We start from the raw sequence: 115,343 nt of genomic DNA, 5'->3' as shown, positions 1-115,343 counted from the left end.
ACAATATTGATACACTTAAAAATAGGAAAATCATTCTCATATGGTTACGAACAACGGTACGGACTGGCGATATGGCGGAATTCCGTAATTTGTTGGCCCGTAACCGATGCTAAACTTATAAATAAAAGTTGATTGTTTATTCTATTGTGTGGCTTTATTCGTCGATCTGGTGCTGTTAGCAGATGTTTCGATTTTTATAAATGAAAGCTCTTCTAGAGAATGTGACACAGCAAATAAAGCATATCCATTATCTTTTAATGTCTTTAATAGTTTGGCTGTTTTAGCTTTGCCATCAACAAAAAACCGCTCATGTCGTTCTAGCAATATCTGATTGATTTGTACCGGGGAAGTAAGAATGCTTTCAATTATCTCATATTCAGAGCCTTCAATGTCCATCTTTAATAAATCTATATAATTATGACCAAGTTCATTTGTAACGTCTGTTAAACATTTCATTGGTGCGAGGATAAAGTCGCTTTCATTCACATTCTGATGATTTATAACGCTACCTGACACATAATTTTTATTTTTCGGTAAGTTGAAATTTACAAAGCCGCTTTTAGAATCAATGCCGTATTCAAAAAATCTGAATTTTGAAGGTAATTGTTGTTTTTTAATCCAGTTAATAGATTTTGGAGTGGGATCAAAGGCAAACAAATGACAGTCATGTTTTTCTATAATCGCTTTATCGAAAGATATATCTTTCCCTATCCCAAATGAATATACAATTGAATCTTTGCTTAAAATGTCTGGATGAACATAAAAACCACCATATGTATTTCCATACCATTCATGCTTACATTCAACTTCTATTTTTACAGGACTTTTACGTCCAGTCAAAATATTTACTTTTTGCTTCAACCTTCTCAAGAGTTGTTTAGTCATAATTCGTAGGCTTAAAATGTTTGTTAATGGACAGGGCTTGCTGCTATGCTGGTGTTCTGTATTCCGTAACTAATGCTAAATTTATAAATAAAAGCTGATTGTTTATTCTATTGCCTGGGGGTATTCGTTGGCCGGGACTGAAGCCGATTAGCGAGTTGTTGAAGTTATGTACAAAAGCTGATAGTTATTCGTCGAGCTCGAACCGAAGCCGGGATTTGCAATTAGCTGATGGTACAACGTCCAGCCCAACTTGCATAAAACCCGCTGTTGGGCGAAGTTATTTTTACTATTCCATCAAGGATTTCTTATACAACTTGCGTACACTTGAAATGTCATTTGAACTATATTGTCTAAGGCAATATTCAAAAATATCAAATTCTAAAGACGGAAGATTTTGGTCTAAATATTTTTTATGTTTATTGTAAGCCGTCCTTGTTAAGAAATATCCATCTAAAAGACGTGGGTCTTTTTTTATGTCAATTTTGAAGATTTCAATAAATTTTTGGATTGGAATATGTGATACGTTTTCAAAAGCATAGATATATTTATACTTAGGATTTCGCAACGCAATTTCAAGGTAAAAGAAATAATACTTGGATGCCATTCTTTAAACGTCTGAAGTTAACTATATATTAAGATCCCTTTTATGTCCACAGGCAGCACAAAAGGAAGCTTTTGCTGTACGATATGGTTTGCCACAATTTTCACACGGCGGTCCGTAAAGTGCAATTCTGTGATGAATAATCGAATTTGGATTGGTGTCCATTTCGCCTGTTAAATTAAAATAATAATCTACTATGTCTTTGTTTCTTTCTTCCCTTGAGCTTGCAGACGTATTTCTAATCATTTTGCCGTATAAATCATACGCAATTGCATATTCATCTTCGTCGAGCATTGTTACTTCCATCTTACATCTCCAACACCAAAGCTTTTGCATTGAGAAATATTAATTATAAAATTTAGAGTGTGCCTACACAATTTCGCCCAACGTCCACAGCTTTGCGTTCGGCAGCGCATTTGAAAAACGTCCAGCCCGGAACTGCTGCCGATGTAAGATACAAAAGTTGAAAATATGTTTTATTGCTCATTAGCGTTCGGTCAGCCGGATATGAAGCTGATAGTAGTACTAAGATGAGGTTTTATTCGTCGCCCCTTGCTGACGCAAAACTTCATGTTGGTGGCTGGCGTTTTTCAGTCGAACCATTCTTTTCCATTTTCTAATCGCTCCAAAAAGTCTGTGAAAGAAGTTCCTATTTCAATATGAGCTTCTTTCTCAATAATAAAGGGCGATAGTACAATTCTCAATTCACCTTCATTTGGCTGTTCAATTGCAATATATTCTCCGCCGCCGTTTCCACCAATTCCTAATGTCTCTGGTAAATATTTGAAAATTTGATAGCCAGTATTTATCTCTATTATTTCGTCAAAGTTCCAAAGTCTTACATTTTCTTCACCAATTAAACCCTCAAACTCTAAATAATTTGAAGCAAATGTTTTGTAATCGTCTGGAAGTTTGAAGTTTATAATTTTTTCAACTTCCTCAAACGTTACCCTTAATTTGTTAACTCGTCTGGCAATTTCATATTTTGATAATATTTCTTCAAATTGCTCCATGCTATTCAAACTGTTCTTCCACGTTCGCTAAAATTTCGCAGTCGCAATAACCTCCGTGGTCTGCCAACCATTCCAAAACTTCGTCCACTTTTTCAATGTTGGATTGCAGTAAAAATGTTTTGGTCAAACTATTTGTGTCGTCGCAACCTTTGTCATTAAGTTGTGTGTCCAAATGGTCAAATAATTTTTTGAAGTTGTCTCTACTCATTGGAAGACTGCCTTCAAATTCTTGGTCAGCCTTATTTTTAAGGTCGTCTATTATTTGCTTTCGCCTTTCTTTTTCGTTCTTGTCTGGCATTTTGAAAATTTGTAGGGTGTCGCTTTACGCTTGCCACCAACACGTAGATTTATGTTATAATACGCTATTCAGTAAAAAAATCAGTGCTGAAAATCAATTATTTAACGTTATACATTCTGTATTGTTATTAGTACAATACACTTTTAATATTTCACCACTCAATATCCTCATTTTTCCATAAATCATCAAACGGACTGCTGATATTTACCAATTTATTTTTGCTTACGTATAAATACCTTTTGGTAGTTTTTATATTAAAATGTCCCAGAAGGTCTTTTATATACCTGATGTCTGTTCCTTTATCCAGCAGGTGGGTGGCAAAACTATGGCGGAGGCTATGCACACCTATTTCTTTTCTAATTCCGGCTTTGTGTTTGGCATTATTGAAAATTTGCTGCACGGTGCGTGTGGGGTAACTGGTACCAGTTTGCTCCGATTCGAAAAGGTAAACTTTTGGCTTCGGTATATATGTTTTTACATAATTTCTTAGGATGTCAAGTAAAACAGGGCTAAGATTTACATAGCGGTCTTTCTTGCCTTTTGCTTTCTCAATAAATAGCTGCATACGTTTACTGTCAATGTCCCTGATCTTTAATGCTACAATTTCGCTCACTCTTAATCCTGCACTATATGCCGTAAACAGCATTGCCTTATGTTTTTTATTAGGCAGGGAATTAAACAGTTTAACTAACTCTGCTTCATTCAATAGCCTGGGCAATTGTATGCCTCTTTTTGGTCTCGGTATTTCCCAAAAAAATTTCTTCTTTTTTCAATACCTGTTCATAATAAAATTTCAGGGCATTTATCCGGATGTGCAAAGTGTTTTCACTCAGCTTCAGCATTTCAAAACAATATTGCAGGTAACTTTTGATGCGGTTAATGGGAAATTCATCTGCACTGGTTGCTTTTATAGCCTGTAAAAAAACGCTCATCTCATTCAGGTATGTTCTGATAGTGGAAGGGCTGTATGCTTTTAATACTAAAGTTTGATGCATTGCCGGTAAAACATGCCGGTTAACGGGATTAATATCTGCCGCGGGTTTTATGTTATTGCTGCGCATAGTTTGATATAAAGCCTGTACATTAATTGCCGGCTTAGCAGGCACATGGACAGGGGCTTTTTTATATTGCTTTAAAGCGCTGTTGTCAATAGCTGCAAACGGTTCAATATTTTTCAGCAATTCATCATAACAGGCTCTTGTAAAAGGCAGGTACCAGCATTTATTGGATTCGCTCCATTTTATTTGCCTGGTTTTTCTAACTGCCTTTTGTAAATCCGGCAAATGTGGAAAATGTATGCCAATCCATGTGCTTCCCTTATGTATTAAGGGTGTTAATCTGATTTTTTGTTTGGTGTTTTGCATAGTTTCGCCCGCTCAGTTACATGAGTGTTTTATGGTTAAACGTGGAGGAGAGATGTGAAAAGAAAAACATTAAACGAAGAAGCGGGAAACGTGAAAACCCGCGTTTCATCGCTCACTTCTCACGAACTGCTCTTTACTTTTTACAAAAGGTTAATCAACGATATTGTAATGCTGTAAAGGGTCGTTTACCTGCTGAGTAGTATTACCGAACGTACAAGTGTGCGACGCAATAATAGCCTGATAGCAGCACCAATGCTTGTTCCATATTTTCTTCTTTATTGACTACCCTGTAGGTGCATGTAAAAGTTAGCCATAAGCTTTGGAATGCGGAAATAAAAGCAGCACCATTTTTTTATAAATATTATGGCAGCGCGAAAGTCACATAACTATCCCCGCCCGGTTTGCCGAGCTTGCCGCCTCCGCAGGCTATTACCACGTATTGTTTGCCGTTTATGGAATAGGTTGCCGGTGTGGCAAAGCCGGGCGCCGGTAAGTTTGTTTCGAATAATAAAGCGCCGGTTGCTTTGTTGAATACCCTGAATTTACTGTCGCTGGTGGCGGCGATAAATAATACACCGCCTGCTGTAATAACGGGCCCACCATAGTTTTCTGTGCCGGTATGATATCCTTTTTCTTTCAGTTCAGGATAATCACCCAATACCTGTTTCCAAACCAGCTCACCTGTATTAAGGTTGATGGCATTTAATGTGCCCCAAGGTGGGGCAACCGCAGGATACCCTTCCTGGGTAAGGAACTTGTGATACCCTGTGGAGTTGTAAGGCAGGTGATAATATTCATCTTCGGGTTTGGGTGGCTGCACAAATGCTTTTTGCTGGTTTTGTTTTTCATCCAGAATAAAAGATGCAAGCGCCTGTTTCTCTGCTTCGCTGAGTTGTGCAAAAGCAGGCATCATTCTTCTGCCTGATGTGAGCAGCGAGAAAAACTGCTGTGGCGTATATTTTTCCTTTGCGTTTTTAATAGCAGGAAAATTTCCGGCGCCCTGCCTGTCTGCTCCATGGCAGTTCATGCACAACGCAGTATATAGTCGCCTGGCTGCCTGCTGGTTGGTTTCGGTGCCTCTTGCCTTCTGCTTTACGTCTACCATTGTAAGTATCCATGGCATTTCGCTGGCATTTACATATAGTATCCCCGTTGCAGGGTCAAAGCCGGATCCACCCCATTCCGCGCCGCCATCAAAGCCGGGAAAGATAACCGTTCCTTCTTTGGTTGGGGCATTGAACATATTGCCGGTTTTATAAGATGCAAGTCTTTTTTTAATATCCTGGTAAGATGAATCGGCAACCAGTGTATTCAGATCGTTTTCCGTTAACACCTGCCGCACAAAAGGTTTGGGCACGGTGGGTACCGGCTGAGTAGGGGAGAGCTTTTCTCCGGTCAGGGATGTTTCTGTTGGCACAGGTACTTCTTCTACCGGGTAAACAGGTTTGCCTGTTGCCCTGTCTAACACAAATACATAACCGCTTTTGGTAACCTGCGCCACTGCCTCAATTTTTTCCCCTTCTTTTGTAAGCGTTACAGGAATGGGAGCTGTGGGCAGGTCCCTGTCCCATACATCGTGATGCACGGTTTGAAAATGCCAGATGCGTTTGCCTGTGCCGGCATCAAGCGCCAGCACGCAATTAGCGTACAGGTTATTGCCTGTCCTTTTACCGCCGTAAAAATCAAAAGAGGCGGAGCCTGTGGGAGAAAACAATATGCCTTTTTCTTCGTCAAGACTGAAGCCGGCCCACGCGTTGGCGCCGCCGATATGTTTGTAAGCAAGTGTATCGTCCCAGGTTTCAAAGCCAGGTTCGCCGGGCTGTGGTATGGTATGAAAAATCCAGCGGAGCTTACCGGTGTGTACGTCATAGGCGCGTATATGTCCGGGGGCAGCTATAGGACCTTCTTCCACTCTTGTGCCTACAATGATCATGTCTTTATAGATCATGCCGGGTGTTGTGGAAATAACATATAGGTTTTCCGCACCTTCGCGCAGGTCATTATGTAAATCAATTTTACCATTAGTGCCAAAGCCTGTTATTGGCTTTCCTGTATTGGCATTGATGCAATAAAGTTTTGAGTTGGCACTGAAAAACAGCCTTGGTTGGCTGGTATCGTTTTTATAATAGCTTGTGCCACGGTATACATTAAACGAAAATTTGCCATTGCGGTTTTCACCTGCAGAATCAGCAACAGGATCGTATGTCCAAATGGGGTTACCGGTAGCAGCATGAAGAGCAATAAGCTTCAGCCGCGGAGATATTATATACATGGTAGTATCAATGATCAGCGGGTTTACCTGCATCTGGGTCATATTATCTCCATCGCCTGTGCTGAACTGCCATGCAACTTTAAGCCGGGAGGTATTGGCGGTATCGATTTGTGCAAGAGAGGAGTAATGGTTGTTTGCTTTATTACCACCATAAGCCGTCCAGCCGGTGTTGGCTGCGGTTGATTTTTTATCATTACAGGATATAATAAAGAGGATAGATGCAAGCAGGAAGTATATACTATTTTTTGTCATCGTTAGAGTTGTTTACCTCACCTTCTTATCCCTCTCTGCGCAACGGAGGGAGACGGTGCTACAGAAAAAGTACAAACTATATTGCTACCACATCAGCTAGAACCTCAACCTCATTCTCTCTCTCCATGTAATGGCGGGGAGCGGCGCTGCAGCATAAATCCAGGCTATATCACTACCACATCATCTGCAAAATATATCCAAACAAGACGTTTATCCGTTTTCACATTTCTGGTCTTTCTATCTTCGGGTTGCCGCTCTTACCATTTTTAAAACTGCCGGGAATTTAGTCACCCCTCTCCACTCCGTGGAGAGGGGCCGGGGGTGAGGGAATTAGAATTTATTCTTCCACATCATGCTCTCCACGGGTTTATCCGGCTGCCCGCTGTATTTGGCGCTTTTTTTCTGGTTGTATTTTTCTTCAATTTCTCCTTCCACCGGGAAATAGATCAGTTGCCCTACAGGCATGCCTTTATATATACGCACCGGTTGTTTTACGGATATCTCCAGCGTCCAGTTGCCACAAAAACCTACATCACCCTTTCCTGCTGTAGCGTGAATATCTATGCCCAGCCTTCCCGTGGAGGATTTTCCCTCAAGAAAAGGCACATGCGCATGCGTTTCTGTGTACTCAAGCGTTACGCCCAGGTAAAACACATGGGGGTATAATACAAAGCCCTCATCAGGAATTTCAAAATGCTCTATTTCATTATGTTTTTTGGCATCAAGAATATGATCGCGGTAAGTGGCCAGCCATTTGCCGAGATGCACATCGTAAGAGTTGCTGCCAAGGCATTCGCGGCGGTAAGGTGATAATACAATTGTTTTCTTTTCAATTTCTTCGAGTATACGCTTGTCGGATAAGATCATTCCGGTAGAATTATATAGTTATTTTGTATGAAATTATTTTAAGCTGTTATTTAAACATTAATGAGTTGAGATTAGGTAAGGATACAGCAATTTGCTGGTTTTATGATCATTAATGATAATAAGGCTGCTGCTTACTACATCTTAACTTCTTAATGTATTGTCAATCAAAAATAATTGTTTGACAATTTGCTTACAGCAGGCGAATTTCGCATTTCGTTTTGGGTAATGCCTTTATTTTATCAACATAATATTAACGAGTACACCCGGCTGGCGGTTTGGCATATTACCGAGCCGGAAAGCTACTTTATTGCACAGGTGCCTTTGCAGCGGGATATCACTCATCCGCATAAGCGGCTACAGCACCTGGCAGGCAGGTATATTCTGCGGCTGCTGTTCCCTGAATTTCCTTTTGACCTTATACGAATAGCCAGTACTAAGAAACCCTATCTGCCAGACGATGCTTTTCATTTTTCCATATCACATTGCGGTGATTACGCCGCAGCGATTGTCAGCACTCACCAGCGGGTAGGCATTGATATAGAAATACCAACCCCTAAAGTGGCGCGTGTTCGCCATAAGTTTTTGCATGCGGTAGAATGGGAAGCGGTTGAACGAAGCAGCGCCTGTATTGAACATGACGCCGATGCGGATATGATAAGAAAGCTCACGCTTTTATGGAGCGCGAAGGAAGCGGTTTTTAAATGGTATGGCAATGGTGAAGTGGATTTCAGCGAGCATATACGTTTGAAAACAGAGGGTTTGAAAGCATCAGGCGACGGAATCATTCAGGCATCTTTTTTAAAAGAAGCGCCGGCACATTTCACGCTGCCATTTCATTTATTTGAGCAGCTTTGCATGGTATGGGTTGTTACATGAAATAAATTTTTTATGGTATTAGTATTCAGAACGCAAATACCTGGCAGGTAAAATTATATTGATATCACCATGCATAAATCCTTACAGGTAACCGGGTTGGCACCTCTTTTGTCTGGCTACACCAAAGGCGGAATTGAAAAAACGAGTAGTGCATTTTTTTCAAAAGACAAAAAGCAGCGTTTCTTTTTGAAGCAGGTGATATGTAATCCACCGGCAGCGGAGACAAAAAAAATTAAGGCTGTTTTTTTTATACGCAGCCTGTGCTTAATTCAATATTTGTATTGATAAAAACACTGCTGTCCGGTTAAAAATATTATGAAATAGCTCAATCCCTTTACTATAGCAGGTTCTCTCTCCGCGGGGAGCCCCGATAGCTATCGGGAGGGGTGAGGCGATTAACTGAATTTAAAATGCTTATTACAATTTGCCGGACAATAATGTTATAAAACATTTAACCAAAACCTGTGATGTGCGCTATAGTGTAATTGATAAAATTTATCTTGCTTTACAGCAGATTAAACGCCTTTCTATATGATGAATGCTTTTACCCGTTCCTTTATTAAAATGCCTGTTTTTTTTCTCGCTTTCTGTACCATGCTCCTTACGGTAGCCTGTAACAAAAAAGAAAAGATCAAAGCGGTAAACCCTGAATTCAGCAAATATATTGATGGATATACTTCCGGCGTAATTTCAAAAGCCGCTGCTATACGGGTACGCCTAACCGAAGAAACGCCTTCTACGCACACTGTTAATGAACCACTGAAAGAAGCGCTGTTCAGCTTTTCACCTTCGGTAAAAGGTAAAGCCTATTGGGTTGATGCAAGAACAATTGAGTTTAAACCTGATGAAAACCTGAAGCCGGATCAGCTGTATACCGTAAACTTTAAGTTGGGCAATACCACCACTGTGCCGGATGATTTTAAAACCTTCAGCTTTAATGTGCAGGCTATTAAGCCGGCATTTACCGTTACTGAAAACGGGTTGAAGGTTACAGGCAATTCAAAAGATATGATGCAGCTTACCGGCCTTGTTGAAACTGCGGATATAGAAACGGCTGCAGCTGTAGAAAAAATACTGGTTGTTATATATGCCGGAAAATCAACAGCCATCAAATGGGAGCATAATGAGCAGGCACGTACCCATAAGTTTATTGTTGAAAATATTAAACGCAGCAATGCAGCTGCTAACCTGCAATTGCAATGGGATGGCGCCGCGCTTGATATAAAAGATAAAGGAGAAAAAATTATTGAAGTTCCTGCGGCGGGTGATTTTAAGGTGCTGGCCGTTCGCGCTGTGCAGAACGCGGAGAATTATGTGCTGGTACAGTTTTCTGACGCTATTGCCACCAGCCAGCAACTGAATGGACTGATCACCATCAGTAATAAAGTTGACTTAAGTTATAGCATTGATGGCAGCGAGGTGAAATTATATGTAGCTGATGATTTTGATGGAAATTATTCCGTGAGTGTTAACGAAGGCATTGAGAATATATGGAACAAAAAATTACAAAAAACTTTCAGTGCTAACCTGTTTTTCGAAAACAGGTTGCCGGCTGTAACGATACGCGGCCGTGGTGTGATATTACCCAATACAGGTAAGCTGGTGTTGCCCTTTGAAAGCGTAAACCTGGGCGCGGTAGATGTAAGTATTATAAAGATTTATGAAAATAATATTCCGCAGTTTCTGCAGGTGAATAATATTGACGGAGAATCTGATCTTCGCCGTGTAGCCACTCCTGTGGTGCAGCAAACCATCCGCCTGGATAATGATAAAACACTTGACCTTCACAAAAAACAAAAATTCTCCCTTGATATAGATAAATACCTTAAAACAGAGCCTGGTGCTATATATCATGTAACCATTGGTTTCCGTCCTGAATATTCATTGTACAATTGCTCAGAGGATAATAAGAAAGCCGGAGATGATGAAGACGAAGACTATGGATATAACTGGTATGATGAAGAAAGTGAAACAACCGGTCCTGATAGCGATGACGGTTTCTGGAAAGTATATAATGCATATTATCCTTACGGTTATAACTGGCGTAAAAGAGATGATCCATGCAGCCCTTCCTATTATAACCGGGAAAGATGGGCAAGCCGTAATGTGCTGGCATCTAACATCGGCCTTACCGCAAAACGCGGAACAGATAACAGTATGAAAATTATTGTTACGGATATACTCACCGCGCAGCCAATGGCTGATGTTGATCTTGAGCTGCTTGATTACCAGCAGCAGGTATTGTTTAAAACAAAGAGTGATAAAGAAGGTTTTGCTTCATTCGACCTGAAAAAGAAACCTTACCTGCTGGTTGCTAAAAGAGCTAACGAGAAGGGATACCTGAAGCTGGATGATGGCAATTCTTTAATGCTGAGCCGTTTTGATGTGGCGGGAGAAGAAGTGAAGAACGGGCTCAAAGGATTTATTTTTGGTGAGAGAGGCGTATGGCGCCCGGGCGATACTATGTATATCAATTTTGTAGTAGAAGATAAGGGCAATAAGTTGCCTGAAGATCACCCGGTAGAGTTTAATTTGATAAATCCGCAGGGGCAGTTGTATAAAAAGATGATCACCACAAAAGGGGAGCATGGTTTTTACCTGTTTACGGTTGCAACAGATGCGGCTTCACCAACAGGTAACTGGCTGGCAAAAGTCAAAGCGGGCGGAGCTGTATTTGAAAAGCGACTTAAGGTGGAAACGGTAATGCCTAACCGCTTAAAAATCGATCTTGATTTTGGTAAAGATGTAGTATTGGGCAAAAACGCGGCTACCAGCGGCACCCTTAATTCAAAATGGTTATTTGGCGCGCCTGCAAAAAATCTTAAAGCCAATATACAGGCTTCTCTGTATGCAAGAGGAACAAGCTTTAAGCAATATCCTCAATACCATTTTGATGATCCCACTACATCTTATAAAACAGAAACTAAAACAATATTTGACGGAACACTGAATGCAGAAGGTACTGCGCCGGTGAATGCGAATTTTGAAGTAGGCAAAAACGCGCCGGGTATGCTGAGTGCCAGTATGCTGGTAAAAGTATTTGAACCGAGTGGCGCTTTCAGCGTAGATAATATGGTATTGCCCTATAGTCCTTTTAAAAGTTATGTTGGTATCAACATGCCGGAAGGGCCAAAGCCCTGGAAATTTTTGTTGACGGATAAAACCTATGAGCTCCCTGTAGTTAATGTAAATGCAGAAGGCAAACCACTCACCGGTACACAAACCGTAAAAGTGGAAATATACCGTGTAAGCTGGCGCTGGTGGTGGGATAATACAGGAGACGGATTGAGCAATTTTACACAGGATACCTATAATAAATTATTGAAAAAGGACACACTTCGTTTAACCAATGGTATTGGTAAATGGAGCTTTAGTGCGCCGGGGGGCGAGTGGGGAAGGTACCTGGTACTGGTGCGGGATATGCAGAGTGGGCATACTACCGGGCAGGTTGTATATTTTGATGATCCGTGGTGGCAAAGCAGGAGCAATGCTGACGATCCTTCTGCGGCAGCAATGTTATCTTTTACCACAGATAAACAAAAATATAATGTAGGGGAAGATGTAACATTAAATATACCAAGCAGTAAAGGTGGCAGGGCATTGATCAGTATTGAATCAGGAAGCCGGGTTATAAAAACAGACTGGATTGAGACACAACAGGGACAAACTATCTATAAGTTCAGGGCAGAGCCCGGCATGGCGCCGAATGTATATGCTAACGTTAGCCTTCTGCAACCACATGCACAAACTGTAAATGATTTGCCTATACGCATGTATGGTGTAATGCCTGTTTTAATTGAAGATAAGAATACTGTTCTAAAGCCGGTGATTAATATGCCGGATGCGTTGCGCCCTGAGCAAAATTCTTCCATAACTGTTTCTGAAACATCGGACAAGCCAATGGCATATTGTATTGCCATTGTTGATGAAGGCCTGCTGGACCTTACAAGGTTTAAAACACCTGACCCGCATGCCGCGTTTTATGCAAGAGAAGCATTGGGCGTTAAGAGCTGGGATCTGTTTGATAATGTAATAGGCGCATGGGGTGGGGGACTGGAACGCATTCTTACCATTGGGGGTGATGAAGCGGCAGGCGGAGGCGCTAAAGAAAAAAGAGCGAACCGGTTTAAGCCTGTAGTGAAATATATGGGGCCATTCTACCTTGGTAAAGGTGAAAAGAAAACACATACATTCCGGTTGCCACAGTATATAGGTTCTGTTCGGGCAATGGTAGTAGCTGCTGCTGATGGCGCTTATGGTTTTGCAGACAAAACGGTAACGGTTAAAAAGCCGCTGATGATCTTAGGGACCATGCCGCGTGTATTAGGACCATCCGAAACGATCAAGCTACCTGTTACTGTTTTCGCGATGGAAAATAATATTAAGCATGTTACGGTTAACCTGGCAGCCAACGCGTTTCTGCAACCGGTTGGCAGTGCATCACAGCAGGTGTCTTTTACAACGCCGGGAGAGCAGATGGTATACTTTGATGTGAAGGTGAAAGAGCATACTGGTATTGGTAAAGTAAAAATTACAGCTTCAGGAGGTAATGAAAAATCAGACTTTGATGTTGAGCTTGATGTGCGCAACCCCAGCCCTGTTGTAACCAATGTGCTTACCGCAACAATAGCTGCAGGTAGCCGCTGGAATGAAACGGTTGTTCCCATAGGTATACCTGCCAACACTAAGGCTACGCTTGAAATATCAGGCATACCGCCTATTAATCTTGAAAAGCGTTTGGATTATCTCATACAATACCCCTATGGTTGTATTGAGCAAACAACATCAGCGGTATTTCCACAATTGGTATTGAACCAGCTTACAGATTTAAGTGACCGGAAAAAAGCGGATATAGAAAAGAATGTGCGCAGGGGTATTGAACGCTATAAAGAATTTCAACGCCCTGATGGCGGGTTTAGTTATTGGCCGGGATTAATGGAAAGCGATGAGTGGGGCACCAATTATGCAGGTCACTTCCTGTTGAAAGCGCAGGAGAGAGGCTATATTGTTCCGGTAGAAATGCTGCAGCAGTGGACTACTTACCAGCGTGGCAAGGCAAATGCATGGGCGCCATCTACCACTAATTTTTATGGTGGTGATTTAACGCAGGCATACAGGTTATACCTGCTGGCACTGGCAAAGTCTCCTGAAATAGGCGCGATGAACAGGCTGAAAGAATTTAAATATTTATCTCCGGAAGCAAAATGGCGGCTGGCTGCTGCATATCAACTGGCTGGTCAGCAAAAAACGGCTGCTAATCTTATTGCAGGGTTACCAACAACATTCGAGCAACGTAAATCGCCGGGCTATACTTATGGTTCAAGCCTGCGCGACCAGGCTATGGTATTGGAAACGCTTACGCTGATGGGTAAACGAAGTGAAGCCGAAGCTGTGCTGAATGATATTTCTGCAAACCTTGCTTCTGAAAGCTGGTACAGCACACAAACAACAGCTTATAGCCTGATTGCTATTGCGGCATACTGCGGCGCTAACCCAAGCGGTGAAAAAATAATTGCAACGGTAACGGCAAATGGTAAGAATGTTGACATCAGCAGCAGATCATATATTGCTCAAACAGCGGTGAATGCTGCCGATGCAAATAAAAATGTAAGTGTTGTAAACAAAGGCAACAATACTTTATATGTGCGCCTGATTGTGCAGGGGCAGCCATTAACAGGCGAAGGTATACCTGTGAAGAATAACCAGGATATACTTTCCCTGGCGGTAAGCTATTTAACGCTTGATGGAAAACCGATCGGTAGTATTGATCAGTTGCAACAGGGAACGGATTTTGTAGCAAAGGTTAGCATAAGAAACCCGGGTATTCGTGGGCGTTATGATAATATGACTTTATCGCAGATATTCCCCGGAGGTTGGGAAATACTGAATACACGTATGCTGGATAATGAAGGAAGTTTCAAATCTTCCCCGTTCACGTACCAGGATGTGAGAGACGACCGGGTATATACGCATTTCAATATCCGCGAAGGAGAAACGCTTACGTATTATGTAATGTTGAATGCTGCTTACCTAGGAAGATATTTTCTGCCGGGTACCTATTGCGAAGCAATGTATGATAATACCATAAGCGCTGGAGTACAGGGTAAGTGGGTAGAGGTGGTGAGGTAGTTAATTTGAGAATGTGAAAATGTGGGAATGTGGAAGAATGGGAAGTTTAAAATTTAAAAGTGTGACAAATACAATGACACTTAGTCGTTATATTATATTGATGATGTGGTAGAATTTTACATTTGGCTTTATTCTACAGTACCGTCTCCCTTCTTCGCAAAGGAAAGGGAAAAGGTGCTTGCCTGCCGGCAGACAGAGGATAAGCTTGAGTATTGGTAAATATTATAACATGAACGTTGAAAAGCGAGGGCTGTGGATTGGCCGGGAGTGGTTTCGTCGCATTACCCATCTTAAAAGAAGAACAAAAATTCTTTTGGGTATTGTATTAGTGTTGTTTGTATGCTTTTGGTTTTGTCTTCAGCAGCCATTATTTCATTCGCCCACAAGTTATGTAATTGAAGATAATAAGGGCGAACTGCTTGGCGCTACCATAGCAACAGACGGGCAGTGGCGCTTCCCTTTTAATGATTCAGTGCCGGAAAAGTTTAAGGAATGTATTATTACGTTTGAGGATAAACGTTTTTATTATCATCCGGGTGTGGATGTATTGGCGATGGCAAGAGCAATGAGGCAAAATTTCAATTCATCCAAAACAGTGAGCGGCGGCAGTACGCTTACGATGCAGGTAATAAGATTATCGCGCAATAAGAACCGTAACATCATTCAGAAGTTAATTGAAAGTATACAGGCTGTGAGGCTTGAAGTAGCCTGCTCCAAAAGCGAAATACTGGCTTTATATGCATCCAATGCGCCATTCGGCACTAATATAGTGGGGCTTGATGCGGCTGCATGGCGTTATTACGGAAGGTCTGCAGATAAATTAAGCTGGGGAGAAATGGCAGCCCTGGCTGTGTTGCCTAATGCGCCAGCATTGGTATATCCCGGCAAAAATAAAACGGCGCTATTGCGTAAGCGAAACGCCCTGTTAGATAAACTGCTGGCTCAGCAAAAAATAGATGCTGCTACACATGAGTTGGCCATGCTTGAACCTTTGCCTGATGAGCCGAAGTCATTACCACAGTTAGCACCTCATTTGCTACAGCGGTTTAAGCAGGAGAATAAAAAAGGAAATGCAACACTTATTCAAACGACCATTAATGGTAATATGCAAAACAATGTTGCAAGAATTGTAGATCAGTATCAGCATATTTATAAAGGCAATGGTATTAAGAATGCCTGCGCCCTTGTGCTGGATGTTGAAAGCGGAAATACTTTAGCCTATGTCGGTAATGTATATCACCCGGAAAATGCAGACCTGCAAAGTCATGTGGATGTGATACGTGCGCCAAGGAGCCCGGGCAGTGCGTTGAAACCTTTGCTATACGCCTGTATGCTGAATGATGGATTATTATTACCGCAAACACTGATTCCGGATATTCCTACACAGATAGGAGGGTATACACCACAAAATTTTGACAGGGAGTATGATGGCGCTGTACCTGCATCGCAGGCATTGTCGCGCTCATTAAATGTGCCCGCAGTGCGTATGCTGCGTGACTATAAGTATCCGCGTTTTTATGATGTGTTGAAGAAGGTTGGTATAACAACACTGAACCGGCCGGCAGATAATTATGGATTATCATTAATACTGGGAGGCTGTGAAGTTACATCATGGGAGCTTGCGGGCGTATACGCGGGTATGGCAAGAGCATTGAACCATGCGAAAAAAAATAAAGGAAAAATATCGGCTGCTGATTTTCACAGTCCGGTATATATAAAAAAGGGAGAGCAACCGGGTAATTCATCTAAGGCACAGATAAATTATCTCGACCCTGTTTCAATATGGTATATGTTTCAGGCAATGGAAGAAGTGATGCGGCCGGGTGAAGAAGGTTTATGGAAACAATTCAGCTCTTCGCAGCGCATAGCATGGAAAACCGGTACCAGCTTTGGTTTTCGTGATGCATGGGCTGTTGGCGTAACGCCACGTTTTGTAATTGCTGTGTGGGTGGGCAATACCAATGGTGAAGGCAGACCAGGATTGATTGGTGTGCAAACAGCGGCTCCCATCATGTTTGATATATTGAGGACCCTGCCTGCATCTCCGTGGTTTGCTGAACCTGGGGAATATATAAAAACTGTGGTATGCAGGCAAACAGGTTTCAGAGCGAATATGGATTGCACAGATACCGATACATTAAACGCTCCTGCAGCGGGAGTGAATGCTCCGCTTTGTCCTTATCACAGTATCATCCATCTTGATCAGACCTCACAATACCGGGTAACCGAAGATTGTGTTTCACCTTCTGCAATGATTCATAAAAGCTGGTTTATGTTACCGCCGGTAATGGAATGGTATTATAAACGCAGGCATCTTGATTACAAACCTGTGCCTGCTTTTAAAAGTGGTTGTGATGTGGTGGCGGGTCATAAACCGATGGAGTTAATATATCCTGAACCTAATGCGAAAATTTATGTTCCAACGGAGATCAGCGGTGACAAAGGGAAAACTATTTTTACCGCGGCGCATCAAAAAGCAGAGGGCAAAATTTTCTGGCATCTGGATAATGATTATATAGGAACCACTACACATTTTCATCAGATGGCATTAAGCCCGGCGGCAGGCAAACATACTATTACATTGGTAGATGAAAGCGGGGAACGGCTGACCAGCGTTTTTGAAATATTGGAAAAAGATGATAAATAAATCAGATTGAAACCATTAAGAAATTAAGGACGATTATGGTGTTCCTTAATTTTCTTAATGCCTAAATGGTTTATTAATGGCTTTGTGAACGATTGAAATAGCATAAATTCCCTTATTTTTGCCCAGCTTTTTTAACAGCAATAATTAATACATCATGTCGGTTTTAGTAAATAAGAACTCCAGGATAATAGTTCAGGGCTTTACAGGAACAGAAGGAACTTTTCATGCTACCCAAATGATTGAATACGGAACCAATGTTGTTGGTGGTGTAACACCAGGCAAAGGCGGTCAGAAACATCTTGACCTTCCGGTATTTAATACGGTAGCTGATGCTGTTAAAACAACCGGCGCTGATGTATCTATTATTTTTGTACCGCCTGCATTTGCCGCTGATGCCATTATGGAAGCTGCTGAAGCGGGTATTGGATTGATCATATGTATTACAGAAGGCATTCCGGTGCAGGATATGGTTAAAGCAAAGCTTTACCTGGCAGGTACTAAGTCTCGTCTTATTGGGCCTAACTGCCCTGGTGTGATTACTGCGGATGAATGTAAAGTAGGTATTATGCCGGGCTTTATATTTAAAAAAGGTAAAATAGGTATTGTTTCAAAGTCCGGTACCCTTACCTACGAAGCTGCAGACCAGGTTGCTAAAGCTGGTCTTGGTATTTCTACCGCGATAGGTATTGGTGGTGACCCGATTATCGGAACGCCTACCAAGGATGCTGTTGAATTATTTATGAATGATGATGAAACAGATGGTATTGTAATGATTGGTGAAATTGGTGGTGGTATGGAAGCTGAAGCTGCACGCTGGATCAAAGAAAACGGAACCAAGCCTGTGGTAGGGTTCATTGCTGGTCAAACCGCGCCTGCGGGCCGCAGAATGGGGCATGCCGGCGCTATTGTTGGCGGCGCTGATGATACTGCTGCTGCCAAAATGAAAATAATGCGTGAGTGCGGTATTACAGTAGTTGACAGTCCTGCCGATATTGGTAAAACAATGGCTGAAGTAATTGCAAAAAACACGCTGAAGAAACCGGCTAAAGTATAGCTTAGCTCAGGTACTTTAATACACTTTTTTTATATCCTCTTTTTTCCGGAGCCTGCCAGATAAAGTAATGCCAGTTGTGGTTGCCTTCAATGAGTACAGGCCCATCATTGGTAATGGCTACATCCCACCCAATCGACCTGTTTTCAGAAACACGCATAGCGGCTTTTGTAACCAGTGCTTTACATTCCTCCCAGTATGGCAATTGAAAGCCTATAAGTTCTACGCCTGTTACAGGATGTTTATACACGTCTGGTTTAGTAGTATCAACATAAATACCGGGGCCGGCAATGCGCCCGGTTGCAAGATCAATATGTGCGGCTATATTACCGGTTGATAAGTTATCTGTTTGGGAATTTACCGTAATTCTTAACCTGGCAGCGAGGATAATAATTTCGTTATTGTAAAATTGAGTAACAATCCGAACGGTATTGAGTCCTGATGGTGATAATAATTTTAATTGATCATGCTGCATAACATATTCTTCGGCGAGCGTATATTTTTTTTCCTCCATTCTTTTTACGAGCTCCGGTTTTGTTACATTCAGTGTATCAAATATTTCTACCTGCCTGCCTGCCTGCCCGTTTGCGTTTTTCAATACAATTTTTCCTGCATGATTATTTAAAAGAATTGATGCCAGTTGATCATCTGTTTGCAGCATTTCTTTAGTAGCCCATTTTCTACCGGATACATCGCTGAATTTTTTTAGAAATTCAATTTTGTTGGAAAGAACCCGCCGATATTTTTTGGGGTTCATCTTCAACTGAAATTCATATTGGGATCCTGCGCCCATATACTCCGAGCGTTGATCTTTATTAAGATTAAAGAACTTGAAGTCAAAATAATCTATAAAAGCAATATTATAACGGATTGAGCTGTACAGCATGTCTGATAATAGCATTATATAGCCCATATTGCTGCTTTTTTTTGCATGACGTAGCAACTTCATTAAATAGCCGGGAGAAGTATACAGAATATAATAGAAAATGTAGATTATGCGGTTCAATACACTGATATGTTAAGGGTTGTAACTATGGAGTGTATATTACGGTATAATGTATAAAATATTGTGGTATATCTTTCTAAAAGAGGAAAGTAGTGCTTTTTGTTAAAATTTCAATCGGGATCATGTCGTTAATTTTAAAATAGCAAAATTGAAGTCATAAAAATGCAATTTTTTTATTTAGATAACCCGGGTGTATTTCCCTGGATTTTTCCCTCTGCCTCCAATGCTCTTATTGCTTTAACATCCTTCAAAAATTCTGATGCAAATATAAAATCATTTAATTTTTGACTTTTACTGTAGATGATTTCTTTATTACTTCCTTCCCACTCTTTTATACCCTGGTACATATAAATAATATGATCACCTATTTCCATTACGCTGTTCATATCATGCGTATTAATTACGGTAGTCATATTAAATTCCTTGGTTACTTCATAGATTAGTTTATCAATTACCAACGAGGTTTGCGGATCAAGACCTGAATTGGGCTCATCACAAAAAAGATATTTGGGATTCAAAACAATGGCACGGGCAATACCTACACGTTTTTTCATACCGCCGCTTATTTCTGCAGGAAACTTTTTATTGGCATCTTTTAAATTCACCCTTTCCAGCACTTCATTCACCTTTTTTTGTTTTTCGCTGTGCGATAGCCTGGTAAACATATCCAAAGGAAACATCACATTTTGTTCAACCGTTTGGCTATCAAACAAGGCAGAACCCTGGAACAGCATACCAATTTGCTGTCGCAGTTCCTTTCGCTGGTCGTCTTCCATGGAGGTGAAGTTTTGACCATTATATAGTATTTCACCACCATCCGGTTCAAATAAGCCCACCAGGCATTTTATAAAAACCGTTTTGCCACTTCCGCTGGCGCCAATAATAAGATTTGCTTTACCGGCTTCCATTACAGCGCTTACATCATCAATTACCACCTTTTCTCCAAATTGTTTATGCAGGTTTCTTATCTCAATCATATTGATATTAATTTTATAAAAGCAGTGCAGCCAGTATATAATCAGCAAATAAAATCATAATGCAACTGGTAACCACCGCAGTAGTGCTTGCTTTTCCTATTTCAAGAGCACCGCCTTGTACAAAATATCCAAAATAAGCAGGAATGCTTGAAATGATGAAGGCGAATGTATATGCTTTGGCTAAAGCGAATGTTACATTGAATGGTTGAAAACCGCTGAGCAGGCCTTCTTCAAATTCTTCCGGAGAAAGAATGCCGGATAAAATGCCGGCCATACGGCCGCCCCAGATGCCCAGTACGCCTGCAATAATCACCAATATGGGGATCATTAAAAATGAGGCGAGTATTTTAGGCATGATGAGATAGGCTTTGGTATTGATGCCCATAATTTCAAGCGCATCTATTTGTTCACTTACCCTCATATTGCCTAGTTCGCTGGCAATTTTGCTACCCACAACACCGGCCAAAACAATACAAGTGATGGTAGGTGCGAACTCAAGTATTACCGTATCTCTTACAATTTGTGCGATAGTAGATTTTGGAATAAGATTACTGACCAACTGGTAGGCTGTTTGAAGGGTAGATACCGCACCTATAAATAACGCAACAACCACAACAATGCCTAAGGAACCTATACCTATATCCGAACATTGTTTCATCAATTCCTTCCAGTACATTCTCCAGTTTTCGGGCTTGGTAAACATGCCTTTTATCATAAGCAGGTACCTTCCGAAATGGTTAAAAACCGTCATGTGTGTATATTATTATTCAAACAAAAATACCTGAAAATGGTAAATCATCCTTTTTTTAAGTGATTAACAACAAGTTCGCGCAGGTGAATGCGCAGAATTTCAGCCATGCCCTTACTTTCTAAAAATCTCTTGTTGCCAAAATATGCGGCGAGTTCCCGGGCTAACTGTTCTACTTTTTCCCGCGGCGCTAGTTCATCTTTATCTACAGAGGCTTTTAAATCGCCTAACCGGTGCCGCTGCGCTTTTATCCGTTTAAACATCTGTGCTCTCTCTTCCTGCTGGTACTGGTCAATTACTTCAAGGTTAAGATGTTGTTGTACCAGCTCTACAAAAACCTTGTTTTCTTTAAAAAATTGTGGCAGATAAAAGTTTTTTCTCCCTTCATAAGATTGCTGATCAAAGTCTATTGCACGAATATTAAATTGTATATCATCAAAATCAGGGGTAATATCAAAAACAAAATTATAGCTGCGCATATCGCCCAACAACCTGGCAAAACATCTTTCATTAAACTTTACAAACTCTTTGGCAATGCGTTTGGGATTATATCCCGGGCGGTTCATAAAATCCTTTGCAAATATATCTCCGGGCACGCCTGCAATATGTTCTTCAATTAAAGTATTATCGTCAACAAGATAATTGATAGAATAAGGAGATAAGAGATGCTCCAGCTCAAGCCCTAAAATGCGGGATGCATCAGCGATTTTAATATACAGGTAGCTGTATACGTCATTGTAATTATTCACCACTTTAACCCTGAATGGCTGAGAATTTCCAAATACACAAAAGTCAATTCGCTCTACATGTAAATGTTCCTCTGCCTGGTTTGCACCTGCTGCTTTTAAAAGTGAGTAAACACGGATTAATGCCTGGTGAATTTCTTTTGTAATAGTAGGGTTATAAATCACGGTTTCCCAAAGCGTATCATTTCCTTTACTGTCAAGACAGGGAAATGAACCCTGGAAATGCCTTAATGTATCATAAGAAATGGGTAAAGACATTTCCCTGCCATACCGTTTCAGGTATTTTTTAAAAGACTTGCTTACGGCATATACTTTTTTCTTCTTCGATATATGATTGATGTCCTGGTTTGTCATGTTGTTATGAGCTATGAGCTATCGGCTGTCAGCTATCAGCAACGGGCTGCCGGCTGCTGCCTGTTTACTACTTATTCCTTACTCCTTCTACCTTACGCCTTACCACCTACCTTTTCTACACTACTTCATTTATCTTTCTGTGTTTTTCCCACCATTTCTTTTCATTCAGCTTACCTGCATCCTGCTTTGGGCATTTTTGCTGTGCATCTACCACTGCAATAATTACCATATTTACGATTGATCTTACCGTGCTGCCCAACTGAAGTACGTGCACGGGCCTGGCTAAGCCCAGCAATACGGGCCCGATAGTATCAAAGCCTCCCAGCTCCTGCAGCAGGTTGTATGCTATATTTCCAGCGCTTAAATTGGGGAATATAAGCGTGTTCACATCCATGTCAACCAAATCACTGAAAGGGTAATTTTCTTTCAGCAGGTCTTTGTTAAATGCCAGTATGCCCTGCATCTCACCATCAACTATTAAGTCGGGATTTTTTTGTTTTAAAATTTCCCTTGCTTTACGAACGGTGATTGCTTCCGGTGTATTGCTTGTGCCGAAGTTTGAATAGCTGAGCATGGCAACGCGGGGTGTAATGCCGAATGATTTCACTTCTTTTTCAACAAGCAATGTAATATCCGCAAGCTCTTCCGCGGTAGGATTGAAATTTACGGTAGTATCTGCAAGAAACATTGGGCCCTTCTTCGTGTCAATGATATACATACCTGCAATTTTATTCACACCTTTTTCTGTACCCACAATTTCCAGTGCAGGTTTTACGGTTTGCGGGTAATTGCGGGTCAGCCCGCTGATCACCGCGTCTGCGTCGCCGGCGTTTACCATCATGCATGCAAAGCGGATGCGTTCTTTTATTATTTTACTTGCTTCATACCTGTTAACACCCCTTCGCTGTCTTTTCTGGAAATAAAGATCAGCGTAATCATGTCTTGCCTGTTTCCATTCATCGCTTCTCGGGTCAATGATCGGAATGCCTTCCAGGTCTATACCATTATCTTTTGCAATATCCAGTATTCTTTTTGACTCTCCTAACAGTATAGGATAGGCGATGTTTTCATCCAGCACTATTTGCGCGGCTTTTAAAATCTTGGGGTTATCAGCTTCAGCAAATACCACCCTGCGCGGATCTTTTCTTGCTTTATTGCCGATTACCCGGAATAGCTGGTTATCATTTCCCAGCCTGTTATCAAGGTCTATCTTGTATTTCTCCCAGTCTGCTATTGTATGCTTTGCTACGCCACTTTCAATAGCCGCTTTTGCTACTGCCGGCGAAATGGTAGATATTAAACGGGGATCAAGTGGTTTAGGGATAATATAATTGGCCCCAAAAACAATATTATGCTGGTTGTAGGCCAGGTTAACTATATCAGGCACAGGTGTTTTTGCAAGGTTAGCCAATGCTTTTACCGCTGCCATTTTCATGGCTTCATTAATTTGTGTTGCCCTTACATCTAAGGCTCCGCGGAAAATATACGGAAATCCCAATACGTTATTCACCTGGTTGGGGTAATCACTCCGCCCTGTTGCCATAATAATATCTTTACGGCTTGCCGTAGCTTCCTCCCATGTAATTTCAGGATCAGGATTAGCCATGGCAAATACGATAGGTTTTTTTGCCATGGATTTTACCATTGCTGCATTCAGAATATTTCCGGCGCTAAGCCCTATAAATACATCAGCATCTTTTATGGCTTCAGTTATGGTAAGATCCTGCTTGTCTGTAGTTGCAAAACGGTGTTTGGTATTGTCAAGGTCTGTTCTGTTTTTATGTAATACACCTTCTTTATCAAATAAGGTAAAGTTGCTGCTTTTTGCACCCAGCGCTTCATATAATTGTATGCAGGCCATAGCGGCAGCGCCGGCACCGCTCACCACAAAACGAACTTTTTCTATTTTCTTTCCCTGTATTTCAAGCGCGTTAAGCAAAGCTGCAGAACTGATGATAGCTGTGCCGTGCTGATCATCATGCATTACAGGTATCTGCATTTGTTCTTTTAACTTTTGTTCTATATAAAAACATTCAGGCGCTTTTATGTCTTCCAGGTTGATACCGCCGAAGGTTGGTTCCAGTGATTTTACAATCTGAACAAATTTTTCCGGATCTTTTTCGTTGATCTCTATATCAAATACATCAATATCCGCGAAAATTTTAAACAATACGCCTTTTCCTTCCATTACCGGTTTACCTGCTTCCGCACCGATATCTCCCAACCCTAATACTGCAGTACCATTGCTGATAACCGCTACAAGATTTCCTTTGGCCGTATATTTGTACGCATTTTCACTGTTGCGCTGAATTTCTTTACAAGGCTCCGCTACGCCGGGGGAATAAGCAAGTGAAAGGTCCCGCTGCGTTTTTGCGTCTTTTGTTGGGATTACTTCTATTTTTCCCGGTCTTCCGTTTGAATGATAATCTAATGCTTCCTGTTTTCTCAATTCTTTTGACATAAGGGTAAATTACGTTACAAAGTAAGTAAGATATTGCTGCAAAAATAACATTACTATATTTGCGGCGCTTATTTATGCGTGAAGAATGAACAGGCAGATCAAAAAAATATACCGGTATTTCTCACATTTACTTCGTGTAAGGCTCAGCAAAGTGCAGTATATGATGGTGGTTTCGGTTATTGTGGGACTTGTATCAGGATTGGCCGCAGTTTTGCTTAAAACATTGGTGCATTATGTACAACACTGGATTGCGATAATTCCTGTATCCAGGTTTTCGTATTTGTTATTCCCGGCTATCGGGTTAATACTCACTGTTTTTGTAATAAACCATTTTTTGGGCGGTGCTCTTGAAAAGGGAATTCCGATGGTATTAAAAGCAATTGCCAGGAAATCTTCGTTTATACCACTGCGGCATACGTATGCGCATATTATTACAAGTTCCTTAACGGTGGGGATGGGAGGATCAGTTGGGCTGGAAGCTCCGATTGTTGCAACAGGCTCTGCAGTTGGTTCAAATATAGCCCGCTTACATGAGCTGAATTACAGGGAACGAACTTTACTGGTGGCTTGTGGCGCGGCAGCAGGTATTGCGGCTGTATTTAACGCGCCGATTGCAGGAGTGATATTTGCAATTGAAGTGTTGCTTACCGATGCAATAGTGGTGAGCTATTTTATTCCCCTGATTACAGCTACTGTAACCGGCATATTATGCGCAAAGGTTATTTTGAATGAATCAATTCTTTTCAATTTTACGCTTAAGCAGAATTTTAATTATTACAATACGCCATTCTATATTTTATTAGGTGTGCTGGCAGGGTTTGTTTCACTGTATTATGCACGGGTGTATAAGAAAACTGAAGTATATATTCATCACCGTAAGATGAATGCTTATGTAAAAGCGTTTTTCGGGGGATTACTTTTGATGGGTATATATTTTTTATTTCCACCGTTGTTTGGAGAAGGGTACGAGCACGTTAAGGTAATTGCCAATGACAGCATGGACAGCGTAAGCGATAATACAACCATACTTTCCTATTTACAAAAAGAGTGGGGGATTATTTTATTTACCGGTTTAATTGTGCTGATGAAACCGGTTGCAGCCGGCATTACAAACGGTGGAGGTGGTAATGGCGGCAACTTCGCACCTTCTTTGTTTGTAGGTTCATACCTGGGTTTTTTCTTTTCAAAATTATGCAACGCTACCGGTTGGGTAAAATTACCTGAAGGTAACTTTTCACTGGTGGGAATGGCAGGTGTATTAAGTGGCATCATGTACTGCCCGCTTACGGGTATATTTTTAATCGCAGAAATTACCAATGGATATGAGTTGTTTATTCCGCTGATGATCGTTTCATCCATCGCCTTTTTTATTGTGAAGCAGTATGAACGCTATTCAATGGATACGAAACAACTTGCAGAAGAAGGGCAGATATTTACGCACCAGAAGGAAAAAAATATTCTTACCACCATCCGCTTGCAGGATATGTTACAGGATAATTATGACACCATAATGATGGATAAAAAGCTGGGCGACCTGGTTGACCTGGTTAAACGAAGCGAGAAAAATATTTATGCGGTTGTTGATAAGAATGAAAAATTTACCGGTATTATAGAGCTGAATGATGTTAAACAGAAATTGTTTGAGCCGCAGCTTTTTGATGCGATATCCATCAAGCATTTAATGAAGAAGCCACCGGCTGTTTTATATGATGATGAGAATATGCTTTCTGTAATGAATAAATTTGATGTAAGCCATAGCTGGTATCTGCCTGTGCTCACTAAGGAGAAAAATTTTGTCGGCTTTATATCTAAAACAAAGGTGTTTAATAAATACAGGGAAATACTGGCAGAGCAGGGGGATTTGTATTGAGGGGAGAGGGGTAAGTGGTAAATTGGTTATGTTTTAAAACTGGCTGAGGGAAGTTTACATATTCAGTCATTATTGTCCGACAAATTGTAATAAACGTTTGAAATTATGTTAACCAACTCATTCAAGGCCCTCTCACTATAGTAAAAGCATTGAGCGATTTCATTTGTTAGCCCGATAACAGTGATATTCAATATATAAAACCAAAGCTAAAACCTTATTGTCTTAGTAATTATAGTTAAAGATAACTTTACCTTATTATTTTATTAAACTATAAGGCAGAATACAGTTTCTAAAAAGGAAGATTATAATCGGAATAAATAAGATAATAAGGTAGGGAGGCATAATTGGAACTTTGTTATTAAGATAATAGGGTTTTGCCTTTGGGAATACTTCACAAAATTTTATGCATCCTCAAAAAATACTTTTACGATCTGTGATTTTTTTTATCCATTGACGAATAATTAAGCAAGCCGGTTCTGAAGGTGGTTTTATTATGCCTAATATTGAGCCGGCGGACCATACTAATGCAGGAAGATATATTCATTTCAGTAGTTGAGACCCATAAAGGCATATTATACAAGATTGCCAATGCATACTGTAAAAGTATGGAAGACAGGGAGGATCTTATACAGGAAATGATCTTTCAGTTATGGCGCTCATTTGAAAACTATAACGCAGCCTACCAATATTCAACATGGATATACAGGATAGCACTGAATGTAGCCATCTCATTTTACAGGAAAAACAAACAATCGTCTTTTGTTTTGCCATTAGAAGAACACATATTAAATATCCGGGAACCTGAGCCCGGGTTTTATAATAATGACAAGCTAAGGTTGCTTAATACATTTATTGGCGAACTGAAAGATTTGGATAAAGCGCTTATGTTGTTATACCTCGAAGAAAAAAGCTATAAGGAAATAGCAGAAATAATAGGTATTAGTGAAACAAATGTGGGCACAAAAATCGGGCGGATAAAACAATTGCTTAAACAAAAATTTAATGCAAATCATGAGTAACAATATGGAGCATACTGATATTCTGGAATTATGGAAATCCCAGAATGCCAAATTGGATGAAGCGATCAGTATTAATAAAAAACTTTTAAAAGAGAATCTTGCCCATAAAGCAAAGTCAGCGCTTGCAGGGTTAAAAGCTACCCGCCGGGTGGGGATTGTTTTTGGTGTGCTTTGGTGTGCAGCAATAACTTTTATACTCATTGTTTCATGGCAGCATACCAATTGGCTTTTTAAGTCTGCATTTATTATTCATATTGTGGTATCTCTTATTGCAGTAGGCTTATACATTTATCACCTGGTATTACTAAATAATTTTGATAATAGCCAGAGTATAATATGTGCGCAGCGAGAGTTGGTTCAGTTAAAATTTTCCAATCTGAAAACATTAGGCATCCTTTGGCTGCAGTTGCCGGTGTTTAGTATGTGGGTTATGACGGATACATGGATGCACAGCTCGCCTTCAACTTTTTGGTTTATACAGGTGCCGGTAGTGCTTGTTGAGTTTGTTATAGGGGTTTGGTTATATAGAAACCTGAATTATAGAAACCATCAGAAAAAATGGTTCAGATGGTTTGTAAGCAAAGGGGAGTTTGGTAAAATAAATAAGGCGAATAGTTTTTTGCAGGAGATAGAGGAGCTGGATAAGAAATAGACTATAACAACTGCATAAAAGCTATACGCTCTTTTGTTTACTCCTGTTCATCGCTTCCAAATACTTCTCCCTCATCACATCCTGCACCGGCACATTTTTAATCTTACTTTCCAGCCAGGATATAATATCAAGATACATGAACGACCGGCTTTCCAGCGGGTTATCTTTATATTTCTCCAGCTTATCTTTTAATACCACAAACGCGCTTTTTACCTGCTTTTTGTCAAGGTGAAATGATTTTCGTAAAAAACGGAATATCTCTTCTTCCACAATACTCAGGTTTTGCATTTTAGCCATAAAACGGTATACCGATTTAATCAGGTATTCCAGCAGGTCGTAATTGCCGAGTTCGTAATGCGCTATAAGATGCAGTAATCTTGAATAACATTGCAGGTCGGTACGCAGATCAACTTTCCAGTTAATGATGCGGTTAAGATATTCAATAGCTTTTTCATTATCGCCGCTGCCAAAATAAAGGCAGGCTATTTTGTAGTAAAATACCAGTATACGGTGGCGATCCATCTTTAAACGGTATTCCTGTATTTTAGCTTCAATTTCAGGCACAAGGGTTAAGCCTTCTGTAAAGCTGCCTTCCAAAAAATGTTTATTAAGTTTAGCCGTATATAAATAAATGAAGGATTGTACACGGTTATTATCATTGCAATTGGCTTGCTTTGAATGATAGAATTTTTCAAGCTTTTGCAGATCAGCAATAAACCTGTCATAATTCAGCAGCATAAAATGGGCGTTCAGCAGGTTATGCAGCCCTTTTATATATAATTGTGTGTCTACCTTTATCATGATGGGTTCACCCTCAAAAGCATCTACCCATTTTTGACAATACCTGAAATACATCAATAAATCCTGCAGAATAAAGCCATACCAGCAATAGCTTTCATAAAAATAGTGCCGCTCATAAAAACCTTTATACAGCCGGGCATTTTGAGGAAGATTGGTTTCAAAAAAAGCCTTTACCGCCATCCGGTCTTTATCATCCCTGGCGTGCCCCATATTAATATACCAGCTATATAGTTGTAATGAAAGATTGGATAGCTTATTTAGCATAGTAAGCCGGTTATCAGCTTCTTCTACTTCTTTTGCCAATACTTCCGCGCGGTTTTCTATACTGCGCGTTATATAAAGCGCTTCAATTTTCTTTTCAAATATTAATGCCTGCAGCGCATAGGTAAGCTGGTTGTGCTCCCTGGCAAATTCTTTTATTTTTTCTAATGTTTTAAGGCTTTGCAGGTATAGCCCCTTATCATATAAAATACGGGCATGATCCATATATTCATGAAGCTGCAACTGTATGTTGTTTTCGTCCCGCAAAACGCGAAGGCTGGCAAGAATTTGCCGGTACACATGCGATTTGAGGTTTGATAACTGTTGTTTCTTTATATCGGGATTGCGCTTCAGCAATACTTCTTCATCATAATCGTCCAGTTTATCCAGCGCGTCAAACAGCTGGATGGTTTTCATATCCGGAGATGAAGCATTGCGCTGTACAAAAAGCTTAAAATTTCGTTTTTCAGCTTTTTCCAGCGATTTTATCAGTTGAAATAACTCGTCTGTTAAACGTTTGGGCATCGTAATCAAATTTCTGTAAAACCCGCTTCTGTAAAGGGTTTTATTGAAAATTAAGGGTTTTACCCGGCGTAATATAAGGCTTAATTTGGTTTTGAGTAGCCTGAATTACCGGTAAATTCGTAACCTGATTGCAAATATCTGAATAATGAAGCCCATATGAAGTTTTAATTTTCTTCAGTGAGCTTTCTTAATCACATAAAATCCATCTATGTCAAAAGATAAGATTTATATTTTCGATACCACCCTGCGGGACGGTGAACAGGTACCTGGCTGTAAGCTGAATGCAAACGAAAAGATAGACCTGGCGCTGGCTCTTGAAAACCTTGGCGTTGATATTATTGAGGCAGGATTTCCTGTTTCAAGCCCCGGCGATTTTGCATCTGTGGAAAATATTTCAAAGGTTATTAAGAACGCAACCGTTTGCGGATTGACACGTGCTATTAAAAAAGATATTGAAGTAGCTGCGGAGGCATTGAAAAAGGCAAAAAGACCACGTATCCATACCGGTATCGGTGTATCTGATCTCCATATAAAAACAAAATTTAATTCAACAAGAGAAGAGATACTTGCCCGTGCAGTAGAAGCAGTGAAGTTTGCCCGCAATTTTGTGGATGATGTAGAATTTTATGGAGAAGATTCCGGAAGAGCTGATTTAGAATTTTTGGCCCGGGTGGTGGAAGCGGTAATAGCAGCAGGAGCAACAGTAGTTAATATTCCTGATACTACCGGTTATTGCCTTCCGCATCAATATGGTGAAAAGATCGCTTATTTAATAAATAATGTTCCTAATGTAGATAAGGCCATTCTTTCCTGCCATTGTCATAATGACCTGGGATTAGCCACAGCAAATTCTATTGCAGGTGTAATGAGTGGTGCAAGGCAGATTGAGTGTACCATAAATGGTTTGGGCGAAAGAGCAGGTAATACATCGCTTGAAGAAGTGGTGATGATCATCAAACAGCATGATTCATTAGGATTATATACAGATATAAAAGCAGAACAACTGAACCCGATCAGCCGCCTGGTGGCAGATACCATGCGTATGCCGGTTCAACCAAATAAAGCTATTGTCGGCAGCAACGCGTTTGCACATTCGTCCGGTATTCACCAGGATGGATTTTTAAAGAACGCGGAGAATTATGAGATTATTCGTCCTGAAGAAGTGGGTGCCGACAGTTCAAAGATTGTTTTAACAGCAAGAAGCGGGCGTTCCGCGCTTGCTCACCGTTTTCAAAAGCTGGGTTTTGATTTCAATCGTAACGACATTGATGCATTATACCAGGCTTTTTTAAAGGTTGCCGATGTGAAAAAAGAAGTAAGTGATGAAGATTTAAAAGCATTGGCCGCCAATAACCATCCGGAAGTAGCAATTGCATAATAAGCAGATGTTTTCTCATGATGCGTTAAGCACTCTGATTGGCGTGGCGCTCCGGCGTCACGCTTCATTTAAATCGGAGTTTTGATTGTAACCATTAAGGCATTAAGGAACGTTAAGAAGAAGGTACTTCACTAACCTTAGCTTCTTAATGGTTTAAAAACCTGCCTTCTGAATAATGTATGAAAAAGAATATAGCGGTAATTTTTGGAGACGGGATAGGACCCGAAGTAACACAGCAATCTATAAATGTATTGAACGCTGTTGCCAAAAATTTTTCCCATGAGTTTAACTACAGCTATAACCTGATGGGGGCAATCGCTATAGATAAAACAGGAAACCCATTGCCTGATGAAACAATAGAAGCATGTTTAAATAGTGATGCGGTATTGTTTGGTGCCATTGGCGATCCCAAATATGATAACGACCCTGCTGCAACTGTTCGCCCGGAGCAAGGGTTACTGAAACTAAGGCAGCGTTTACAATTATATGCCAATATTAGGCCGGTAGCTACTTATGCTTCATTGCAGCATCTTTCACCACTCAAAGCAAAAAACAGCGAGGGAACTGATTTTGTAATTTATCGTGAGCTGACAGGAGGTATTTATTTTGGTAAAAAGGAATTAAGTGCTGATAAAACACAGGCGATTGATGAATGTGTATATACCGAGCAGGAAATAGAACGTGTGGCGCATCTTGCTTTTCAACATGCAGCCAGGCGCAGAAAAAAATTAACGCTGGTAGATAAAGCCAACGTATTGGAAACGTCAAGGCTGTGGAGAAAAGTAGTGCAGGAACTGGCGCAGCAATATCACGATGTAACGGTGGATTATATGTTTGTAGATAATGCCGCGATGCAGATCATTATGAACCCGAAACAATTTGACGTAATACTTACAGAGAATATGTTTGGTGATATTATAAGTGATGAAGCAAGTGTGATAGCAGGTTCTCTCGGTTTACTACCTTCTGCATCTGTAGGAAACAGTGCGGCCTTGTTCGAGCCTATCCACGGTTCTTACCCGCAGGCAGCAGGAAAGGATATCGCAAATCCGCTGGGTTCAATCTTGTCCGCGGCAATGATGCTTGACTATTTTAAATTAAATGCAGAAGCTGACCTGGTAAGAGAAGCAGTTGACTGGACGCTCAAGCACAATTTTGTTACAAAAGACATTGATCCTGTCAATTTTTATCTCACCACTACTATAGGAGAATTGATCGTAGAATACGTTAGCAATAAAGTGCCGGGAGATATTCACCAGTCAAATGTGGAGTTGAGAAAATCGACGATAATCTAATTTCAAATTTGAGATTTCAAATTGAAAATAGTTCTTTGTTTTCTTGCATGTGAAATGTATATTCGCACATAATTACATTTCACTTATGTTGAAGCGCAGCATATTAAATATTGTCAGCAGCAAAGTCCTTGTGGTGGTTGTCATTATTATTCCTGCAATTCAGGGAGGTGTAATTTGTATATAAAATAAATACTTAAAAATATATGAACCCGCCTCCTTAAGAGGCGGGTTTTTTGTTTTACAGCAATAATAATTTCAACATTTTAAATCAAACACAATGGCTTCCTATTACAATGATGCGACGGTAATTTTTTTGAACGGTTCTTTTGTAAAAGCCGCGGATGCAAAAATGGATTTCTATAGCCAGTCATTTCACTATGGCTATTCGGTTTTTGAAGGCATTCGTGCTTATAAAACAGAAAAAGGCGAAACGAAAATATTTAAACCCGTAGAGCATTACGAGCGACTGAAAAATTCTGCACTGGCAATGAACCTGCCGTATACGTGGAATACAGATGAGTTAATTGCTGCTACATACGAAGTGTTGAAACGCAACAATATCCAGGATGCATATATACGCCCTGTGGTTTATGCCCCGGCAAATATGAGTTTTGTGGTGAATACGGAAGCATTTATTGTGATTGAAGCATGGGAAATGGCGCCCTTCCTGGGAGATAAATTGCTGAGAGTAATGACTTCTTCTTTTCAACGGCCTAACCCGAAGGGATTTAAGATAGAAGCAAAAGCTGCCGGGCACTATGTAAATTCCATATTGGCCAGCCAGGAGGCAAAGGCAAAAGGTTTTGACGAAGCGCTCTTAACAGATATGAATGATAATATAGCCGAAGGCCCTGGCGCTAATATGTTTTTTGAAAAAGATGGCAAATTGGTTACGCCGCCTCCGGGAAATATTTTGCCTGGCATCACACGGGCAACTGTTTTTGAAATTTGTAAAAAGCTGGGTATAGCTGTAGAAGAAAGATTGTTTAAAGCAGATGAATTAAAAAATGCTGATGCTGCTTTTTACTGTGGCACAGCTGCTGAAGTAATTGGTTGGGAAAGCCTGGATAATGTGAAGTTTAAAAAATCCTGGAATGAAACCGTGAGTAAAAAGGTGCAGACGGCATATAAAAATTTGATTATCGAAAAAGAACCGGATGCAACAATAAAGCATAGCTCAGGTAAAGAAAAAAGCCTTGCATAACCACATAGAAAAATTTCTAACGAAGAATAATAATATAAAAATGGCAGAATTAAATAAGTTTTCGAAGGTACTGACACAGGATGAAACCCAGCCCGCGGCACAGGCTATGCTATATGGTATCGGTCTGACGGACGATGATATGAAGAAAGCACAGGTAGGTATTGCCAGCATGGGTTATGATGGTAACACCTGCAACATGCACCTGAACGATCTTGCAAAAGTGGTAAAGAAGGGTGTGTGGGATAATGATTTGGTGGGCTTGATTTTTAATACCATTGGCATCAGCGATGGCATTAGTAATGGTACCGATGGTATGCGATACTCGCTGGTAAGCCGCGATTTGATTGCGGATAGTATTGAATCGGTATGCGGTGGCTTTTATTATGACGGGCTGATTACCATACCGGGCTGCGATAAGAATATGCCGGGTTGTATCATGGCAATGGGCCGTTTGAACCGCCCTTCGATAATGGTATATGGTGGTACGATTGCCCCGGGGCATTACATGGGGCAGGAGTTAAATATTATCTCTGCATTTGAGGCCCTGGGACAAAAGATCGCTGGTAAATTAGAGGATGGTGATTTCAAAGAGATTGTAAAACATTCATGTCCTGGTGCGGGCGCCTGCGGTGGTATGTATACTGCTAACACGATGGCCAGTGCTATTGAAGCACTAGGAATGAGCTTGCCCTATTCTTCAAGTAATCCTGCCATCAGTGGTGATAAGAAGAAAGAGTGTCTTGATGCCGGTAAAGCCATAAAGCTTTTACTCGAAAAAGATATTAAGCCCAGAGATATTATGACGAAGAAAGCATTTGAAAATGCTATAACTGTTATCATGATATTGGGTGGAAGTACCAATGCTGTTTTGCACCTTATTGCAATGGCTAAAAGTGTAGGAGTTGAATTAACGCAGGATGACTTCCAGGCAATAAGTGATAAAACACCTGTGTTGGCTGATTTTAAACCAAGCGGTAAATATCTTATGCAGGAGTTGCACTCACACGGAGGCATACCCGCAGTAATGAAATATTTGTTGAATAAAGGTTTGTTACATGGTGATTGCTTAACGGTTACCGGTAAAACATTAGGCGAAAATCTTAAAGATATTACTGAAATAAGTTTTGAAACGCAGGATATTCTTTACCCGCTTGAAAAGCCCCTGAAAGCTACAGGGCACCTTCAGATCCTTTACGGCAATCTTGCAGAAAAAGGAAGTGTCGCAAAAATTTCCGGCAAAGAAGGCGAACGTTTTGAAGGTCCTGCAAGAGTATTTGATGGTGAAAAGAAATTGATTGAAGGTATATCATCAGGTAAAGTAAAGCCAGGCGATGTGGTAGTGATTATTAATGAAGGACCCAAAGGTGCGCCCGGTATGCCTGAAATGCTAAAACCAACGTCTGCTATTATAGGTGCAGGGCTGGGAAAGTCAGTTGCCTTGATTACTGATGGAAGATTCAGTGGGGGAACGCACGGATTTGTGGTAGGGCATATCACGCCTGAATCATACGAAGGCGGATTGATTGGTTTGGTAGAAGATGATGATATCATTGAACTGGATGCCGTTAAAAATACCATCACGCTAAAAGTTTCTGATCAGGTAATTGCTGAAAGAAGAAAACGCTGGACAAAACCAGCGCTGAAAGTGAAAAACGGGGTATTATATAAATATGCAAAATTAGTGAAGGATGCGAGTGAAGGATGTGTAACTGATGAAGATTAAGGTGAATAGTGATGCGGAAGTAAACCTGTAAGGTTTACAGCGCAGAATAACCACCCGACAAACCTTATAGGTTTATCAGACCATTGTTTGTTAACCATGAAAAATAACACCAATGCAACTACTGGTCATACAGAATAAAATCTATGAAATACGTGTGCAGAAAGTGATGCTTGATTTTGATCTGGCAGTATTGTATAATGTAGAGACGAAAGTTTTTAACCAGGCAGTTAAAAGAAATATAGAAAGCTTTCCTGCCGAGTTTATGTTTCAATTAACAAGACCAGAATATAATGCTCTAAGGTCACAAATTGTGACCTTAGACGAACAACGGGCTGATGATCAGGAACTTAAATCATCACAATTTGTGATAATGAAAAAGCCGGGACGCGGTAATTATAGTAAATATCTTCCCTATGCATTTACCGAGCATGGCGTTACTATGTTGGCAAGCGTGTTGAAAAGCCCGGTAGCAAGAAAGATGAATATAGCCATAGTGAAAGCTTTTATTGCCATGCGAAAAATGGCGATGCAATATGTGGAAGTGATAAAAGTAATTGATGATTTAAAGGAACGCATGGATGGGCATGATGCTCAGTTGAACCAGATTTATGATGCTTTGGAAACCATGCTCGACAAAAAAGTAGAAGAAGAAAACATAGAGAAACAATGGAAGGACAGGGAGCGAATAGGATTTAAAAAATAACTATAAATGTGTAATTAAAAATTGAATACCATGAGTAGCGCAACAGAAACAATGAAAACAAAAAAATCAGAGAGTAAAGAAACGACAACGCAATCACAGGTAAGAGTAAAAGCCAATACTTCCATCAGTGGAAGCGTTGCTGTGCTGGAAGCATTGGTCGCGGAAGGGGTCACTGATTTTTTTGGATATCCTGGTGGCGCTATCATGCCTATATATGATGCGCTCTACGATTATAATGATCAGCTCAATCATATCCTCGTACGACATGAACAGGGCGGTATACATGCCGCACAGGGCTATGCACGTACTTCCGGCAAAGTAGGGGTGGTATTTGCCACCAGCGGACCAGGTGCAACAAATCTTGTAACCGGTTTGGCAGACGCGCAGATTGATAGTACCCCTGTCGTATGCATTACCGGACAGGTGTTTGCACATCTGCTGGGTACGGATGCCTTCCAGGAAACTGACGTGATAAACATTACTACACCTGTTACCAAATGGAATTACCAGGTAACAGATGCCAGCGAAATTCCGGCAGCCCTTGCCAAAGCTTTTTATATAGCCAAAACCGGCAGACCCGGCCCGGTATTGATTGATATTACCAAGAATGCGCAGGTTCAGAAATTCGATTACCAGGGATACAAACCCTGTACTCATATCCGCAGCTATCGCCCAAAGCCTATTGTGCGCAAGGAGTATATACAGCAGGCAGCAGCATTAATTAATAAAGCCGAAAAGCCATTTGTGCTTTTGGGGCAGGGAGTTATTTTAGGAAAAGCTGAAAAAGAGTTTAAAGCATTTATTGAAAAAGCAGGATTACCCACAGCAGCAACAGTATTGGGATTAAGTGCTTTGCCAACAGATCATTCCTTAAACGTTGGTATGCTGGGCATGCATGGTAATTATGCTCCGAATGTGCTTACCAATGAATGTGATGTATTGATTGCGGTTGGTATGCGGTTTGATGATCGTGTAACCGGAAGATTAGATAAATATGCGAAGCAGGCAAAAGTGATTCACCTGGATATTGACCCTGCTGAAATAGATAAGAACGTACAAGCAACCGTACCTGTTTGGGGCGATTGTAAGGAAACGCTGCCACTGCTTACGGCATTAATTGAAAAGAAAGAACATAAAGAATGGTTGAATAAATTCAGGACAATGCTGGTGGAAGAAGAAGATGCTGTTATTAAAGATGAGTTGCATCCAACCTGTGAGATAATGACAATGGGAGAGGTGTTGAATGTATTGAACGGATTCACCAACGGAAGTGCTGTTATCGTAACCGATGTGGGTCAGCACCAGATGGTAGCCTGCCGTTATGCAAAGTTCGATAAAACAAGGAGCAATGTAACTTCCGGCGGGTTAGGTACAATGGGCTTTGCGTTGCCCGCGGCTATTGGTGCTAAGTTCGGTGCAAAAGATCGTACAGTAGTAGCTATTATCGGGGATGGCGGTTTCCAGATGACCTTACAGGAATTAGGCACTATTATGCAATTTGATGTTGATGTAAAAATCATCATTCTTAATAACCATTTCCTCGGAATGGTACGCCAGTGGCAACAGTTGTTCCACGATAAAAGGTATTCTTTTGTAAATATTACCAGTCCTGATTTTGTAACAGTAGCCAAAGGTTATGGCATTGCAGGAAAAAGCATTGCAAAACGTGAAGACCTTAAATCTTCTTTACAGGAAATGCTGGAACATAAAGGATCATACCTGCTGGAAATAATGGTAGGTAAAGAAAATAATGTATTCCCGATGGTGCCGCAGGGTTGTGGTGTAGCGGAGATCAGGTTGAAATAAAAAATCCATGACGCAAAAATCAACGATAGAAGAAATAAGGGTTCGTTTTGATAACGATGTAGAAAGGTTTTCTAATCTCGATACAGGGCAGATATCTACCATTGATGCTACCGTTTCGCTGGAACTGATTACTGAAGCGGCAAAGAGAATTGTTCCCGCAGCTGCACAATTATTAGATGTAGGCTGTGGTGCGGGTAACTATACGCTGATGATGCTGAAAAAACTTCCCGGCCTTAATTGCACACTGGTGGATTTAAGCAGGCCAATGCTCGATAAAGCACAGGAAAGAGTTTTACAGCAAACTAATGGCAAAGTAAATATTTTGCAGGGTGATATACGGGAAGCAAAATTACCCGGAAATCATTTCGACATTATACTTGCCGGTGCTGTACTGCATCACCTGCGCGACGATAAAGATTGGGAAGCCACCTTCAGCAAATTATACAGCTTGTTAAAACCAGGAGGTTGTTTAATGATATCCGACCTGGTAATACAGGAAACAGCAGCAATAAGTGAGTATACCTGGGAGCGCTATGGCGATTACCTGGAAGGCGTAAATGGAAAGCATTACCGTGAGAAAGTGATGGAGTATATTGATAAGGAAGATTCACCACGTTCTGTAACTTACCAGATGGAGCTCATGAAAAAAGTTGGATTCCGGGCAACAGAGATATTGCATAAGAATATGTGCTTTGCTGCTTTTGGTGGAATAAAATAAACAATTAAACAAAAAGAAATGAAACAGGAATTTACCATAACAGTATATACTGAAAATCATATCGGGTTGCTGAATCGCATTGCGATCATGTTCTCCCGCAGAAAAATAAATATTGAAAGCCTCAATACTTCTCCTTCTGAGGTTGAAGGTATACACCGCTTTACGATTGTTATTAACGAAGTGGAAGAAGTAGTAAAAAAACTGGTTCGCCAGATAGAAAAGCAGGTAGAGGTGTTGAAAGCATATTATAATAATAATGAGGAGATCGTTTGGCAGGAACTGGCTTTGTATAAAGTGTCTACCGATAAGGTTATTGAAGATGTTAAAGTAGAAAGATTATTACGCCAGTATGGTGCAAGAGCGGTAGTGATCCGTAAGGACTATACCGTATTTGAAACATCAGGGCACAGGGAAGAGATCAATAAACTCACTGAAGTATTAGGGCCTTTGGGATTGATAGAATTTGTAAGAAGCGCGAGAGTGGCTATTATTAATGCCAGCAGCGGCTTCTACGAAAAGCTGAGGGAATTTGAAGAAGAGAAACCCGGAACAGATATAGTAGAAAATGAATTTCTGGATAAGCAGGATGAGGTATTTTCGATGTAGGGGACGGGCAGTTTAACCACATAGGCACAATAGGAGTATAGGGAAGCATAGAATATGATTTCAACTATGTGGTTCTATTTTTCCTCTGTTACTATGTGGTGAAAAAATGTATATAGAGAATCATGACCAAATTATTCGACATCATATACGCAGGCAGAAAAAAGTTCACAGAACTGGTTGACAGCTTATCTGTTGAGCAGTTGAATGAAATTCCGGAAGGGTTTAATAATAATATCGCCTGGAATTTCGGGCATATAGTAGTAAGCCAGCAAATGCTTTGCTATGTACGCCCGGGGTTTACCGCGCATATGGATGATCATCTCATAAAAAAATACCAGAAAGGCACAAAACCGGAAAGTTTTATCCTTCAAAGTGAAATAGCTGTCTTAAAAACATATGCTTTTTCACTGGTAGACCAATTAAAAGAAGACCTGAACAACGATAAGTTTAAAGGATATACTACTTTTGCGACCCAATTTGGTGTTGAGCTTACCAGCATCCGGGATGCAATTCCATATTTTGCTACGCATGATACATTGCATCTGGGTTATGCAATGGCTATAGCAAAACACCTTTCAATAACAAAGCAATTTTCCAATTTTCAACATATCAAATTTTCAAACTAACAACATGGCAAAATTAAATTTCGGCGGCGTTGAGGAAAACGTAGTAACACGTGACGAATTTCCGCTAAGCAAAGCCCAGGAAGTATTAAAAAACGAAACGATTGCAGTAATAGGATACGGTGTTCAGGGTCCTGGCCAGGCGTTGAACCAGAGAGACAACGGTATTAATGTAATTGTTGGCCAGCGTAAAAACTCTAAAACCTGGGATAAGGCTGTGAAAGATGGTTTTGTTCCTGGTGAGACTTTGTTTGAAATTGAAGAGGCCTTAGAGAAAGGCACTATTATCTGCTACCTTTTAAGCGATGCTGCACAAATTGAGTTATGGCCAACTGTTAAAAAGCATCTTACTGCCGGTAAAGCATTGTATTTCTCTCATGGCTTTGGTATAACATTCAACGAGCAAACAGGCATTGTTCCTCCCAAAGATGTGGACGTATTCCTGGTTGCACCAAAAGGATCCGGTACATCATTGCGCCGCATGTTTTTACAGGGGCGCGGTTTAAACAGCAGCTATGCTATTTACCAGGATGCTACCGGTAAAGCAAAAGACAGGGTAATTGCATTAGGTATTGCTGTGGGTAGCGGTTATCTTTTTGAAACCAATTTCAAAAAAGAAGTATACAGCGATTTAACTGGTGAGCGTGGTACTTTGATGGGGGCCATCCAGGGTATTTTTGCTGCACAATACCAGGTATTGCGCGATAAAGGACATTCGCCTTCTGAAGCATTTAATGAAACCGTGGAAGAACTTACACAATCATTAATGCCACTGGTAGCAGAAAATGGTATGGACTGGATGTATGCCAACTGCTCTACAACCGCTCAGCGTGGTGCATTGGATTGGTGGAAAAAGTTCCGTGACGCTACTGCTCCTGTATTCAAAGAATTGTATGAGAGCGTAGCTACCGGTAAAGAATCTCAGCGTTCTATTGACAGCAACAGCAAAACAGATTACCGCGAAAAGCTCGAAGAAGAATTAAAAGAGTTGCGTGAAAGTGAAATGTGGCAGGCTGGTAAAACTGTTAGAAGCCTGAGACCTGAAAATCAGAAATAGGGTGTAGGGTAAATGGTGTGGGGTGTAAGGTGAGTCACCTGGTTAAATGTTGTATATAGTGTTATGGTGAATGGTGAGATATGAAACGTGCAACCTGCGCAGGCAACCCGGAACTTGTAACCTGTAAAGATGAAAGAAGGAAACAAAAACGAAACGATAAAGCAAAGCCTTCCCGCATGGTCGGGGAGGCTTAACTTTCATGATGCGGTTTATCGCCTCAAAAAAATTGTAAACCGTACGCCTTTAATGTACAACCAGAATCTTTCCCGCAGGTATGGTTGTGAAGTTTACCTGAAAAGAGAAGATCTGCAGATTGCCCGTTCCTATAAATTGCGCGGCGCATATAATATGATCTCCAGCCTCAATGCAGATCAGAAAAAACGTGGTGTTGTTTGCGCAAGTGCCGGAAATCATGCGCAGGGCTTTGCATACAGCTGCAAAAAGTTAGGTATTAAAGGTGTCATCTTTATGCCTGTTATCACTCCAAAACAAAAAATTAACCAGACAAAAATGTTTGGTGAAGATTTTATTGAAATAAAATTAGTGGGCGATACTTTTGATGATTGTGCGGCAGCCGCTAAATCGTATACTGTTGAGCATAATATGGTTTTTATTCCTCCTTTTGATGATTATAGTATTATAGAAGGACAGGGGACCGTTGCTGTAGAAATACTGGAAGATGCATCCGATATTGATTATGTTTTTATTCCCGTAGGCGGCGGTGGTTTGTGTGCGGGTATAGGCGCATATTTTAAAACGTTCAGCGCCGATACAAAAATCATAGGTGTTGAGCCGGCAGGAGCTCCTTCAATGAAGGCTGCGCTTGATGCCGGACACCCGGTAATGCTTGCCGAGATTGACCGCTTTGTAGACGGAGCAGCAGTTAAGCGCATCGGTGACCTCACTTACGACATTTGCAGTAAGGTAATAGACGAGATAGTACTTGTTCCCGAAGGGAGAATCTGTACCACTATATTAAGATTGTATAATGAAGATGCGATTGTGGTTGAGCCTGCCGGGGCCTTATCTATAGCCGCGCTGGAGCAGTGTGCAGATGAAATTAAGGGCAAAAAAGTAGTTAGCATAGTAAGCGGCGGCAATAATGATATCGACAGGATGCCCGAAATAAAAGAAAGATCCCTCCAGTTTGAAGGGCTTAAACACTACTTTCTTATCAATTTTGCCCAGCGGCCCGGTGCATTAAAAGAATTTGTAAATAATGTTTTAGGACCTAATGACGATATTACCAGGTTCGAATTCATGCAAAAGACCAATAAAGAAGCAGGCCCTGCGCTTGTAGGAATAGAACTTCAGCACAAAAAAGATTATATTAAGCTTATTGAAAATATGAAACAATACCAGGTGAATTTTTCAGAAATCAATAAAGATGACAGTTTGTTGTCTTACCTGGTATAGAATGATATTCACACTCTCCTTCAATTTTTAAACAAAGTGTATTTTTTTTCTCTTTTTTTAGTATTTTTATCCTCTTGCCTGCCATGTGATTAGAAAAACTTTAGCTTTTTCTAATTTTTTTGATTTTTATTTAAATATTCCTTTTTATGGTTAGTAATGGCTTGTACAAACCTGAGTTTGAGCACGATTCCTGTGGTGTTGGATTTGTTGCAAATATTAAGGGCAATAAATCTCATCAAATCATTTCTGACGCACTGACGATTCTTGAAAATATGGAACATCGCGGTGCTTGTGGTAGTGAAAGCAATACCGGTGACGGCGCAGGTATCATGATACAGGTTCCTCATGAGTTTTTCTTTGCGGAATGTGTTAAGCTGGGTGTGCATTTACCGGCTTTTGGTCGTTATGGTGTCGGTGTGATTTTTTTCCCAAAAGAACTCAGGCTTAGGGAAGAATGCCGTGAAATATTTGCCCGTGCTGCCGAAAAGCTCGGACTGGAAATACTTACTTACCGTAAGGTGCCGGTAAATACTTTTGATATTGGCCCTACCGCCCTTTCTGTAGAGCCGGAAATGGAACAAGTATTTATAGCCTGTCCTGATCATATCGATAATCCTGAAGAATTTGAGCGCAAGCTTTTTGTATTGCGCAATTATGCTACGCATACCATTAACAATACAGTTAAGAAAGACGCGATTGGTTTTTATATCGCTTCGCTGTCATATAAAACCGTATCATATAAAGGCCAGTTAACCAGCCACCAGGTGCGTACCTATTTTACTGATCTTACCAATAAAAGAGTAGTAAGCGCTTTTGGATTGGTGCACTCAAGGTTTGCTACCAATACCTTCCCCTCATGGAAACTGGCACAACCATTCCGCTATATAGCGCACAATGGTGAGATCAATACTTTGCAGGGAAATCTGAACTGGCTTAAAACCAGTGAAAATGGTTTCTCTTCTCCATATTTTACTGATGAAGAAATGGATATGCTGCTGCCTATTGTTACGCCCGGCATGTCTGACTCTGCTTGTTTGGATAATATGGTAGAGTTGCTCACCATGACCGGCAGATCATTGCCACACGTAATGATGATGCTGATACCTGAGGCATGGGATGGCAATGACAAAATGGACCCGGTTAAGAAAGCATTTTATGAATACCATGCGGCAATAATGGAACCCTGGGATGGTCCGGCTTCTATTTCATTTACCGATGGAAAAATAATTGGTGCAACACTTGACAGGAACGGTCTTCGCCCTTCAAGATTTTGTGTAACACATGATGACCGGGTTATCATGGCATCTGAAACAGGCGCGTTGCCGGTTGACCCCCGCATTGTAAAAAGTTACGGAAGGCTTCAGCCCGGTAAAATGTTTGTGGTAGATATGGAGCAGGGAAGGATTATCAGCGATGAAGAACTGAAGAGAGATATCTGCACACAAAAACCTTACAGCGACTGGCTGAATCAATATAAAATACGTTTGGAAGAACTGGCTCCGCCCCGTGTAACCTTTACACACCTTTCAGAAGACTCTGTATTCAAATATCAGAAAGCATTTGGCTATAGCACAGAAGATGTGGAAACCATTATCAGGCCAATGGCAGTAGATGGTAAAGAGCCTGTTGGTTCTATGGGAACAGATGTGCCACTGGCAGTATTGTCTGATCAGCCGCAACACCTGAGCAGTTACTTTAAGCAATTATTCGCGCAGGTAACTAACCCGCCTATTGATCCTATCAGGGAAAGATTGGTAATGAGCCTGGCTTCTTATGTAGGCAATAATGGTAATTTGCTGGAAGAAGATCCAGGGCATTGTCATGCCGTAGCTTTAAAGCAACCCATATTAACCAGCACTGAATTAGAAAAGCTCCGCAGTATAGATACCGGTATTTTCCAGGCAAAAACATTGCAATGTTATTTCAGGTCTGATGGTAAACCAGGTTCATTAAAAGCTGCATTAGATCGTTTGTGCCGTTATGCGGTTGATGCTGTTGAAGATGGCTTTGAAGTGATCATTCTTTCAGACAGGGCTATAGATTCCGATCACGCTGCAATACCTTCTTTACTGGCTGTTGCTGCAGTTCACCACCATCTTATTCGTAAAGGTTTGCGTGGGCAAGTGGGTATAGTGGTTGAAGCAGGCGACGTGTGGGAAGTGCACCATTTTGCATGTTTGATAGGTTTTGGCGCAACAGCCATCAATCCATATCTCGCTTTAGCAACTATACGCACGATGAAGGCTACCGGTAAATGGGATACCGAGCTGGAATGGGAATATATGCGCAAGAATTATGTGAAAGCTGTTTGCGACGGCTTGCTGAAGGTATTCTCTAAAATGGGTATCTCTACTTTACAATCATACCAGGGAGCGCAGATTTTTGAAATATTAGGTTTGAACAGTGATGTGGTAAGCAAATATTTCACCGGTGCGGTAAGCAGGATAGAAGGAATGGGATTAGATGAAATTGCGAAAGAAGCCCTGGCTAAACATACACTGGCATTCAACCGTAAAAATATACCTGTAGATCGTTTATCCGTTGGCGGCATATACCAATGGAAACGTAAAGGAGAGCAGCACCTGTTCAACCCGCAAACCATTCACCTGTTGCAATATGCTACAAAAATGAATGATTACAATACTTTCAAAAAGTATAGTAAAACGGTTAACGACCAGGGAGAAAAAGCCTGTACGCTGCGCAGTTTATTCCGTTTCAAAAAGAATCGCCCTTCTATACCCATTGAAGAGGTAGAACCCGCAGAAAATATATACAAACGTTTTGCAACAGGGGCAATGTCCTTCGGTTCAATTTCATGGGAGGCGCATACTACTTTAGCAATTGCTATGAACCGTCTTGGTGGTAAAAGCAATACCGGCGAAGGTGGTGAAGATGAAAAGCGTTATGAATTATTGCCTAACGGCGATTCAATGCGTTCTGCTATTAAACAGGTAGCTTCTGCAAGATTTGGCGTTACCAGCCAGTATCTTACTGAAGCAGATGAATTGCAGATTAAAATGGCGCAGGGTGCAAAACCCGGAGAAGGTGGTCAGTTGCCTGGTGATAAAGTGGATGACTGGATCGGAAGAGTAAGGCACTCTACACCAGGTGTTGGTTTGATATCTCCTCCACCGCACCACGATATTTATTCTATTGAAGATCTTGCGCAGTTAATATATGATCTTAAAAATGCAAATCGTGCGGCACGTATCAACGTTAAGCTGGTATCAAAAGCAGGCGTAGGTACAATTGCTGCAGGTGTTGCAAAAGCAAAAGCGGATGTAATACTGATCGCAGGCTTTGATGGCGGAACAGGTGCATCTCCTGTAAGCTCTATTAAACATGCCGGGTTGCCCTGGGAACTTGGCCTGGCAGAAAGCCATCAAACACTGGTAAGAAATAAACTCAGGAGCAGGATTGTATTACAGGCTGACGGGCAAATGAAAACAGCCCGTGATATTGCTATCGCTACCTTGCTGGGTGCAGAAGAGTGGGGCGTTGCAACAGCGGCACTGGTGGTTGAAGGCTGTATCATGATGCGTAAATGCCACATGAATACCTGCCCTGTGGGTGTTGCCACACAAGACCCTGAATTGCGTAAAAGATTTACCGGCGATCCTGATCATGTGGTGAACTTCTTCAAATTCATTACGCAGGATCTACGTGAAATTATGGCTGATCTCGGCTTCCGCACCATTAATGAAATGGTTGGACAGGCAGATTGTTTAGAAAGAAGGGACGACATAACACACTGGAAATACAGTAAACTCAATCTCTCACCTGTATTATATAAAGAACCGGCATCAGAGTATACAGGATTATACAACCAGGAAAACCAGGACCACGGGCTGGCAACGGTATTGGATTGGCAGTTCCTTGATAAAGCAAAACCTGCGCTTGACAATAAACAGAGGGTATATGCTGAATTTAAAATAAAGAACACAGACAGAACAGCAGGTACTATTCTTTCAAACGAAATAACCAAACGCTATAAAGCTGCAGGGTTGCCTGAAGATACCATACATTTTAAACTAACAGGTACTGCGGGGCAAAGCTTTGGTGCATTTAATACCAATGGTGTTACACTTGAGCTTGAAGGTGATGCCAACGACTATTTTGGAAAAGGATTGAGTGGTGCAAGGCTGATCATCTATCCTTCAAAAGAAGCAGGATTTGTGCCTGAAGAAAACAGCATTATCGGTAACGTGGCGTTTTATGGTGCTACTTCAGGTGAAGCATTCATCAGGGGTAAAGCAGGTGAACGTTTTTGCGTAAGAAATTCCGGTGCAAAAGCGGTGGTAGAAGGTGTGGGCGACCATGGTTGTGAATATATGACCGGCGGACGCGTGGTTATTCTCGGCGATACCGGAAGGAATTTCGCGGCAGGTATGAGTGGCGGTATAGCTTATGTATACGATGTGAAAGGGCAGTTTCCTGAGAATTGCAATATGGAGATGATTGATCTTGATCCCGTGGTGAATGGAGAGGCGGAAGAATTGCATGATATGATCACCAGGCATTATGCGTATACGGCAAGTTCAGTTGCAAAATTCATATTGGATGATTTTGAAAACCAGTTAAAGAATTTTGTGAAGGTATTTCCGAAAGATTATAAAAAGGCTGTACAAAAAGCAAAACTTGCTGTTGAAGGCAGATAACCAAAACTATTTATTATTAATTCAATTGAGTAAAGAGAATGGGTAAACCAACGGGTTTTATTGAATTTACACGTGAGCTGCCAACAAAGAAACCTGTGGCAGAAAGATTAAAAAACTATAATGAGTTCGTAAATCGTTTCTCTGAAAAAGAATTAACCAACCAGGCATCCCGGTGTATGAATTGCGGCGTTCCTTTTTGCCACAGTAATAATGGATGTCCGTTAGGTAATGTTATTCCTGAATTTAACGATGCGGTTTACCGCAAGAGCTGGAAAGAAGCGTACGATATTTTAACATCTACCAATAATTTTCCTGAGTTTACGGGACGTATTTGCCCGGCGCCCTGTGAGAGCGCCTGTGTGCTGGGTATAAACCAGCCGCCCGTAACTATTGAAGAAATAGAAAAGCATATCATTGAGATTGCTTTTGAAAAAGGATTTGTACAGCCACGCAAGCCAAATTTGCAAACCGGAAAAAAAGTGGCAGTAGTGGGCGCCGGTCCTGCTGGTCTTGCAGCAGCGGCACAGTTAAATTATGCAGGGCATAGCGTAACTGTTTTTGAAAGAGATGATGTTCCCGGCGGTTTGCTGCGTTATGGTATTCCTGATTTTAAGCTGGAAAAATGGGTGATAGACAGGAGGATTGATATTATGCAGCAGGAAGGCATTGAATTTAAATGCAACGCCAATGTTGGGGTGAATGTAAGCATAAACGATCTGCTGCGTGAATACAATGCTATAGTGTTATCAGGTGGTTCTACCAAGCCCCGTGATCTACCGATACCCGGGCGCAATTTAAAAGGTGTGTATTTTGCTATGCAGTTTTTAAAACAGCAAAATAAGCGCAACGCTAAAAAAGATCCGCTTGCTAATCCGAATATTGAAAGCAATATACTTCCGGAGGAAATTCTGGCTACCGGAAAAAATGTGGTGGTGATTGGTGGTGGTGATACCGGCAGCGACTGCGTAGGTACATCCAACAGACACGGCGCCATAACTGTTACACAGTTTGAGCTGATGCCTAAGCCGCCTGGTGCAAGAACGGAATTCATGCCCTGGCCCACATACCCGATGGTGTTGAAAACATCTTCATCTCATGATGAAGGTTGCGAACGTTATTGGGCTATAGCTACCAAAGCGTTTATGGGCGATGATAAAGGCAATCTCAAAGCATTGAAGATTGTTGATCTTGAATGGAAATATTCTGACGACCAGAGGCCTTCGCGTTTTGAAGAAGTGCCTGGCTCAGAAAGAGAGATACCCTGTGAGTTGGCGCTGCTTGCAATGGGCTTTGTGCATCCGCAACATGAAGGCATGCTTAATGAGTTAGATATTGAATATGATGAAAGAGGAAATGTAAAAGCCGCAGAAAGATCCTATCAAACCAATATATCCAAAATATTTACCGCAGGTGATATGCGCCGGGGGCAATCGCTGGTAGTTTGGGCAATCAGTGAAGGCCGGGAATGCGCACGCAAGGTAGATGAGTTTTTGATGGGTAGCTCATTACTGGAGACTAAAGATGCATCACTGGTTTCACTGGCGGTGGATTGAGGTAAGTTTTATAAGATTGTTGAATAAAAATCTAAAGCTGTCGCACAGGCAGCTTTTTTTGTTTGTAATTTTTGGTCTGCATAAATTATATTTATTGCAAAGAAGTGTTTTCATGAAACGCATAAACGTTCGCTTGATTTTTCCTGCTGTCTTACTAATACTTTTCGCAGGAGCATGTAATACAGGAACCGAAAGTGACAGTACAGGCAAAACAAAGAAAATTGATTCTGCCCTGGTAGCAAAAGGAGAAATCTCTTTTGAAAAAAATTGCGCTACCTGTCACGGCTTCAGGCAGGATGGTATAGGTCCGCAACTGGGTGGTATTACAGGGAAAGTATCTGCCAGCTGGCTTCAAACATTTATAAAAGATCCGGCAGGTGTGATTGCTTCCGGTGACAAATACGCTGTACAACTTCATCAGAAATACAAAGCTATGATGCCGCCGTTCATTGCATTAGGTGATGAAGAGATAGATGCTATTATTGCCTTTTTAGATACAAAGCCGGCCGTTGCGGTTTCGGGCAATGCAGATACAGCGGCCATCACTAATCCTTACCCGGATGTAATTCCATCTTCGGAAATAGCAATCACTCTTCATCCTTTTATACAAATACCCGCATCTGCTTCAACTGCGCCATTGGCAAGAATAACCAAGCTTACTTATCAGCCCGGTACCAATGATTTATTTGTTGTAGACCTCCGTGGTAAACTATACAGGATAGTGAAGGATAAACCCGAGGTATATATGGACATGGAGAAGCTTAAACCTCATTTTATATCAAAACCGGGATTGGCATCTGGTTTCGGGAGCTTTGCTTTTCATCCTGAATTTATGCAAAATGGGTTGTTGTATACTACGCACACAGAGGCGCCGGGATCAGGAATTGCTGACTTTAAATACCACGATTCTATAAAAGTTACTTTACAATGGGTATTAACCGAATGGAAAGTAACCGATCCGAAGGCGCTGGTTTTTTCAGGAACAGGCAGGGAAATGTTAAGAGTGAATATGGTGAAGGATATACATGGTGTGCAGGAAATATTATTCAATCCTCTCGCTAAACCGGCAGATAAAGATTATGGAATATTATATATTGGTGTAGGAGATGGCGGAAGTGTTGAGAATGGATTTCCGATGCTGCCGCATAATACCAAAAACATTTGGGGAACGGTAATACGCATTGATCCCCGCGGCAATAACAGCAGGAACAAACAATACGGCATACCCGAAGATAATCCGTTTGTGCAGGCTGCCGACACCGCTTTACTGAAAGAAATATACTGTTATGGCTTCCGTAATCCGCACAGGATCACCTGGACTAAAGATGGAAAAATGCTTGTGTTCAATATTGGGCAACATGATATAGAATCAATATATAGTGTAAAACCGGGGGGGGATTATGGATGGCCATTGCGTGAAGGAGATTTTTCTATTAACCCCTATGGCGATATTAACAAGGTTTATGCATTGCCGCCGGATGATAGCATATACCATATTACGTACCCGGTTGCAGCTTACGATCATGATGAAGGCAAGGCAATATCAGGTGGGTTTGAATACACCGGCTCTATATCATCGTTAAATGGGAAAATAATATTTGGCGATATACCAACCGGCAGAATTTTTTACATTGAGAATAAAGAAATACAAAAGGGTAAACTTGCTCCCATTAAAGCATTGCAAATCATGATAGATGGTGACTCAACTACGTTAGCCAAAGCATGTGGCAACGAAAGGGTAGAAGTAAGATTAGGAGAAGATGCCAAAGGCGTATTATATGTGCTCACCAAGGCGGATGGAAAGATTTATAAATTAACTAATGCTGAGGCCAATGTCAAAAAGAGATAAAAGACTAATTTATTATGCGCTTCTGCTTAAGCATTAGGGATCGTTAATGCATTTGCTAAACGCTGAGTTTTTATTTTATGACATCCGCCGGCAGAAGAGAAGCAGAGGCTTCATCCAGGTAACAAATACAATTGCTGTGCGATTGCAAGATACTTGCAGGATGTATATTGCTTATTTCTCCCGATAAACAGTTTTTTACCGCCGCCGCTTTTCTTTTATCAGGCACAGAGCAAATAATAACCGATGAAAGCATGATCTGTTTTATTGACATGCTGATAGCCTGCTTCGGCACATCATCAATAGTTTTAAACCAGCCTTCATTAAACTGTTGTGCGCGGCATGGTTCATCAAGATTAACAATGATATAGGGGTTAGTTATATCAAAATCTGCAGGAGGATCATTAAAAGCTAAATGCCCGTTTTCGCCAATGCCAACCAGCGCAACGTCTATCGGATGCTTTTGAATGATAGCGTTCAGCTTTTCACATTCAGCCAAAGGGTCTGTTTCGCCATTAATAAGATAGCAGGCTTTAAGCGCAGGCACTTTATTGATGAAACGTTCCTTCAGGTATTTTCTGAAGCTTGCAGGAGATGACTCAGGCAGATCAATATATTCATCTAAGTGAAACATTACAACCTTGCTCCAGTCAATGGCTTTATCGCTAATCAGTTGGTGTAAAGTTTCAAACTGGCTTGCGCCGGTTGCTAAAATAATATTAGCTGTGCCTTTACTTGCTATAGCCGCTTTAATACATTCTGCTGCCTTCCTGCCGGATTTTTGCCCTAATTCCTGTGCATTGCCTGAGATATCAATTTTCATACGTCATTATAATTTCAGAAGTGCTCTTTGCGCTTATATTTTAATAAATATTTTTTTCCTGTAAAGAAAGTATAGCATCAGCCATACCAGTAAAAGCCCGCCCAGTGCCTGTAATGCAGGATGAAATTTTGGATAAACCGGTGCATATAAGCCTGAGAATAACAGGCGTGCGCTTTTTTCAAAGTCTACGAATCTATACAATAAATAAATAGTGAGAGAATTTAGCCCGATCACATAAAAAAAGAAAGCCCACTTTTTAAAATGCCATATATCTATGACCAGGTAAAATACAGTAAAAATCAGGAAGCCCATACCGCCGGTAAGTAATATAAAAGAGCTTGTCCACATTTTTTTGAAGATGGGGAAATGCATATTCCAGATAAAGGCAAGTGCTATACAGGCAACTCCGCTCAGGGCAAGGTTTTTTAATTGCCAGCCGGTTGTTTTTCCGGAGCGTAAAATATCTCCTGCTAAAGTACCGAGCATTGTTAAACACATTGCCGGAAGTTGTGTCAGTAATCCATTCTCATCATATATTTTTTCTAACAGCCGCCCTGGCAAAAAACTACGGTCAAAGCGCCCCACAATATTCCCTTCTTTTGAAAGATCACCACCACCTAAGCCGGGCAGGTAAACTATCGCGTAATAAAATAACAGGATGCCTGCTATCCAGTAGATTCTTTTTAATGCAGATGAAGTATTGATGTATAACAATGTTGCAAAAAAGCCGGCAATGCCTATCCTGCCTAATACACTTGCTACTCTTATATTGTGCGGTTCAAAAAAAGTAATTGGCGTATTCTTATCAACAATACCAAGTAAGATTAAAATGATCATTCTGCGGAATGCTTTTTTCAGTATCACCTGTTTATCTGCGCCTGCGGCAATTGATTTGTAAACAGAAAACGGAATAGTGATGCCCGCAATGAACAGGAACAATGGGAAAATGAAATCGTAAAAGGTAAATCCAAACCATTTGGGATGGGTTAACTGGCTGGCGATCACATCAATCCACTGCCAGCTTGTTTGTCCTTTCAGCGCTTCAATAAATGCGCCGCCACCAGCTATCAATAACATATCAAAGCCTCTTAAGGCGTCAATAGAAACCAAGCGGGTTGAAGGTTCTTTTAAATTGCCTGCTGGATTCATTTTTGTCAGGAAAATAGTATGATTAGTAATAGTTGTTCTCCAAATGAGTATGGATTATGAAATATATACCCGGTTACAGCATCAAATTAACTTATTTCTTCAGTGAAAAGAAATAAAATTACCGTAAACGTTTCCGTAGATATTTACTGTTGTATCTTATAGGCTTATATTTTTGAAACAGGATTTAATACTATATACAAAATCAAACTGCATTATTAGTATGAATAAAAAAGCTGCTGCTGTAACCGTATCATCACTCACCGGCAGGGATACTTCCATTTCGCTGTTTATAATCGGTATGCTGTTTTTTATTTTCGGTTTTGTGAGTTGGGTAAATGCCATTTTGATCCCCTATTTTAAGATAGCCTGTGAGCTCACTAATTTTCAATCTTACCTGGTAGCATTCGCGTTTTATATTTCTTATTTTATTGTTTCCGTGCCCGCGTCTTATCTGCTTAAAGCGGTTGGATTTAAAAAGGGAATAATGTTCGGCTTTTTTACGATGGCCATCGGCGCCTTTATATTTATACCGGCAGCATATGTACGAATGTATGAAGTGTTTTTATTAGGATTATTTTCTCTTGGAACCGGGCTTGCCATATTACAAACCGCTGCCAACCCATTTGTAACCATCCTGGGACCTAAAGAAAGCGCCGCAAGGCGTATAGGCATAATGGGTATATGTAATAAAGGCGCAGGTATATTAGCGCCATTAATATTTGCGGCAATTATATTACGCCCTACAGATACGGAATTATTCAAGAGCCTGCCATTAATGAATGAGATAGAAAAGAACGCGGCGCTTGATGAACTGATCCGCAGGGTGATTTGGCCTTATTTTATTGTAGGCATTGTCTTAACCGGGCTGGGGCTTTTTGTTCGTTATTCTCCTTTGCCTGAAATAAATACAGATGAAGATGATAAAGCGGTACATGGTGAATCAGCCAGGAAAAATATTTTTCAGTTCCCTCACCTGATATTAGGCGCTATAGCCATTTTTCTGCATGTAGGCACACAGGTAATCGCTATTGATACCATTATAAATTATGCAGGCTCTTTTGGCATATCGCTGCTTGAGGCAAAAACATTTCCTTCATATACGCTTGCGGCTACTATTTGTGGTTATTTAACGGGCATAGCCCTTATTCCTAAAATATTAAGCCAGCTAACGGTATTGCGCATATGTGTGATATTAGGTTTATGTTTTTCACTCCTCACTATCTATGCAAAAGGTAGTATACAGGTATTAGGTCACCAGGCTGATGTATCCATTTGGTTTTTGGTTTTATTAGGCTTAGCAAATTCAATGGTGTGGGCAGGAATATGGCCCCTGGCGCTTGATGGATTAGGCCGGTTCACAAAACTTGGTGCTTCTGTAATGATCATGGGACTTTGTGGTAATGCGCTTTTGCCTTTGGTATACGGTTATTTTGCCGATGTGTTTAATCTTCGTTCCGCCTATTGGGTACTCGTCCCATGTTATCTTTATTTAATGTTTTATTCTTTTAGGGGATACCGCTTAAAACGATGGAGTTTGTAATAAAAAACCGGGAAATATTTGGAGCAGACCGATAAAATGTTGCTTAAGTGCTATATAAAATTATAATTTTTTTGAGTGAAGATTTTGTAGTAGGAATTGAAAAATCTGTGTATAAGAAAATGTTTTTCAAAGCGTTAATAATTATGAAAAAATGTTGTTTGGTTATCAATTCAATTTCACAATTCACATATTTTTGCATTAATGACGAGAACAGTTAAACATATCATTGCTGCCATGTTTGTTTTTATAATGGTATCTAAAGGTTTGTTTTCTGTGGTTGCCGCTGTTTACCAGCATAAATGCATAGACGTTATTGCTCAATCTGGCCCCGCTGAATCTGAAAATTCAGAACAAGAGAGTGAGCAGAAATCCGGTGAGAAAGAATTTGTTCCCGAAGAATTTGCCGATATAGCTTTACCTGTAATCATTCCTGTTCCAAGAGTATCTCACGGGCATTATATGTCTGCTGATATTACACATCTTACAGAGCTCGCAGTATTCACACCGCCTCCCGAACAGGCATAATCGAATTTTTACATTTTTCTTTTTTTACCAGACCTCCATGGGCTGGTACCTGTTATCTAATTATCAATAAAAAATTATTTCGATTATGAATACTATCAACATAAAAAAAGCTGTTCTCTTCTGCTCATTTGTTTTGGTTTCTGCTGTTTTGTTTGCACAGGATCTTCCTGATACTAAAATCAAAAAGAATATTGAGCCAATAGATAATCCTTTGCAGCGACTTATGCAACTGGAGCCAAAGAAATATGAATATAATGTGAGCGATTTTAAGCACCTGAAATTGCAAGCGGGTTCTCAATATGGATTTATTGCAGAAGATCTTCAATCTGTATTTCCTGACCTCGTAAAAGAGAAATCAGTAAACTATATGTTTGGTAAAAACGTATACCGTAATTCAACTATTAAAACAATAGATGAAGCGAGCCTGATTCCTGTACTGGTAGCCTCAATTAAGGAGCAACAGGCAGAAATTGAAAAGCTTAAAATGGAAATATTGCAGTTAAAAAAGCAAACTGCTTTGGTTCAATAGGTTTTATGTGTTGTAGAGAGAGGGGCTGTTCCAGGTAATGATGGAGCAGCCTTTTTTTGTAACTGTCCTGAAGGACAGCGCGATTCATCCCCGGATTTTTAGTGTTTTTAATCGTATTGTAGGTATACTTAATAAACCGGCTTCTCTAAAGTATAAACACAGATTTATGCAAAGTCAACCCGGCCGGCTTATTTCACTTGATGTGCTTCGCGGTTTTACCATGGCCGCCATGATAATGGTGAATTATCCCGGCAGCGAGGAGTATGTATACTTTACGCTCCGGCATACCAAATGGAACGGGCTTTCTTTTACGGATAATATAGCTCCTGTCTTTTTATTTGTAATAGGTATGTCTATAACCATTGCCTATACAAAGCGCTTAAGGGAAAAGGCGGACAAGGGTGGTATCTATAAAAAGATTTTTGTGAGGGCACTGAAGATATATGCTGTAGGTATGTTCCTGAACCTGATGCCTGATTTTAATATTGCAGACGCCCGGTGGACAGGTACACTTCATCGTATTGCCTTTGTGTTTTTAATATGCGGGTTTATTTTTATTAATACTACCTGGAAACAACAGGCATGGATAACCGCAATTTTGCTGGTGGGGTATTGGCTGCTGCTTACACAGGTACCAACACCCGGTTATGGAGAAGTAATGCTGGAGCCGGGAAAAAATATCGTAGCCTGGTTTGATTCAAAGTTTTTGCCCGGCAAAATGTGGCAGGGTACCTGGGACCCGGAGAGCATACTCAGTATAATACCATCCTGCGCCAGCACATTAACCGGTATGCTGGCGGGGCATTTGATGATCAGCAGTAAACCCGCGGCGGAAAAAGTAAACTACCTTATGACGGCAGGAGTAATATCATGCATTGCCGGCTTTTTTTGGGGATTAGCTTTTCCGGTAAATGAAAATCTCTGGACAAGCTCTTTTGTGCTGGTTACCTCAGGGTTTGGCGCTTTGCTACTCGGCGCATTGTATTTTTTGATTGATATAAAAGGCAGAACAAAAGGAATTTTATTCGGTTTGGTATTTGGCGCTAATGCTATTGCCGCTTATTTCCTGGCAGACGTTTGGGCGCTTATTTTTTACAGGTTGAAGTTTGGAGGAGCTCCGCTAAATGAAATAGCGGTAAATGGTATGATCAATGCCGGATTTAAACCGGAACTGGCAAGCCTTGTATACGCTTTGGTCTTTGTGGCTTTCAATTTTATACCGGTATATATACTGTACAGGAAGAAGATATTTATTAAAGTGTAAGAGAAGTAACGTGCAATCAATACCGCTTCTTTTAGAAAATGATATTGATTGCACGTTGACTATTTATTATTGAAATGCGGAAATTCTTCTTTATTTTCCATCATTATTTATCCAATAATAAGCTTGCATATGTCTCCTTTTTTAGCAGAACTTATAGGAACAGCTATATTAATTACCCTCGGCGCCGGCGTGGTAGCCAATGTAGTATTATCAAAAACCTATGGCAACAACAGCGGTTTAATTGTAATTGCTTTCGGCTGGGCTATAGGTGTATTCACCGGCGTATATGCATCAGCAGCTGCCAGCGGCGCTCATCTTAACCCAGCAGTAACCATTGGGCTGGCCGTGGAAGGGAGTTTTGACTGGGATAAAGTGCCTTCGTATATTTTAGCGCAGATGATCGGCGCGATGACCGGCGCTTTTGTGGCATGGCTGGCATATAAAAAACATTTTGACGCTACAGAAGACGGCAATGCAAAGCTGGCCGTTTTTTGTACGGCGCCCGCAATACCAAATCCTCTTTACAATGTAATAACCGAAATAGTTGGCACATTCGTTCTTGTGCTTGGTGCATTATTAATGGCAAAGCCGGAAATGAAGCTGGGCGCATTAGATGCATTACCAATTGCCTTACTGGTATTAGGTATAGGAGTAAGTTTAGGCGGACCTACAGGTTACGCTATCAACCCTGCAAGAGACCTGGGCCCGCGTATCATGCATGCCATCTTACCTATAAAAAATAAAAGAGACAGCAACTGGGGATATGCCTGGGTGCCGGTTGTGGGTCCGGTTATAGGCGGTATTTTAGCAGGATTGGTGTTTAAGTTTGTTATAAAATAAATCAGCATACATTTTTGAAAAGGATATTCTCGGGACTCATTATTATTTTGATGTTTGATAATTGTAGTAATGCCCCTCGTATTGAGCATCTTGATGATTGGATGGGAAACTACCAGTATGAAGAAGAACCGGTTAAGGCAAATGCCGGATATTCTATGGTAATGAAATGGCAACTTGCAATTAAAAAAGACAACGATACTTATACCGGTCTTCTGGAAATAAATGGACAGCAAACCCTGATAAAATGGGATGTTGATATTAAAGGTGATTCAACTGAAATTGCAATTATACTCAAAGATTTGATTGAAGGATTTGATGAGGGGATGAAGGAGGGAGATACTTTATTTGTTCTGACAAAACAGGAAAAGGATATTAAAACAATTTGGAAATCAATCCCGCCAGAGCTATCAGACAATTCTGCAGAATGTGAATGTTTTTTTAAAGAATAGCACACGGAATATACGGATGATACTGATCCACACGGGTACATTCCGTGAATATCCGTCATCTCTGTTTTATCCGTGTTCTATTTTTATGCCCTAACCCTTCCTCCTTATCGAACAAATTCTCCCCAAAATCGAAGCAAATCGACCCTTTGCCGAATTAAGTTCAGCAACGGTAAATTGTGCAGCATCTTTGTATTGTTAATAATAACAACGCAATCCGATCCTTTGAAAACAGCGTCCCTTTAGAAAAACCCAACCCTTAGAGAAAGCATCCAGATCCTTTGAAACCCAATCCCTGAAAAACCCAAATCCGATCTTTTGAAAACCAATCTGATCCTGAAAAATCCAAATTCAATCCAGATCCTTAGAAAACAAGTCCAGAAACCTTAAAAAACCGAATCAACCTTAATCTGTGAAACACTAAACCCCCAAGAACCGGAAATCCGTCAGTACCCTTTAGAAAAACCAAAGATTACAGATCATTCGTTAGCCTCTGACAGATTTCAAATTATTGAGCCGTGTTAACCGCACGGCTTTTTGTTATAATAATATCCACATCAGCGCTTTTAATTCTAAAATATTCCCGATTCAAATTGGACAATTATCACCCGAACCTTACCTTTGCCGCACATTTGCCCATATACCTTAAAATATTTTAATATATGCCTAAAAAAGGTAAAATCAAACAGATCATCGGAGCGGTAATAGACGTGCAATTTGACGGAGAGCTGCCCGAAATTTTTAATGCCCTTGAACTGAAGCGTGAATCCGGAGAAAAGCTGGTACTGGAAGTACAGCAGCATCTCGGAGAAGATAGTGTACGTACTATTGCAATGGATGGTACAGACGGCCTGGTTCGCGGAATGGAAGTAACAGATACCGGTAAAGCTATCACTATGCCAATCGGTGAGGATATTAAAGGTCGTTTGTTTAATGTAACCGGCGATGCTATCGACGGTTTGCCGCAGGTTGATAAAACCAATGGTCGCCCGATACATGCAAAACCACCGGCTTTCGAAAACCTGAGCGTGGCTTCTGAAGTCCTTTTCACAGGTATTAAAGTAATTGACCTGATTGAGCCTTATGCAAAAGGTGGTAAGATCGGTTTGTTTGGTGGTGCCGGTGTGGGTAAAACAGTATTGATCCAGGAATTGATCAACAATATCGCGAAAGGTTACGGTGGTTTATCAGTGTTTGCAGGTGTGGGTGAGCGTACCCGCGAAGGAAATGACCTGCTCCGTGAAATGATCGAAGCCGGCATTATGAAATACGGTGATGATTTTAAACATAGCATGGAAGAAGGTGGCTGGGATTTAAGCAAAGTGAATATGAATGAGCTGAAAGATTCAAAAGCAACATTCGTATTCGGGCAGATGAATGAGCCGCCGGGTGCACGTGCACGTGTGGCATTAAGCGGGTTAACCGTTGCGGAATACTATCGCGACGGCGATGGAAAAGGACAGGGACGCGATATCCTCTTTTTCGTAGATAATATCTTCCGTTTTACACAGGCAGGCTCTGAGGTATCAGCGTTGCTGGGTCGTATGCCGTCTGCGGTGGGTTATCAACCTACACTGGCTACAGAAATGGGATTAATGCAGGAAAGGATTACTTCAACAAAGAACGGTTCTATCACCTCCGTACAGGCGGTATATGTACCTGCGGATGACCTTACCGATCCGGCTCCCGCAACAACATTTGCCCACCTTGATGCCACTACGGTATTAAGCCGTAAGATCGCTGACCTTGGTATTTACCCTGCAGTGGATCCTTTGGATTCTACTTCAAGAATCCTTAGTCCGATGGTTGTAGGTGATGCGCATTATAATACTGCCAACAGGGTTAAATTGATTTTACAACGTTATAAGGAATTGCAGGATATCATCGCCATCCTGGGTATGGATGAATTAAGCGAGGAAGATAAAATGACCGTATTCCGTGCACGTAAAGTGCAGCGTTTCCTTTCCCAGCCTTTCCACGTGGCAGAGCAGTTTACAGGTTTAAAAGGTGTGTTTGTAAGTATTGAAGATACTATCCGCGGTTTTAATATGATCATGGATGGTGATGTAGATGATTATCCTGAAGCAGCGTTTAACCTGGTGGGTACTATTGAAGACGCGATTGAAAAAGGTAAAAAATTATTGGCTGCGGCTAAAGGATAATTAATATAAAGCGCAATGGAATTAGAAATATTAACGCCGGAAAAAAAACTGTTCAGCGGCCATGTATACGGGGTTCAGTTACCTGGTATAGAAGGTTCTTTTGAAGTGTTGGATAAGCATGCTCCATTGGTTAGCGCATTGGGTGCGGGAAAAGTAAAAGTGCTGAAAGATAAATCAGGTGCCAATGTAGTATACAATATCAATGGTGGTTTTGCAGAAGTGCTCAACAATAAAGTTGCTGTGCTGGTAGAAGGCGCTACAGAATCATAATTGAAAGTATAAAACAGATATTTAATCCCCGACGCTTAAAGGTTGCCGGGGATTTTTTATTTTATTTTACATGGGTTCCGAATCTTTTAAAGGTTCGGAACCACTGCACAACACAGCCTTTTAACAGGCGGTAGCACCAGATAGCATTGTTCATATATTTCATATCTTTCTACTGCAATTTTTATTCAATACCAACTTTTGCCATGTCGAAATCGCATCATTATAAAATCTTCTTAACATGGACGGGCAACGCCGGGCAGGGCACGAAAACCTACTCCTCTTACAGCAGGAATCACATTATTTCTGCAGATGGTAAAAATGATATAGCCGGTTCATCAGATCCTGCATTCAGAGGTGATAAATCGAGGTATAATCCCGAGGAGTTGCTGGTAGCGTCTTTATCATCCTGCCACATGCTTTGGTTTTTGCATTTATGTACGGAAGCAGGTATTGTTGTAGTTGATTATAAAGATGAAGCAAAAGGAACAATGATAGAAACAGCCGATGGCGGCGGGCATTTTACTGAGGTAGTATTATATCCCGTTGTAACTATTGAAGGAAAAATAGATAAAGAAAAATTGGATGCACTGCAACATGAGGCAAACAAAAAATGTTTTATTGCATCATCCTGCAATTTCCCGGTAAGGCATGAGGCGAAATATATGGGTGAATAGGCAATAATGAATGGGCAATGGTGAACGTGAGACGTGAAACCTGAAACTTGTAACCTGCTGAATGCTGATAGCTGACAACTGATAGCCCACACCCCTACTCCAGCTTCTTCGCTTCTTCCTGGCTGGCATATTCTTCCTGCAAAGCAGGTAATGTTTTTAGCAAAGTGTTTTGTAAAGAAATAACAGATGATGCTGAATACAAACCAATATAATCACCTGAATAAGTATAATCCATCAGCGTAAGCTTTACTACGCCATTAATAGAAAGCTCAATATAATTTCCATAAGATATCAAGCGGAAATGAATGGGTTCCTTTTCTTTAGGAGGTGTAAAAAATCCGGATTGTATATCGGAGAAAATAAAGTTTTGTTTTACGTTCTGAGGATTAAATCCCCAGCTTCTTATCTGCACAAATCCATTCATTACATCAAAGGAAATAAAATAACCATAGCCATCCTTGTCCATTTCGGTTACCAGTCCCAGCTTGCCCATGCCTTCAACAGTGAGTAAGCCTTCCCATATATAATTTTGTGCGGGTTTTTTAAAACAGAATATTTCATACCCGCTGCGCGAACTGCAGATCCATTTATCATCCTGTATTTCAAAAGATGCAGTTGGGTTATTGAATAAAGAAAAAACATCGATAATATTTTTTTGCAGTATTATCTTTACTGCCATCATATCCCACCTGTAATAGCTTTTCAGCAATAGTCTTCCTCTTGCATCTGTATCTAATTGCTTGGGCGGTGGCAAAACACGCAGTGCATCAATTTTGCCTACATAAAAAAAGTTATAAATAAGCAGGTGCTCTCCGTCTTGTTCTATACGTGCAGCATAATTACCCTGTGGTAATATCACGTCAGCATGAAAGGAGTGATACTCACCCAAAAAATCGGGGGCAAACCAATACCGTATTTTTATATCTTCTCTTATTGATCCAAGTATATAGTATTTGCCATTTAATGTAAATACACAGGGACATTCAATGTCATCATATACCAGGGGGCTCATCAATGGTGGTAAAAGCTGTGGTTCGCCATTGGTGATATTAACCAACCCGATACAACCTCTTCTTGATACAGGTCCTTTTATATTCCTTGCTGCTAAAAGCAGGTATGCTTCACCGTTATGCTCAAACCGGAAAGGATCTCTGAAGCTTGCCCAGGTACGCGGGTTGCTTATGGCGGTTTCATAATATATTCCTTTGGGCTCAATCGGGTATCCCTTTCTGCTTGCTTTCTCCCAGCTCATTAAATCATCAGATACTGCTAATCCTATCCTTGAAACCACGCCACGATCCCTGCGTTGCAGTCCTGTATAATACATATAAAACCTGTCGTTAACTTTACTTACGTGCATTGTCCATAGCATATCATCATCCCATTCACCGGGATCTCCCACAAATAATGCATTCTTTACTCTCTTCCACGACAAGCAATCTGCAGACACCGCATGTGCTATATAGTCATGATTAGGTATAATGAGGTGAAATAAATGATATACACCTTCATGAAGAATAATGGTGATGTCGCCAATTTCCCAGTCGCTGAATCCTGATCCTGTATACATATTTTATACTGCCTTGTTGTTGAATAAAGTTACGAAAACACCACTTGTGCGTAATTGTTTAAATTTGCAGTTTGCTTTTTAAAGATTTGTTATGGGTGAATTTTATATTCAGTTGTTCAGTCCGCATGGACTTATCCGGTATCAAAATCCTGAGACAGGCAGGGACAGGGATACGGGAGGGCAGGTGAAATATGTACTGGAACTTTTAGAAAATCTTTCTAAACATCCGCAGGTAAGAAAAGTAGATTTATTTACACGCCGCATAGCTGATAAAAGGGTCTCCTCTTCTTATGATAAAGAAATTGAAATAGTAAATGATAAAGCAAGGATAGTACGGATGAGTTGCGGAGGCAATGCTTATATACAAAAAGAATCTTTGTGGGATCATTTGGATGAGTTTGTTGATAAAACAATACGCTTTATTGAAAAGCAGGATGATTTTCCGGATGTGGTACATGGTCATTATGCTGATGGTAGTTATATAGCAGGGCAGATCAGCCAGGTATTCGGTATTCCGTTTGTTGCTACAGGTCATTCGCTTGGGCGTAATAAAAAAAATATATTGCTGAGCAACGGAATGAGTGAAGAGAAGATAAACGATAAGTTCAATATGCAGCGCCGCATTCAAACTGAAGAAAATACATTAAAAAATGCAGGTGCGGTAATTGTCAGTACAAGTCATGAAATTGAAAATCATTACAGCTTATACGATAATAAAAGCAAGGCGCATTTTGAAGTAATACCTCCGGGAGTAAATACGGATTTGTTTTTTCCATTTTACCGGTATGATCTGCCGGCATATAAAATGTCATTTGAGCAGGAACATGCTGTGTACAGGGTGAATTCAGATATAGAACGTTTTTTGTTTAATCCCGCAAAGCCGTTGATACTATCTATTGGCCGTGCAGACAAGCGCAAGAATTTTGAGAACATTATTCAAAGCTACGGACAGGATAAAGAATTGCAGGCAATGGCAAACCTGGCCATATTTGCAGGAGTACGAAAGGATATTTCGCAAATGCCGGATGATGAGAAAGATATTCTTACCAATCTTTTGCTGCTGCTGGATAAGTTTGACCTGTATGGCAAAATGGCTATTCCCAAAAAGAACGACCCTACACTTGATGTGCCCGAGATATACAGGCTGGCTGCAAGAAGAAAAGGTGTGTTTGTAAATGCCACGCCCGGAGAAAATTTCGGGTTAACCATAGTGGAAGCTGCTGCCTGTGGTTTACCGGTAGTAGCTTCGCCAACAGGCGGGCCTAAAGAAATACTGGAGAAAGGAAATAATGGTATACTTGTAGATGTAGAAGACCCGGCAGCTATTTCCGGGGCTTTAAAAAAGATTGTTTCAGATCAGGCGCTTTGGGAAAAATATTCAGAGAATGGTATAAGTGCGGTTAACCAGCTATATTCATGGGAGGCGCACTGTAACAGGTATATTGAAGTGGTTAAACATTTATTCGAGGTTGATGTAAAAGAAGTAGTGCCAAAACTTCCTTTTGGAAAGAAGCTGGTAAAAGCAAAGCAGTTTATCATTTCCGATCTTGACGGCACATTGGTTGAAGGTAATGAAACAGAAGGCCTGAAAGAATTGAAGCAATGGATAGTTGCGCAGAAAGACGAAGTCGTGTTTGGTATTGCGAGTGGGCGTAACCGTGAGTTAACAGAAGAAGCATTTAAAAAATATGATCTGCCTTATCCGGATATTATAATATGCTCTGCAGGTTCAGAGATTTATTATACTGATAAATTCATTCCTGATCATGGGTGGGAAAGTCATATTGATTTTAAATGGAAGAGAAAGGAATTGCTGGAAGCATTAAAATATTTTCCCGGTATTCAACTGCAGGAAGAAGCAGCGCAGCGGCGATTTAAGCTGAGTTATTATGTATCGTCTTCATTTAACGATGATAATTTAGCTGATCTCTATAAATTTCTTGATGACAAAAAACTAAGGGCAAAAATACTGCTCACGGAAAATAAATTCCTGGACCTGCTTCCGTTCCGTTCAGGAAAAGGAAATGCTATCAGATATCTTAGCTACAAATGGAAAGTGCCGCTGGATCAATTTATTACAGCAGGTAACAGCGGCAATGACAAGGATATGCTTACGGGTAAAATAAAAGGCATTGTTGTGGCTAATTACAGCCCTGAAATGGAAGAGTTGAAAGAAAGTAAATTTATTTATTTTACAAAGCATCGTTTATCAAAAGGTGTTATGGAAGGTATTCATTTTTATAATGCAGCATCGTAAACAGGTGGCGCGGGGAGGGATTTTCTTTTGGAAAAATGTAAGGCAATCTCAATTTCCGGAAGCTGCGGGAGATTGCTTTACCTGCTCCAGGATACCTTCAGCTCAAATCTTTGTGCCGGCGGGTTCGGTTGAAGGCATCGTTATTTCGAGTACCAAACCTGATTCAGGAAAAATATAAAGATGACATTACAATGGCTTGTTGTAAAAACAGCATTATTAAGAGCTATATCATTTAGGAAAGCTATTTCGTTTTAAACACAGGTAGCATTTAGCTACAAACAGGTAACCGCTATGCGGCAGGATGCCGGTTACAGCTTATAAGTTCCCGGCTTACCTGTTGCATTATTCACTGGTTATTTCACAGAGGTACACGAAGGCTACACAAAGAGCCACAAAGAATAATAAATCACTCTGTGTAACTTTGTGTATGCTTTGTGGCGCTTTGTGTAGCAAATCCTGTTTCGCCGATGCGAACACCGGAATTCTTGGCAGGAAATATATCAGGGGTTATTTAAAAATAACTTCGGGCATGCCCAATACGCAGAATGGAACACGGATAAAACGGATATGGCGGATATTTACGGAATGTATCGGTGTTTATCAGTATCATCCGTGTATTCCGTGTGCTATTTTATAAAAAGTATTTGTTGTAATGCTAAATCATTATACACACGGCGGAACGCAGGAAACCTGATTTTCAATTCATCCGTAATGATGTCATTATAAATGAGTAACACTGGGATTGTCGTATCATCACCTTTATGCGAGTGAGATAGCTGCCGGCAGGCAGGTTTACCTTCGGTGAGAAAAGTTCTCTCCCACTGCAAGATGCTTCTAATTCAATCTTTATGACGGCGGGTCTTTATATTTTACTATTATCGTGAATCAAAGTGTATAACTATTCAACCTCTCGCTCTTTGCGATTCCGCCTAAACAAATGGAAATTTAAAATACACCCCATGTTACGCACCAATTATTTTATAATGTTAGATTAGCAGTATGAAATCTTTTTTTATTACAGCAGTGTTTTTTTGTTTTACAGCCGGCTTTGTTAATGCGCAATCTGTAAAAGTATATACTTCAGATACGACCTATCTTTCTTCATTGCATCAGTTGTTTAAAGCACAATGGCCCAATAACAGAACCATCAATATAGTCTTTCATGGGCATAGTGTGCCGGCAGGTTATTTTAAAACGCCGGATATAAAAACATTGGAGGCTTATCCCGAACTGACTTTGCAATATGTTTCTGCGCTTTATCCGAATGCGGTGGTTAATGTCATTAAAACATGCATAGGCGGGGAAAATTCGGTGTCAGGCGCGGCAAGATTCGACTCGACTGTGTTAAATCATCGCCCTGATATACTTTTTATTGATTACGCATTAAATGATCGTGGTATCGGTTTGGAAAAAGCAAAAGAAGCATGGATATCAATGATTGAAAAGGCGTTGGCTGTAAATATTAAAGTTGTATTATGTACGCCAACGCCTGACCAGTCTGAGAATATACTTGATACAACAACCGCATTGTATAAGCATACTCAACAAATTATTCAGCTTGCCAATAAATATAAGATTGGTTTGGTTGACAGCTATAATGCTTTCAGGCAGTTAATAGCAGGCGGCAATGAGCTTAAAAAATATATGTCGCAGGTAAATCATCCCGGGAAAGCAGGACATGAAGTTGTATTGGAAGAAATAGTGAAATTGTTTCCGGGAAGTTTATAGTTTATGATTTATGGTTTGTAGTTATAATAAACTGTTGGTATCCTGCTGCCTGGTTATTGTATCAGCCACAAACTATAAACAGCAAACCTCAAACCGACTACCTTTTCTTTCTCCTGTACTCTTTCTCCAAATCAATAATTTCCACTTTTCTGAATTCAACCGGATGGCTTTCACTTTGCAGTGATATATACCCGGATGATAATAATTGTCCGTCTTTTTTTACTGACGGGTCATAATCTGTCACACTGCCCCCGCCAATCTGGGGCTTTTGATATACGAGTACAGTGTCGCCGTTGGCTATATGTTTAACTACAGAATCTCCCAATACCATCACTTCAGCTCTTACCCATTGATCGCCGCGGAAAGTTTTAGAAGCAGAGTTAACACAATGCTGCGTTACCAGTTTGCCATCCATTTCCACATTAGTGCCGGGCGTACATAAATTACAGGTTGTTCTTTCCCCGGTTGAATCTCCGCCTAATAATTGTACTTCTATTGAAATAGGAAAATCCTGGTTTTTATGCATGGTTTCCGGTGGTTGGCAGTGTATCATAATGCCGCTGTTCCGGTATGCCCAGCCTGGTCCGCCTTTTACCTGGTCGCCAACAAAACGATATTCAACAGCAATAATATAATGCGAATAGGGTGTTTTATAAAAGAGGTGACCAAATTGCTCTTTAAACTCATCGTATTGGTCATAAGAAACTTTTATAACACCATCCTCTACACGAAAAGTATTGCCATAGTTTTCTCCATATGCATGGCCTGTAATTTTGGGCGTCCATCCTGAAAGATCTTTGCCATTGAAAAGTTGCTTCCATTTTTTATGTACCTTTCTTTGGGCATCAGCAGTTACCGTAATCAATATAAAAGCAAAAAGAGCGAAGCCATATTTCATTTATTCTTTTTTAGTGGGGTAAATGTAATGTTTTTCAACAATTGTAATCGTTAATTCAACTTGATTTATCTATGTATAATATGCGTTTGTGCTATGTCATTATTGCAGGGCTGATATATATGAATGCTGCATCAGCTCAATCAGCAGGGGCAGCAGGTAAGGAATGGCATAACTACGGTAATGATGCCGGAGGTAAAAGATTCTCTCCGGTAAAACAAATAAACGATGCCAATGTTAAACAATTAAAACCGGCATGGGTATTCCATACGGGTGAGCTGCAAACTTATGAAGGAACAAAGGTTATAGAAAAAGCAGCGTTTGAAGCAACGCCGCTGATGATAGATGGTACACTTTATTTCAGCACGGCAACGTGCAGGGTATTTGCTATTGATGCCGGCACTGGTAAAGAAAAGTGGATGTACAATCCCGGAGTTAATCTTAAAGCTGATTATTCTGAGATCACGTCTCGTGGCGTATCCGCCTGGACATCTGGTGCAAAAGCAGACAAAAAGGAAACAAGGATTTTTACTGCAACTATTGATGGAAGGCTGATTGCATTGAATGCAGCAAATGGTAAACCCATTTATGCATTTGGCAATGAGGGCACCGTTAATCTTCGCGAAGGTTTTGGCAGTGAATGGAGCGTTACTTCCCCTCCCGCTATAATTGGTAATACCATAGTTGTAGGTTCATCAATGGGCGATAATCAAAAAATAGATTATCCAAAGGGTACTGTAAGGGCATACGACGTTTTAAGTGGCGCATTAAAATGGAGCTGGGATCCTGTGCCGAAAGATAGTACGGATAAGGCCTGGCAAACCTGGAAAAATAATAGCGCAACTATTACGGGTGCAGCTAATGCGTGGTCGGTTATTGCTGCAGATGCGGAACGGGATATGGTTTTTATTCCAACCTCTTCTCCCAGCCCGGATTATTATGGAGGTGAAAGACAAGGACAAAATTTATACGGGAACTCTATTGTTGCACTTAAGGCCTCAACAGGTAAAATGCTGTGGTATTACCAGGTGGTGCATCATGATTTGTGGGATTATGATATTGCCGCGCAACCGGTATTGCTGGATATTGAAAAAGGAAACAAAAAAATTCCCGCGGTTGCTGTAGGCACAAAAATGGGGCATATATTTATCCTTAACCGTGAAACGGGCAAGCCGTTGTTTCCTGTAGAAGAAAGACCTGTGCCTGCATCTGATATTGCCGGTGAAGAAGCATGGAAAACACAACCATTCCCTGTGCTGCCCGTGCCGGTAGGACTGCAACACATAACCGAAGCTGATGCCTGGGGCATTACTCCTGAAGATAAAGCTGAAGCAGCAAAGCGTATAGCACAATACCGCAATGAAGGCAATTTTACTCCGCCAAGTTTCAAAGGCACTATCATAACGCCGGGTAATGTGGGCGGCATTCACTGGGGTGGCATGACCTATGATGAAAAGAACCGGTTGTTGATAACGAATATTAACCGCCTTGCGGCTGTTATCAGGCTGATACCAAGAGAGCAATTGGGGGAGTTGGAGAAAGCAGATTCAACATTGCTGCGAACAGAGACCGGGCGCCAGCGCGGAACGCCATATATAATGAAGCGTACTTATCTCTTTAATGCAACAAATACGGGAATGATCATGCAAACCCGGCCACCCTGGGGAACCATTCTTGCCATTGATTTGCGTACCGGAGAAAAAAAATGGGAAGTGCCGTTGGGTTATATGATGGATCCTTCAAAATATCCGGGCGCAGAAAACTGGGGCTCATTGAATTTTGGTGGCGCTATTACAACAGCGGGCAATCTTACATTTGTTGCTGCAACATTTGATAACCACCTGCGTGCTTTTAACACGCAAACAGGCAGGCTTCTATGGCAGGCTGAACTCCCTGCTTCCGCACAGGCAACGCCTATGACTTATGAATGGAAAGGAAAACAATATATAGTGATTGCCGCAGGCGGGCATGGAAAATTAGGTACGAAACAAGGGGATAGCGTTGTGGCTTTTGCGCTGGAATAGTTTGAGATTTTTACATATTGTAGATTTTGGAAAACAGAGACGATAATTAGGGCTTGCTGTTTAACTCCCGGCATTTATTTTTTTAAGTTTTTACCAGTAACCGGGTCAGCCGCCTCTTTTTGTATGGTTTCGCCGAAGGCGAAATTGAAAAAATGCGAAGCATATTTTTTCAAAAGACAAAAAGCAGCGGCGTTCCGGTTACGCAGCCCGCCGGCTGTGGAGGCAAAAAAGGTTCGTAAAATTTAATTATGGCGAAACAACTGCATGGTTTTTGAAAAATTTGATTCAAAACCCTTGCAGCAATTTAATAACCAAAGCATGAATATACAATGATCTTTATCAGAATATCACCAAAATGGAGTTAAACAGCAAGCCCTAATTATGCATTACAGGGGGTAGATGAATATAAATGGCTTAACGTTCATACTGCAGAGGATGAAAAGGGTTGGTTTCTCAAACAATAGTTATGGTTAAAACTGGAATATGCAATTTTTAAGCGGAGAATCAAGCGTTGTAATTAAAACTGCTACCATATATAAAAGAAATAAGTTAACCAAAGAGAGACGATGAGTATGTATCGCAGAACCCAGCTATCGCACAAAAGGCTATGAGTTGAGACTATGCAGAACCAAAGTCAACAGGTCAGGCTAAGCACAAGGCAATACTACCAACCCTGCGCCAGGGTGTGGATATACCACCCCTATATGTGCACAACATCAACCATCATAAAAGAACATTTTTCAGATATAAATTTAAAATGACTTACGGAATAGAGAAAGCAATATAGCCACCTTTGAAATTGTTTTCCTGCTGGCCATTTACCGCAATCACAACGTACTGCTTATTGTCAACAGCGTAAGTGGAAGGGATCGAACTTGCCATACCGGGCAGTTGGTATTCCCACAATACTTTTCCTGTTTTCTGGTCAAACGCACGGAACATGTTGTCGCCGGTAGCACCTATGAAGATCAATCCTCCTGATGTTGCGATCCCTCCGCCACGGTTGAACATGCCAGAGTTAGCTATACCCATTTTTTTGAATTTCGGGTCCTCGCCAAGCGGCACCTGCCAGTCAATATTGCCCGTATTCAGGTCGATGGCAGTCATTGTTCCGAAAGGAGGCGCGATGGCAGGGTTATTTTCAGGGTCGAGATAAAAACTGTATCCGTTAAAACCATAAGGTTCATTGTTCTGGGGAATGCCTGCTGTTTCAAATGATTGTTGTACCAGCGTATCTTTAACATAGGCGACAATTGATGCGATTTGTTCCTGGGACAGAAATCCGAACGACGGCATGGGCGGAGCGCCTTTCTGCACAATGCCGGCAATCTGCTCATTCTTATATTTTTTTGCACGCCCTGTAAGATCAGGGCCAACACCTGTACCTTTTTTGTCGGCGCCGTGGCAGTTGCTGCAGTAGGTTCTGAACAATATTTCGGGGTTGAGCTGGTTGGCCGCACGGATTTTTTTTAAGTCCGTAAGTTTCAGGATCATCGGTATGTCTGTGGCGTTTACAAATAGCTTATTGGTTTCCGGGTTTACCGATGCGCCACCCCAGTTTGCCCCTCCATGCGCTGTAGGCAGCATAATCAGGCCTTCCATAGATGGCGGCTCATACACACCTGTTTTGTATTTGTTTTTAACGATCTCCTCTTTAATCCATGCAGAAGAATGGCCAAAGAATGCTTCCTGGTAACCCTGGCGCGCAAATGGTGGATTTACGGGAACAGGCTGTGTAGGCCAGGGCTTTTCCCCCGGCATGCTGCTTACTGTATCTACAGGCACTTCATCCACATCAAATAGTGATTCGCCTGTGTCGCGATCAAACATAAACAGGTACCCCATCTTTGTAACGAGCGCAACGGCATCAATGTCCTTTCCGTTGCGTTTTATCGTAACAAGGTTGGGCGGCGAACCATTGTCGCGGTCCCAAAGATCGTGGTGCGTGGTTTGAAAATGCCAGAGGCGTTTCCCTGTTTTTGCATCGAGGGCCAGCAGGCAGTTGGCAAAAAGGTTTTGACCGGGGCGGTCAGCTCCGTAAAAATCAAAAGATGGGGAGGCTGTGGGAACAAATACGATGCCCCGTTCTTTGTCGAGCGCCATGCCACCCCAGCAGTTTGCCCCGCCGTTGCGCTGGCGGGCGTTTTCACCCCAGGTATCAGCGCCGAACTCACCTGGCTTCGGGATAACATGAAAAATCCATTCTAACCTGCCGGTATTGATATTGAAGGCGCGTATATCGCCGGGGGTCGAAGGAAGCTCATCCGGTACTTTGCATCCCACAATAAAGAGGTTGTTATACACTACTCCTGGTGCGTTGCTTGAAACAGGCACACGTGCACGCATGGAATCCGCTACCTCCAGACCCTCATAGAAATCAACCCGGCCATTGCTGCCAAAGTCTTTGATAATATTCCCATCTTCGGCGTTAATGGCATATAGTGTGCCTCCAGAAATAAGGAAGATACGATCGGGCTTACCTGGATGGTAGGTCATTCCCTTTGACCAGTTAGGAATGGCTGATGAATCGGGCGTAAACTCCCACAAACGCTTCCCGGTAACGGCATCCATTGCAACCAGTTTGTTGGAAGGCATCAGACCGATTACACGTTTGTTCATCATCACCGGATTGAAATAAACCCCACCTCCCTCCGTGGTATCTTCAAGTCGCCAGGCTTCTCTAAGTTGTGAAACATTAGTAGTGTTTATATCTGCAAGAGCAGCAAATTTGTTATTAGAAACATCATGACCGAAGGTTGGCCAGGCAGAAGTATCACTTTGTTTGCCGGGTGAGCAGGCGCTGAAGAACGCGAGTAAGAAGTAGCCGGGCAATCGTTTCAGGTGTGGTGTCATTATATGAAGCATTATAAGTTCAGATATTTTAATAAAGGGCCTTTTGTATCAGATAAATTGAGTTGATCTTCAATCCTCCAGGCTTAAATGTAAGCGTGTGAAAGTACAGGGAATATCTCAGACCTTTATGCAGGATATCCCGTAGCTCTCAAAATATCTTTGATTCTTTTACGCCTGAATGAATAGTTTGAAGTTCGGGTTTTATTATACCTGCTAAAGCTGATGGCTCATGTTTTACAATCCACAGCTATATGGTCATAAGATTCGAGATAAACAGGCAAAACTTTACCTAACTTTTTAACAGCAATAGCTAACTGGTTGCGAACGGTCAGCTCAGAAATGTTGAGGATAGCTGCTACTTCCTTATAACGCAAGCCATCTTCTTTAACCAATTGCAAAATCAGCCGGCATTTTGGAGGAAGTTCGTTGAGCGCTTCTCTTATTTTTTTTGTGATATCAGATGAAATGCATATTTCTTCAGGTGTTTTAAAATCAATGGTTGTTTCAAAAGCTATTTCATCAAGATTGATAACAGGATTTTTATACTGCCGCGTAATATACTTGAGGCAAAGATTTTTGGTAACGGTGTACAGGTAAACGCTCAGGTTTTCTATCTCTGCCAGCTTAACCCTCATTTGCCAAACCTTGATAAAAACATCGGAAACAATTTCTTCGGCAGATTCTTTTGATTTAATGAATGTGAATGCAGTGCGGTACAACCGGTTATAAAAAAGATCACATAAATTTCTGTACGCCTTCATATCGTCGTACAATGCAATCTTTTGTTGTAGTTCTGGTATACAAGCAAGCTGATCCAATAGAGGTAGTATATTTAGTTCTCATTGTAAAGTTGACGGTAAAATGGGTTTTAAAAAAACTTTTTTTTCTTTTGGTACAAATACATTCAAACAGGTATCCTTTCTTATTTAGTTCCAAAATATGCATGAAGAGAAATTCTGGTTGTTGTTAAGTGTTAAACTCTCTGGTGAAGCAACACCCGAAGAGCTTGAAGATTTTGATGAAATAATAAAGCATCATCCTGAATTAAGTTGGCAGGCGCAATTGATGCTGCAGATGTGGCGACCTGAGCCTGAAGCTTCTTCAACAGAAGATTTTTTTAACAGGCATTTGCAGCGGTTGAGTAATCAGCCGGATATGCAGATAATTCCACCCCGGGAAGATATACAAAACCCTGAAATACCGGGAGAAGATCATGAAAAGCATAAACCGCTCCGTTGGTTACTATTGTTGTCGGGAGTAGCTGCTATGGTCATCGTTTTTTTCTTTTATTATAATAATCGCTCGCCTGTAAATGCCAATGCAAAGCAACAAGTTGCCAGCAACACTGTAACAACCCGAAAGGGATCAAAATCCAATATACAACTGCCAGACGGCAGTATGGTGTGGTTAAATGCAGACAGCAAGCTTACCTATGACGAAAATTTTGGTGGAAACTTTCGTGAGATTCATCTTGAGGGAGAAGGTTATTTTGAAGTAATGAGAGACGAAAACAGACCTTTTATCATTCATACAAAAACAATAGATATACGTGTACTGGGCACTATATTTAATGTAAAAGCTTATGATGCCGAAGCCAGCACCGAAACGTCTTTAATAAAAGGGTCAGTAGAGGTTACACTCCACAACAGCCCGGAGAAGAAAATAATATTGAAGCCTAACGAAAAACTGCGTGTAAACAACAAAAACTTTGAGTACACTACAAGCGCTGATGCCGAAAAGCTAAAAGCGGCTGAAGATATGAATATTGTTGTTGGCAAAATTCATTATCAGAAAAAAGACAGCATGGCATTGGATGCGTTGTGGATAAGGAATAAACTGGTATTTGATGCAGAGTCATTGGAGGAGGTTATGCGGAAAATAGAACGGTGGTATAATGTAAAGGTGGAGATTGATGTGGATGATAACATGAAGTCTACTCAATACAGCGCCATTTTTGATAATGAAAACCTGTCGCAGGTAATGGAAGCATTAAAGATCACGGGAAGTTTTTCCTATTCGGTAAATAAAGATATCGTAACCATTAAGTAATTATTGGAAACCCGATCTGAATTTTTAAACCTCAAAACTGATTGCATATGCCCCCCAAGTAAAAATTTTAAATAGAAACGGAGAATGCTTGCAACATTCTCCGCAATTTAAGACAAACTGCCCTGCCAGGCGGTTCATCATCATTTAAATCAAAACCAAGGTATGAAAAAAAATGAATGCGGCGCAACATCTGGCCTGCGTCGTTTATTAATCAAAAGTCTGCTTATGACGAAAATGGCGATCTTGCTGATTCTCGCTTTTTCCACTCAAACTTATGCCCACAGTTATGGGCAGGGCATAAGCCTCAAACTTGAAAATGTTAAGCTAAAGAAAGCGTTGCAGTCCATTGAAGAACAAGGTGATTTTCGCTTTGTTTATAAAGACCAGCTTTTAAAACAAGCCAGGTCTGTAAGTATTGATGTAACGAATGCCAGCCTTAATGAAGTAATGGAGAAAATACTACAGAATACGAATCTTACCTACCGCAGGTTAAGCGATCAATTAATTGTGATTGTTGGCGATAAGTTAGGAGAAACCATCCTTGCTCCCAAAGCTGTGCCTGTTTCAGGAAAGGTTATCAACGAAAAGGGAGAACCGCTTCCTGGTGTTAGTGTTTTGGAAAAAGGCACAAACAATGGTACTACTACCAGGGCCGACGGAAGTTTTACTCTGGATGTAAGTAGTGCGAATGCAACCCTTGTATTCAGTTATGTAGGGTTTAAGAAAGTTGAAGTGGCTGCGAACGACGCTAATGGATTATCAAACGTAATATTATTGTCAGACGATAACAGCCTTACCGATATAGTAGTGATAGGTTATGGTACCGCAAAAAAATCAGATTTAACCGGATCTGTAGCGGTGGTAAAAGCAGATAAATTAATGGATATGCCGGTGCCGAATATTACGCAGGCATTGCAGGGTAAAGTTGCCGGTGTTGAAGTGAGCGTAAACAGCAATGCGCCTGGTGCAGGAGCAAAAGTAAGGGTACGCGGTCTGGGTTCTATTAACTCAAGCCTTGACCCTTTATATGTTGTGGATGGTGTTGCCGGCGTTGATGGCAATAGCTTAAATCCGAATGATATTGCTTCCATAGAAGTTTTAAAAGACGCTTCTTCAACGGCCATATATGGTGCAAGAGGTGCAAATGGTGTAATAATGATCACAACCAAGCGCGGAAGAAGTGGCGGAGCAAGAGTTACCTATGATGGTAACGTGAATGTTGCGCAGTTGTACAGGCATATACCTGCACTTAATTCCGAAGAGTTTATAAAGGTATTTAATGAGTCGTTTGCTAATGGTCAGAAGTATGATCCTAATGGCGCAGTATGGGCTCCAACCAAAGCATTAACTCATGCCAATTATCCTTTACTATTCGACAATAACGATAAGCCGCTCTATAACACTAATTGGGAAGCAGAGGTATATAAACCGGCTTTATCGCATAATCACCAGGTAAATGTGCAGGGTGGTAACGATAAAACCTTATATAGTGTTTCTTTAGGTTATCTCAACCAGGATGGTATTATGACTACCTCTAACTTTAACCGGTATTCAGCAAGATTTACATTGGATTCTGACGTAAAAAGCTGGTTAAAAATAGGAGGAAATTTATCTGTAATAAAATCCCTGCAGCGCATGGTTTCTGATGGTAATGGTGGTTTGAATGTACCCCGTATGGTGGCAGAAGCTGTACCTATTATCCCAATAAAATATCCTGACGGCACATGGGCTGGCAATAGTGATATTGCAGGCTTGGAAGGAGGTGCTAATCCTGTGCATATTGCCAATAACAGGTATTCGCTGAATAATACCTTCCAGACTTTAGGTAATACATATATGTTGTTTAAGCTGGCTAAAGGCTTAGAGTTCAAGACTGATTTTGGCTTTAATCTTAATGATTACAAAAGCAATTTCTATTCTGCCGGCGATTTGCATAACCTCTCAAAAGATCAGGGCGGTGTTGCCAACCTGAATACTTATCAGAATGCTTACTGGCAGTCAGAAAATTATCTTACCTACAATACTGAGTTATCAAACGGGCATAAATTAACAGCCTTGTTGGGTGCTTCATGGCAGCAGTATAACCAGGAAAGGGTAAGGGCAGAAACGCAAAATTTTATTGATGATATATTTCAATGGCATTACCTGCAGGCCGGTACTTTAAGAAGCCAGTCTCAATCACAGGATTATAAGTGGGCGATGAACTCATACTTTGCCCGTGTTACTTATAATATTGCCGATAAATATTTGTTTACTGCTACCGGCCGTTATGATGGTTCTTCTAAATTCGGTAAGAATAACAAGTACGCGTTCTTCCCTTCAGTGGGTGCAGCATGGAGAGTATCTGAGGAAAATTTCATGAAGGACAACAGCTCTGCTATCAGCGATCTGAAAATACGTGCAAGCTATGGTGGCTCCGGTAACCAGGAAATTGGTCAGTACCAGTCTATTGCCCAGATATTGCCAAGCAGTGGCGTATTGAATGGTGCAGCAAGTGCAACATTGATTCCCAGTTATCTCGGTAACCCTGATTTAAAATGGGAAGTATCTATGCAGGCTGATGTGGGTATTGAACTGGGATTGTTCAATAATCGTGTTAACTTAACAGCAGATTATTACAACCGTGTAACCAAAGATTTATTATTGCAGGCGCCCATTCCCTGGTCTGCAGGGCTAAACAACAACTTTGTTTACATTAATGTTGGTTCTGTAAGAAATGCCGGTTTTGAGGTAAATCTTAATACGGTAAATGTGCAGTCAAGAAATTTTACATGGTCAACCAATTTCATTTTCTCAACAAACAAAAACAAAATTTTAAAGTTGAAAGATGGAAATGCTGATATATTCCCCGGACCTAACTTTTTGGGACAAACAAATATTCTGCGTGTAGGAGAGTCAATCGGTTCCTTCTGGGGCAGAACCCGCCTGGGAACATATGGCGAACATGAAGCAGATCTTGCTGCCAGCCGCAACCTTAAACCCGGCGACAGAAAGTATTTGTATAATGATGATGGTACAGAAAACTACAGTATTATCGGCCGTGCTTATCCTAAATGGACCGGTACTTTTTCAAGTACCCTGAATTACAAAAACTGGGATTTCTCATTTGATATTCGTTTTGTACAGGGCGTAAATACCGCCGCTACATTTAAACACTCTGCAGAAGACAGGCAAACTATAGCCAACAGCATTAAAACAGTGCTTGATGCATGGACGCCTTCTAACCAGAATACAATGATCTCTGAGGTTAGGAACTACCGTTTTGCGCAGGATTCAAAATTTGATACATGGTGGGTAGAAGATGGGTCTTTCATCAGGGGACAGAATTTTATCCTCGGTTATTCTTTGCCATCTTCAACACTCGACAGAATGAAGATAAGCAAGCTGCGTTTTTATGTGAGTGTGCAAAACCTGTTTATCATTACCAAGTATACAGGGTATGATCCTGAGGTGGATACTTACAACAGTAGCTATGGTGCAAACGGGTCATTCTCCCAAAACCTGGATTTCTTCTCCTATCCTCGTCCGAGAGTATGGAATTTAGGTGCTACACTTAGTTTCTAATGTAAAAAAATGAGAATCATGAAAAAATTAAAATATCATATAACAATATTGGTTGGAGCTGTAGTTGTTCTAACCACTTCGTGTAAAAAGTTTCTGGAAGAAGAACCTACTAACTTCATTACACCTGACTCACAATTGTCTAGTGAAAAAGTAGCCCGCGCATTAACCAATGCGTGCTATCAATATCTCCAGGCATCTATGCTTGGTGGTCAGGCATCTTCTTATGGCGGAAATACCTGGAACCTGATGGAGTTTATGACAGGAAAAGCAGATAGTGATTTAGGACAGACAGGCTATGTAAATTTCCAGAATCTTAGTTATAACGCTACTTCTTTTTATGTAGATACATGGTGGCAGAATCTTTACAAGGGCGTTGGTACGTGTAACCAGGCTATTGAGCAGATTCCTACCATTACAGCTCTTGGCTTAACAGAAGAAGAAAAAACAAATATGCTGGCAGAGGCACACACCATGAGAGCGTTGTTCTACTTCTATCTGGTACGAATGTATGGCGCCGTACCTTCAGTAACAGAAGTACCTAAAACAGTGGGCGGTTTAAATTTATCCCGCACTCCGGCAAAGGAAATTTATGATAATATCATTATCCCGGATCTGTTGCTTGCAGAACAATCAACATTACCATGGCAGGATAATACCGGGCTTATTTCAATGGGCGCAGTGAAATCAATTCTGGCAGATGTATATCTTACTTATGCCGGGGCGGCAATTAATGGCGGCAATCAATATTATGCTGAATCTGCCCAGCGTTCGCTGGCTGTGGTACAAAACGGAGGATACACGCTCTTCCCGGAGTATAGAGATATGAGGTTGCCTGCCAACAAGAATAAAGGAGAATTTATTTTCCAGGTTCAGTATGCGGCGAGTATCCCTTCAAACAATCCGCTTACTCCTTTAAATATTCCTAACTATTCCCGTGTTTCAAAGTATTCTGATGAATACGGTTCAGTAGTACCCACAGATGAGTTTATTGCTTCATTCCCTGCAGGCGATAAGCGTGTAAAGGAACAGCAATACTTTTATTCTACCTATCCTAATGCGAGCACAGGTGTACCTGTAAATTTCGCACATCATTACATTTTCAAATGGTTCGATTCAACTGCTGCGTTAAGCACATTAAGATCCGATCTTAACTATGCATTATATCGCCTGCCCGATGTTATGCTGATGTATGCAGAAGCATCTAACCGTGCAGAAGGAGCACCTAATTCAACTGCTATAGGATATGTAAACCAGATCAGGGATCGTGCTGATCTTGCTCCTATTGGTTCGATGAGCCAGGATGCTTTTGAGAAGGAGGTATGGTCTCAACGTTATTTCGAATTGTGTTATGAAAATAAAATGTGGTTTGATATGTTACGTACACGCAAAGTGAGAAATGATATTACCGGCAACTGGGATGATTTTGTTGGTCACAAAACTGTATTTAACGGCACATTTACTGAAAAGCAATTACTTTTCCCTGTGCCAAAACAGGAGATAGATGTAAATCCTAATCTCCTGCCTAACAACACAGGATTTTAAGTTTGTTTGTTTGGGGCTATAAGATAAGGGCTGCTGTAAAAGGCGGCCCTTTTGTTTTTTGAGAATAATTATTGATTAGCTTAGTATGCTATAATTAATACTATGAGGAAATTTTCTTTTATCATTATTGCGTTTATCGGTTGTGTGCAGCCAATGGCTGCGCAACAATTGCAAAAAGTAATTGCAGATAAATCTACAGCAATATTACCTGCTGTAATAGAATGGCGCAGATACCTGCACCAAAATCCTGAATTATCCAACAGGGAGTTTAAAACGGCTGAATATATTGCGGCTCATCTCAAATCATTAGGACTGGAAGTGCAAACCGGTATTGCAAAAACCGGGGTAGTAGGAATATTGAAAGGAGGTAAGCCCGGGCCTGTAATTGCATTAAGAGCTGATATTGACGCGCTGCCTGTTAAGGAACGTGTGGATATACCTTTTACTTCCAAAGCAGTGGGTGAATACCTGGGTAAAGAAGTTTCGGTTATGCATGCCTGCGGGCACGACACGCATATGGCAATTTTAATGGGCACGGCTTCTGTTTTGAGTGGTATGAAAAAAGATATATCAGGCACCATCAAATTTATTTTTCAACCGGCTGAAGAAGGCCCGCCCGGCGATGAGGAAGGTGGTGCGCCTTTAATGATCAAAGAAGGTGTGATGGAGAACCCAAAAGTTGAAGCGATTTTTGGATTACATATTAATTCGCAAACACCTGTTGGCGTTATTAAATATAAATCAGGCCCGGTGATGGCTGCCAGCGACTGGTTCACTATTAAAGTAAAAGGAAAACAGTCGCATGGTTCGCAGCCATGGGGTGGCATAGACCCTATAGTAGTAGCTACGCAAATTATTAACGGACTGCAAACCATAGTAAGCCGCCAGTCTGAACTTACCAAAGCGCCTGTGGTAATTACCGTTGGCAAAATAAATGCCGGCGTGCGTAGTAATATCATTCCTGAAGAGCTTATTATGGAAGGAACGATAAGAACCCTGGATGAAAAAATGCATCAAGAAGTGCATGAACGTATAAAACATACCGCGGAAAATATTGCTGCGGCAAGTAATGCAACCGTAGAAGTTTCTATAGATAATAAAACATTAGTCACTTATAATAATCCTGAACTGGTGCAAATGATGCTTCCTTCACTTCAAACAGCGGTGGGACATAATAAAGTAATTGAAACGGAGTGGACTACAGGTGCTGAAGATTTTTCTTTTTTTGGAGAGAAAGCCCCTGCATTTTTTTTCTTTCTCGGAGGAATGCCTGCTAACCAGGAACCCTCAAAAGCTGCACCACATCATACACCAGATTTTTTTATTGATGATAGTATGCTTGATGCAGGCGTAAGGGCTTTTTGCAATATTGTATTTGATTATGCAAAACTGAAGCGCAGTAAATAAATAATGGCGGAAAATTAACAGCCTGGTTATTTCACAGAGGTACACGAAGGATACACAATGCGCCACAAAGAATAATAAAATGCTCTGTGTAACTCTGTGTATGCTTTGTGGCTCTTTGTGTAGCAAATCCTGTTCCGCCGCTGCGAACACCGGAATTCCCGGCAGGAAATATATCAGGGGTTATTTAAAAAACTAATTATTGTATAGTTTTGCAATAAATAATATAACGGTGTATATCCTTAGAAAAATCCCGGTACTGTTTTTTCTTGTTTTCTTTGCAAAATCTTCTTTTGCTCAAAGCAATTTTATAAAAAATGAAATTGAACTGGCTTATGGTATAGCAACGGCTCCTGAAATTCCTGATGCAACAGGCAATTTTTTTGATACTGATCATAACCATACACGGGTAGATAATATTTCCGGTATTGGCGGGTTTTCATTGGCATATAACCGGTATATATCAAAACGGTTTTCGCTGGGAGTTACAGGCGTTTATACCAAAGCTACTGTTACTTATCGTGTTCCCTCTGCTAAATTTGATTGGGCAATACTAACAGCACTGGTTAATGCAAAATATAATTATGTTCACGATCCATTATTTCATATGTACTCCGGGTTGTCTGTAGGTTGTTCATTTAATAATATAATCGGTGCTGCAGAAGGGAATAACAAGGCAATTGCTTACCAGGTAAGATTATTAGGCGCACGATTTGGCGCAAAGTTCGGCGCCTTTGCAGAATTGGGCTATGGTTATGAAGGAATACTTAAGGCTGGTGTTTCATTACAGTTTTAAGGAGTTACAAAACCTAAGGATTTAAAAACCGATAGCCCAAAGCTTACCACTCATGCCTACTTCAACTCCTCCATTGTAAATGGCTGTTGTCTTCCACTTAACTTCTTCCTCTCTTTAGCTACTTCGCTTTCTGTAATCACACCTGCGTTATTGCTCCAGTTTTTTCTTACAAAGCTTAATACTTCGGCAATATCCTGGTCAGATATTTCTTTATTACTGATAAGCCCGGGCATTTCACCACTAATTTCAGGTGTTTTGTATATTTTGTTGTTAACTTTTATAGGGCCCGTTAACCCCTGTAATACAATTGAAATGAGTTTTTCCTTATTGCCATTTACCCACTCAGACCGGTTTAATGGTGGCGCAAGAGAAGCAATTCCATTACCATCTTCTCCATGGCAGGTTTTACAAATGGTTTGATAAACATTAACACCTTTCGGAAATTGTTTTTTCAGCAACTCTGTATTTTTCTTTAATTCGTTGTTCTTAATGTATAACAACACTTTTTGTATTTGTTTGTTTATTGTAAGCGAAGTATCAGGAACAACAGTTGAAACCACCTTTTGAAACGCAGCTTCCTTCCCTTTAAGATTACTGATAACAGCATCAGCAACATATATATTGCCTGGATATTTTTTTGCAAGCGCTATAAGTAGTTGTTCGCTATAGGTTGCGTTAAAAGGCTGAATTGCTTTTGCCTGGAAAGCAATATATGGTGCTAATACAGTATCTCCACCGGCAAGAATTTCATTAAAAGCTTTTTCAAAAGCAGCGTGGTTTTTTTTACTGATGACAGATGATACTGCTGTAATAGCCTGGGCAGCTATCTTCCGGTTGCTGCCTGTGAGTAATGCCAGCACTTCTTTATCTGTTAATATACCTAATCCTTCCAGCGTCCATAAAGAGTGAATAGCGGCCAGCTCATTATCTGGTTGTTGTAAATTATTTCTTAACAAATCTGCTATAGTGGTGTCTTTTTTATCAACCAGCATCTGTTGAGCTTTATCCCTGATCCAGCCATTGTGTGTTTTGAACAGGTTTACCAGCTCTGCAGGTTTTTGTGGCATAATTACCGGAACAGGTGTTTTGCCTGCAGCATATATTTTATAAATACGCCCGCAGTTCAATGGTTGGGAGAGCGCTCTTTTTACAATTTCTTTTTTCAGGTAATCCGTGAGGTAGGTTTTATGCTGAATGATACCCCTGTACATATCAACGATATACATAGCGCCATCGGGACTATTGTATAAGCTAACCGGGCGAAAGCGTTCATCAATACTCGCAAGAAATTCTTTTTTCTCATAGGCCTGTTTTCCTGTTACCCTGTAACCACTATCAGTAAGTATATTTCTTTTAATAAGATTGGCTGAAGGTTCAGCCACAAACGCGTTATTATCATACACATCGCTAAATAAGCCGCCACGGTATATAACCGGGCCGCAGGCTGCTGTAAATTCCATAAGCCGCAGGCTGTCGTCTAAAAATTTATCGAGGTATCCCCTGTTTACACCCGTATTTGGCCTGGCAGCATATACCCTGTTGCTCTCAACAATTTTTACATTAAAGCCACTTACATTGCGCTGATTGGTATTATCTGCACCAAGCCCGGGCATAAAATAATCACCCAACAAGTTTTGTGAATTATTATTGTAAAACAACCTGCCGTAATTATCCTGTACAATTCCCCATTGTCCGCGGCGATGTGTTTTTTCAACCAGCCATTGATTGCCCTTTTTGCGGTAGCGTTTATCTGTATCACTACTGTATATCCAGTTATCCAATCCTCTTATCAGGCCATTGGCCTGGTGTTCCACATTACCCCCGGCTGCATAGGTTGAATCAACCAGTATTTTTTTGCCGGGCTTACCATTTTGTATTTCTGCATACCAGAGATTTGGCGGTTCGGCAATGAGAATCCCATTTTCAATTAAGCACATTGCTCTTGGCAACACGAGAGAATCCATAAAAACAGTCCTGGTATCGGCAGTGCCGTTGCCATCCTTATCTTCAAGTATTACAATCTTACCATCAGGTTTGTCTTCTCCTGTTCCTACTGTATCCGGCATATATCCCTGCATTTCTATCACCCACATTCTGCCTTTATCGTCAAATTGTAATACAACCGGAGTGCTTATCATTGGTTCTGCCGCTACAGTTTGTATACTGAACCCTTCTTCAAGTGCCATTGCCTGTATAGATTCTTCAGGAGTAAGTACCGGAGCTTTCTCCATTATTTCTTTACGCCTTTCTTCGCTGATATTTGCGCCCGCCTGGTTTTTGTTTTCACGGTTGCCGCAACTGATCCATAAGCAAGATACTATAGCTGCAATGGCAAGATAAAATACTGGTTTCATTATTATGATGATCCTTTTGTGATAATTTTCTGAAAGGTAATTTGTACGAATATATAAATGAAAAAAATCCGGCAATGTTATCTGCCGGACTTTTTTGTTATTGAAAAGATATTATACTTTATCAGGGACGGTATATTCTTTACGATATGTTCTTGTAAGCATAGCATTCGCTTCTTTATCGTTTACAAATTTTTCGTCGCCGTTCTTTCCGCCGCCAAAGGTAAGGGCGCGGTTAAGCTTGTAAGAAATATTTGCCAGCAAAGGAAGCGCTGAAGAATAAAATCCCTCTTTAATATCGCAATGCAAACCATCACTGTTGCCTGCGCGGATAGCATCTATGAAGTTGGCATAATGCTCACTGCCTCCGGGAGGGGTAAGCGGGTTATCTACATTCTGGCTTGGTCCTGTTTTAGATCCGGCAAATGGTTCTTTTTCTCTTTTACGGAAAGCTTTCCATTTGTCACCATCCAGTTCCAGGTAACCTTCGGTGCCATAAAACATATTTCCTATTCTTATATCCAGGCTTGATTCTCCATTGGAATAGCGTCCCCTGGTTTCAAATTCCAATATTTTTCCATCATCGTATTTGAATACTGAAGTTTGAGTATTAGGCGTTTCCTGTGCGCATTCTTTGGGGTCAATACCAAAAATATTTCCGTTTGAATACACTGATACAGGGTGATCATTTTTATTCAGTCCCCAACGAGCAATATCAAACTGGTGAGGACCCTGGTTGCCGGTATCACCATTGCCTGTATTCCAGAACCAGTGCCAGTTATAATGCACTTTCTTTTCATTATAAGGGAACATAGCCGCGGGGCCAACCCAGCGATCAAAATGCAGGCTTGCTGGAGGTGTGCCATCGGGCGCAATACCAAATGAATCGCGTGGTTTAATACAAAGCCCTCTGGCCATAAATACATCGCCGATACCGCCGTCATGCAGAAACTTCATTGCTTCCATTACGTTGGCTATAGAGCGATTTTGGAAACCTACCTGCACACGCCTGTTGTATTTGCGCGCCGCCTCAATCATTTTTTTGCCTTCCCAATAGTCGTGGGAAGCAGGTTTTTCGCAGTACACGTGCTTGCCTGCCTGGCAGGCCCATATCGTACCAAGCGCATGCCAGTGGTTTGGCATTGCAATAGATACAGCATCAATTTCTTTATCATCAAAAACTTTGCGCATATCCCATTCCGTTACCGGCTTTTCTCCTGTTTTGTCAAAAACAGTTTTAGCTCTCGATTCAAACCATTGCTCATCAGCATCGCAAAGCGTTTTTAATTTTACATTCCTGCTTGTTTTTAAAGCGCACCATTTATCAATATGCGTTTGCCCCTGGCCATGAATACCTAATACAGCAAGTGTAACACGTTCATTAGCGCCCATGATATTGCCGTAAGATTTAGCGCTGAAGCCCAGTCCGCCAATAGCAATACCGGCGCCGGCCAGTGTGGTTTTCTTTATAAAGTCTCTCCGTGAATTGTTTTGATCTTCCATATGTTAATGTATGTTTTTTGTGTGCAAAAAAATCGTTATTAATATATATGGTTTATAGTTTGTGGTTTGTTGTTTATGGTTTTCAAACTACAAACAACAAACTAAATATCCGAAATCATCTTATTAAACACTTCTAACTGCTCTTTCATAGCGGCTACCCTGTCTGTGGGTTCGGTTCTGGCTTCCAGTAAAATCCAGCCTTTATAATTAATGTCTTTAAATAAATTCATCAGTTGCTGGTAAGGGTAATTGCCTACATTCAACTCACGAACATGCACCGTATCTCCAAACCATTTTTTTACGGAATCGAAATTCGCTTCCAGCCCCGGCGCCAGCAGATCTTCATCATTACAGTTCCAGCAAATTTTTACATTCGGCTCGGTTACCTGGTCAAATATAGCTTTCATATTTGGTAATTCCTGTGTATGCCTGCCATGCACTTCAACTCTAACCAGTTGCCCGAGGTTCCGGGCAAATTTTCCTACTTCATTAAAGGAAGCCGCTATCTGGGCGATCGTTTTTTCCCTGGGCACAGCATCCGGCAGGTCGTTTGGTTTTATTTTAATGCCTGTAGCACCAATATCTTTGCAAAGCTGAATATATGTTTTGGTGTCTTCAATATTTTTCTTCAGTATAGCCGTGTCAGGACTATGATATTCGAAATTAGAACCATAACCCAGGCAGGTAACTTTGCTGTCTGCAAACCGCTTCTTCACTTCTTCTCTTTCTTTCTTCGATAAATTACTTTCTACTTTATGTGCATGTTGCGTGCGCAGCTCAACTGCAAGCAATCCTGTTTTTTCGCAATTGGCTATAAGCGTTGGTAAATCCCAGTCTTTGCCCCATTGGTAGGTTACCAAACCAAGGCGCATACCTGCAGGCGCTGCTGAATAGCTGCTTAATATTCCTGATGTTGATATGCCTATTCCGGCTAAAGTGAGCTGTTGTAAAAAATTACGACGGGATAATTGATTCATATGGCTGGTTCTTGTGAATTGTGTGAATAGTGAATAGTCAATGGTGAATATTTAAAGAAATAGCATTACAGCAATAGCTTATACGGCTAAAGTTAATGATATCTATGAGAAGGAAGGCATCTTATTATACTTTTTCTGCTGATAAAATTTCTCTTTTTCCCGGTGGCCCGGGCAGTTTTTTTACTGCAAATCCAGCTGAGATCATTGCCCTCCTCACATCCCCCTTGCTGCAATAGGTAAGCAATCTGCCCTGCGGTGACATGTATATAAATATTTTCCGGAATATTTCTTCTGTCCATAATTCAGGTTGGGCTGCCGGTGCAAAGGGGTCAAAATATACCAGGTGAAACCTTGTTGCAGATTGAAATTGCTGTAAGGGCTGTTTTATTTTAAGTAAGGTAAACAGGGGAGAAACAGCAACCGGCTGCTCCCAGGTGCAGGAATGCATTTGCATAAAATATTTTTCTAACCCGGGTTTGCCTGATTGTTTGCAATAGTTTAATGCGGCTGCTTCTTCAACAGATAATGGATATGGTTCTATGGCAGTATAGTATATGTTTTTTTCTCCGGCTTCCGCAAATGTAAGTATCGCGTTTAACCCGCTCCCAAAACCTATTTCGAGGATATTAATGGTTGATTGATGCGTAGCAAGAAGCCCTGCCTGAATAAATATATGTTTTGATTCCTGTATGGCGCCATGTACAGAATGATAAGTAACATCCATCTCCGGAATGGCAATGGTATGTGAGCCATCTTTGGTAATAATGATTTTCCGCTTCATCAAAATCAATACCTATTTTAGCGATTACTAAGCTAAGTTTTATGCACTATATCAATCATCTCTCGAAGGATAAAAAATTAAATAAGTTATTAGAAGGTAAGTCGCATAAATTAGTAAAACGGAAAAATATCTGTATCTATCTCTGTGCTTCTATCATGAGCCAGCAATTATCAACCAAAGTGGCTGATGTAATATATCAACGGTTTCTTAACCTGTATAACGGGGAAGCGCCAACTGCTCAGCAAATACTGGATACAGCATCTGAAACATTGCGCAGCATTGGGCTTTCGAATGCTAAAGTGAGCTATGTAAAAAACGTGGCGCAGTTTGAGCTGGAGCAGGGCATGGATTTTAAGAAGTTAAATAAGATGGATAACGAAGCAGTGATCACATATCTTACACAGATAAAAGGTGTTGGGAGGTGGACGGTGGAAATGCTTTTGATGTTTGCTTTGGGCAGGGAAGATATATTTTCTATTGACGACCTGGGCATACAGAACGCGATGATCAACCTGTATAAATTAGACAGAACGGATAAAAAGAAATTCAGGGAATCATTATTGAAAATATCAAACCGCTGGAGCCCTTACAGAACCTATGCCTGCCTGCATTTATGGAGGTGGAAGGATAATGCGCCGAATGTGAAAAGCAAGAAATAATAAACCGGAGGATTTGAAATTTGAGATTGGATAAAACGTTCCGGAGAAACTGCATCCCTGCACCAGGTAATGGTTCTGTCAAATCTCAAATTCCTAATTTCAAATACCATTCTCTATGGTAAGGATGATGGGCTTATCATCTGTTATAACAATAGTATGCTCGTGCTGGGCTACAAAGCCACCCCTGTTGCCGGTGAGTGTCCATCCGTCAGCGCCGGTTTCTGCCATGGTAGAGCTCGTGGAGATAAATGTTTCAATGGCCACCACCGAATTTTTCCTGAATCTTGTATGATTGAAGCGGTCACAAAAATTAGCTATTTCTTCAGGCGCTTCATGAAGGCTTCTGCCAATGCCATGCCCTGTGAGGTTTTTAATAACCCTGAATCCTGATTTTTTAGCCTGTGTTTCGATGAATAAGCCTATTTCTGATATGCGAACGCCACCTTTGATCCTGTTGATGGAAGATTGCAAAATCTGTTTGGAAGTATTGATCAGCTTTTGAAATCCGTTAATATCATTTCCAATAATGAATGAGCCGCCATTATCAGACCAGAAGCCATTTAATTCCGCCGATACATCAATATTAATGAGGTCGCCCTCTTTTAAAATTTTTTCAGCGGAAGGTACGCCATGGGCGATTTCATTATTAATGCTTATGCATGTCCATCCGGGAAAATTGTAAGTAGACCTGGGTGCTGACTTAGCGCCATTTTGCTGAAGAAGCCTGCCGCCAAATTCATCCAGCTCCAGTGTGCTCATACCGGGTTTTGCATATTCCCGCATTGCTTTAAGTGTGTTTGCAACAACTTCACTTATTTTTTTCATTCCATCAAGTTCTGCCGCTGTGGTAATTGACATGTTTTTGTATTTGTGCGCAAAGGTAGAGGAAAAGAGAGAAGGGGATAAGTAATGAGTGGTAAGTAGTAAGAGTTACTGGTTACAGGTTTCAGAAAAACCTTATAGGTTTGCAGTTGCTGATAGCTGACTGCTCATAGCTTAAAAAAAAGAAACAGCAAAATGGGTTTAAGGTTAAAAAAGTTCAGGGGCTTTTGCTGTTTCTTTATTCAAACACACAAATAATCTACTTTCAGGGTTTGGGATCAGAGATCGGGGGGCGGTGTCGATCAAATCAGCGATACAAAGAAACGATGCTATTACATTCTGGAAAATAGTACGTGTTATTATTGTTTTGTAATGGATAATACTACAAGCCCCGAAAAAATACCAGGGAAGGAAGACTATATTTCTATTACTATACCATATTTCTCAAGCAAGCCCGGTAAACCCTCCAGGGAAAACTTCGCCTTTTTCAATTTATTTGCTTCCGGGTTAATGCTATAATTGTATGCTGTCCTGAAATCTGCTTTTTCCAGGCTGGTGTTTTCAAACCTTGCTCCTGTAAGGTCACATTTTTCGAAAATAGCGCTGGTAAGATCAGCCAGCGTAAAATTTACCTCGCTAAGCGTGCAGTTATCAAATCTTGTGTTTTTCATTTTGCGCCTGGCAAATGACGAGAAATTTAAGACGCAACCTTCGAAACCTGCCTCAAAAAGAAAATCATCACAATCATCAAAGAGCAAACCCATCATTTTGCAATCTTTAAAGTAGACATTTCTGAATGCGGTTTTTTGAAGCTTCGCATTGCTGATATTACAGGCGGTAAACCGGCAATCCATAAAATGGATGGAGGATAAATCAGTATTTGAAAGGTCGCAGTCTGTAAAAGCGCAATGATCATAAGTAATATAACCCCATTTAAAGTCAGCCATATTCCTGCTGTCAAAATCCTGGTCTTCTATAAAAATTCTTTCCATAATGGTTACGGTGTTTTTAATATGGTAATATTTTTTTCATGCATACACTGTTCTCTACGTTTTTATACTGTCCAAAGTTTTCTATCTGTATATATCCTGCTTTTTGGTATAAACGGATTGCTTCCGGCTGCCGCTTACCCGTTTCAAGCACACATGCAGTGTAATGCAGTTCCTTTGCCCATTGTTCAAGTTCATTTACAATATACAGCCCAACAGATTGCCCGCGATATTCCGGTAATACATACATTCTCTTTATTTCAACAGAGGTGTCATCGTATTGCTTAAATGCTCCGCAGCCAACCGGCTTATCTTTTGCATAGTAAACGATGACATTGCGGATCATATCAATTTTATTAAACTGGTTATAAAATGCATGATCAGCTCCATCTCTTATTGCAAGATCTTTATCCAGCAATACAACCAGGTTTTGAAAATCAATATCGCCTGAATTGGTTCTTTTAAAAGTTGTCATAAATAATGATGTTTTCCCTTTAAGTCAGGTATATCTTTTCGGCATTATATAGCTTTTATGGAAACTTATCCGGATAAAATTACAGAAACCCGTTTTTAAAACCTTAGTGACATAATAGTAGTTGAAACGCCATAAGAAGTCCCAAATTCCAGAATATGCCTGGCATTTAACGCTCTTGCCTGCAAATAAATAAATGCGCCCTGCGCAGGGTGAATAGGAATATACTTATCATTAAAATAAGCTTCATGCGCTGTTTTCCAGTCAATGCCTTTGCCAAGCAGTTCAAAAACCTGCGGCAAAAAATGTATAATCATTTTCGGGAGCTGCTTTAAAGCAGCTTTATATAATTACGAGTAAATTTGACCTCATGAAAGAAATTTATTTATGTTTCTGCCTTTTGCTCATATCACTACTTATTTTTTCTTCTGCCTGTGCCCAATATGAAAAAGTGCCGGATACTGTTGTAAAGAAATGGATTGGACTTGCCCCGGTAAATAAACACACAAAAATAAAAGCGCTTGCTGTAGGAATTACTCCTGCATTTGACTTTGAGAAAGAAGGATATATTAATATAAATGGCATTAACCTTGAAGTCAGTCCATTGGGGATCATTGGAGGACTTTGGGGAATGATGTACGGACTGGTTGGAGTTAAAGATAGTTCAGGTCAGTGATCAACTTTTTTTTCTAACGAAAGTGATAAAAACGAAACTGATTATACGAAGTATAGTACTATTATAAATGGTTTATCTGTGAGTATTGGCGGCATTGCCGTAGAAAGCGTGAATAATGGTGTCTTTATAAATGGGCTATCATCTGCAAACTATATTTCAAATGGTGTACATCTTAGCGGGCTGATCAATTCTCTGTATAAATTTAATGGTATTTTAATTGGAGGTTTTTCTAACAATGTTCAAAGAGGAAATGGTCTTATGATTGCATTAATCAATAATTGCCGGCAGGGAAACGTAGTTCAGATAGGTTTGTTTAACCGTATCGGCCGTCGTGTTATTCCTTTCATTAACTGCAGATTTCAATAGTCTGGTCCAATATTTATCACTAATACTTATGCAATCTCGCTTCTTCAAGATCAAGGTTGTTCTCCATGATCCTGATCACTTCATCATCATATTTGTGTTCCAGCCTGAAACGGTTTAAGCCTTCCCTGCGCAATGCTACCAGTTCAAGCATTATTTTACGTTGTAACCCCCGGAGTGTGCTTAAGTTTTCTTTTTTGCCTTCCCCACTCAGGCTGTCTTCAACAGCTGTAATATTGCTTACCAGCAATTCTTTTATATGCGCGATGGTTTCGTATTGCTCCATTTCATATATATACTTCGAGTCGAGGTATTCTATCTGTTTTTTACTCAGCGCAAGCCTTATGGCTTCCATTTGCTCTTCTTCCGGTATATGCTCATCAATTTCTTCCACTTTCAGCAGCTTAATAAATAATGGCAGGGTAAGCCCCTGGAAAACGAGCGTTACCAGTATTACGACAAACGTAATAAATAGTATAAGGTTACGGTGCGGAAACTCATCGCCGTTATTTAATACTAATGGAATAGCCAGGGCCGACGCAAGAGAAACCACCCCACGCATTCCTGCCCAGCCAATAATGAACGGAAGTTTTGTACCAGGGCTTTTTTCTTTTTCACGAAGGGTGGGGCTCAGCCACCTGGGTAAAAAAGCGGAAATATATACCAGAACAATCCTTATTACAATTACCATTAAACTGATCAGCAGTGCATAGTATATAGCTTGCTTTAAAGAGTATTCTCCCAATCCATTAATGATTACAGGCAGTTCCAGTCCTATTAATATAAATACAAAACCGTTCAGCAGAAAGCCAACGGTCGCCCATACTTCTTTGGTTTGCATCCTGGTATTAAAGTTCAGGAAGTCGCTTGAACGGAAAGAGAGAAACAAACCGCCGCTTACTACAGATAACACACCAGACCATTCAAACTGCTCTGCCACCACATACATCAGGTAAGGCGCAATGAGCGTCATCGGCGTTGTAATACTTGATGCTTTAACCCAATAGCGCATCACCAGGTAAAGGATATGCGCTATTACCAACCCCACAAAAACGCCCATTACGGATAATACCATAAACTCAACCGCGGCTTTTTGAAATACAAACTCACCCGTAAGCACCGCTGCAATAGCAAAGCGGAAAATAGTAAGTGAAGCGGCATCGTTTACCAGGCTTTCTCCTTCCAGTATAGTAAGTCCGCGTTTAGGCACCTGCATACCTTTTAATACAGAAGTTGCTGCAACCGCGTCGGGAGGTGAAATAATCCCGCCCAGTAAAAAGCCCAGCGCAAGCGTAAAACCCGGAATAATGTGTATGGAAAAATAAGCTATTGCCGCAGAGGTGGCTATTACGAGCCCAAATCCTAATAATAATATGGAGCGCCGCCATTTTAATAGCTGGCTCCATGAAGAATACCATGCCGCTTCAAATAAGAGTGGCGGCAGGAAAATCAGGAACACAAGATCAGGATCAATTTTTACCTCCGGCATGCCCGGAATAAAACTGATGAGCAGTCCGCCGATAACTAAAAATATGGGGTAAGAGATTTTTAAACGCTGGCTTAACATGTACAGTAAAGCCATTAAAAAAAACAAAGCCAGTATAAGCAGGAGCGTGTGATGGATCAAAATGAAAAATTTATTTTAAGATTTATTTTAATTTGAATCTGGCTAAAGATAGGAAATTTGAAAAAAAATGTCGCCATGAATGCACAAATATGATGTATGGAATTTATTCGGATATGCTGTATAACCATGAAAAATCAGGGATGCCGGATAATTAGCCTTAATGTTTCTTAACTCCTTAATGGTTGTAACCCTGGCTCAGCCGTTGCAGGCGGGTGCTGCAATCGGTGGCTCACTGGCAGCTCCACCACCGTTATGCAGGCATTGAATGAATATACGTATACCTGCAGAGATGGTGTACAGAGCGATCCGGTAAAAATGGATTATTCCAATTGTACACAACAGCGTTGGATATTGCCTATACCACAGGTTGAAATTGATGCTGATCCGAATCTGACACAGAACCCGGGATATTAAAAATGCGTTTTTTTAAATTGATGGTTCTTCAATACAATTCATACCTATATCTTTTTTTATTGCCTGTAATATTATTGTACGCTATTATATTACAATGCACACCATAACAAGCAGCAATACCGGGAATCAGTGTGCTTTCATTATTATAATTAGGGCTTGCTGTTTAACTCCCGGCATTTATTTTTTTAAGTTTTTACCAGTAACCGGGTTAGCCGCCTCTTTTTGTCAGGTTTCGCCGAAGGCGAAATTGAAAAAATGCGAAGCATATTTTTTCAAAAGACAAAAAGCAGCGGCGTTCCGGTTACGCAGCCCGCCGGCTGCGGAGGTAAAAAAGGTTCGTAAAATTTAATTATGGCGAAACAGCTGCATGGTTTTCGAAAAATTTGATTCAAAACCCTTACAACAATTTAATAACCAAAGCATGAATATACAATGATCTTTATCAGCATATCACCAAAATGGAGTTAAACAGCAAGCCCTAATTATAGCCTAATTTGTTTCTGCCTGAATATAAACCGCATTATGAACCAGATACCGATAAAAACAAACTGCAAAACTGATAACCATTAATAATCTTAATTCCATTAAGCTGAGTGAAACAAATAACGACAGGCAAAAAATCAGGAAGAGTAAAAAAATAAGCATTCCCAGGCTTTTGAGTATGGTCAGCATACCTTTAAGGTGATTGCGTTGTGCCGGGAGTATAATGCCATTCTTCATACAAATGCTTTATTTGTGATGTAAAGTTGCTGTATGATATCTCCCGGAAGAAATTGCTAATAGTAATCTTCCATTACCTGAAGTTATAATGACGTGCAAATTTCATAAACAGGTCTGCCAGCGATTCCGGTTGGCCCTGCTGCTGTATAAAATAAAAATCGCGTTCTATGGTAAGGTTTTTTACTTCTACTACTGAACACAATTTATTGTTCAATTCGTTTAAGATCGAGTGAATAGAAAGGAATGCCATCGTGCCGGAATTCAGCAGGTAGCGTTTTATGCTTTCCGTGCTGCCCAATTGCATCTCCACTGTCAACTGCGATATTTTTATTCCTAAAGGCTTTAATGCATGTGCTATCACTTCAAGGGTACCGGAGCCGGGTTCCCTCAGTAATAAAGGAATATTGAGCAATTCCTCCGGCCTGATCATTCCCTTTTTGGCAAGCGGGTGATGACTGTTGGCAATAAGCACCAGCTCATCTTTTACAAAGGCGGTATACCTGAAAAGATTACGCTTTGATCTGCCTTCTATTATACCGAGATCAATTTTTTTATTTTGCAGGTCATGCTCAATTTGCTCTGTATTGCCGGTGGTAAGTGTAACTTTTGTATCGCTGAACTTTTTATGAAAGGCGGCCAGTACGGGTGGCAGCACATATTGTGCAACCGTGGTGCTGGCGCCAATCCTTATAGTTCCGGATTGTTTTTGCGTAATGGTATTCAGTTCAAATTCAAGATTACGGTATATGCCGAAAATCTGCCCGGTATATTGAAACAGTATTTCTCCTGCCTGTGTTAATTTTATTTTAGTGCCGTTTCGCTCAAAAAGTTTTATTTTAAAATAACTTTCTATTTCGTGTATGTGCTTGGTAACAGCGGGTTGGGTAATAAATAATTCTTCAGCGGTTTTTGTAAAGTTAAGCCGGCGGGCAGCAGTATGAAAAACCTTGAGCCGAAAATCGAACATGCGCTGGTGTGTTTTGAATACGCCGGTAAAGCTATAAGAATAAATCAAGACTGATATGAAATAATAACTGTACATCTTTAAATAATATAATTTATATGGCTAAAAATAAGACTACCCAAACAGGCGAAAGCATAATTGATTTTATATCCAAAGCTGCCGATACCGATCAAAAAAGAAAAGACAGCTTTGAGCTATTGGAACTGATGGAAAGTGTTTCGGGGTTTAAACCTAAAATGTGGGGACCTTCTATTGTTGGTTTTGGCAGCTATCATTACAAATATGATAGTGGTCACGAGGGAGATGCACCGCTGATAGGGTTTTCTCCGCGAAAAGCGGCTATTTCCTTATATGTATTCACTGGCGCAAAAGAACATGCGCATTTGCTGGAGGGTTTAGGAAAATTTAAAATGGGCAAAGCCTGTATTTATATAAAGAAGCTACCGGATATTGATACAAAAGCTTTAACGGCACTGATGAAACAGCATATAGCCTTTTTACAAAGCAAATACGGAAAGAAATAATGTATTGTAATCTCGTTTTTAGAATCTGGGTACAGGGCATTGTGTAGACCGCAAATTCTGATTGTACTGGTTATAAAACCCATTATACAATAATGCGAACTCAGACGCTCCATACATATTGTTGTAGTTCTTCAGCGAAGAAGTTGTAGCATCGTAGCTGAACATCAGCCTTACTGATTTCCATTGAAAGCCCAGCATCGGAACAGCGGCATCACCATAACGGTAGTACAACCCTGCTATTAACTGTGTTTCCCCATCGCCGGATAAATTGTAATTAGCATGTAAGCCCAGCGTAAGCTCTCTTGCTTTTGCCTGGGTTGTGAAATACGCACCGGGGCTAACAATAACCCTGTCGTTTATTTTTATCATGGCATCGGCAAAAGCAATATACCGCCTGGCTATTGTATTGTCGTATACTTCACCGGTATTGGGATCAAAGCTTGTTGAAAAAAAAGATTCCTTTGGAGAATTTACGTGATGCACAGATACGCCTGCATGCATATAAACATTATCTGATGGAAAGTATGCATAATTCAACCCAACCTGCATATCAAGATAATTAATGCTGGTGGCCGCGAAGTTTTCACCACTTGGTGCGCCTGCATCAAAAAATTTCCCGTTCCATTGATTGTCGTAAGTAAATTTTGTTACATCCACTCTTTTATTTGCCCATCCGATATTAAAACCGGCAGAAAGCAGTCCTGTGCTGCCCAGCATTTGGTGATATGCCGCGGAGCCATATACTTTTGTTGAAGTGAGGTTTCCGCTTCCGGCAACATCGCGGAGAATAGCGCCGCCTAAGCCAACCCAACCTGATTCAAACCTGTCGCGGAATGCCTGTGCATCTCCAAACACACTTATGGTTTTGAACTGGGCGGGAATGCTTGTCCATTGCTGCCTGTAGTTCGCTCCAAGCCGGTAATCATTTTCCGGTAAAAAACCAGTATTGGCAGGATTGGTTGTAAGCGGTGAATTAAAAAACTGGGAGAAATGAAGATCCTGTGCGTTAACCATCATTATCATAAAAAACAGGAATAATACTGTTGCCACGCACCTGCGCAGCACAGTATTCTGATAATTGCGGTTATATAGCAAAATGCCTCTGCGCATTACAGCGGATTTGTTATTTTCAGAAGTATAGACCTGTAGCATAAGCACATCCTCCATTTTTTGTACCCCATTTCAGTTAATTTCAAAACAGGTAATGTGTTTTTATGGGTTGCATTAATAAATTACATTATCTGAGCAACGTTATATCTCCTTTTTTGGTTGCTTTTGTTCCATCTGTATATTCCACTTCCAGGGTATACGCATAAGCATCCATTGGTTGTAAAGCTCCGTTAAATTTTCCATCCCATCCCTGGTTCTTATCTGTTGTTTGAAATACCAATTGTCCCCAGCGATTGTATATCCTGAACATCATTTTTGCAATAGCGTAACCCCTCACATATGCACGGTCATTCACGCCATCTCCGTTGGGTGAAAATGCAGTTGGCACAGCTATCAGCGGCGATACAATGGCCGATACAGGACTGTAAGCGGTATCAGTGCATCCGTATTGATTGTATGCAATCAAAGAAACATCAAAAGTCCCGGTTGAATTGTACTGGTGACTAGGGTTTACAAGGTTTGAAGTATCACCATCGCCAAAATTCCAACGGTAACGTATAGCATTAACCGAAGTATTGGTAAACGTTGTTTGTATATTTTCCTGGGGTTGTACCGGGCTGAATGTAAACCCTGCCGTCGGACTGTCGTAAACATTAATGGAATGAGAAACAGAATCAATGATATTACAAGTCATGGAATCAACAACTACCAGCTTAATGGTGTAATTGCCGGGCGAAGTATATTCATGTGTGGGCGCAAACTCATCAACCACAGGCGATCCATCTCCGAAATGCCAGTAAAAATGCTGACCAGCCTCTGATGTGTTGGTAAATGTTGTGAGATGCGGCGCACAGCCATCTGTTGCTTCAAACGCGGCTTTTACATTCGGCGCCACACGCATTACGATCTTAAAAGTATCCGGCCCGTTACAATAACTCGTATCAGTTAGGATAAGGCTTACATTATATGTGCCGGCCGAAGGAAATTCGTGGGTAACGCTATCGGTTCCTGCAAGGAGTGGCGTGGATCCGTCTCCAAAATCCCAGGTAAAAGAATCTGCCTTAAACGGCTTGCCGGCCGGCGCTACAGAAGTGTTGGCAAACCTGTATCTTAAACTTTGACATGGCGGCAACTTGGTATAAGTAGCACCAAGTACAGCCCTGTCCTGGCGCACACGAATATTGGTATAAGATGTATCGCTGATAATACACTTGCTTGAATCTACAGAAATAAGTCTTACTACATAATCACCTATCTGGTTATAGGTATTAGTACTCGAGGCAGTGGTTGTTGTGTCCTTATTACCATCTCCAAAATCCCAGAAATATAAGGTGCCTTTTCGCAGGGTATCAAGAAAATCAACCTGTAAAGGAACACAACCATATGATTTATAAGGTATGCCATCTACTTCAGGTCTTACGCCATTGGTTACACCGGAAAAGTCCATATCTATTTTTACCGCGGCAAGATTACATTCATCCGGAGCGCCCGATGTTGGACTCCAGACTCCCGGCGAGGTTGGGTAGCGAAGCCCTGTGCCACCGATAAAGCATGCAGCGCATATAGCCTGGTATATTATACCATTTTGATCAAACCTGCTTGTTCCTCCATCTACATGATCCTGGTAGCCGCCGTATAATCCATAAAAAGAACCGAACAGGATATCCGCGGCATCTTTTTTCAAAACAAAAAAGTAAAAATCTCTCCCATCCGTTCTGCAGCCATTGGGCAGTACATTACAATTTTTAGTGGGCATTCCCGTGGTTCCGGCGGTAAAAAAGGCATCCGTTGCTCCTGCCCGTGGAGAACCTCCCCAACCTGAGACATACACGTTTTCGCATTTATCCACAGAAAAAGCTACCGGTGAAATATTATAGTTTATGGCGCCGCTGCCATATACCGTAGAATATACCGTTGCAGACAGGTCCTGCTGCATCTTCACAATAAATTGTTTTGACCCGGGATTGCTGTATATGCCTGAAGGCGTAACCGGCCAACTGCCGAGTGTGACCCCTGTTATATATGGAAATCCTTTTAAATCTATTTTTAAACCATAAACAGCATCCATTTTATCGGTGCCTACATAAGTGGTTTTTTGAAGCACACCACTGCTGTTGAAAATGGTTACAAATCCATCCGCGTTTCCTCCACGGTAAGTACTGGCTATTACGCCTGATGCCGGCACTCCGGGCAGGTTGCTGCTTTTGGTAGAACCTCCCACATATATATTTCCGTTAACAGGGTTTAAAGCAAGTACAAACATTCCATCATCATCTGAACCGCCAAATAATGTGCTGAAAAGAACATTGTTTACATCCGGCGCTAATTTCATTAATACGCCATCCTGTTTGCCTGCAAGTGCTGCTTGCGAAGCGCCGGTAGTTGTTGGAAAACCGGTTGACTGGGTACAGGAAGCTATATAAATATTATCACTGCCGTCAACAATTACTTCACTTCTTGAATCATCTCCATAAAATACATAAAGGCTGGAAGGGCCCTGCCTGTCTGTTTTGATATTTACACCGTCTGTGCCTGTACCGCCAATGCGTTTAGATCCTATTAGTGCCGTTCCTGTTGCATTGAGTTTTGTAACTACTATATCCTGTCCGCCACATGCGCCATATTTATTGCCCGCCGGAAATAAGGGATAACTTTTGTCGCCATCCACTACGGAATTTGTTCTGCCAAGTATTACCAGGTTACCTCCGCTGTCTTCAATAAGGCTATGTGGCTGGTCTGCCCCGCTACCACCTATGTAAGTAGCATATAACCGCTGTTTACCGGATCCGTTCAGCTTCAGGATACCAATATCAACTGCCGCCACGCCGGATCCGGAGCCTGCATAAGTAGTTTGAAATGCACCGGTGGAAACAGGGAAGCCGTTAGCAAAAACAATACCGCCGGTATACATGCTGCCATCGGCGCCATAAGTAGCGGTATATCCCCATTGACTGGCTCTGCTACCTGTAAATGTTGCAAAAATTAATGTCGGGTCTATTATTAATGTTTTTGAAGCGTCATAATTTTTGATCCTGAATTTAACGGTATTGTTTGCCAGCGTATATTTTACATTAACTTCTTTTCTTCCCGCGCTTTCATCCAACTGATAGGAATATGGTGAAAGCTCTTTTACATCGTTAACAGAAGTTTTTATAATAAGCTGCTGGTTTTTGATCTGCAACTGATCAGCTCCGTCATACTTCATTACTATTTTTCCTGCATCAGCGCCGGGATAAACGATGATATCATACTTTAACTGATCGCCCTGCGCATAATAGCGCACGTCTATGCCCGGGTACATATCTTTATATGTTACAGCCTGGTAAATTTTACAGTTTGATGCCCATTTAGACTGATCATCTCCAATAAAATAATTTTCGTAAGATGTTATGGGTTTTTCAGCAACGATTTGTGGATTGGGGTTGCTGCCAACAAATGTCATGCTGTAAGCATGAGAGCGAAGTACGATGCCGGAAGAGTCTTTACCCCCGCCTGTTGCCGGGCGTGGATAAGCCTTACGGCTGCTGATATTATCAGTAGTGGCAGCGCCTCCTGTATGATCATGCCCCTGCTCAAGCAGTTCATGCAGGTCTTCTTCGTTATGCATTAGTACGGTAAAACCATTTTGCCGCAAAAAGAAAGCGCCGCTTGATATCTCTCCTTTAAACAACGCTGCTTTATCCCACTGCCCCTTGTTTTCTGTAAACTCAACGGCTTGCTGTGCCATGCTGAATTGATAACTAAAAAGGATAGCGAAAAAGAAAAGTATATGAAATGCGGATTTCAGGTTTTTACTCATGATTATAAAAATCGGATTTTACAGCGAAATTACCCCTGCAATAAACAAATTACGATATCTTACTCCAGGAGGTTTGTCCTTTTTGGTGCTGCAGGTAAGCTTTTAACTTCAAATTAACTGGAAAAGATAAGTCCGGGTCATCACTTAATAATATTTCAGCATGTTTTCTGGCTAAATCTACCAAATGTTTATCCTGCACTATGCTTGCCAGCTTAAAGTTAAGCATTCCGCTCTGACGTGTACCTTCAATATCTCCCGGACCTCTCAGCTCCAGATCTTTTTCCGCAATAACAAAACCATCATTGGTGGCGCACATCATTTTTAAGCGTTCTCTCGCATCAGCAGTTAATTTGGTTCCGGTAAGTAAAATGCAATAGCTCTTTTCTGCTCCCCTGCCCACTCTGCCACGTAACTGGTGCAATTGGGATAGCCCGAATTTTTCAGCGCTTTCTATAACCATTACACTTGCATTCGGAACATTTACACCAACTTCAATTACCGTTGTAGATACCATGATCTGAGTATCTCTTTGCACAAAACGTTGCATGTTGGCTTCTTTTTGTTCTGCATTCATTTTGCCATGCACCATGCTGATCCAGTAAGCAGGTTCAGGGAAATAAGCTTTCACATTTTCATACCCTTTCATAAGGTTTTCATAATTCACTTTCTCACTTTCTTCAATCAATGGAAATATAATATATACCTGCCTGCCTTTTGCTATTTCCGCTTTTATAAAATCCATCACCTGTGGTCGTGCATTTTCATAGCGATGCACGGTAGTGATAGGCTGCCTGCCGGGAGGAAGCTCATCCATTATGCTATAATCAAGATCACCATAAGCTGTCATGGCAAGCGTTCTTGGTATAGGCGTTGCTGTCATAACCAGCACATGCGGGGGTACATGATTTTTCTCCCATAATTTGGCGCGTTGTGCCACACCAAACCTGTGTTGCTCATCTACCACTGCCAGTCCAAGATTTTTAAACTGAACAGTATCTTCAATCAGGGCATGCGTTCCCGTTAGTATATGTATTTCTCCTGATAATGTTTTAGCAAGCAGCTTTCTCCGCTCGGCTTTAGGTGTTGAACCGGTAAGTATTGCTATCTGTACCGGCATATCTTTCAGTAATTCGCTTAATGCTGTGTAATGCTGCTGCGCAAGAATTTCCGTAGGCGCCATCATGCAGCTTTGGTAGCCATTATCTGCTGCAAGCAACATGCTGAGTAATGCAACAATAGTCTTGCCGCTACCCACATCTCCCTGCAGCAGGCGGTTCATCTGTATGCCTCTTGCTGTATCCTGCCGTATTTCTTTCAATACTCTTTTTTGAGCGCCGGTAAGCTCAAAGGGTAAATATTGTTTGTAGAAAGTATTGAAAAGATCGCCTACTGTTTCAAATGTAATACCCTTTGTAAAGCGATGCCTGTTGGAGCGTATAAGCCCTAATCTTACCTGCGCTAAAAAAAGCTCTTCAAATTTCAGCCGCTCCAATGCTTTTTCATGAATAGCAGGGCCGGTGGGGAAATGAATATTCAGATACGCATTATACCTTGGCAGGAGCTGCAGCTCCGCGACAATATTATCAGGAATATTTTCCGGCAGATCTTTTTCGCTTAATAAACCAACAAGTGTATATACCAGCCTGCCTATCTGTCTGCCATTCAATCCTCTTGCTTTTAATTTTTCTGTGGCAGGGTAGATGGGTTCAAGAAAAGGCCTTCCTTCTGTTTTCTCCATAGTAAGTACATCCATTTCAGGATGTGTTATCTGTGGGTTACCCATAAAGAAAGACAGTTTGCCAAAAACAATATACGACTGACCAACCTGTATATTTTTTTGTATCCAGCTGATGCCCTGGAACCAGGTGAGCTCAAGCGAGCCTGTTTCATCTCTTAATTCGGCAACCAGGCGTTTCCCCCTTTTTTCTCCCAGCATTTCGCATGAAATAATTTTTCCGACTACCTGTATATATTCCATATCAGGCGTTATCTGCCTTATTTTTTTTATTTCAGTTTTATCAATGTGACGATAGGGAAAATGTTCCAGCAGATCTTTGAAGATGAAGATGTTTAATTCTTTTTTCAACAGATCAGCTCTTAATGGCCCCACACCTTTAAGATATTCAATGGGGTTAGATAATATGGAATTGTCTTTTGTTATACCGTTTTTCTTTATCAGCAAAAATAAAGAAAGCAGGATACCGGTGATGCAGCAGGTTTTATTTTCACAATGGCTTTCCTGTAGATGAAACACTGGTCTGTATCCTGAATGGTGAATATGCAAGTTTTCCCAGCCATAACAGCGCATCAATAATTAACCTGTTCTGCACCTCGTTAGCAAACTGGAAAGACAGCTCTTTGTTTGTTTTATGCTCGTAGTCTATATCATTATGTCCCATATTGATATAGATCATTCTGTAGTTGGTATTTGTCCATACAACAGGATAGTAGCCGCTATACCATATTTCGTGAGGTTTTGGGCCTGTGCCAAGCGGAAAACTGGTTGAGTCTATAGATAATAAAACTTTGATAGCAGGATTTTGTCGCAGATCTTTTTCCCAGCTATACCATTCATTTGGGGAAGATCTGAATATATGGGGCAAATGTTTTACAGCAGGATGTGTACTATCTTCCACACGCAGCATAGCCGGTGTTGGCCGCCAGGTGTTACCTTTATATGAGCCAGCCCCGATAAATGTATTGTGATACCAATCCCAGTTTTGCGGAAAGCCAGACGGTGTTAGTGCAAACCCGGCAAAATGAAATCCCATCCATGCGCCTCCTTTATTCATATATCGCTCAAAAGCGGCGCGTTGATCAGGATCATCAGGGCGTGTATCTAAAAAAATCACTACCCGGTATTTTGCAAGAAAACTATCGTTAAGATTGCTCCAGTTGTTGGTGGAATCATATTTAAAGTTATATCGCTTACCCATTTCAGGAAACCAGCGGTTGGCTTCATGCACAAAGCTGATATGTGCAAGATCATTTCTTGAAGTATAAAAAGCAATAACATTAAAAGATGATTTGGAAGTTTGTGCGATGCTGATTGAGGTGATGAAGCAAAAGATAAGAATATTGAAGAACCCCATCCCAGTTTTTCCAAAGAGAATGAATTCAAAACACAACTTCTGCTTTTTAATGTTCATGTTTTAATATTTTTAATAATTCCTATCCTCCTTCTTCTGGTTGGCAAGCTCATCCTGTCTTCTTAAGGAAAGATAACGGTGCTAAGGTGTTTTGTATTTCCACCTTCTCCTCTCCAAATCTATAAATATTTCCTGTTACATATCTTTGAGGTAATGGACAATGCAATTGTTTTACTGATCATAGGTTTACTTATCGGTACAATAGGAACGCTTATTGGTGCAGGTGGCGGTTTTATACTGGTGCCGCTGCTTATTTTTACGCACCCAAACCTTACGCCTGAAATTATTACTGCCATATCAATAGCGCTTGTTGCAGCCAATGCCATTTCAGGATCAATAGCATATGCCCGGGCAAAACGTATAGATTATAAGGCTGGAATTATATTTGCTCTGTTTACAGTACCCGGTTCTGTATTAGGCGTATATGTTACAAAATATATTCCCCCACATACTTTCAGTATTATTTTTGGCATTTTACTTATTGCTTTGTCTTTATTTCTTTTTTTAAAAAAGAACGCGGCTGCAAGTATTGGCGGAGAATCTGACGCTCCGGGTTTAACCCATCAAATACTTATTGACAGGGAAAGAACAGTATTTAAATATGCATATAGCCGGTATGCAGGCATACTGGTAAGTATACTGGTTGGTTTCCTGTCTCCTTTGTTAGGAATTGGCGGTGGCATTATTCATGTGCCGGCGATGGTGCACTGGCTTGGTTTCCCGGTATATATTGCTACGGCAACTTCGCATTTTATTCTTGCTATTATGTCGTCAGTAAGTATAATTGTGCATGCCATACAGGGTAACTATAGCGATCCCGCTGTGCTCCACATGATCGTGTGGCTGGCCATTGGCGCTATGATCGGCGCCCAGGCAGGCGCTTTTCTTTCGCACAAAATAAAAACAACAGTTATTATTAAATCGCTTGCAGTGTGCCTGGGGCTTGTAGGTATAAGACTGCTGCTGGATTTTTTTAATAACTGACCTTAAATTGAGACACATATTATCAAAAATTCATTACAGTAATTCACAAACTGTGCATAATATGTAAAACTGCAGCCTCATGTAATGTTCAACAATTGATGCCCAATACTTACCTTTGAACATAACGATAATATAATCTGTTATGGCGATAGTAGACCTGGTAATGCCCAAGTTAGGAGAAAGTATAATTGAAGCCACCATTCTGCGATGGAACAAGAAGCCGGGCGACCATGTAAAAATCGATGAAACAATACTTGAAATTGCCACTGATAAGGTGGACAGCGAAGTACCGTCTGCTGTAGAAGGTACATTGGTTGAGATCTTGTATAACGAGAATGATGTAGTGCCTGTAGATACGGTTATTGCAAGAATTCAATCTGAAGCCAACGGAACACTTCCAACAGTTGTTCCTGCTACCGAGGCTGAAACCGGTCAAACTGCTAAAGAAGATACAGAAGCAGACGACTTAGTTACAAAAGAAGTGCCTTATCAACCCATTCATATTGATATTCCTAAAGCAACCGGCGGAGCAAGGTTTTACTCACCACTGGTATTAAATATAGCTGCAAATGAAGGGATAAGCCTGGCGGAATTGGAAAATATACCCGGCACAGGTAATGACGGCCGGGTTACCAAGAAAGATATTCTGCAGTGGGTTGAAAAGAAAAAATCCGATGTTGTAAATACGCCTGTTCAGGAACCTAAAGTTGTAACGCAGTCTTCTGCAACAACGCAACCCGCCCAATCTGCGCAACAATCAACACAGGCTACGACCCCGGAAGCCGAAAAACCCGCTGTTGCTTATGACGGAAATGCAGAGATCATAGAGATGGACCGTATGCGTAAGCTGATAGCCAAACACATGGTGGAAAGCAAGCAAACCAGCCCGCATGTTACCAGCTTTACGGAATGTGACGTTACCAATCTTGTGCAATGGAGAGATAAGATAAAAGCGAATTTTGAAAAACAGGAAGGTGAGAAGATAACCTTTATGCCGCTGTTTATTGAAGCGATCATAAAATGTATTAAGAAATTCCCATGGGTTAATGCAAGTGTGGATGGTGATAAAATTATTGTGAAGAAGGATATTAATATTGGTATGGCAACTGCATTGCCTAATGGAAATTTGATAGTACCGGTTATAAAAGAGGCCGATTACCTGAACCTTACGGGTCTTACCAAAAAAATAAACGCGTTGGCTAATGCAGCCCGCAATAACCGCTTAAAGCCCGACGATACACAGGGCGGAACATTTACAGTAACCAATGTAGGCACATTCGGAACCCTGATGGGAACACCGATAATTAACCAGCCGCAGGTAGCTATTCTTGCTATCGGCGCCATAAAAAAACGTCCTGTTGTAGTTGAAACAGCACAGGGAGATAGTATTGCTATCCGCCATATGATGTATCTTTCTATGTCATACGATCACCGTATAGTTGATGGCTCTATCGGTGCAAGTTTTCTTACAGCGGTAGCAAATGAGCTGGAGGCTTTTGATACGCACAGAACAATTTAAAAAAAGTGTGAGTTTTATGCTCTGATTGAGCAAGCGCTAGGGTTTAAATACCCGGTCTTCTTTTTCATATTCCCGCTTAATGCCTTCCAGTAAACTTGGTTTAGTAATAATATTGCTATCATTTGCCATTGCTTTAAGGCATACATAGTGTATTACATTTACTATTGAAGACCCTGTCAGTTCATATTTAGCTGCAATGTTTTCAAGACTGATATCCTCTGCCAGGGTTGCGCCGGGCGGCAATGCAGATACCCACAATTTAAAACGTTCTTCCGCATCAGGTATAGGAAACTGGATGATAGTGTTAAAACGGCGCACAAAAGCCTGGTCGATATTGCTTTTGTAATTAGAAGCAAGGATGATCAACCCCGGAAAATCTTCCACCCGTTGTAATAAATAAGATACTTCCTGGTTGGCATATTTATCGTGCGCATTCTGCACATTACTTCGTTTGCCAAAAAGCGCATCAGCTTCATCAAAAAATAATATCCAGTCTTTATGTTCGGCTTTCACAAATATTTTTTCCAGGTTTTTTTCTGTTTCTCCTATATATTTTGAAACAACCTGTGACAGATCAATGCGGTATACATCTTTTTTAAATTGTTTGCCCAATAAGGTAGCGGTTAGCGTTTTACCTGTGCCGGAAGGACCATAAAATAAAGCCCTGTATCCGGGTTTTATACGCTTGTCCATTTTCCATTCATCTATCAGCCGGTTGTTATGTTCCAGCCATATTTTAATATCACTGATGGGCAAAGCTGTTTTGGGATTCAGCACCAGGTCTTTCCATTCCATTTTGGTAGTAACCAGCTTTGCAGGAAATTCGGCGCCAAATACCGGCTTGCTTATTATACCTGTAGTAAAAAGATCAACATATTCCTGCTGCAGCATAAGCTTGCCGCTCATACGTGGCTCACCTTCTTTTACCTGCTCCAGCGAGAGTATGTTTTCTTTCGCAAAAAAATGATCAGGTGAAAAATATGCCGAAGCTTTTATTCTTTTATCAATATCATTGCCTGCAATAATAAATAAAGCTGTTTCACCGGTAGGTATGGTACCGCGGTGATTGCTTCCTTTTACACCGCCTATTTCCGGGAACTCACCACCATTGGGAAGGTATTGCTGGATAATGGAATCCAGAAAATTGGGTTGTACATGCGGCATGAATGCAAGCAGCAGGATTGTCAGCTCTTCGTTATTTAATTTGTGATCATGGATGAATGTATTCAGCGCAGACTTATCCCTTTTGCTTGATTTGATTGCAGGGTAAGCAAATGCTTTATTATTTTCTTTTTTAAAAAACAACTGCAGCCTGCTGTCAATTACTTTTTCAAGAACCCCGGAAAGTGTATGGATAATTTTTTGTGGCAAAATAAATATGGTTTATCTGTTTAATAATGAAAATTATAATATCAGGGACAAACATTCTGATAACCACGTTTGCCTTTATTATGTGCGTCTATGGATTTTCCGGCACAGTCAACCACCTGCGTTGCATAAGCTGCGGCGGACTTCAGCATCTTTTGAATCTCCCCGATCTTTGCGATATATTCATCATCTTTCTTTTTGAATTCTTCTTTTGTCATGCCGGCTTTTCCTTCAAATGCCGGTTGAGGGAATTTCTTAATTTCTTTCTGAATATAACTTATGAATTCGCTGCCATGCGATCCTTCATGAAAACTGATGGTTTTTGGATCACCGCGTCTTGTACCATACCCGTAATCAGAAGGCCCGGAAGGATTTATGCCAGAACCATAATTTGTTTCCACCGTCAACTCAATTTGTAAAGCAGGGTAAGGTTTAAATTTCGTGACTGTATTCGTTTTAGGATCAACATCAAAATCAGGATCGGGCACAGTGAATCGGGTAATGTCCATATAGGTATGTGCTTCTTTGGATTTTTCTCTCGCAGAGTTATAAACATCCGGTTTAACAACAATAGCAATATATCCAACCTGTATGGTGAATCCGCCGGCTTTTTGAGCAATACCTCCTGCCGGCATTGGTGTTGCGGTTGTAACAGGATTTTTTTGCCTGGTTAATAAATTGGGATGCTGATGTAAAGTAACATGTGCCAGCTCATGTGCCAGCAATTGTTTGCCTGCAGCAGTTTCCGGCTTGTACTGACCTGCGCCGAATACGATATGATTTTGGTGTGTATATGCAAGTGCATCTATTGATGCTGATGATTGATGAGCTGATGCATCATCATGAATACGCACCCGGCCAAAGTCATATCCAAACCGCGACTCCATAAAGTTTTTGGTAGTTGTGTCCATCGGGGTACCGGCGTTGTTGATCGTATTGTGTACGGCAGCAGGTGCAATCATATCTCCAGGTGTTGCAGTTGATGATCTTGTTTGTGTTTTATCTTCCCCACAATGCGGGTATTTTCTTTGAATAGCCTGCATTGAAGATGATGAGGGATGAAAAAAAGAACCTGTATTGATATTTCCCGGCATTTGCATAACCCGGGTTGATACAGCATCTGCTTCCTGTTCATATTTGTCGCCGGGCTGGTTAATATAAAGCTTTGGCGGAAAGAAAATGCCACTGCCATTTTCTTTCCGAACAGGTGGAATGATATGCGGATATGTACGTTTCAAAATATTTTTTTCAATCAGCTAAAACCTGCATTAAAAAACCAATCAAATAATTTCTTGTTATCTTTTTCTAATTTTTTAGGATTAGCTTTGAATATGGCAAAGGCTTCTGCAAAAGCTTCCGTCGCATTCTTTTTTGAATAATCGGTTAGCGCTCTTTTACCTTTAATAAACTTACTGAATTGATCTAAAGTAGATTTATCCAGGGCGCGGTCCAATTCATCAAAAGCATTATCCATTGTAGTTTTTAAAGATCCGAGTTGTTTTGTCATGCTTTTTTGATTAGCAGAGGAAGCCCTGTCAAATTGTTCCCGGAATTTTTCTAATGCTTTTTTTGCATCGTAATATTTTTCTGTGGCAAGTCTTAACCGCCCATATTCAATTGCATGTCCTATTTCATGCAAAATATTGAATACACCATAGTCTATTCCGAATTTTGTTTTTTCTTTTCCCAGAGGATCTTTTATACAGGCATCAGCTATTTGTATGGTATAGTCTCTTTTGATAATGTCAACACTGTGCAAACCACAGATAACATCCCCATCAACTACGGCAGATTGCTTCTCCCTGATGAAGCGGTAGTTTTCTATCAAAGCCGTTTCTGATGTAGTTAGCATAGAGAATGCTTCATTCAACAGGATAAGATCAGCATCGCTCCAGTTTTTACCTCCTTTCTCAATTTTTATCTTATAATTTGCTTCCAATTGATTTTTAAGGTCGGGTACTAACTTAGTATCAATATACTTAACAAAAATTTTTTGATTATTAAAGCAGAAGAAATATTTTTTCCCATCACTTAGTATATCGTATGCCCTGCCTTTTAAGGGCGTATAACCATCCAATGCTGCAAAGTCGTGCTCATTTGCAACAGATGCATAAGTTAATGTTTTAAAAGAGTAGCCAGAACAGGGCACTCTTTGTACCTGGCGGCTTATATTATTTTGCTGAACCACATGCGTAAGCTCATGCGCCAGTAATTGTTTGCCGGCATTGGTTCCTGGCTGATATTGTTCTGCTCCGAATACTATATGGTTGCCGCTGGTATAAGCTTTTGCATTAATAGCAGATGATGATTGATGAGCTAATGTATCATTGTGGATATGCACATCTGAGAAATCATATCCAAATCGCGATTCCATAAAATTTTTGGTGACTGCATCTAAAGGATTACCAGTGTTTTTAATAGTATCATGCACAATAGCTGGTGCTTCTATAGCAACAGCTCCATTGCTTTTCATTTGTACTTTGTTTTCTTCTTCCTCACAATGCGCACACTTTTTTTGTATAGTATTAATCGGGGTGATTTGTGGCTGAAAGAACATTTGTTTATTTTCTCCGGGTGTTCTCATTACCTGCTCTGCCACTGTATCTGCTTCCTGTTCGTATTTGTCGCCGGGCTGGTTGATGGTGAACTTAGGTTGAAAAAAAATGAGATTTCTGTCTTCTTTTTTCGAGATATTCACTGTGCTATTTTTTATTGTATTCAAGCTGAACATACAGATTAGAAGATAATAATTATGTGTTTTAAAGATCTATGGTATTGGTACAAGATTTCTTGGTGGAAATAATCTTGAACCTTCGGATACAATAATATATAAAATCAAAGCAGCCCCTGATAAACCAGTAATTTCTTCCATTTTTTTCATAAAATCCTCATCTTCATTTTCTACTCTTATCCCTTCTGGATAGGGATAAAAAATTGGTGACGGATCTGTTGATTGGAAACATTTTTTCCTGAAATAAAGCATGCAATTTGTTAGAGCCATAATTTCTTTGGACAAAACATCTTTATGTATTTGATCACCTCCTTTATAACAAATGCTCATTTCAGCCTGTCTTGCCTCAATGCATGCAGTATTTCTGCTTATTTTTTCTCGTAAAACTTTACAAGAATCAGTAACTGCACAAGATCTTTTGGAAGATTTACATTCTTCACTTATTCTTTTTCGCAGTCTGGACCTCTGCTCTTTAGTACAATCTCCTAACCGAAAATCTACTGAATACTCAGGATCTACCTTAATGGCTTGCATACATTGATCATTTAATTTTGGATGCAGGTAACAATATTCTAAATATTCTGCAATAAATCTGTTTTTATTTTCATCATTTGCCCAATGTGTAGTTTCAACAATTTTTTCTAAATTCCATTGGTTGTAGGCCGCATATGCTCCTGTTCCAATCTTTGGGACTTGATCTGCGGATTGTCTAAATATTGTTTGCGGATTATTTTTTTGCTGCACTACATGCGCCAGTTCGTGTGCTAACAGTTTTTTCCCGTTGTCTGTATCCGGCTGGTATTGCCCGCTGTTAAAAACAATATTATTACGGGTGGTATAAGCCAGCGCATTAATATTTTGGGCCGACTTAGCAGCCAAACTATCGGTATGTACTTTTACATCACTGAAATTATAACCCATTCTTGATTCGAAAAACTGTTTGGTCTGAGTAGGCAGGCTTGCCCCTTTATTGCTTAGACCCCCTACATATTGTTCTACGTTTTGTGGTGGTTCTATTAAAGCATTGCTTTGTTCTTTTCGCTGCACTGCCTTTTCTTCTTCTTCGCAATGAGCGCATTTGCGTTGCAGTGCAGATACATTTATTGGTTGAAAGAAAGATACTCCTGGTTGTTGTTTTGATTGAAGAACCTGCTCTGCCACTGTATCTGCTTCCTGTTCGTATTTGTCGCCGGGCTGGTTGATGGTAAGTTTGGATTGAAAGAAAGCTGTGTTCCTGCATGGCGCTTTATCATTGGGAATAATATGTTTCTTTATAGCATTCATTACCAGGTTTAATGTTTCTTTATTAAATCTGCCAGGTCAAACGTACCTGAAACCTGTGCTCCCCAAATAATCTGAGGTTGCCCTGCATCCCATTCAGATTTTGGCGCAACTAATAATGAGTTATCCGGCAACTGGCCTGTGCCGGGAAGTGACACCATAAATCCCGCGGTGAAAAATGTTTTATCCTTTAATGGTACAGAAACCGAAGTGCCTAATCCAATAGCTTTCCAGGAAGAAAACCGTGTAGCTTCAAATGCACGCAAAGGACTGCCGGGAAGCTGGTTGACTGTTACAGGCGTTTTTTCCTGCAATAGTTTTATTCTTTTTTGTGTGATGCCTGCGTCTTCTTCAAGCATTTTTTCCCACCATTTATTTTTAATATCCGGAGGTCTTAAATAGCCGGTTACCAATCCCATGATACCTGTTTTAACATATTCCGTGCGCAGGTCTTTTGTAGCGAGCGTAAAAGCATGTTTTAATAATCCGCCAATAGTTCTCACTACCAATGTTGCAAGGGTAATTGCTATTGAATGATATTTGTTAGAATGAAAATCTTTAGCCAGAATACCATGAGATACTGATTCTGCGCTTTGTTGCAGCGTTTTAAACCGGTTTAAAAAGAAAGCGGAGCTAACAGGATCTGAAACATTACTAAGAATAGAATCTTCAGATGATGGGCCAACAGCCCCGGGCGGATGTGTAGTCAGTTCCTTACCGGAAGAAAAATCTTCATGTATGAGCTCAACAAAATTAGAGTGTGCAAAAAAATCTTCAATAGTATGAAAAGCATTGCCAAGATGAATAAATGCAGCAGGATCGGGAACATCTTTTTCAACTGCAGATATCAACTGGCTTTCAATATATGCTATTGGCGTAATGCGTGGTGCGTGAGCGCCTGCCAAAGAGGGCGCTTTTCTTTTTACCCAGTCTTTACTACCCTCATCCCATATTTTATCATATTCTTTATGGCTTACCCATTTGTTCTTTTCCCTGTCAAAAATAAAGTTATCAAAATGTTCATGTGTGTGATAATTGCCGAAAGGAGTGCCCGGTACCAGTAACGAGGCAGCCTTCTGAGGTAACTGGCTATAATCTCTCCCCATATTTCCCCTTTCAATATTCTCCAGTTGTTCATGTGTAAATAAATCAGAAAGCGCTATTTCTTCTGCTATATGATGGTCGGTATCAGAAAACCGGTTGATACGGTGACGCACCTGAGTGCTTTGTTGCTGTACCACATGCATTAATTCATGCGCCAGTAACTTTCTTCCTTCAATGCTATCCGGCTGATATTGCCCTGTTCCAAATGCTATGTGATTACCGCTGGTATATGCCAGCGCATTAATAGCGGATGAAGATTGATGCGCTTCTGAATCATTATGTATTTGCACATTTCCGAAATCAAAACCCATCCTGGATTCCATAAAATTTCTTGTAACTGCATCAAGCGGCTGGCCATTCCGGTTAATAACATTATGAACAATGGAAGGCGCTATTATTCCGCCGCTGCCTGCGGCTTCGCTTTTCATTTGCGCTTTTTTATCTACTTCTTCACACTGTGCGCATTTACGGCTAATTTGGAAAAGTGGAGTATAATTACTGTTCACAGGTTTTCTGAATAACCTGTTTTCATCAAAGTGAAAGTCAACAATATTGATGGTGAATGTAAATCCACTGCCTGCATTATATGCCGGGTTGTCCCTGTCCAATGCCCCGCCCAATGCCATTAAGGTAGTTTTATCAGCTATGTACCTGTCCCAGTCTCCACCTTTAAGATCTGGCTTACTTAATTTTATTTTACTGCTTATAAACCCGCCGGCAAGGGGAATTTTTCCAACAATACCTCTTATTGGTTTTAAAAGATTATCTCCTTTTTCGTATACATTCTTTGTGATTCTGCCAAGCCCCCAGCGTGTTGAAAGCTGGTAATTATTATTCCACAGCGCGGCATAAGGAACTGTATAATCTCCCGGGGATATTACTCCTCTGCGGATCATCTCAATATTCGCCTCACCATAGTTTGCCATGTCGTTATCTTCCCTGTCATACAAATCATGCAAGGTTATTCTTATTCTTAAAAATGGTGTTGCCGGGGTGCTTTCTTCATTACCGGCCGTAGTATCATTATCGCCGGGTGATCTTTGAATATTTTTTCCTGTCGTTGAAGTGATAAAATCATTATCCTCTTTTTTTTGTACCTGTTCTTCCTTTTCGCATTCCGCGCACTTTCTCTGAACAGCTACCGGCTTGCTTTGCTGCACATCAGCATCTGTCATTCGCATCACCCTGTCGGCTACACTATCCGCCTCCCGTTCATATGGATCATCTACCGGGCCAATGGTAAGTTTGGGTTGCACAACAGCAGGAGCAAAAAAAGAATTGCACGGAGCCTTCCCGAAAAAAGATCCGGCGTTTTTTGTGCTTATAGCTGTTTTATTTTCTTTTACTGCATGCTGCATACGCCTGTTTATTGTACTCTTCCATATCCCAGCAATTTGTCAAGTCTTGTTTTTACATAGGAAAAACCTGCAACATTCGCTGCTTTATTGCCTTCAATGGTATATATAAATCCATCAGCATAGTGATGAACAATCCCTATATGACCAAGCCCCGATGGCATGCTTACACGCCACCATGCAACGATATCTCCCGGCTGCGGCAGATCGCTGTTTCCATCAAAAGACCATCCTTTTTGCTTGTATTGATTATAAATATTTCTTGCGCCGGCTGTATATCTGAAAGGCATCGCTTTTCTGTCGCCACCGGCTGCCTGCAAAAAACACCAGCTGATAAATGCAGCACACCAGGAACTGCCTTCCGGAACACCCGAGGGTTGTAAATATTTTTTTACCGAGGGACCCATATTGTTACCGCCTACTTCACCTGCACCTGATCTCAGTTCATTTATCGCAAACTGTAAAGCGCTTCTTCCAATGCTTGTGCCTCCTGCACCGGCAGGAGGCATTACTGTATAGTCAATTACACCACCAACAATTTTTGTTCTCGGATTTTTTAGTGCCCACCAGGTAATATCGCCAACCTTGCCGTCTACTTCCAATGGCACGCCATGTATATCCAAATGACTACTTTGAAAATTCCTGACGGTTTTATAGGTATCAGTATCAAATACACCGGTTACTGATATGTTATAATCCAGCTCACGCAAAATTTGCTGGAGTTCAATAACTGCGGTACCCTGCTTTCCTTTTTTTAAAAATTCCATAAATACCAGTTTATATTAATTTGATTAACATCTGCATGCGTTCAACTATTCCATTCTGTAAAAAAAAGATTGTTCATCCAGGGAAATTTAATAACCCCTATTCCCCATGGTAAGCTATTCAGCAGCACATCTACCCCCTTCTGTTCTACCTGCAACAGCCATCCTTTATCTACACTTGTTATTTTACCCTCTCTTTGCAGGAAGGTTTCTCTGAAAGCGGCAATACCTGTATTTTTTAAAGCTGCCCAATGTTGTATAGCTGTAGTGATCATTTCTTCGCATGCTGATATTGTTTCAATAGTTATTGCGTCCGGTATTTGACGAAGTGTATCAGAAATGTCCAGTCCGCATATCAATTTGTTTAACGCCAGCTCAAATTCCGGTAAATCCTCTTTTCCTGAAGTGATATAAGCTGTAATTAAAACCGCACGATGTTGCGCATCTTCGTTTACCCATTGCTGTTGTATGGTTAAATGCAGCGCTTCAAACAATGCCGGCAAAAACGGATGAAGAAGCATAATGCCTGCATTTCCGATATATGGATTTGCAGGAACCGGTGTACCTGTTTTATCAGATGCCGGTTTGCTGTTATTTTTTTTACCGGGCGCAATGGCTTTCGCCAGGTTTTTTAAATGCACTTCCAGTTGGCGGGCACTTAGCTGCCCTGTAATTAATTGTACGTTAGCAGCATTAAAAGATCCGGCTTTTCCAGGTCCATATTGTATTTCGTTTTCTGTTAGTGCATATATCAATTTTGGAATAAACCCTGCTGAAAACCGGCGCGTTAATCTTTCAACAACATTATTTCCCGGTAAAATATTTTTGAGCGCTTCCAAAAAAATATGATCCAATACAATGGATTGCTCAAAAGTTTTTAAAGATTTTACCCTGCTGTTCCATGGGAGTTGACCCTGTTGCAAAAAATATAAAAAATCAGCCTGTATATCAGCCGCTCCCATTTTTTTCTTTGAGATAACAGTTAGTTGCTCTTTTAATTTTCTTATGGCGCAATCAACCCACTCCTCTTCCCAACGCTTTGCGGGTAAATGACCGCAATCTATTTCCAGCTTATCTATTATAGCAACATGATCATCATCTGCCATCTCGTTAAACAGGCTTTCCATGCGGGGCTGCAAACGGGTATAAAATAATTCTGCTATACGGTTTTG

87 protein-coding genes (2 of these 87 running past the window's edge) are annotated in these 115,343 nt (G+C 40.8%); 45 read left to right on the top strand and 42 right to left on the bottom strand.

Translation table 11 applies throughout. The features are described from left to right. The 9 genes from DC498_RS25945 to dcd form a co-directional block, all read right to left on the bottom strand. Window positions 1–34 carry the 5' end (the start) of a hypothetical protein gene (locus tag DC498_RS25945; protein WP_133176725.1) on the bottom strand. The gene continues 167 nt to the left of window position 1, outside the view, so the window shows 34 of its 201 coding nt (coding positions 1–34); the start codon lies at window positions 32–34; its stop codon lies beyond the left edge, outside the window. A 107-nt stretch (window positions 35–141) separates the two neighbouring features. Further along, window positions 142–885: an FkbM family methyltransferase gene (locus tag DC498_RS01130; RefSeq protein WP_116872277.1), complete on the bottom strand. Its 744-nt coding sequence runs from the start codon at window positions 883–885 to the stop codon at window positions 142–144. A gap of 625 nt (window positions 886–1,510) precedes the next feature. Further along, window positions 1,511–1,822 (bottom strand): hypothetical protein, encoded by a 312-nt coding sequence (locus DC498_RS01120; RefSeq protein ID WP_116872275.1) that lies wholly within the window; start codon window positions 1,820–1,822, stop codon window positions 1,511–1,513. Between the two features lie 254 nt (window positions 1,823–2,076). Then, window positions 2,077–2,499: an SMI1/KNR4 family protein gene (locus tag DC498_RS01115; RefSeq protein WP_206197494.1), complete on the bottom strand. Its 423-nt coding sequence runs from the start codon at window positions 2,497–2,499 to the stop codon at window positions 2,077–2,079. 1 nt (window position 2,500) lies between these two features. Further along, window positions 2,501–2,797 (bottom strand): DUF2695 domain-containing protein, encoded by a 297-nt coding sequence (locus DC498_RS01110; RefSeq protein WP_116872273.1) that lies wholly within the window; start codon window positions 2,795–2,797, stop codon window positions 2,501–2,503. Between the two features lie 151 nt (window positions 2,798–2,948). Continuing rightward, the gene (locus DC498_RS01105) at window positions 2,949–3,443 is read right to left on the bottom strand and encodes a tyrosine-type recombinase/integrase (protein ID WP_240627813.1); all 495 of its coding nucleotides are present in this window, start codon (window positions 3,441–3,443) and stop codon (window positions 2,949–2,951) included. Window positions 3,444–3,495: 52 nt separating this feature from the next. Next, window positions 3,496–4,161: a phage integrase N-terminal SAM-like domain-containing protein gene (locus DC498_RS01100; protein WP_116872271.1), complete on the bottom strand. Its 666-nt coding sequence runs from the start codon at window positions 4,159–4,161 to the stop codon at window positions 3,496–3,498. Window positions 4,162–4,522: 361 nt separating this feature from the next. Continuing rightward, window positions 4,523–6,685 (bottom strand): pyrroloquinoline quinone-dependent dehydrogenase, encoded by a 2,163-nt coding sequence (locus DC498_RS01095; protein ID WP_116872270.1) that lies wholly within the window; start codon window positions 6,683–6,685, stop codon window positions 4,523–4,525. Between the two features lie 330 nt (window positions 6,686–7,015). Next, complete coding sequence (gene dcd, locus DC498_RS01090; RefSeq protein ID WP_116872269.1) at window positions 7,016–7,552, bottom strand: dCTP deaminase; 537 nt, start codon at window positions 7,550–7,552, stop codon at window positions 7,016–7,018. Between the two features lie 174 nt (window positions 7,553–7,726). Here dcd and DC498_RS01085 point away from each other — a divergent pair, with 174 nt between their 5' ends. The 4 genes from DC498_RS01085 (at window position 7,727) to sucD (ending at window position 18,258) form a co-directional block, all read left to right on the top strand. Beyond that, window positions 7,727–8,428 (top strand): 4'-phosphopantetheinyl transferase family protein, encoded by a 702-nt coding sequence (locus tag DC498_RS01085; protein ID WP_240627811.1) that lies wholly within the window; start codon window positions 7,727–7,729, stop codon window positions 8,426–8,428. Between the two features lie 531 nt (window positions 8,429–8,959). Next, entirely contained in the window at window positions 8,960–14,557 is a 5,598-nt protein-coding gene (locus tag DC498_RS01075; RefSeq protein ID WP_116872267.1) for an alpha-2-macroglobulin family protein, read from the top strand. A 229-nt stretch (window positions 14,558–14,786) separates the two neighbouring features. Continuing rightward, entirely contained in the window at window positions 14,787–17,204 is a 2,418-nt protein-coding gene (gene pbpC, locus DC498_RS01070; RefSeq protein ID WP_116872565.1) for a penicillin-binding protein 1C, read from the top strand. A gap of 154 nt (window positions 17,205–17,358) precedes the next feature. Continuing rightward, window positions 17,359–18,258 carry a succinate--CoA ligase subunit alpha gene (sucD, locus tag DC498_RS01065; RefSeq protein WP_116872266.1) on the top strand — a complete coding sequence of 300 codons (900 nt, stop codon included), beginning with the start codon at window positions 17,359–17,361 and terminating at the stop codon, window positions 18,256–18,258. 1 nt (window position 18,259) lies between these two features. Here sucD and DC498_RS01060 read toward each other — a convergent pair whose 3' ends face one another. From DC498_RS01060 to DC498_RS01040, 5 genes are all read right to left on the bottom strand, one after another. Then, on the bottom strand, window positions 18,260–19,168 hold the full coding sequence (locus tag DC498_RS01060; protein WP_165813709.1) for a sugar-transfer associated ATP-grasp domain-containing protein: 909 nt from the start codon (window positions 19,166–19,168) through the stop codon (window positions 18,260–18,262). 266 nt (window positions 19,169–19,434) lie between these two features. Continuing rightward, window positions 19,435–20,238 (bottom strand): ABC transporter ATP-binding protein, encoded by an 804-nt coding sequence (locus DC498_RS01055; RefSeq protein ID WP_116872564.1) that lies wholly within the window; start codon window positions 20,236–20,238, stop codon window positions 19,435–19,437. Between the two features lie 13 nt (window positions 20,239–20,251). Next, on the bottom strand, window positions 20,252–20,989 hold the full coding sequence (locus tag DC498_RS01050) for an MlaE family ABC transporter permease (RefSeq protein WP_116872264.1): 738 nt from the start codon (window positions 20,987–20,989) through the stop codon (window positions 20,252–20,254). A 44-nt stretch (window positions 20,990–21,033) separates the two neighbouring features. Continuing rightward, window positions 21,034–22,086: a hypothetical protein gene (locus tag DC498_RS01045; protein ID WP_240627809.1), complete on the bottom strand. Its 1,053-nt coding sequence runs from the start codon at window positions 22,084–22,086 to the stop codon at window positions 21,034–21,036. 115 nt (window positions 22,087–22,201) lie between these two features. Further along, the gene (locus DC498_RS01040) at window positions 22,202–24,547 is read right to left on the bottom strand and encodes an NADP-dependent malic enzyme (RefSeq protein WP_116872263.1); all 2,346 of its coding nucleotides are present in this window, start codon (window positions 24,545–24,547) and stop codon (window positions 22,202–22,204) included. 85 nt (window positions 24,548–24,632) lie between these two features. Between DC498_RS01040 and DC498_RS01035 the strand changes: the two genes are divergently transcribed. The 3 genes from DC498_RS01035 (at window position 24,633) to DC498_RS01025 (ending at window position 28,088) form a co-directional block, all read left to right on the top strand. Further along, entirely contained in the window at window positions 24,633–26,417 is a 1,785-nt protein-coding gene (locus DC498_RS01035; protein WP_116872262.1) for a chloride channel protein, read from the top strand. Between the two features lie 524 nt (window positions 26,418–26,941). After that, window positions 26,942–27,436, top strand: coding sequence for an RNA polymerase sigma factor (locus tag DC498_RS01030; protein ID WP_116872261.1), 495 nt, complete (start codon window positions 26,942–26,944; stop codon window positions 27,434–27,436). Further along, on the top strand, window positions 27,429–28,088 hold the full coding sequence (locus tag DC498_RS01025; RefSeq protein WP_116872260.1) for a hypothetical protein: 660 nt from the start codon (window positions 27,429–27,431) through the stop codon (window positions 28,086–28,088). Before DC498_RS01030 ends, DC498_RS01025 begins: the two co-directional genes overlap by 8 nt. A gap of 21 nt (window positions 28,089–28,109) precedes the next feature. Here the strand turns inward: DC498_RS01025 and DC498_RS01020 are convergent, their stop codons facing one another. After that, window positions 28,110–29,675: a hypothetical protein gene (locus DC498_RS01020; protein WP_116872259.1), complete on the bottom strand. Its 1,566-nt coding sequence runs from the start codon at window positions 29,673–29,675 to the stop codon at window positions 28,110–28,112. Between the two features lie 208 nt (window positions 29,676–29,883). Between DC498_RS01020 and DC498_RS01015 the strand changes: the two genes are divergently transcribed. The 14 genes from DC498_RS01015 (at window position 29,884) to DC498_RS00950 (ending at window position 50,264) form a co-directional block, all read left to right on the top strand. After that, the gene (locus DC498_RS01015; protein WP_116872258.1) at window positions 29,884–31,053 is read left to right on the top strand and encodes a 2-isopropylmalate synthase; all 1,170 of its coding nucleotides are present in this window, start codon (window positions 29,884–29,886) and stop codon (window positions 31,051–31,053) included. Between the two features lie 179 nt (window positions 31,054–31,232). Beyond that, window positions 31,233–32,348: a 3-isopropylmalate dehydrogenase gene (leuB, locus tag DC498_RS01010; protein WP_116872257.1), complete on the top strand. Its 1,116-nt coding sequence runs from the start codon at window positions 31,233–31,235 to the stop codon at window positions 32,346–32,348. A 277-nt stretch (window positions 32,349–32,625) separates the two neighbouring features. Beyond that, entirely contained in the window at window positions 32,626–33,552 is a 927-nt protein-coding gene (locus DC498_RS01005; protein ID WP_116872256.1) for a branched-chain amino acid transaminase, read from the top strand. A gap of 40 nt (window positions 33,553–33,592) precedes the next feature. Further along, window positions 33,593–35,275: a dihydroxy-acid dehydratase gene (gene ilvD, locus DC498_RS01000; protein WP_116872562.1), complete on the top strand. Its 1,683-nt coding sequence runs from the start codon at window positions 33,593–33,595 to the stop codon at window positions 35,273–35,275. Window positions 35,276–35,387: 112 nt separating this feature from the next. Then, on the top strand, window positions 35,388–35,978 hold the full coding sequence (locus tag DC498_RS00995) for an ORF6N domain-containing protein (protein ID WP_116872255.1): 591 nt from the start codon (window positions 35,388–35,390) through the stop codon (window positions 35,976–35,978). Between the two features lie 30 nt (window positions 35,979–36,008). Further along, window positions 36,009–37,784 (top strand): biosynthetic-type acetolactate synthase large subunit, encoded by a 1,776-nt coding sequence (gene ilvB, locus DC498_RS00990; protein WP_240627807.1) that lies wholly within the window; start codon window positions 36,009–36,011, stop codon window positions 37,782–37,784. Window positions 37,785–37,791: 7 nt separating this feature from the next. Next, window positions 37,792–38,502: a class I SAM-dependent methyltransferase gene (locus tag DC498_RS00985; RefSeq protein WP_116872253.1), complete on the top strand. Its 711-nt coding sequence runs from the start codon at window positions 37,792–37,794 to the stop codon at window positions 38,500–38,502. An 18-nt stretch (window positions 38,503–38,520) separates the two neighbouring features. Beyond that, on the top strand, window positions 38,521–39,108 hold the full coding sequence (gene ilvN / locus DC498_RS00980) for an acetolactate synthase small subunit (RefSeq protein WP_116872252.1): 588 nt from the start codon (window positions 38,521–38,523) through the stop codon (window positions 39,106–39,108). A 122-nt stretch (window positions 39,109–39,230) separates the two neighbouring features. Next, on the top strand, window positions 39,231–39,734 hold the full coding sequence (locus tag DC498_RS00975) for a DinB family protein (RefSeq protein ID WP_206197493.1): 504 nt from the start codon (window positions 39,231–39,233) through the stop codon (window positions 39,732–39,734). 4 nt (window positions 39,735–39,738) lie between these two features. Then, the gene (gene ilvC, locus DC498_RS00970; protein WP_116872250.1) at window positions 39,739–40,788 is read left to right on the top strand and encodes a ketol-acid reductoisomerase; all 1,050 of its coding nucleotides are present in this window, start codon (window positions 39,739–39,741) and stop codon (window positions 40,786–40,788) included. A 129-nt stretch (window positions 40,789–40,917) separates the two neighbouring features. Beyond that, entirely contained in the window at window positions 40,918–42,204 is a 1,287-nt protein-coding gene (gene ilvA, locus DC498_RS00965) for a threonine ammonia-lyase IlvA (RefSeq protein WP_116872249.1), read from the top strand. A gap of 146 nt (window positions 42,205–42,350) precedes the next feature. Beyond that, window positions 42,351–46,862 carry a glutamate synthase large subunit gene (gene gltB / locus DC498_RS00960; RefSeq protein WP_116872248.1) on the top strand — a complete coding sequence of 1,504 codons (4,512 nt, stop codon included), beginning with the start codon at window positions 42,351–42,353 and terminating at the stop codon, window positions 46,860–46,862. A gap of 38 nt (window positions 46,863–46,900) precedes the next feature. After that, window positions 46,901–48,415: a glutamate synthase subunit beta gene (locus tag DC498_RS00955; RefSeq protein WP_116872247.1), complete on the top strand. Its 1,515-nt coding sequence runs from the start codon at window positions 46,901–46,903 to the stop codon at window positions 48,413–48,415. A 112-nt stretch (window positions 48,416–48,527) separates the two neighbouring features. After that, window positions 48,528–50,264, top strand: coding sequence for a PQQ-dependent sugar dehydrogenase (locus DC498_RS00950; RefSeq protein ID WP_116872561.1), 1,737 nt, complete (start codon window positions 48,528–48,530; stop codon window positions 50,262–50,264). Window positions 50,265–50,334: 70 nt separating this feature from the next. Here DC498_RS00950 and DC498_RS00945 read toward each other — a convergent pair whose 3' ends face one another. Together DC498_RS00945 and DC498_RS00940 are read right to left on the bottom strand one after the other, a co-directional pair. Next, the gene (locus DC498_RS00945) at window positions 50,335–51,084 is read right to left on the bottom strand and encodes a glucosamine-6-phosphate deaminase (protein ID WP_116872246.1); all 750 of its coding nucleotides are present in this window, start codon (window positions 51,082–51,084) and stop codon (window positions 50,335–50,337) included. Between the two features lie 33 nt (window positions 51,085–51,117). Continuing rightward, window positions 51,118–52,233: an acyltransferase family protein gene (locus DC498_RS00940; protein WP_116872245.1), complete on the bottom strand. Its 1,116-nt coding sequence runs from the start codon at window positions 52,231–52,233 to the stop codon at window positions 51,118–51,120. Window positions 52,234–52,453: 220 nt separating this feature from the next. Between DC498_RS00940 and DC498_RS00935 the strand changes: the two genes are divergently transcribed. The 9 genes from DC498_RS00935 (at window position 52,454) to DC498_RS00895 (ending at window position 60,483) form a co-directional block, all read left to right on the top strand. Further along, complete coding sequence (locus tag DC498_RS00935; RefSeq protein WP_116872244.1) at window positions 52,454–53,773, top strand: sugar MFS transporter; 1,320 nt, start codon at window positions 52,454–52,456, stop codon at window positions 53,771–53,773. Between the two features lie 201 nt (window positions 53,774–53,974). Next, complete coding sequence (locus DC498_RS00930; RefSeq protein WP_133176724.1) at window positions 53,975–54,298, top strand: hypothetical protein; 324 nt, start codon at window positions 53,975–53,977, stop codon at window positions 54,296–54,298. An 85-nt stretch (window positions 54,299–54,383) separates the two neighbouring features. Further along, the gene (locus tag DC498_RS00925) at window positions 54,384–54,827 is read left to right on the top strand and encodes a tail fiber domain-containing protein (protein ID WP_116872242.1); all 444 of its coding nucleotides are present in this window, start codon (window positions 54,384–54,386) and stop codon (window positions 54,825–54,827) included. 166 nt (window positions 54,828–54,993) lie between these two features. Continuing rightward, entirely contained in the window at window positions 54,994–56,091 is a 1,098-nt protein-coding gene (locus DC498_RS00920; protein ID WP_116872560.1) for an acyltransferase family protein, read from the top strand. Between the two features lie 129 nt (window positions 56,092–56,220). Continuing rightward, window positions 56,221–56,931, top strand: coding sequence for an MIP/aquaporin family protein (locus tag DC498_RS00915; protein WP_116872559.1), 711 nt, complete (start codon window positions 56,221–56,223; stop codon window positions 56,929–56,931). Between the two features lie 14 nt (window positions 56,932–56,945). Beyond that, entirely contained in the window at window positions 56,946–57,380 is a 435-nt protein-coding gene (locus DC498_RS00910; protein WP_133176723.1) for a DUF5991 domain-containing protein, read from the top strand. Between the two features lie 659 nt (window positions 57,381–58,039). Further along, window positions 58,040–59,539 (top strand): F0F1 ATP synthase subunit beta, encoded by a 1,500-nt coding sequence (gene atpD, locus DC498_RS00905; protein ID WP_116872240.1) that lies wholly within the window; start codon window positions 58,040–58,042, stop codon window positions 59,537–59,539. Window positions 59,540–59,554: 15 nt separating this feature from the next. Beyond that, window positions 59,555–59,809: an ATP synthase F1 subunit epsilon gene (atpC, locus tag DC498_RS00900; RefSeq protein WP_116872239.1), complete on the top strand. Its 255-nt coding sequence runs from the start codon at window positions 59,555–59,557 to the stop codon at window positions 59,807–59,809. A 203-nt stretch (window positions 59,810–60,012) separates the two neighbouring features. After that, on the top strand, window positions 60,013–60,483 hold the full coding sequence (locus DC498_RS00895; protein ID WP_116872238.1) for an OsmC family protein: 471 nt from the start codon (window positions 60,013–60,015) through the stop codon (window positions 60,481–60,483). A gap of 94 nt (window positions 60,484–60,577) precedes the next feature. Here the strand turns inward: DC498_RS00895 and DC498_RS00890 are convergent, their stop codons facing one another. After that, window positions 60,578–62,053 (bottom strand): family 43 glycosylhydrolase, encoded by a 1,476-nt coding sequence (locus tag DC498_RS00890; protein ID WP_116872237.1) that lies wholly within the window; start codon window positions 62,051–62,053, stop codon window positions 60,578–60,580. Window positions 62,054–62,144: 91 nt separating this feature from the next. Between DC498_RS00890 and DC498_RS00885 the strand changes: the two genes are divergently transcribed. Together DC498_RS00885 and DC498_RS00865 are read left to right on the top strand one after the other, a co-directional pair. Next, complete coding sequence (locus DC498_RS00885) at window positions 62,145–64,310, top strand: HAD family hydrolase (protein ID WP_116872236.1); 2,166 nt, start codon at window positions 62,145–62,147, stop codon at window positions 64,308–64,310. A 999-nt stretch (window positions 64,311–65,309) separates the two neighbouring features. Next, entirely contained in the window at window positions 65,310–66,038 is a 729-nt protein-coding gene (locus tag DC498_RS00865; RefSeq protein ID WP_116872232.1) for an SGNH/GDSL hydrolase family protein, read from the top strand. Window positions 66,039–66,135: 97 nt separating this feature from the next. Here DC498_RS00865 and DC498_RS00860 read toward each other — a convergent pair whose 3' ends face one another. Further along, complete coding sequence (locus tag DC498_RS00860) at window positions 66,136–66,936, bottom strand: 3-keto-disaccharide hydrolase (RefSeq protein ID WP_116872231.1); 801 nt, start codon at window positions 66,934–66,936, stop codon at window positions 66,136–66,138. An 80-nt stretch (window positions 66,937–67,016) separates the two neighbouring features. Between DC498_RS00860 and DC498_RS00855 the strand changes: the two genes are divergently transcribed. Further along, complete coding sequence (locus tag DC498_RS00855) at window positions 67,017–68,957, top strand: pyrroloquinoline quinone-dependent dehydrogenase (protein WP_206197492.1); 1,941 nt, start codon at window positions 67,017–67,019, stop codon at window positions 68,955–68,957. Between the two features lie 762 nt (window positions 68,958–69,719). Here the strand turns inward: DC498_RS00855 and DC498_RS00850 are convergent. Both DC498_RS00850 and DC498_RS00845 read right to left on the bottom strand, forming a co-directional pair. Beyond that, window positions 69,720–71,822 carry an outer membrane protein assembly factor BamB family protein gene (locus DC498_RS00850; protein ID WP_116872229.1) on the bottom strand — a complete coding sequence of 701 codons (2,103 nt, stop codon included), beginning with the start codon at window positions 71,820–71,822 and terminating at the stop codon, window positions 69,720–69,722. 215 nt (window positions 71,823–72,037) lie between these two features. Then, complete coding sequence (locus tag DC498_RS00845; RefSeq protein WP_133176722.1) at window positions 72,038–72,628, bottom strand: RNA polymerase sigma factor; 591 nt, start codon at window positions 72,626–72,628, stop codon at window positions 72,038–72,040. A 121-nt stretch (window positions 72,629–72,749) separates the two neighbouring features. Between DC498_RS00845 and DC498_RS00840 the strand changes: the two genes are divergently transcribed. From DC498_RS00840 to DC498_RS00820, 5 genes are all read left to right on the top strand, one after another. Beyond that, window positions 72,750–73,859 (top strand): FecR family protein, encoded by a 1,110-nt coding sequence (locus DC498_RS00840; protein ID WP_116872227.1) that lies wholly within the window; start codon window positions 72,750–72,752, stop codon window positions 73,857–73,859. A gap of 162 nt (window positions 73,860–74,021) precedes the next feature. Then, window positions 74,022–77,423 carry a TonB-dependent receptor gene (locus DC498_RS00835; protein WP_240627805.1) on the top strand — a complete coding sequence of 1,134 codons (3,402 nt, stop codon included), beginning with the start codon at window positions 74,022–74,024 and terminating at the stop codon, window positions 77,421–77,423. A gap of 18 nt (window positions 77,424–77,441) precedes the next feature. Next, window positions 77,442–78,965 carry a RagB/SusD family nutrient uptake outer membrane protein gene (locus DC498_RS00830; RefSeq protein WP_116872226.1) on the top strand — a complete coding sequence of 508 codons (1,524 nt, stop codon included), beginning with the start codon at window positions 77,442–77,444 and terminating at the stop codon, window positions 78,963–78,965. A gap of 102 nt (window positions 78,966–79,067) precedes the next feature. After that, window positions 79,068–80,372 (top strand): amidohydrolase, encoded by a 1,305-nt coding sequence (locus DC498_RS00825; protein WP_116872225.1) that lies wholly within the window; start codon window positions 79,068–79,070, stop codon window positions 80,370–80,372. A 229-nt stretch (window positions 80,373–80,601) separates the two neighbouring features. Continuing rightward, window positions 80,602–81,165, top strand: coding sequence for a hypothetical protein (locus DC498_RS00820; protein ID WP_133176721.1), 564 nt, complete (start codon window positions 80,602–80,604; stop codon window positions 81,163–81,165). A 56-nt stretch (window positions 81,166–81,221) separates the two neighbouring features. On the opposite strand, the gene DC498_RS00815 is transcribed toward DC498_RS00820, so the two are convergent. The 4 genes from DC498_RS00815 to mnmD all read right to left on the bottom strand — a co-directional run bounded on the left by DC498_RS00815 (window position 81,222) and on the right by mnmD (window position 86,777). Beyond that, a complete protein-coding gene (locus DC498_RS00815; RefSeq protein ID WP_116872223.1) occupies window positions 81,222–83,519 on the bottom strand; it encodes a DUF7133 domain-containing protein in 2,298 nt (765 codons plus the stop codon). 111 nt (window positions 83,520–83,630) lie between these two features. Then, window positions 83,631–85,019, bottom strand: a complete 1,389-nt coding sequence (locus tag DC498_RS00810) for a Gfo/Idh/MocA family protein (protein WP_116872222.1) — start codon at window positions 85,017–85,019, stop codon at window positions 83,631–83,633. Window positions 85,020–85,120: 101 nt separating this feature from the next. Next, complete coding sequence (locus tag DC498_RS00805) at window positions 85,121–85,996, bottom strand: sugar phosphate isomerase/epimerase family protein (RefSeq protein ID WP_116872221.1); 876 nt, start codon at window positions 85,994–85,996, stop codon at window positions 85,121–85,123. A 124-nt stretch (window positions 85,997–86,120) separates the two neighbouring features. Beyond that, on the bottom strand, window positions 86,121–86,777 hold the full coding sequence (gene mnmD, locus DC498_RS00800) for a tRNA (5-methylaminomethyl-2-thiouridine)(34)-methyltransferase MnmD (RefSeq protein WP_116872220.1): 657 nt from the start codon (window positions 86,775–86,777) through the stop codon (window positions 86,121–86,123). A gap of 41 nt (window positions 86,778–86,818) precedes the next feature. Between mnmD and DC498_RS00795 the strand changes: the two genes are divergently transcribed. Then, the gene (locus tag DC498_RS00795) at window positions 86,819–87,436 is read left to right on the top strand and encodes a DNA-3-methyladenine glycosylase family protein (protein ID WP_116872219.1); all 618 of its coding nucleotides are present in this window, start codon (window positions 86,819–86,821) and stop codon (window positions 87,434–87,436) included. A gap of 99 nt (window positions 87,437–87,535) precedes the next feature. On the opposite strand, the gene map is transcribed toward DC498_RS00795, so the two are convergent. The 4 genes from map to DC498_RS00775 all read right to left on the bottom strand — a co-directional run bounded on the left by map (window position 87,536) and on the right by DC498_RS00775 (window position 90,036). Beyond that, window positions 87,536–88,294: a type I methionyl aminopeptidase gene (gene map / locus DC498_RS00790; protein ID WP_116872218.1), complete on the bottom strand. Its 759-nt coding sequence runs from the start codon at window positions 88,292–88,294 to the stop codon at window positions 87,536–87,538. 380 nt (window positions 88,295–88,674) lie between these two features. Further along, window positions 88,675–89,250 (bottom strand): pentapeptide repeat-containing protein, encoded by a 576-nt coding sequence (locus DC498_RS00785; RefSeq protein WP_116872217.1) that lies wholly within the window; start codon window positions 89,248–89,250, stop codon window positions 88,675–88,677. 16 nt (window positions 89,251–89,266) lie between these two features. Next, a complete protein-coding gene (locus DC498_RS00780) occupies window positions 89,267–89,722 on the bottom strand; it encodes a GNAT family N-acetyltransferase (RefSeq protein WP_116872216.1) in 456 nt (151 codons plus the stop codon). Window positions 89,723–89,817: 95 nt separating this feature from the next. Beyond that, window positions 89,818–90,036 (bottom strand): hypothetical protein, encoded by a 219-nt coding sequence (locus DC498_RS00775; RefSeq protein WP_116872215.1) that lies wholly within the window; start codon window positions 90,034–90,036, stop codon window positions 89,818–89,820. A 53-nt stretch (window positions 90,037–90,089) separates the two neighbouring features. Here DC498_RS00775 and DC498_RS00770 point away from each other — a divergent pair, with 53 nt between their 5' ends. Beyond that, window positions 90,090–90,395 (top strand): hypothetical protein, encoded by a 306-nt coding sequence (locus tag DC498_RS00770; RefSeq protein WP_116872214.1) that lies wholly within the window; start codon window positions 90,090–90,092, stop codon window positions 90,393–90,395. Between the two features lie 78 nt (window positions 90,396–90,473). Beyond that, window positions 90,474–90,761 (top strand): hypothetical protein, encoded by a 288-nt coding sequence (locus DC498_RS00765; RefSeq protein ID WP_116872213.1) that lies wholly within the window; start codon window positions 90,474–90,476, stop codon window positions 90,759–90,761. A gap of 19 nt (window positions 90,762–90,780) precedes the next feature. Here the strand turns inward: DC498_RS00765 and DC498_RS00760 are convergent, their stop codons facing one another. Further along, window positions 90,781–92,385: a Na+/H+ antiporter gene (locus DC498_RS00760; RefSeq protein WP_116872212.1), complete on the bottom strand. Its 1,605-nt coding sequence runs from the start codon at window positions 92,383–92,385 to the stop codon at window positions 90,781–90,783. A gap of 252 nt (window positions 92,386–92,637) precedes the next feature. Here DC498_RS00760 and DC498_RS26705 point away from each other — a divergent pair, with 252 nt between their 5' ends. After that, window positions 92,638–92,799, top strand: coding sequence for a RagB/SusD family nutrient uptake outer membrane protein (locus tag DC498_RS26705; protein ID WP_116872211.1), 162 nt, complete (start codon window positions 92,638–92,640; stop codon window positions 92,797–92,799). A 793-nt stretch (window positions 92,800–93,592) separates the two neighbouring features. Here the strand turns inward: DC498_RS26705 and DC498_RS00740 are convergent. Beyond that, window positions 93,593–94,486, bottom strand: a complete 894-nt coding sequence (locus DC498_RS00740) for a LysR substrate-binding domain-containing protein (RefSeq protein ID WP_116872208.1) — start codon at window positions 94,484–94,486, stop codon at window positions 93,593–93,595. A 95-nt stretch (window positions 94,487–94,581) separates the two neighbouring features. On the opposite strand from DC498_RS00740, the gene DC498_RS00735 reads away from it, so the two are divergent. Then, the gene (locus DC498_RS00735; protein ID WP_116872207.1) at window positions 94,582–95,007 is read left to right on the top strand and encodes a DUF1801 domain-containing protein; all 426 of its coding nucleotides are present in this window, start codon (window positions 94,582–94,584) and stop codon (window positions 95,005–95,007) included. Between the two features lie 18 nt (window positions 95,008–95,025). Here the strand turns inward: DC498_RS00735 and DC498_RS00730 are convergent, their stop codons facing one another. The 4 genes from DC498_RS00730 to DC498_RS00715 form a co-directional block, all read right to left on the bottom strand. Then, the gene (locus DC498_RS00730; RefSeq protein ID WP_116872557.1) at window positions 95,026–96,117 is read right to left on the bottom strand and encodes a PorP/SprF family type IX secretion system membrane protein; all 1,092 of its coding nucleotides are present in this window, start codon (window positions 96,115–96,117) and stop codon (window positions 95,026–95,028) included. Window positions 96,118–96,244: 127 nt separating this feature from the next. Then, window positions 96,245–99,916, bottom strand: a complete 3,672-nt coding sequence (locus DC498_RS00725; RefSeq protein WP_116872206.1) for a gliding motility-associated C-terminal domain-containing protein — start codon at window positions 99,914–99,916, stop codon at window positions 96,245–96,247. A gap of 49 nt (window positions 99,917–99,965) precedes the next feature. Next, entirely contained in the window at window positions 99,966–102,098 is a 2,133-nt protein-coding gene (recG, locus tag DC498_RS00720) for an ATP-dependent DNA helicase RecG (protein WP_240627803.1), read from the bottom strand. A gap of 43 nt (window positions 102,099–102,141) precedes the next feature. Further along, window positions 102,142–103,065 (bottom strand): ThuA domain-containing protein, encoded by a 924-nt coding sequence (locus DC498_RS00715; protein ID WP_240627801.1) that lies wholly within the window; start codon window positions 103,063–103,065, stop codon window positions 102,142–102,144. 153 nt (window positions 103,066–103,218) lie between these two features. Here DC498_RS00715 and DC498_RS00710 point away from each other — a divergent pair, with 153 nt between their 5' ends. After that, entirely contained in the window at window positions 103,219–104,049 is an 831-nt protein-coding gene (locus DC498_RS00710; RefSeq protein ID WP_116872203.1) for a sulfite exporter TauE/SafE family protein, read from the top strand. 142 nt (window positions 104,050–104,191) lie between these two features. Then, window positions 104,192–105,568, top strand: a complete 1,377-nt coding sequence (locus DC498_RS00705; RefSeq protein ID WP_116872202.1) for a dihydrolipoamide acetyltransferase family protein — start codon at window positions 104,192–104,194, stop codon at window positions 105,566–105,568. A 36-nt stretch (window positions 105,569–105,604) separates the two neighbouring features. On the opposite strand, the gene DC498_RS00700 is transcribed toward DC498_RS00705, so the two are convergent. The 7 genes from DC498_RS00700 to DC498_RS00670 all read right to left on the bottom strand — a co-directional run. Then, window positions 105,605–106,939, bottom strand: a complete 1,335-nt coding sequence (locus DC498_RS00700; RefSeq protein WP_206197491.1) for an ATP-binding protein — start codon at window positions 106,937–106,939, stop codon at window positions 105,605–105,607. 41 nt (window positions 106,940–106,980) lie between these two features. Further along, window positions 106,981–108,174: an eCIS core domain-containing protein gene (locus DC498_RS00695; protein WP_116872200.1), complete on the bottom strand. Its 1,194-nt coding sequence runs from the start codon at window positions 108,172–108,174 to the stop codon at window positions 106,981–106,983. A gap of 14 nt (window positions 108,175–108,188) precedes the next feature. Continuing rightward, window positions 108,189–109,634, bottom strand: a complete 1,446-nt coding sequence (locus tag DC498_RS00690) for an eCIS core domain-containing protein (protein WP_206197490.1) — start codon at window positions 109,632–109,634, stop codon at window positions 108,189–108,191. 69 nt (window positions 109,635–109,703) lie between these two features. Next, window positions 109,704–110,951: an eCIS core domain-containing protein gene (locus DC498_RS00685; RefSeq protein ID WP_116872198.1), complete on the bottom strand. Its 1,248-nt coding sequence runs from the start codon at window positions 110,949–110,951 to the stop codon at window positions 109,704–109,706. Between the two features lie 8 nt (window positions 110,952–110,959). Next, window positions 110,960–113,410: an eCIS core domain-containing protein gene (locus DC498_RS00680; RefSeq protein ID WP_116872197.1), complete on the bottom strand. Its 2,451-nt coding sequence runs from the start codon at window positions 113,408–113,410 to the stop codon at window positions 110,960–110,962. Window positions 113,411–113,418: 8 nt separating this feature from the next. Further along, on the bottom strand, window positions 113,419–114,174 hold the full coding sequence (locus DC498_RS00675; RefSeq protein ID WP_116872196.1) for a CHAP domain-containing protein: 756 nt from the start codon (window positions 114,172–114,174) through the stop codon (window positions 113,419–113,421). 41 nt (window positions 114,175–114,215) lie between these two features. After that, window positions 114,216–115,343: the 3' portion of a contractile injection system tape measure protein gene (locus DC498_RS00670; RefSeq protein WP_116872195.1), read on the bottom strand. It continues 78 nt past the right edge of the window; the window shows 1,128 of its 1,206 coding nt (coding positions 79–1,206); its start codon lies beyond the right edge, outside the window; it ends in the stop codon at window positions 114,216–114,218.

The organism is Terrimonas sp. (genome assembly GCF_003075435.1).
GTDB lineage: Bacteria > Bacteroidota > Bacteroidia > Chitinophagales > Chitinophagaceae > Agriterribacter.
This window is presented reverse-complemented; position numbering and strand designations above follow the sequence as displayed.

Bases quoted from the DNA above. Each gene is read 5' to 3' on its own strand.
- DC498_RS01130 (WP_116872277.1), bottom strand. From the start codon at position 885: ATGACTAAACAACTCTTGAGAAGGTTGAAGCAAAAAGTAAATATTTTG.
- DC498_RS01120 (WP_116872275.1), bottom strand. From the start codon at position 1,822: ATGCAAAAGCTTTGGTGTTGGAGATGTAAGATGGAAGTAACAATGCTC.
- DC498_RS01115 (WP_206197494.1), bottom strand. From the start codon at position 2,499: ATGGAGCAATTTGAAGAAATATTATCAAAATATGAAATTGCCAGACGA.
- DC498_RS01110 (WP_116872273.1), bottom strand. From the start codon at position 2,797: ATGCCAGACAAGAACGAAAAAGAAAGGCGAAAGCAAATAATAGACGAC.
- DC498_RS01105 (WP_240627813.1), bottom strand. From the start codon at position 3,443: ATGCTGTTTACGGCATATAGTGCAGGATTAAGAGTGAGCGAAATTGTA.
- DC498_RS01100 (WP_116872271.1), bottom strand. From the start codon at position 4,161: ATGCAAAACACCAAACAAAAAATCAGATTAACACCCTTAATACATAAG.
- DC498_RS01095 (WP_116872270.1), bottom strand. From the start codon at position 6,685: ATGACAAAAAATAGTATATACTTCCTGCTTGCATCTATCCTCTTTATT.
- dcd (WP_116872269.1), bottom strand. From the start codon at position 7,552: ATGATCTTATCCGACAAGCGTATACTCGAAGAAATTGAAAAGAAAACA.
- DC498_RS01075 (WP_116872267.1), top strand. From the start codon at position 8,960: ATGATGAATGCTTTTACCCGTTCCTTTATTAAAATGCCTGTTTTTTTT.
- pbpC (WP_116872565.1), top strand. From the start codon at position 14,787: ATGAACGTTGAAAAGCGAGGGCTGTGGATTGGCCGGGAGTGGTTTCGT.
- sucD (WP_116872266.1), top strand. From the start codon at position 17,359: ATGTCGGTTTTAGTAAATAAGAACTCCAGGATAATAGTTCAGGGCTTT.
- DC498_RS01060 (WP_165813709.1), bottom strand. From the start codon at position 19,168: ATGGGCTATATAATGCTATTATCAGACATGCTGTACAGCTCAATCCGT.
- DC498_RS01055 (WP_116872564.1), bottom strand. From the start codon at position 20,238: ATGATTGAGATAAGAAACCTGCATAAACAATTTGGAGAAAAGGTGGTA.
- DC498_RS01050 (WP_116872264.1), bottom strand. From the start codon at position 20,989: ATGACGGTTTTTAACCATTTCGGAAGGTACCTGCTTATGATAAAAGGC.
- DC498_RS01045 (WP_240627809.1), bottom strand. From the start codon at position 22,086: ATGACAAACCAGGACATCAATCATATATCGAAGAAGAAAAAAGTATAT.
- DC498_RS01040 (WP_116872263.1), bottom strand. From the start codon at position 24,547: ATGTCAAAAGAATTGAGAAAACAGGAAGCATTAGATTATCATTCAAAC.
- DC498_RS01035 (WP_116872262.1), top strand. From the start codon at position 24,633: ATGAACAGGCAGATCAAAAAAATATACCGGTATTTCTCACATTTACTT.
- DC498_RS01030 (WP_116872261.1), top strand. From the start codon at position 26,942: ATGCAGGAAGATATATTCATTTCAGTAGTTGAGACCCATAAAGGCATA.
- DC498_RS01025 (WP_116872260.1), top strand. From the start codon at position 27,429: ATGAGTAACAATATGGAGCATACTGATATTCTGGAATTATGGAAATCC.
- DC498_RS01020 (WP_116872259.1), bottom strand. From the start codon at position 29,675: ATGCCCAAACGTTTAACAGACGAGTTATTTCAACTGATAAAATCGCTG.
- DC498_RS01015 (WP_116872258.1), top strand. From the start codon at position 29,884: ATGTCAAAAGATAAGATTTATATTTTCGATACCACCCTGCGGGACGGT.
- leuB (WP_116872257.1), top strand. From the start codon at position 31,233: ATGAAAAAGAATATAGCGGTAATTTTTGGAGACGGGATAGGACCCGAA.
- DC498_RS01005 (WP_116872256.1), top strand. From the start codon at position 32,626: ATGGCTTCCTATTACAATGATGCGACGGTAATTTTTTTGAACGGTTCT.
- ilvD (WP_116872562.1), top strand. From the start codon at position 33,593: ATGGCAGAATTAAATAAGTTTTCGAAGGTACTGACACAGGATGAAACC.
- DC498_RS00995 (WP_116872255.1), top strand. From the start codon at position 35,388: ATGCAACTACTGGTCATACAGAATAAAATCTATGAAATACGTGTGCAG.
- ilvB (WP_240627807.1), top strand. From the start codon at position 36,009: ATGAGTAGCGCAACAGAAACAATGAAAACAAAAAAATCAGAGAGTAAA.
- DC498_RS00985 (WP_116872253.1), top strand. From the start codon at position 37,792: ATGACGCAAAAATCAACGATAGAAGAAATAAGGGTTCGTTTTGATAAC.
- ilvN (WP_116872252.1), top strand. From the start codon at position 38,521: ATGAAACAGGAATTTACCATAACAGTATATACTGAAAATCATATCGGG.
- DC498_RS00975 (WP_206197493.1), top strand. From the start codon at position 39,231: ATGACCAAATTATTCGACATCATATACGCAGGCAGAAAAAAGTTCACA.
- ilvC (WP_116872250.1), top strand. From the start codon at position 39,739: ATGGCAAAATTAAATTTCGGCGGCGTTGAGGAAAACGTAGTAACACGT.
- ilvA (WP_116872249.1), top strand. From the start codon at position 40,918: ATGAAAGAAGGAAACAAAAACGAAACGATAAAGCAAAGCCTTCCCGCA.
- gltB (WP_116872248.1), top strand. From the start codon at position 42,351: ATGGTTAGTAATGGCTTGTACAAACCTGAGTTTGAGCACGATTCCTGT.
- DC498_RS00955 (WP_116872247.1), top strand. From the start codon at position 46,901: ATGGGTAAACCAACGGGTTTTATTGAATTTACACGTGAGCTGCCAACA.
- DC498_RS00950 (WP_116872561.1), top strand. From the start codon at position 48,528: ATGAAACGCATAAACGTTCGCTTGATTTTTCCTGCTGTCTTACTAATA.
- DC498_RS00945 (WP_116872246.1), bottom strand. From the start codon at position 51,084: ATGAAAATTGATATCTCAGGCAATGCACAGGAATTAGGGCAAAAATCC.
- DC498_RS00940 (WP_116872245.1), bottom strand. From the start codon at position 52,233: ATGAATCCAGCAGGCAATTTAAAAGAACCTTCAACCCGCTTGGTTTCT.
- DC498_RS00935 (WP_116872244.1), top strand. From the start codon at position 52,454: ATGAATAAAAAAGCTGCTGCTGTAACCGTATCATCACTCACCGGCAGG.
- DC498_RS00930 (WP_133176724.1), top strand. From the start codon at position 53,975: ATGACGAGAACAGTTAAACATATCATTGCTGCCATGTTTGTTTTTATA.
- DC498_RS00925 (WP_116872242.1), top strand. From the start codon at position 54,384: ATGAATACTATCAACATAAAAAAAGCTGTTCTCTTCTGCTCATTTGTT.
- DC498_RS00920 (WP_116872560.1), top strand. From the start codon at position 54,994: ATGCAAAGTCAACCCGGCCGGCTTATTTCACTTGATGTGCTTCGCGGT.
- DC498_RS00915 (WP_116872559.1), top strand. From the start codon at position 56,221: ATGTCTCCTTTTTTAGCAGAACTTATAGGAACAGCTATATTAATTACC.
- atpD (WP_116872240.1), top strand. From the start codon at position 58,040: ATGCCTAAAAAAGGTAAAATCAAACAGATCATCGGAGCGGTAATAGAC.
- atpC (WP_116872239.1), top strand. From the start codon at position 59,555: ATGGAATTAGAAATATTAACGCCGGAAAAAAAACTGTTCAGCGGCCAT.
- DC498_RS00895 (WP_116872238.1), top strand. From the start codon at position 60,013: ATGTCGAAATCGCATCATTATAAAATCTTCTTAACATGGACGGGCAAC.
- DC498_RS00890 (WP_116872237.1), bottom strand. From the start codon at position 62,053: ATGTATACAGGATCAGGATTCAGCGACTGGGAAATTGGCGACATCACC.
- DC498_RS00885 (WP_116872236.1), top strand. From the start codon at position 62,145: ATGGGTGAATTTTATATTCAGTTGTTCAGTCCGCATGGACTTATCCGG.
- DC498_RS00865 (WP_116872232.1), top strand. From the start codon at position 65,310: ATGAAATCTTTTTTTATTACAGCAGTGTTTTTTTGTTTTACAGCCGGC.
- DC498_RS00860 (WP_116872231.1), bottom strand. From the start codon at position 66,936: ATGAAATATGGCTTCGCTCTTTTTGCTTTTATATTGATTACGGTAACT.
- DC498_RS00855 (WP_206197492.1), top strand. From the start codon at position 67,017: ATGCGTTTGTGCTATGTCATTATTGCAGGGCTGATATATATGAATGCT.
- DC498_RS00850 (WP_116872229.1), bottom strand. From the start codon at position 71,822: ATGCTTCATATAATGACACCACACCTGAAACGATTGCCCGGCTACTTC.
- DC498_RS00840 (WP_116872227.1), top strand. From the start codon at position 72,750: ATGCATGAAGAGAAATTCTGGTTGTTGTTAAGTGTTAAACTCTCTGGT.
- DC498_RS00835 (WP_240627805.1), top strand. From the start codon at position 74,022: ATGAAAAAAAATGAATGCGGCGCAACATCTGGCCTGCGTCGTTTATTA.
- DC498_RS00830 (WP_116872226.1), top strand. From the start codon at position 77,442: ATGAAAAAATTAAAATATCATATAACAATATTGGTTGGAGCTGTAGTT.
- DC498_RS00825 (WP_116872225.1), top strand. From the start codon at position 79,068: ATGAGGAAATTTTCTTTTATCATTATTGCGTTTATCGGTTGTGTGCAG.
- DC498_RS00815 (WP_116872223.1), bottom strand. From the start codon at position 83,519: ATGAAACCAGTATTTTATCTTGCCATTGCAGCTATAGTATCTTGCTTA.
- DC498_RS00810 (WP_116872222.1), bottom strand. From the start codon at position 85,019: ATGGAAGATCAAAACAATTCACGGAGAGACTTTATAAAGAAAACCACA.
- DC498_RS00805 (WP_116872221.1), bottom strand. From the start codon at position 85,996: ATGAATCAATTATCCCGTCGTAATTTTTTACAACAGCTCACTTTAGCC.
- mnmD (WP_116872220.1), bottom strand. From the start codon at position 86,777: ATGAAGCGGAAAATCATTATTACCAAAGATGGCTCACATACCATTGCC.
- DC498_RS00795 (WP_116872219.1), top strand. From the start codon at position 86,819: ATGCACTATATCAATCATCTCTCGAAGGATAAAAAATTAAATAAGTTA.
- map (WP_116872218.1), bottom strand. From the start codon at position 88,294: ATGTCAATTACCACAGCGGCAGAACTTGATGGAATGAAAAAAATAAGT.
- DC498_RS00785 (WP_116872217.1), bottom strand. From the start codon at position 89,250: ATGGAAAGAATTTTTATAGAAGACCAGGATTTTGACAGCAGGAATATG.
- DC498_RS00780 (WP_116872216.1), bottom strand. From the start codon at position 89,722: ATGACAACTTTTAAAAGAACCAATTCAGGCGATATTGATTTTCAAAAC.
- DC498_RS00775 (WP_116872215.1), bottom strand. From the start codon at position 90,036: ATGATTATACATTTTTTGCCGCAGGTTTTTGAACTGCTTGGCAAAGGC.
- DC498_RS00770 (WP_116872214.1), top strand. From the start codon at position 90,090: ATGAAAGAAATTTATTTATGTTTCTGCCTTTTGCTCATATCACTACTT.
- DC498_RS26705 (WP_116872211.1), top strand. From the start codon at position 92,638: ATGCAGGCATTGAATGAATATACGTATACCTGCAGAGATGGTGTACAG.
- DC498_RS00740 (WP_116872208.1), bottom strand. From the start codon at position 94,486: ATGTTCGATTTTCGGCTCAAGGTTTTTCATACTGCTGCCCGCCGGCTT.
- DC498_RS00735 (WP_116872207.1), top strand. From the start codon at position 94,582: ATGGCTAAAAATAAGACTACCCAAACAGGCGAAAGCATAATTGATTTT.
- DC498_RS00730 (WP_116872557.1), bottom strand. From the start codon at position 96,117: ATGCGCAGAGGCATTTTGCTATATAACCGCAATTATCAGAATACTGTG.
- DC498_RS00725 (WP_116872206.1), bottom strand. From the start codon at position 99,916: ATGAGTAAAAACCTGAAATCCGCATTTCATATACTTTTCTTTTTCGCT.
- DC498_RS00715 (WP_240627801.1), bottom strand. From the start codon at position 103,065: ATGAACATTAAAAAGCAGAAGTTGTGTTTTGAATTCATTCTCTTTGGA.
- DC498_RS00710 (WP_116872203.1), top strand. From the start codon at position 103,219: ATGGACAATGCAATTGTTTTACTGATCATAGGTTTACTTATCGGTACA.
- DC498_RS00705 (WP_116872202.1), top strand. From the start codon at position 104,192: ATGGCGATAGTAGACCTGGTAATGCCCAAGTTAGGAGAAAGTATAATT.
- DC498_RS00685 (WP_116872198.1), bottom strand. From the start codon at position 110,951: ATGAATGCTATAAAGAAACATATTATTCCCAATGATAAAGCGCCATGC.
- DC498_RS00680 (WP_116872197.1), bottom strand. From the start codon at position 113,410: ATGCAGCATGCAGTAAAAGAAAATAAAACAGCTATAAGCACAAAAAAC.
- DC498_RS00675 (WP_116872196.1), bottom strand. From the start codon at position 114,174: ATGGAATTTTTAAAAAAAGGAAAGCAGGGTACCGCAGTTATTGAACTC.